The organism is Streptacidiphilus alkalitolerans (genome assembly GCF_042511045.1).
Classification (GTDB): domain Bacteria; phylum Actinomycetota; class Actinomycetes; order Streptomycetales; family Streptomycetaceae; genus Streptacidiphilus; species Streptacidiphilus alkalitolerans.
In genome coordinates, this window is sequence record NZ_JBHEZX010000012.1 from 112,877 (window position 1) to 224,763 (window position 111,887).

The window sequence follows — 111,887 nt, forward strand, 5'->3', positions numbered from 1 at the left end:
CTGGTCCTGGAACCTGCTGACGGACTTTCAGGTGATGTGGTCCTACCCGTTCATGGTCAACGCCTTCCGGGCGGGCGCGGTGGTGGCGGTGGTGGCCGGGGCCGTCGGCTGGTTCATGGTGCTGCGCCGGCAGACCTTCGCTGGGCACAGCCTCTCCATCGTGGCCTTTCCCGGCGCGGCCTTCGCCACCCTGGTCGGCGTCAGCCTGAGCCTGGGCTATTTCGGCTTCTGCATCGCCGCCGCCCTGGTCATCGCCGCGCTGCGGCGCGGGGGCCGGGGAGCCGGCCGGAACGGGAACGGGGACGGGGGCGCCCAACAGGTCGGCGGCGCCCAGGAGTCCGCGGCCATCGGCATCGTCCAGGCGTTCCTGCTGGCCTGCGGCTACCTCTTCACCGCCCTCTACAAGGGGTTGATGCAGGGCCCGCAGGCGCTGCTCTTCGGCAGCTTCCTTGGCATCACCACCGCCCAGGTCACCACCCTGGCGGTGGTCGGCGCGGTCGCCCTGGCCGGGCTCGCCGTGATCGGCCGTCCGCTGCTGTTCGCCTCGGTCGACCCGCAGGTCGCCGCGGGGCGCGGGGTCCCGGTGCGGCTGCTGTCGACCCTGTTCCTGGTGCTGCTGGGCGCGGCCACCGCGGAGGCCGCGCAGATCACCGGGGCACTGCTGGTGTTCGCGCTGATGGTGCTCCCGGCCGCCACCGCGCAGCAGTTGACCGCCCGTCCGGGACTGAGCCTGGCACTGAGCGTGCTGATCGGCTTCGCCGTCACCTGGCTCGGCCTGGTCGCCGCCTTCTACTGGCCGTACCCGCTGGGGTTCTTCGTCACCAGCTTCGCCTTCGCGGCCTTCCTGGCCGCGCACACCGTCCGTGCGCTCGGCGGTACGCGCCTGCGTTCGGGGTCGCGTCCAGGCCCGGGCTCGCTTCCGCGTCCGCGTCCCGGGGCGTCCGTCCGGTTGGGGGAATCCGCATGAGGACCGATCAGCTCGCCGTCTCGGCCTGGTCCCAGCCGTTCTTCCACCACGCCCTGCTGGCAGGGACGTTCATCGCCCTCGCGGCCGGTCTGGTCGGCTACTTCCTGGTCCTGCGGGCCCAGGTGTTCACCGGCGACGCGCTCAGCCATGTCGCCTTCACCGGGGCGATGGCCGCCCTCGCCGCGGGATACGACCTGCGGATCGGCCTGTTCGTCGGCTGTGTCGGCGCCGGACTGCTGCTCGCCGGGATCGGCAGGGCCGGACGCGCCGACGACGTGGTCATCGGCGCGGCCTTCGCCTGGATCCTCGGCCTGGGCGCCTTCTTCCTGACCCTCTACACCACCTCGCGCAGCGGCTCCATGGTGGGCGGGGCCGGGACGACCGTGCTGTTCGGCTCCATCTTCGGCCTCAACGGCGACCAGACCCTGGTCGCGGTGCTGGTCGCCGCCGCGATCAGCGCCGTGCTGCTGCTGATCGCCCGGCCGCTGCTGTTCGCCACCCTGGACGAGTCGGTGGCCGGTGCGCGCGGCGTCCCGGTGCGGGTACTGGGCCTGGGCTTCCTGGCCCTGGTCGGCGCCTGCGCCGGAGAGGCCACCCAGGCGGTCGGATCCCTGCTGCTGCTGGGCCTGCTCGCCGCCCCGGCCGGCGCGGCGGTCCGGCTGACGGACCGTCCGTTCCACGGCCTGGCCCTGTCGGCAGGGCTCGCCGTCGGCGAGATGTGGGCCGGTCTCTCGCTGAGCGCCCTGATCCCCAGCCTGCCCCCCAGCTTCGCCATCATGGCCGCCGCGACCGCCGTCTACGGCGCGACCTTCGCCATCACACCCGCGCTGCGCGGCCGGGGCCGCGCACCGGGTACGGGTCCGCGGGCGGTGGCGCGGCCAGGCACAGCCGCCGACCCGGCGGAAGGAACCGCAGCATGACCACCAACGCCGTCAGCCCCGACACCGAGGCCGCAGCCCTTCTGCTGGGGCGGGCCACCCACCAGCGCAGCACCGTGCTGCGCAGCCTGATCGCCGCCGACGGTTTCGTCAGCGCCCAAGCCCTGCACGCCCGCCTGGTCGCGGACGGCGAACGCGTCGGGCTGAGCACCGTCTACCGCACCCTCACCGCGCTGGCCGACGCCGACCGCGCGGACCTGGTGCGCACCGTCAACGGCGAACGCCTCTTCCGCTACCGCCCCGGTGCGCACCACCTGCACTACCTGCTCTGCCGCAGCTGCGGCACCAGCACACCCGTCGACTCCGCCCTGCTGGAGTCCTGGGCCGAGGACACCGCCGCGGCCGCCGCCTTCACCGACCTCCAGCACACCGTCGAACTCACTGGCATCTGCGCCCTCTGCCGGGCCTGACGCCCTGTCACGGCCTCACTCGTTGCGGGCGACTTCCGGGCCGGTGATGCGGGTGAGCAGGGGCAGGGTGGAGCCGATGACGGCCAGGGCCGCGACCAGGCCGCCGCCGATGATGAGGTAGTACTCCGCCCCCGGCGCGCGGAGCGAGTAGCCGAACTGGGCTTGGAGGAACAGCTGGGCGGTGAGGAACCCGGTGCCGATCGCCACGGCGGCGACAACCAGGAGCGGGACCGCGCTCTCCAGCATCACGACCCGTCGCAGCACCCCGAGTTGCACTCCGGTCAGCCGCAGCAGGCTGAACGGGCGCTTGCGGTCGCGCAGGCCGCCGGCCACGCTCACGGCCAGGCTGCAGCCGGCGACGGGGAAGCTGACCGCGATCACCACGTCCGCCAACTGCTGGTAGCCGGACAGCCTCTGGGACATCTGCGAGCGGTCCTCGGCGATGGTGAACGGCTGTTCCTGGTCAGGGTAGGCAGTCGCCAGGAGGGTCCGTGCCTGCTCGATCGCCGACTTCGAACCGTCGGTGGCCACCACGATCTGATCGACCGGCAGGTTCTGCAGTTGCGCGGCGGTGGCCGGGGCGGAGGGCCAGACCGCGGGCCAGCTGAGGAGGCGGTCCAGTCCGACGACGGAGAAACTGGGGCCGACCGAAGCGGTCTGCGCTCCGGCCGGGCAGTGGCCGAACGCCGTTGGCAGGGTGGCTAGTTGAGCACAGGTCGCCAGGCCGCCGGCGAGGTGGTCCGACGGGGCCGGGTGAGGATCCGCGTGGATGACCGTCAGGCCCTGGACGCCCGCCGTCGCGCGCAGGGCGGACAGCAGGGCCTCCGGGGGAGACGCCGCGCTGTCGAGCTGGTTGCCGTGGTCGTCGTAGTGGCGGTAGTCGCCGATCACGGTGCTGCTGAGCGATGCGCTGCCCTGCGGGACGCCCTGCTCGGCGGTCAGCGCGTTGATCACCCCCACGGCGGCGCTGGTGATGCACAGGGCCAGGACGAGTCCGCTGACGGCGCGGAAGCCGGCCTTGGGGTCGTCGGAGAGCCGGCGCCCGGCGACGAGCCGGGCCGGCCGGTGGGTGCGCCGGGCCATCAGCCGTCCGCCGATCATGGTTAGCCAGGGCCCGGCGAACACGATGCCGCCCAGCACCAGGAAGATCCCGGGCAGGAAGGCCCGGATCTGGCCGCCGCTGTCGGCCGGGCGCCGGCCGATGAAGTAGGCCAGTTCCAGCAGCCCCGCGACCAGCGGGATCACCCGGTACGCGCGCGGCGGGCGCGGTGTGACCCGGCGGGTGACGCCGAGCGGGGAGATCTGCACCCGGCGGAGGGCGAGCCGGGCCGAGACCGCCGCCCCGACCGGGACGCCCAGGGCGATCAGCAGCACATCGGTGGCGTTCAGCGACAGGTCGCTCAGGAAGAACGGCGTGTTGGTGAAATCCACCTGCGCCAGCAGCGGGCGGACCAGGTAGAAGAGACCGAAGCCGAAGGCCACGCCGATGACCGCGGCGACGCTCGACTCCACGGCCGAGACGGCCGAGACCTGCCGGGGTGTCGCGCCGATCAGGCGCATCGCGGCGAAGCGCTGCTCCCGGCGGGTGGCCGCGAGCCGGGTCGCGGTCGCGATGAGGATGAGCACCGGGAAGATCAGGGCAGCCGCCACGACGGAGAGGATGAGGTCCATCCCGTTGCTGTTCGTGCCCACCCGGCAGTTGCTGCCGCTGCAGTCGGCGGGCGAGGCGGTCATGATCGAGGTGACGTGGCGGGCCTCGGGATCGCCCGAGAGCTGGGCGGGGGTCCGGCCGATGACGATGACCAGGGAGTCGGGTCCGGGCAGCGCGGAGTCGCCGATCGTGCCGACCTGGTGACCGGGGTAGCGGTCGGCGAGTTGGTCGGCCGGGACGGTGCGGAGCAGCGCGCCGAGGGCGGGGGAGGCGTAGAACTCGCCGGGCCCGGGCAGTCGCGGGATGCCCGGGGGAATCGGGGCGTGCGGTCCGGTGGCGGCCAGGTCGATCCGGCCGATGAGGTGGCCGTCGAAGTTGTCGGCCCGCAGCAGCCACCACAGCGGGTCGGCCGTCGAGGGCGCGTGCTCCTGTTCGGCGGTGACCGCACCGGTGTTGAGCCAGGCGTTGCGGTTGTTCTGGGTGGTGACGGCGTTCAGGGCGGCCAGGGTGCTCAGCAGCAGTCCGACCCCCAGCGCGACGGCCGCCGCGATGACGGCCAGGCGGGCGGCGGCCTCCCTGCCGCCGCTCAGGGTCAGCCGCAGCCCGAGGCGGATCACGAGGCGATCCTCCCCACCGAAAGCGACGTCACTTTCCCGTCGCGGACCATGACTTCACGGTCCGCGCAGGCCGCCACCCGGGGCTCGTGGGTGACCAGGACGACCGTGGTGTGCTGTTCGCGGGCGGCGGTGACCAGCAGGTCCATCACCTGCTCGCCGGTCAGCGAGTCGAGGGACCCGGTCGGCTCGTCGGCGAAGAGCACGTCCGGCCGGGTGACCAGGGCGCGGGCCAGCGCCACGCGTTGGGCCTGGCCGCCGGACAACTCCCCGGAACGGCGGCCATCGAGGCCGTCCAGCCCGAGGCGCGCGAACCAGCTCCGGGCCTCGGTCAGCGCGGCTGCCCTGCGGGCTCCGCTCAGCAGCAGCGGCAGGGCGACGTTCTCCAGCGCGGTGAGTTCGGGGACCAACTGGCCGAACTGGAACACGAACCCGAAACGGTCGCGCCGCAGCGCGCTGCGCCCGGTCTCGCGCATGGTGTCCACCCGTTGGCCGTCGAAGCGGACCTCCCCGGCGTCGGGGGTGAGGATCCCGGCCAGGCAGTGCAGCAGGGTCGACTTGCCCGAACCGCTGGGGCCCATGATGGCGACGATCTCGCCCGCCGCGACGGCGAGGTTCGCACCGCGCAGCGCGGGCGTCTGACCGAACGACAGCACCAACTCGCGTGCCTCGACCAGGAACTCGTCGGTGTCGGGGGTGGCGGGGGCGGTGGGCCGGCTGTCGCCGCTCACGACCGCACCTCCTCGGCCAGCGCGCCCAACCGGGCCGCGGTGATGTCGATCCAGCGCAGGTCGGCCTCCAGATGGAACATGCCGTGGTCGGCCAGGAGCTTGTCGACCAGCTGGCCGTTGCGCTTGATCTCGGTCAGCTCGCGCATGCGCTGCAGATGCGCGGTGCGCTGCAGGTCGAGGTAGCCCTCGGCGTCCCGTCCCAGCATCAGCGCCAGTACCACTTTGGTGAACAGCACCGTCTGCAGGTGCGGTTCGGCCTCGACCGGCTCCTTCAGCCAGGTGTCGACCTCGGTGGCGCCGGTGTCGGTGATGACGTAGCGCTTGCGGTCCGGACCGGCCCCGGGCTCGGCCGGCCCGACCACCACCTTCCCGTCGCGGGCCAGCCGCCCGAGGGTCGAGTAGACCTGCCCGATGAGCAGCGGCTTGCCCCGCCCGAAGTAGGTGTCGTAGTCGCGCTTGAGGTCGTATCCATGGCTGGGCTCTCGCTCGAGCAGCCCGAGAAGTGCGAAAGGAACCGTCATAACCCAGTGTCTACACTGGGTGTGTACACCGCGTCAATGGATCCTGGGGCCCTCACTCCGTCCCCGTGATCGCTGCCACCCCCGCGCCCGTCAGCTCCGCACCGTAGGCCGACCGTCCGGCCATCGCCATGATCAGGGCGAGCGTGCCGCCGCTGACCGGCGCGCCGTCCGGTGCGCCGGCGGAGAACGGGCCGTCGGTCGCGGACAGGCGCAGCCCCCGCGCCCGTCGCCCGCTCGGCACCGTCGTATTGGAGCGGTGGAAGTACTCGGCGACGCGGGTCAGCGTCGCGATCGGGTAGTCGCGCCGGATCCCCAACGGGCGGCGGATGTCCTCGCCGTGCACGATCGCCTCGCCCAGTACCGCGGCGACAGGGATCGGGGCCTTGGTCGTACTGGTGACCGCGCGGCGGAATCGTTCGAGCGTCTCGTTGTGGTCGGCCCCGAGCTGCTGGGCGAGCCGGTACGCGACCATGGCGTCGAAATCGAAGCGACAACGGATCACGCCCGCCATCCAGCGCGCCGGCCCCAGGCTCGCCCCCGCCGTCAGATGCGCGACCACCTCGCGGACCGTGAACTCGGTGCACAGCGACCCGCTGTCCCACTGCGTCTGGTTCAGCCCCGCCAGATCCTCCGCCAGTGCCGCCCGCTCGGCATGCACCAATCCCCACAGCGTCGACTCATCCATGACTGTCACTTCTGCCTTTCCTCGGGACGAGGGAGAGGAGGGCCCCCGCCGCTCTGTCGAAGGGGGCGATGCTGCCTGCCGCACGGCACAGGATGTGGGCGCCTTCGAGTGTGGTGATCATGAGGGTGGCCAGTTCGGCGGCCTGGGACGGGCTCATTCCGGCCTGGGTGAGTTTGCCTTCGAGCTCGTCGGTCCAGCCGGTGAACGCCTCGGTCGCGACGGTGCGCAGGCGGCCCTGGTCGGTGATGGCCGCACCGCCGTCGACGGTGACCGCCGCGACCGCGCAGCCGCCGCCCGCGGCGGACGCCTGCACCACGGGGCGGACGTTGTCGAGGAACACCTCCACGACGTCGCGCGGCGTGCCGGACGGCAGTTCGTGCAGGTGGCCGCGGACGTCCTCCGCGTTGCGGCGGGCGGCTTCGAGCGCGAGCTGTTGTTTGCCGCCGGGGAAGTGGTGGTAGATCGCCCCGCGCGCGGCGCCGCTCTCGGCCAGCACGTCGGTGAAGGACATCGCGGCCAGGCCGTGGCGTTGCAGCAGTCCGATCGCTGCGCTGATCATGCGGGACTTCGTGTCCGCGGCCATCGCGACCCCCCCTTGACTAGTACGGCCATCCTACTCCATCCTGAAATCACTAGGACGCACGTACTAGTGGCGTGGGCCGGGCAGGCCCCGAACGCGGAGGTTCGTGATGGGCAAGACGTTTCTCTACACCGAGATCCAGGCGGCAGTGCCGTTCGAGCAGTTCGACTGGCACCAGGTCAACGCGGCGCTGAAGACCGCGCCGGGACTGATCCGCAAGACGTGGCTGTCCGGCATCGGAACCCACACCCTCGGTGGTTTCTACGAGTTCGACAGCGCCGAGAACGCCCTGGCCTTCGCCCAGGGCCCCTTCGCCGAGGAAGCCCGTCGGGCCGGAGCCCCGGCGACAACACGGCTGTTCGACGGCGACATCGTCAAGAACGCCAGCATCGACCTGAACTCGCCCTACTACAGCTGACACCTGACACCTGACACCTGACACCGCGGCCCCGCGCCGGGTGCGGGTGAGGGTGCGACAGGAGAGCGTCAAGATCGGCGGGTTGGGCGTCAGGGGTGCGTCAAGGCCGCTGGCCGGTGGGCGACGGCCTCGGCAGAGTGTCGGTCGGAGGCCGTTGAGTGGCACCGCCTCCTCCGTGCGGTCGGTTCGCAGGGGGAGCCGTGCGCGGACCGGTCCGTTGGGACCGGTTCATGGAGGGGGCGGTCAGGGAAGATGGCGACGGTCGGCGAACGCGATCTCGTAGGGGAGGCGGCGCGGGATCCGCAGCCAGGGCGCGGGCAGCGGCGCGGGGGACTCAGCAAGGGGAAGAGCGTCCCGCGCCTGCCGCTCCGTCGGCTCCCTCGGCTCCCTCGGCTCCGTCGACTGCGACGGGTCGCGGCGGGGAGTGTGCCGTCGCGGCTGCGCCGGCTCACCGCCGCCTGCCTCGCCCTGACGCTCACTCTGGCGGGGGTGGTGCTGTTCACCGCCACCGGGGTGCAGGGAACCTGGTCCGTCGTCAGCGCGCGGCAGGCGCCGCAGGTACTGGACGCCACCGGGCTGTACCAGGCGCTGACCGACCTGGACGCGCAGAGCGCCGACCTGCTGATGTTCGGCGACGATCCGCAGCTCGCGGCCCTGCGCCGGACCTCGCTGGCCCAGTACGCCGCGGACCGCACCAGCGCCGACCGGGACCTGCAGCGGGCCACCGTGGACGCGGCTGACAGTCCGCAGGCCCAGCAGGCGCTGGCCGGGGTGCTCGACGGCCTGGGCCGCTACCAGGACCTGGCCGCCCGCGCGATGGAGCTCAACGACCGGGCCCGGGTGGCCGCGGGCCGTCCGGATCCGACCGCGCTGGGGCTGTACCAGCAGGCCACCGACCTGATGCGGACCGGGCTGCTGCCGGCCGCCGACCGCCTGGTGCAGACCAACAACGCCGCCTTCAACGGCAGTTACAACCGCCAGCGGGCCGATCTGGCCGACGTCGAGTGGTGCACGCCGGCGCTCGGCCTGCTCCTGCTGCTGGCCCTGATGGGGCTGCAACTCTGGCTGGCCCGGCACTTCCGACGGATCGTCAACCCGCTGCTGGTGGCGGCGACCCTGCTCACATTGGTGTTCGTCGGCCTGAGTGGCACCCTGCTGTCGGACCAGGCCGAGCAGTTGCGGGTGGCCCGGCACGACGCCTTCGACTCGGTGGTGGCCCTGACCCGGGCCCGTGCGGTGCTCTACGACGCCAACGCCGACGAGAGCCGCTACCTGCTGGACCAGGACCGCGCCCCGCAGTACCAGGACGCCTTCGAGGCCGCCTCGCAGCGGATCGTCGGACTCCCCGGCACGGACCTCGGCGGCTACGACGCCGCCCTCGCCACCGCCGTCACCGCCTACCAGGGAGACCACGCCGACGTGGGCTTCGGCGGCTTCTACGGAGCCGAGTTCCGCAACATCACCTTTCCGGGCGAACGAGCCGCCGCTGAACGGGCGCTGACGACCTATCAGGCGTACCAGCTCGACGACCGGAAGATCCGCGCCCTGGTCGCCCGGGGACGGCTGCGCGACGCCATCGCCTACTGCACCAGCCTGGCCCCCGGCGGCTCCAATGCCGACTTCGCCGCCCAGGACGCCGCGCTGCGGAAGGTCACCGCGATCAATACCGACGCCTTCGCGGCTGCCGCCGCGGACGGCCGCGGTGAGCTCTCCACCCGCATTCCGCTGCTGGCGGGGGACGCGGCGCTGGTGCTGCTGCTCTGCCTGCTGGGGGTCCGGCCCAGGCTGGCCGAGTTCCGGCGCTGAGCCGGGAGGCCGGGGCTGCGGCGTAGCGTGGATCCTGGGTCGAGGAGTGCGTTCCTACGAGGCCGAAGGGGCAGGCATGGGCACATCCGCAGTGATCGTCACCGGGGTCTTCCTGGGCTTCGGCGGGCTCGTCGCCTATCTGGTCGGCGTCGGGGCGCTGGCCGAGACCCGTCGGCTGCGCCGGGACGGGGTGCCGGCCTGGGCGCAGGTCATGCGGCATCCGGCCGCCTTCGACGAGGTGAACGGTGTCCCCGGCCCGCTGCTGCAGTTCACCACCCGGGACGGTGCGGTGGTGGAGGTCTTCGCCCCGGTGCCCTCCGGCCGCTCCCGTCCGCTGGCGGCCGGCGAGCGGGTGCGGGTGGCCTACGACCCCGCCGATCCGCGGCAGGTGCTGGTCCTCGGCCGTGAGCGCCGCGGGATCGACTTCGCCTTCGCCGGCCTGGGGGTGGGGCTGGCGCTGGCCGCGCTGGTCCTGCTGATCAGCGCGGCCTGAGCGGCCTGCCCTCCGCCCGTGCGGGTCCGTTCCTGCGGGTCAGTGCATTCCGTCGGCGAGTGGGCCGAGCGAGAGCGCGGGCAGGAAGTTGAGCAGGGCGAGGACCAGGGCTGCGCCGCTGGTCAGGACGAGGAAGTTGGCACCGTGGGGACGCAGCGTGCCGACCGTGACGGCGCCGGGGCGCTGGGCGGCGAGCCGTGCGGCCAGGGCGAGGACGAAGGCCATCGGCAGGTAGCGGCCGAGCAGCATCGCGGCGGTCATGGCCAGGTTGTAGAACGGGGTGTTGCCGCTGAGCCCGCTCATGGAGCTGCCGTTGCTCTGCACATTGCTGGTGAAGGCGTAGATGACCTCGGTCAGCCCGTGCGCGCCGGGGTTGCCCATCGAGGCCCGGCCCGCGGGCAGCGCCGAGGCCAGGGCGCTGAACAGCAGGATCAGGGTCGGGGCGACCAGGGCGTAGCAGACCACCAGCCGCATCTCGGCGTAGCCGATGCGCTTGCGCAGGTACTCGGGGGTGCGGCCGACCATCAGGCCGCCGATGAAGACCGCCAGCAGGACCGCGATCAGCAGTCCGTACAGGCCGCTGCCGGTGCCGCCGGGGCTGACCTCGCCGAGCATCATCGCGGCCAGCAGGACGCCGCCGCCGAGGCTGGAGAAGCTGTCGTAGGAGGCGGCGCCCGCGCCGTCGGCGGAGCCGGTGGCGGAGACCCCGAACAGGGTGCTGCCGTTGACGCCGATCCGGGTCTCGGTGCCCTCGTACTGGCCGCCGGCGGCGGTGGCGACGGTCCCGGTGTGGGTGGCCTGGGCGAGGGTGCCGGCGGCGAGCAGCAGGCCGAAGAGGATGCCGACGACGGTCAGCAGGGTCCAGCTCTGCCGGAGGCTGCCGACCATACGGCCGAAGGTGCGGATGAAGGCGGTGGGCACCAGCAGCATCAGCAGGATCTCCATGGCGTTGCTCCAGGCCGAGGGGTTCTCGAACGGGTGCGCGCTGCTGGCGTTGAAGAAGCCGCCGCCGTCGCCGGAGAGGAGTTTGACCGGCTCCCAGGAGCCGACCGGGCCGCCGATCAGGGTCTGGCTGCCGCCGGTGAGGGTGCCGACGGTGTGCGCCCCGTGCAGGTTCTGCTCCACGCCGAGGCCGATCAGCACGACGCCGAAGACCACGGCGAGCGGCAGCAGCACCCGCAGCACGCAGCGGAACAGGTCGACCCAGAAGTTGCCCAGGTCGGCGCTGCTGCGCCGGATCAGGCCGCGGATCAGGGCGAGCCCGACGCACATGCCGACGGCGGCCGAGGCGAAGGCCTGGACGCCGAGCCCGGCCATCACCGCGAGGTGCCCGGTGGCGGCCTCGCCGGCGTAGTTCTGCCAGCTGGTGTTGGTGGTGAAGCTGACGGCGGTGTCCAGCGCGAGCTGCCAGGGCATCCCGCCGTGGCCCAGCGACCAGGGCAGCCACTGCTGGCAGGTGAACAGGCCGAACAGGGCCAGGATGCTGATCAGTGAGAAGGCGAGCAGCGAGACCAGGTAGTGCTTCCATCCCTGTTCGCGGTCCGGGTCGATGCCGCAGACGCGGTGGAGCAGGCGTTCGGCGCGCAGGTGCGCGCCGCCGTCCAGGACCCGGGCCAGGTAGTCGCCGAGCGGGACGTGCAAGGCGACCAGGACGGTCAGGATCAGTAGGGCTTGCAGCCATCCGGCCACGGTCATGCCTCCTTGGCGGGGTAGCTGCGGTCCAGCGCGAGGTTCAGCGCCAGCACATTGACGCCGGGTTCGCCCAGGAAGCCCAGGGCGCGCCCGGTGGTGTTGTCCCGGACCAGGCGCAGGACCTGGGCGGTGGTGGTGCCGCGGGCGGCGGCGACGCGCGGGGCCTGGAGCGCGGCGTAGGCCGGGCTGATCTGCGGGTCGAGCCCGCTGCCGCTCGCGGTGACCGCGTCGGCCGGCACGGCGGGGTGGGCCGGGGCGTCGCCCCGGACCGGGACGACCGCGGCGGCGCCGTAGTCGGCGCCGGGGGTGGCGCAGCGCACGGTGACGCCCTGGTAGCTGCTCAGGAACGGCACGGCGGGGCAGGCCTGGTCCAGGCTGACCACCGAACTGACGGTGCCGCCGGTGCGGATCACCCCGAGGACGGCGCCGGTGCCGTCCGCGGTGCAGTAGGGGCGCGAGCCGTCCACGTGCTCCAGCGCTCCCACGGCGAGGCTGCGGGCGCAGACCTGGGTGAGCAGGCTGGGCTTGCCCGAGCCCGGATCGCCCGGTGTCGGCAGGAGGTCGACGGTGTTCTCGGGGCCGAGGTTGCTCGCACCGCTGGCGGTGGGGTCGTAGCCGGCCCCGGCCGCGGACGGGCGGGACTGGAAGTAGCGGGGGACCGGGTTGCCCTTGGCATCGGTGAAGGACTGGCCGATCAGGCTGCTGCCGACCACCCGCCCGTCGGCGGTGCGCGCGGCCGAGCCCTGTGCCTGCCGGTCCAGCCCCGGCAGCAGGGCGACGGCGGTCAGCGCCAGCGGGTAGAGCAGTCCGAGGACGACGGTCAGGACGAGCACGACCCGGACGGCCGCCAGGTGCTGGGCGGCCCAGTGCGGAATACGACGTTTCATCAGATCTCAGATCCCCGGGATGAACTGGACGAGGGCGACGTCGATGAACTTGATCGCCAGGAACGGGGCGATGATGCCGCCCAGGCCGTAGACCCACAGGTTGCGGGTCAGCAGGGCGGAGGCGCTGCTGGGCCGGTAGCGCACCCCGCGCAGGGCCAGCGGGATCAGCGCGACGATCACCACGGCGTTGAAGATGACGGCCGACAGGATCGCGGACAGCGGCGAGTGCAGGTCCATGATGTTCAGCGCGCCGAGGGCCGGATAGACGCCGGCGAACATCGCGGGCAGGATCGCGAAGTACTTGGCGATGTCGTTGGTGATGCTGAACGCCGTCAACGCGCCCCGGGTGATCAGCAGTTGCTTGCCGATCTCGACGATCTCGATGATCTTCGTGGGGTCGGAGTCCAGGTCCACCATGTTCCCGGCCTCCTTGGCGGCCGAGGTCCCGGTGTTCATCGCCACGCCGACGTCGGCCTGGGCCAGGGCGGGGGCGTCATTGGTGCCGTCCCCGGTCATGGCCACCAGCTTGCCGCCGGCCTGCTCCTGTTTGATCAGGGCGAGCTTGTCCTCGGGGGTGGCCTCGGCCAGGAAGTCGTCCACTCCGGCCTCGGCGGCGATGGCGGCGGCCGTGGCCGGGTTGTCACCGGTGATCATCACGGTGCGGATGCCCATGGCGCGCAGTTGTCGGAAGCGCTCGCTCAGGCCCGGTTTGACCATGTCCTTGAGGTGGATGATCCCCAGCACCCGGGCCGTGCCGTCCACGGTCTCGGCCACCGCCAGCGGGGTGCCGCCGGACATTGAGACCCGCTTGACCAGCGCGTCCAGTCCGGCCGGGACGATCCCGCCCTGCTCGCGCACCCAGTCCGCCACAGCGGTGGCCGCGCCCTTGCGCAGACTGCGCGCCCCGGGGCCGCCCAGGTCGACGCCCGACATCCGGGTGGTCGCGGAGAACGGGACCCACTGGGCGTCGGCGTGCGGGACGGTGTCGAGGCCGTACTGCTCGCGGGCCAGCGTGACCACCGAGCGTCCCTCGGGGGTCTCGTCGGCCAGGCTGGACAGCAGCGCCGCCGAGGCCAACTCCCGGTCCCTGACGTGGGCGACCGGCAGGAACAGCGCGGCCCGGCGGTTGCCGAAGGTGATGGTGCCGGTCTTGTCCAGCAGCAGGGTGTGCACGTCGCCTGCGGCCTCGACCGCGCGCCCGGACATGGCCAGCACATTGCGCTGCACCATCCGGTCCATGCCGGCGATGCCGATCGCGGACAGCAGTGCGCCAATGGTGGTAGGGATCAGACACACCAGCAGTGAGACCAGCACGATCCCGGTGACACCGTCGCTGTTGATGGCACCGGTGTCGGGAACGGAGCCCATCACCTGCGTGGAGAAGATCGCCATCGGCTGCAGGGTGACCGTCGCCATCAGGAAAACGAACGTCAGCGCGACCAGCAGCAGGTTCAGCGCCAGCTCATTGGGGGTCTTCTGCCGCTTGGCGCCCTCCACCAGGGAGATCATGCGGTCCAGGAAGCTCGCCCCCGGCTCCTGGGTGATCCGCACCACGATCCGGTCGGACAGCACCCGGGTGCCGCCGGTCACCGCGCAGCGGTCGCCGCCGGACTCGCGGATCACCGGTGCGGACTCGCCGGTGATCGCCGACTCGTCCACGCTCGCCACGCCCTGCACCACGTCGCCGTCCCCGGGCACCAGCTCGCCGGCCTCGACCACCACGAAGTCCCCGCGCCGCAGTTCGGCGGCGGAGACCTCCTGCTCGTCATGGGGGAGTCCGGGGGAGTCCGGGTGCCGGCCGGTCAGCCGCCGGGCGGTGGTCTGCCGGCGGGTGCGGCGCAGCGAGTCGGCCTGCGCCCGGCCGCGGCTCTCGGCCACCGCTTCGGCCAGGTTGGCGAACACCACCGTCAGCCACAGCCAGACGGTGATCAGCCAGCCGAACACACTGGGGGAGGCGACCGCCAGGCCGGTGGTCAGCGCGGCGCCGACCTCGGTGACGAACATGACCGGGTTGCGCACCAGCGTGGCCGGGTTGAGCTTGCGCAGGGCCTGCGGCAGGGCCCGCCACAGTTGCGTGGGGTCAAGCGTCCCCGCGCCCACCCGGTAGGAACGGCCGTCGGTATCAGGTGGTTGGGTGCGCGGACGATGCGCCCGCGCGGGTGCCTGAGGGGTCATCAGAACTTCTCCGGGTAGCGGACGGCCAGGACCAGACAGCCGACCAGGGCTGCTGCAACCAGCAGCCCGACCAGGTTGTCGACACTCATGCTTGGTACCTCTCGTATGCCGGGACGGCGGCGTCCTGCCGCGGTCCGGACATATGAAAGCGCTGGTCCGAGGCCTGAACGGGGCTCCTGACGCGGTCCCAACGCCGAACCGCGGAATCTTGCCGCGATATTGACAGCGTGTGATCGGCCGTGTGATCGGCCGCGTGATCGGCGGCTCCGGGCGGTGGCTTCCGTCGGTGTCGCCCGAATGGCGGACGACCTCGTCAAGAGCGCATCAGAATTCGCCCTCCGACGATCAACGGGGCGTCAGGGGGAGGCTCTGCGGGGGAGCGGCGGGCATAGCTTCGTCGCAGTGGCCCGATCGAGTTCCATCCACCACGGGCCCTACGAGAGGACCTGAGGGACGTGTCCGAGGACCATACTCACCGAGCGCTGTTCGCCCCGGTGTGCGACAACGGCTGCGGCTTCACGCTGCGGCTGTTCCGCGACCGGGACGGCTCGCGCTGCAGTGTCGCCTTCACCACCCCCGAGCGGCTGGCCGCCGTGCTGGGGAGCGGGCAGGGCTGGGTCGAACTGGCCGAGCCCGCCCTGCGGGACATGGTGCGGCCGTTGGGCGTGCGGCAGTTGGTGGTGGACCCCAATCTGATCGCCCCGCCGGTCAAACCGCACCGGTATCCGCATCCGCAGCCGCAGTTCCTGCCGCAGCCGCCGCGCGCGGTCGCCCGCCCCGGCGCAACGCTGGTCGGGGCGACCGGCGCCAAGGCCCTTCCGTACCCGCACACCCCGTGAACACCAGGGAGAATCCCATGCTTGCCGCCCGTCCCAGTATCGTCCCGCCGCCGAGCCCCGCGCCGGACGACCCCGCCCAGGACTGGACTCCGCTGGGTGTGCCGTGGCCGGCTGCGGCGCGTCGCCAGGGGGAGGACATCCTGGTCGGCGGGGTGGGCTTGGCGCAGTTGGCGGCGCGGTTCGCGACGCCGTTGTACGTGCTGGACGAGGCCGAGGTGCGGGAGCGCTGCCGTGCGTATCGTCGGGCGCTGCCGCAGGCGGAGGTGGCCTATGCGGCGAAGGCGTTCCTGTGCGGCGCGGTGGCGGAGTGGGTGGAGCAGGAGGGCCTGGGCCTGGACGTCTGTTCGGGGGGTGAGTTGGAGTTGGCGGTGACCTGCGGGTTCCCGCCGGAGCGGATCATCCTGCACGGCAATGCCAAGAGTCCGGAGGAGTTGGCCTCGGCGGTGCGGCTGGGGGTGGGGCGGATCGTGGTGGACTCGTTCCCCGAGATCGCCCGGCTGGCGGTGCTGGCCACCGCGGATCGTCCGCAGGAGGTGCTGGTGCGGGTGGTGCCGGGGATCTCGGCGGGCCACCATGCCTCGGTGCGGACCGGGGTGGAGGAGCAGAAGTTCGGGTTCTCGTTGGATTCGGGTGATGCCGCGGACGCGGTGGCGCGGATCCTGCGGCAGCCGCACCTGCGGTTGGTGGGACTGCACTGCCACCTGGGTTCGCAGATCCCGGACATCGCCCCGTACTTGGCGGCGGTGGACCGGTTGGTGCCGGTGATGGCGGCGGTGCGGGACCGGCACGGGGTGGTGCTGGAGGAGTTGGACCTGGGCGGTGGGCACGCGGTGCCGTACCGGGCGGGTGAGCCGGCGTTCAATGTGGAGGAGTTCGGGACGCTGGTCACCGCGGCGGTGGCGCGGCAGTGCGCCCGGCACCGATTGCCGGTGCCGCGGTTGACGATCGAGCCCGGGCGGGCGGTGATCGGCCCGGCCGGGGTGGCGCTGTACCGGGTGCTGACGGTCAAGCACACTCCGAGCGGATTGACGTTTGTGGCGGTGGACGGCGGGATGAGCGACAACCCGCGCCCCGCGCTGTACGGGTCGCGTTACACCGCCGCGCTGGTGGGGCGGGAGTCGGAGGCGCCGTTGGCCGAGGCGCGGGTGGTGGGGCGGCACTGCGAGGCGGGGGACGTGCTGGTGCCCTCGGTGGGGTTGCCGGCCGATGTCCGTCCCGGTGACCTGCTGGCGGTGCCCGCGGCCGGGGCGTACCACCTGTCGATGGCCTCCGGTTACAACATGGTCGGCCGCCCGCCGCTGATCGCGGTCCGCGACGGCGCCGCCAGGATGCTGATGCGCCGGGAGACCCTGGACGACTTCCGCCGCCGCGACATCGGCCGCTGAGTTCCCGCTACGAACCGTGAGCGTGGCGGTGCGTGTCAAGGCAGCGACAGAATGCGGGCCTCGGCCGTCAGGGGCGCGCCAGGAATCCCGCTCGGGGATTGCCTCCGGGGCTGTGGATCGGGTTGCATCGGAGCCATGGGCCCCTCCTTCCGCGGTTCCGTGAGCACCGTGACGGCGCCGGGCTGCCCTGCCCTGCCGGAGCACGCCGCTCCGCATCCCGGTCGTCTCCATGACGACCGGCCGCCGCATCCCGGCCACTGAAACACCGCCCTTCCGGGGACCGGTGCCTGCTACGGCCCGGCCGCTCCTCCCACCTCGAACGGACCCCTGTGTCTTCTGTCCCCTCCCACTCCTCCCACGGCCTCGCCTTCGCCGACCGCACCGCGCTGGTCACCGGCGCCACCGAGGGCCTCGGATTCCAGACCGCGCTGCGCCTGGCCACCGGCGGCGCCCGGGTGATCGTGCACGGCCCCAGCGCCGAGAGCACCGCTCTCGCCGTCCAGCGGCTGGCGGCGGCCGGCGCCCCCGCGGCGCAGCTGGAGCAGGCCGTCGCCGACTTCGTCCAGCTCGACCAGGTCCACCGGCTCGGCGCCGCGCTGACCGAGCGTCATGAGCGTCTTGACCTGCTGGTCAACAACGCCGGCATCGCCGCGCCCGAGCGGCGGACGCTGACCCTGCAGGGCAACGAGCTCTGCTTCCAGGTCAACTACCTGGCCCCGTACCTGCTCATCCGGCTGCTGGAGCGCCCGCTGGCCCGAAGCGCGGACAGCCGCGTCGTCGCCCTGGGCTCCAGCCTGCACCGCACCGCCAACATCGACTGGACCGACCTGACCCGCGCCAAGCGCTACTCCAGGACCGTCGCCTACGGCCAGTCCAAGCTGGCCCTGACCACCTTCATCGCGGCGCTGGCCAAGTGGCTCCCGGCCGGACACACCGCCATCACCGTGCACCCCGGCGTCGCCGAGACCGCGATCCGCCCCCTGTACGGGACCTCGGGCCGCCCCGCCGCCGAGGTCGCCGAGACCCTGCTCACGCTCTGCTGCCCGCACACCGAGGTGGTCAACGGCGGCTACTACGACCAGCTGCTGCTCAGCACCCCCGGCCCCCAGGTCAACGACAAGCGCTCGATCGAGCGTCTGCTCAAGCTCAGCGAGAAGCTCACCGCCCGGGTGGCCGTCCCGGTACTCGAGCACCGCTGAGGGCGATCACCGGGGAAGGGGGCGGGGCCTGGCCGAAGCGCTTCGGCCAGGCCCGCCTTTCCTGCTGACGACCGGTCCGGCGTGGTGCCGGTTACTGCTTGCCGTGCGTGGCGGAGCGCTTGGTGATCTCGACGCTGACCGTCTCGCGCAGTTCGTCCGGCGTGAAGCCGAGGTCGCGCAGGATCTGCGCGGCCGGGCTCCCCTCGGTGCGGATCAGGCCCAGCAGCGCGTGCTCCGTGCCGACCCAGTCGTGGCCGAGTTCGGCCGAGGCGCGGAGCGCCTGCTCGATGGCCTCCTTGCCCTCCGGCCGGAACGCGATGTGACCGCGCGGCGCCTTCTTTCCGGCCGGGGGCATCGCCGCCTCGATCGTGTCGCGGACGCGCTGTTCCGATCCGGCCTTGGCCACCAGCACCTCGTATGCCAGGCCCCGCGGCTCGCCGAGCAGGCCGAGCAGGAGGTGTTCGGTGCCGATGGAGTCGTGCTTGTGCGTCCGGGCGGCTTCCTGGGCCAGCACGATGCTGTGCCGGTTCAGGTTGGTGTACCGGTCGAACGGGGTGGGTGTGTGGCGTTGCTGGGCGGCCTGCCTGGTCACCCCGATGGCGTCGCCGATCTCGCTCCAGGACGCGCCGCCCTGCTTGGCCTTGCTGACGTAGTGGTCGAGGAGTTGGTCCCCGAGGTCGGACAGGGTCTGGGCACGCAGGCGTGCCTCGCTGATCCGGGCCAGTTCGTCGGCCTCGGGCAGTTCCTCGTTGAGACGGGCGATCAGGTCGGCGAGGCTGATGTCGAGTGGACTCATATGTCAACCGTAAATTGACAGCCCCCAATCGTCAAGATGCAATTGACAGTCACTGTCCGTCCTTGATCACCGCGAGGGTCTCCGTCAGCCAGTCCGCCCAGAACTGTTCCAGGCCGATGCCGGCCCGCAGCACCTGGTGCTGCAGCCGCTGCGCCAGCTCCTTCGGTTCTCCGCCGGCGAGGTCGCGGGCCTCGAACGACCGGTACTCCGCCAACTGCTGCCGGTGCAGCTCCAGTTGGCGCGCGACCTCGGCCGCCAGCGCGACTGCCGCGCCGTTGCCGTCGCCTTCACCGTTGCCGCTGCCGTAGCCCTCACCCCCGGCGACCACCGCCGCCAGCGCGCGCATCCGCAGGGCCATGGGCTCGCGCGCGGCCCTCGGCGGCTGCTCCTCGCCGATCCAGCGGGCCAGCTCCGCGCGGCCGGCCGGCAGCACCTCGTACTCCTTGCGGCGGCCCTGGGTCGGGGGCAGCGGCAGTTCGTGGATAAGACCCGACTGCTCCAGCCGGGCCAGGTCGCGGTAGATCTGCTGGTGGGTGGCGGACCAGAAGAACCCGATGGACCTGTCGAAACGCCGTGTCAGCTCCAGCCCGGAGGAGGGCTGTTCCAGCAGGGCGGTGAGGATGGCGTGCTGCAGCGACATGGTCCGGTCGAGCCCCTTCTACAGTTCCGCCGCCAGCTGTGTTCCCTGCAGGATGGCGCGCTTGGCGTCCAGCTCCCCGGCGACGTCGGCCCCGCCGATGAGGTGTACCGAGCAGCCCGCGGCCTCCAGCGCCGGCCGCAGTTCGCGCCGCGGCTCCTGGCCCGCGCAGAGCACCACGGTGTCCACGGCCAGCAGCTGCTCCTCGCCGTCCACGCCGATGTGCAGGCCGTCGTCGTCGATCCGATGGTAGGTGACGCCGGCCAGGCTGCGGACACCCCGGTGCGCCAGCTCGGTGCGGTGGATCCAGCCGGTGGTCCGGCCCAGCTGCGCCCCGACCTTGCTGGCCTTGCGCTGCAGCAGCCAGACCTCGCGCGGCGCGGCCGGGCGCGCGACTGCCGGGCGCGCGAGTGCTTCGCGCTCCGGCGCGGCGAGTCCGCCGCGCGCCCGGTAGGAGGTGTCCACGCCCCACCGCGCGAAGAACGCCTCCGGGTCGGTGGCGGTCTCCGCCCCGCTGTCGGTCAGGTACTCGGCCACGTCGAAGCCGATGCCGCCCGCACCCACGACGGCCACCCGCTGCCCGACCCGCGCGCCGTCCCGCAGCACGTCCAGGTAGCTGAGGACGCTGGGGTGGTCCACGCCGGGGATGTCCGGGGTGCGCGGGGTGACACCGGTGGCCAGCACGATCTCGTCGAACCCGGCGGCGGCCAACTCCGGCGCGTGTACGGCCGCGCCGAGCCGCAGTTCGACCCCGGCCTCGGCCAACTGCACGGCGTAGTAGCGCAGGGTCTCATTGAACTCCTGCTTGCCCGGGACCTGCCGGGCGATGTTCAACTGCCCGCCGATGGTCCCGGCCGCGTCGTACAGCGTGACCCGGTGCCCGCGCCGGGCGGCGGTGACCGCGAAGGCGAGCCCGGCGGGGCCCGCGCCGACCACCCCGATGCGCTTGGCGCTGCGGGTGGGGCCGAGGACCAGTTCGGTCTCGTGGCAGGCGCGCGGGTTGACCAGGCAGGAGGTGATCCTCCCGCTGAAGGTGTGGTCGAGGCAGGCCTGGTTGCAGCCGATGCAGGAGTTGATGGTGTCGGGCCGGCCGGCCCGCGCCTTGGCCACGAAGTCCGGGTCGGCGAGGAAGGGGCGGGCCAGCGAGACCATGTCGGCCGTGCCGTCGGCCAGCAACTGCTCGGCCACCTCGGGGGTGTTGATGCGGTTGCTGGTGATCAGCGGGACGGTCACCGCGCCCATGACCGCGCGGGTGACCCAGCTCCAGGCCGCGCGGGGCACACCTGAGGCGATCGTCGGGATGCGCGCCTCGTGCCAGCCGATGCCGGTGTTGATCAGGGTGGCGCCCGCCCGCTCGACCTCCTTGGCCAGGGTGACCACCTCTTCGAGGGTGGAGCCGCCCGGCACCAGGTCCAGCATGGACAGCCGGTAGATCAGGATGAACTCGCGGCCCACCCGCTCGCGCACCCGCCGCACGGTCTCCACCGCGAAGCGGATCCGGTTCTCGTAGCAACCGCCCCAGCGGTCGGTGCGCTGGTTGGTCCCGGCGGCGATGAACTCGTTGATCAGGTAGCCCTCGGAGCCCATCACCTCCACCCCGTCGTATCCCGCCTGCTGGGCCAGGGCCGCGGCCCTGGCGAAGTCCTCGACGGTCTGCTCGATCTCACTGTCCGTCAGCGCGTGCGGGGTGAACCGGCTGATCGGCGCCCGGAGCGCGCTGGGCGCGACCAGGCCGGGGTGGGCGGCGTACCGGCCGAAGTGCAGCAGTTGCAGCGCGATCCGGCCGCCCTCGCGGTGCACGGCCTCGGTGACGACGCGGTGCTGCTCGGCCTCGGCCGCGGTGGTCAGCTTGGCCCCGTGCGGGGACGGCCGGCCGGCCTCGTTGGGCGCGATGCCGCCGGTGACCATCAGCGCGACGCCGCCGCGGGCCCGCTCGGCGTAGAAGGCCGCCATCCGGGCGAAGCCGTTCGGGGCCTCCTCCAGCCCCACGTGCATGGAGCCCATCAGCACCCGGTTCGGCAGGGTGGTGAACCCGAGGTCCAGCGGACGCAGCAGGTGCGGGTAGGCGGTCGTCATCGACACTCCTCGGACGGTGGTCGGGCTCCTCGCCTCCCATTTGTAGGGGCAGACGGCAGTCTTTTGCAACTAGGTGCAAATGAGATCCCGCCCACAGGGCCCCGGTTCCGGCGGCCACGTGGACAGGGAAAACGCAACTTCGACAGGGTCGGCAGCGGCGGCTACCTTGACCTGGTTCCGTGCACAGGCCGCCGAACGGGGTCCGTACCAGGCACCCCCACCAGGGAGAGACACATGCCCCAACTCGCGCTGTACACCTTCGGCGTCCTGACGTCACCCCTCGCCGATCCCGCACCTCTCACCCGCGAATTCCTCGACAGCGGCGATGCCGTCTACCGGAGGATCAGCCGGCACCCCGGGTACCTCGCCCGTGCTGAACCGGCCGACGGCGGCCGGGGCACACTCTTCGACCTGGACTGGGGCGCATGGGGGGAGTTCGTCGTCCCGGCCTGGTACGACAAGGGCCGTACGGTGGAGACCACCGCCCTGGCCGCGACCCTCTCGCTGTGGACCGACCTGGGCTCCGCCTTCGACGCCGTCTACACCGGTCTGCACCGTGCGGCGCTGAACCGGCGTTACGACTGGTTCGACCGGACCGGACACCCGAGTCATGTGTTCTGGTGGGTCTCCGACGGCGTGATACCCACCTGGCAGGACGGGGTGTCCAGGCTGGAAGACCTGCACGAGCACGGCCCCGCGCCGCAGGCCTTCACCTTCCACCACCCGTTCACCCCGCAGGGGACTCCGACCGGGCCCGCCGCTAAGGAGGCCTGAACGGCCAGGTCGCGCCGCCCGGGTGGGGACCCGGGCGGCGCGACCGTGGACACACTGGATCGTTCGGGTTGCTAGCCCGCGTGGGTGAAGGAGAAGTAGTCGATGTTGCCGAACCCGGGCTGTCCGCCGGGTGCGACGAGGTAGACGGCGTGGTGTCCGCTGGTGGGTGTGATCGAGGTGGACTGGACGGAGAGGGTGTCGAAGCCGCCGGTGCCGGCGACCGAGAGCAGGCCGATCAGCGGCCCGGTGGCGGAGTCGAGGTGGATTTCGACGCCCTTGTCGGCGTAGGCGTCGTCCACGCCGATGAAGGCGGTGAACAGGTTCGCCCCGGTGCCGAAGTCGACGTTGTCGTAGCCGATCCAGTCGCCGCCGTCGAAGCTGCCGACGACGGTGCCGGTGCCGGCCGGGTGCGGGCTGACGCCGCTGCTGGAGGTGTAGGACTCGGCCTGCACCTGCTGGCCGATCCGGGTGGCGCCGGCGATCCACTTCGGCGCGCCGTACTGGTAGGCGCCGAGGCTGGGCTGCGGGTCGGTGGAGCCGTCCGTCGCCGGTGACCAGACCACTCCCGCGTTGCGGGCCGGCGAGGTCGCGGTGAGGGTGAAGTCGTCGGCCGCGGGGTTGGTGAACTGCGCGGCGCTGACCGGGGTGAAGTTGTTGGAGTTGGTGATCCCCGGATCGGTGCCGGTGACGCCGATGTTGTTGACGATGTCGGTGTCGGAGAAGGTGCCGCCGAAGGTGCTGGCGACGTTGGTGTCGGTGCCGGAGGTGTTGTTGTAGATCCGGTTGCCCGAGGTGCTCTGCCCGTTGGGGTTGATCAGCACGGCCCCGTAAGTGGTGCGGTTCCAGGCGACGTTGTCGTACACGGTCGCGTTGTAGGTGCTGTTGTCGAGGTAGACGCCCGGCGCCGGGGCGGTGTGGGCGAACGGGGACGGGTCGTGGAACTGGTTGTGGTGGATCACGGTGGTGGCCAGGTTGACCGAGCAGCACACGTAGACGGCGCCGCCGTCGACGACCAGGTTGCCGTAGTCGGACAGGTCGTTGTAGGCGATGGTGTGGCCGGCCGCGGTGGGCCCGGCGACCTTGTTGTCGATGTTGATGTCGCTGCGGCCGGAGCCTTCGATGGTGTTGTGGGTGATGTTCTGGCCCGAGCCGAGGACGTTGATGCCCGCCGCGTAGCTGCCCAGGGTGTCCACGTGCAGGATCGTGGTGTTGGTGACGGTGTTGCCGGTGCCGGACATGACGACCCCGTTGCCGGTGCTGCCGTCGATCAGGCTGTCGCGGACCGTGTTGCCGTGTCCCTTGAGCAGGATCCCGGAGGTGGTCTCGCCGGCGGTCAGTACGGCGCAGCCGTCGGGGGCGGTGACCATGTTCGGGTCGGGGTTCAGCTGCGCGTCGGCGGAGATGTCGTGGGCGACCAGGCCGTCCAGGACGTCGCCGGTCGAGGTCGGGGAGGTCTGCGCGGTGGCGCCGCGGATGCCCAGGCCGAGGACGGAGATGTGCGAGCGACCGCTGAGGTCGATGGCCACGGCGCGCTGCTTGGCCTCCACGGCACCGGCCGGGGGCTTGGAACCGTCGGGCGAGTACAGGTACAGGGTGTGGCTCGACGTCTGGTAGAACCACTCGCCGGGCTTGCCGAGGAGTTCGAGCTTGCCCTTGAGGGAGTAGTCGGTGCTCTGGTTCGGGCTCAGCCCGACGCAACCGGGCAGGCCGGCCGAGGTGATGGTGCCGACCTGGGAGTCGGTGACGGTGCCGGTCTCGCTGACGAACCAGTTGTGCGCGGTCAGCAGAGCCCCGTTCCAGAAGCCGGCGGGCTGGGTCAGCGCGGTGTCGGAGAGGCTGTCGGTGGTGCCGGACTGGGCGGAGGCCAGCGTCGGCACGCTCACGTCGGCGCCGGGGTAGGGCCACTGGGCCTCGATCTGCGGCGCGCCCTGCCAGAACACCTGGTTGCCGGACAGGGACGGGTTGATCGTGACGTGTGCCTGATAGATCTGGCCGGTGGCGACCGCGGTGGCGAAGTCGGAGCCGGCCAGGAACGGGTCGCCGCTTTCCAGGGAGGTCAGGGCGGAGCCGGAGACGGCCTGCCATCCGCTCACCGGGTCGGCGCCGTCGACGATCACCTGCGCGCCGGGTGCCGCGGTGTAGGTGATCGGGGCGGCGGCGGTCCCGCTCCGGGCGGGGGCGATCGTCTCGTGGTAGGTGCCGGACCCGATGACGCAGCTGTCGCCCGCGGACATCGCGGCCGAGCACTGGTGGATCGTCCGGAACGGCGCCCGGGCGGTGCCCTGGTCCCGGTCCGAGCCGCCGGGGGAGACGTAGAAGGTGTGGTGGTGCGCGGTGGCCTGCGCGCTCGTGGCGAGAGCGCCCGAGCCGAAGGAGAGGAGGACCGCGGCGGCGGTGAGAACGGCTCCGCGTGATCTGAATCGGTTCAACGTTGAACTCCGATCGTCTGTCGATTGAGCGTTTCGATTAGCTGAACTGCCGCTGCTGGTCCATGCCCCAGACCAGCGGCAGATCGGCCTGGGTTTCCTCGGCCGGGTCGACCAGGGTGGCGATGAGCTCGTCCCAGTCCGGGTCCACCGCTCCCAGCAGGGACATGCGCCGGCCCATCTCGGCGATCCCATGGGTGGTCTCGATCAAGTGGAACAGGGAGAGCCCGTCGCGCCAGATCCGCCACTGCACAACGCCGGCCGAGCGCAGGGCGGCGGCGACCGGATCCGGGATGCGTCGGTGGACGTGGGTGTACTCCTCCTCCGTGCCGGGCCGCAGACGCGTCCGACGTCCGACGGTCTCGTGGGGCACGGGCAGGGGTGCGGGCAGCGGCAGGGGCAGGGGCAGGGGCAGGGGCAGGGGCAGGGGGAGCGGCAGGGCGAGCGGCACGGGCTGTGGTTCGGACGGGGTGGTGGACTGGTCCATCTTGATCCAATCGCCTATCGATGCTCGAGCAAGCTAGGCGACCCCTGAGGCGCTGTCAATCGGTCCGAACGGTATCGATTTGATTTTTTTTATGAGGCCGACCCCGGGCCGCGGGACCGCCCCCGGACACGCCGACGCCCCGCAGGCTCTCGCCTGCGGGGCGCTGACGTGCTTCTATGCGGTCAGTGGCGGGGGATCATCCCGTCGTCCCCGCGGGCGTGGGCGGCGAACTCGGACCCCGCCCGATTCGGGTCCGCGGACCGCAGGGCGGCCAGCAGATCGGCGTGGTCGCCGGCCACGGCGGTCCAGTCGCCGGTGAACAGCGGGTCGGAGACGACGCGCAGGGCGCGCAGGTTGGGCTCCATCACCGCCCACAGCTTGGGCAGGAAGGGGTTTCCGCTGACTTCGCAGACGGTGCGGTGGAAGGTGATGTCGGCGTCCCGGAAGCGCCCGACGTCGCTCTGCAGCGCCGCCTGCCGCATGGCGTCCACCTGCAGCGCCAGTGCCTCGAAGGCCTCGGCGGAGGGCTGGGCGGCCACGGTGCGGGCGGCCAGTTCCTCGATCGCCACGCGGACGGCGCGGGCGTGGTGGGCGTCCTCCTGCGACACCACCGCCACGAAGCTGCCGCGGCGCGGGACGTGGTCGGCCAGGCCCTCGTGCACCAGGCGCCGGACCGCCTCGCGTACCGGGGCCTGGCTGACGCCGAACTGCCGGGCGAGCTCGGACTCGACCAGCCGGGCGCCAGGCTCCAGCGCGCCGTCGATGATCAGGCCGCGCACCCGGGTGTACACCTGGTCGGACAGCAGGACCCGCGTCAGCGGCTGTCCGATGGCGTCTGGCATGAAGCCTCCTTGTATAGACCACTTCGCATCTTATCGATGATCGCCTCGATTTTGTTACGGGCTCTTGACATCCAGATGACGAGGATCATCATATGCTCTATCGATAGCCGCGAATCGAGTTGAGGTAGCCATGAGACCCACAAGATCCAGCAGCACCACCCGCACGGCGAAGGTCTCCGTCGCCGCCGGACTCGCCGCATCCCTCTTCGCCCTGGCCGGATGCTCCTCCTCGACGACCGCTTCGAGCGGTGGTGCGCTCAAGGGCAATGTCCGCATCCTGGCCAACATCACGCCGGTGCTGACCAAGGCGTACTACCAGGGGCTGGTCGCCCCGTTCGTCAAGAGCCACCCGGGCGTCACGGTCACCATCGAGTCGCCCTCCGGTACGGACGTGCAGTCCACGCTGCAGCAGGAGCTGGTCTCGGGCTCGGCGCCGGACATCGTCGCTAGCAACCTCGACCTCGTGGTCGCTCCGCAGATGACGGACTTCCCGGACGCTGCCTGGGTGACCTCGACTCCGCTGTCGGACTCCAACAAGGTGGACGGCAAGATCTGGCAGGTCGCCACCGGGGAGCAGAACCAGTCGCTGGTGTACTACAACGAGACCGCGTTCCAGAAGGCCGGTATCAGCACGCCGCCCAAGTCGCTGGCCGACTTCACGGCGGACCTGGGCAAGCTGCAGGCGGCCGGGTACGTCGGGTTGCAGACGGCGGGGGAGTGGGTCACCGGGGCGCAGTTCTCGATGATGGCCAACCCGGCGCTGCTCGGCGGCGATCCGAACTGGTACACCGAGCGCAACGCCAAGAAGGTCGCCTTCGCGGGGAGTGCCTACGACACCTACCTCAAGGCCTACGCGGGGTGGATCGCGAGCGGGGCGGTTCCCAAGAACTCGGTGGGCGAGAAGTACCAGGACTCGATCGACAACTTCCTGGCCGGCAAGTCGGGCATGTACATCATGGGCAACTGGTTGAACGCGAGCGTCGATTCGGCGAAGAACCTGCCGTTCAAGGTGGGGGTGTTCCCGACGCCGACGGTCGACGGATCCGTGCCGAAGCAGATGAGCGGCCAGGCTCAGCCGTACTCGATCCTCAAGTCCTCCAAGCACCAGGCGCTTGACCTGGCGCTGGTGCAGTACCTGGTGAGCGACAAGACCGCGGTCACCACCTCGCTCAAGTCCGAGGGGAACTTCCGGGCCGGCTACAGCTACCCGGGGACCGCGCTGGACGCGGCCGTCGGAAGCATCGTCAACTCCACCCCCGGATCGGTCAACGGTACCGCTGGGCCCGGGGTGAATGCCGGCTTCGGTAATGAGCTGAACACGGTGGTTCAGTCGCTTTACACGGGTCAGTCCGCTGATCAGGCGGCTGCGAAGCTCGATGCCTGGTGGGACGCCAATGCCGGGCAGTAGCACGGTCAGTGCCGCGCCGGCCGCCTCCAGGGCGGCCGGTCGCCGGCCGGGTTCGGCCCGGGCGCGGGCGCGGCGTCGTGAGACGGTGGCCGATATTGCGATGATGGCGCCGCCGTTGGTGCTGGTGGTGTGTCTGATCGTGGTGCCGATCGTGATCGCGGTGTACCTCAGTTTCACCGACTGGAACGGGTTCACGACGCCGTTGCACCTGGTCGGGTTCCGCAACTACGTCCGCATCATCCATGATCCCGCGGTCGCGCATGCGGCGTTCGTGACGCTGCTGGTGACCGTGGTCGGTACGGTGGCGTGCAATGTGCTGGGGCTGGGGGTGGCGCTGCTGCTGAACCGCAACACCCGGCTCAACGCGGTCCTGCGGGTGCTGGTCTTCTACCCGTATGTGGTGGGGGCGGTGATCCTGGGCTTCCTGTGGTCCTCGATCCTGGGCACCAGCGGCGCGGTCAACGCGCTGCTGGGGGCCAAGCACGCGCTGCCGTTCCTGTCCAACCCGACCTGGGCGCTGGCGACGGTGATCTGCGTGATCGTGTGGTCCAGCTTCGGCGTCAACGTGGTGCTCTACCTGGCCGGGCTGCAGACCGTGCCGGACAGTGTGCTGGAGGCGGCCAGGATCGACGGCGCCTCGGCGTGGCAGACCTTCTGGCGCGTCAAACTGCCCATGCTCGCCCCGACCGTGACCGTGAACGTGGTCCTGGTCGTCATCGGCCTGCTGCGGGTCTACGAGCTGATCCTGGCCCTGACCCGCGGCGGCCCCGCAGGAGAGACCCAGAGCTTCGTGTACAACATCCTCACCTCCTCGATCGACAACACCCAACTCGGCTACGGCGCAGCCCAGTCGGTCGTCCTGATGATCGTGATCGTCGCGGTGACCGTGGGTATCACCGCGGCCCGCCGGCGCAGCGAGCAGGCGGTGGCCGCATGAACGTCCGCCGCCTGGGCCGGGTGTTGACCGCGGTCGTGCTGGTGCTGGTGATGGTCGGCCCGCTGTACGTGATGGTGGCCAACGCCTTCAAGTCGCAGCACGACATCCTGACCGAGCCCTTCGGCTGGCCCAGTGGCGGGTTCTCACTCAAGTACCTCGGTGATGCGCTGACCTCGCCGGACTTCAACGTGGTGGCCGCCTACGGTGTGACGCTGCTGTTCGTGGTGGCGGTGAACGTGCTGAACCTGGTGGTGGTGGGGCCGGCGTCGTATGCCATCGGGCGCGGGATGCGCCGGTACCACCGGGTGGTGATGCTGGTGCTGCTGGCCGGGCTGTTCATCCCGGGCCAGACCCTGGTCATCCCGGTGGTCTTCGTCCTCAAGGCGCTGGGCCTGATCGGCACGATGCCGGGCTTCCTGCTGTTCGAGACGACGTTGACTGTGCCCACCACGGTGTTCCTGTTCACCGCGTTCGTGCAGACGATCCCCCGGGAGTTGGACGAGGCGGCGCGGATCGACGGCGCCAGCCGCTACGGCACCTTCTGGCGGGTCATCTTCCCGCTGATGCGCCCGGTGGTCGCGACCGCGATGGTGCTCAACTCGATCGGGGTGTGGACCGACTTCGTCAACCCGCAGTTCATCCTCGGCCCCCAGTCCGGCATCTACACCGTCACGACGGGTGTGTACGCGGCCATCAGCCGCCTGTCGACGAACTACACCGTGGTGTACCCCAACATGCTGCTCGCCACCGCACCGGTGATCGTGTTCTACGTGTTCATGCAACGGCGCATCATCGGCGGCCTGACCGCAGGAGCAATCAAATGATGTGGGCAAAAGACGATCCGCACAGCGCCCTCCCGCGCATCGAGGCCACCGTCCCGCTGCGTCAGACTCCGCTGTGGGCGGTGCTGGAGCGGCACCTGTTCTCCGTCCTGGACACGGCGTGGCGTGCGTTCGAGGCCACGTACTGCGGTCCGGACGGGCGGCTGACGTACGGCGGGCGGATGCATCACCGGGACGGGGTCGACGACTTCTACGAGCCCTTCTTCAACTGGCCCGTGCTCTACCGCCTCGGCGGCGCCGACGACCTGCTCGCCTCGGCCAAGCAGCACTGGGCCGGGGTGACCGCGCAGCTGACCGCGTTCGGGTTCGTGCGCGAGGAGTACGAGGTCGGCTACGACTGGTTCCACCAGGGCGAGTCCCTCAACTTCTTCTACGCCCTGTGCGCCGCCGACCCGGACGATCCCGCCTTCCGCGAGCGGGCGCTGCGGTTCGCGCGCCTGTACGCGGATCCGGCCCACGGCAACTACGACCCCGCCGCGCGGATCATCACCGCCCCGCACACCGGATCAGGCGGGCCCCGGCCCGGGCTCGGCACCGAGTGGATCGAGTACAGCGCGCACCAGGCCGTGATGAAGCCCTACGGGCTGCCGCTGGACGACCTGCCCGGCATCACCGCATGGGACGACCTGCTCCCCGAGCACAACGCCCGACGGATGGGCGACGCCATGCAGCAACGCCTGGGCCGGGGTGACACGGCGGTCAACCTCGCCGCCACCTCCCTGGTCACCAACGCCTGGCTCTACGACCACGACCCACAGTTCGCGAACTGGGTGGTGGACTATGTCGGCGCGTGGCGCGAACGCGCGGCCGTCAACGGCGGGCTGCTCCCGGACAACGTCGGCCCCTCCGGGACCGTCGGCGAACTGCAGGGCGGGCACTGGTACGGCGGGCACTACGGCTGGGCCTGGCCGCACGGGCTGCACTCGGTCCAGGCCGCCGCCATGATCGCCGCCGTCAACGAGTCCCTGGTCACCGGCACCACCGATGGTCTCGACCTGGCCCGGGTGCCGCTGGACACCGTGATCGCGCAGAGCGTGGTGGCCACCGACGCCGCCACCGCAGGAAGCATGGGCTGGGGCTGGGCGCAGAAGATGAACGTCGCCCCGGACGTGCCGGTCCAGCTGGTGCCCTACCGGCACGGCTCCAACGGCTGGTTCGACCTGCACCCGGTCCCGCTGATCTACCCGGTCTGGCTGTGGTGGCTCACCTCCGCCGCCGGCGACCGGGAGCGACTGGAGGCGCTGGAGCAGGACGCCGGCTTCGACTGGCGCGAGACCAAGTGGTTCCAGGACAAGGAGGAACAGGGGCACGAGGCCCCCTGGGTGTCGTTCCTGCTCGGCCGCAACCCCGGCTACCCCGAAGACGCCCTCACCCTGGCCCTCGGGCAGGTGGCCAAGCGCCTGGCGCTGATGCGGGCCACCCCCTACGGGCCGGCGGACGACGACATCCACTGGTGGCAGCGCCTGAACCCGGTCGTCACCGAGGTCCTCACCCAGCTGCTCACCGGCGCCCCGCCCGCCCTCTACAACGGAGGGCTGGCGCTGGCCCGGGTCACCTACGGCGACGCGCTGCGTGGACGACCTGGCCTGCCGGACAACGTGGCCGCGCTGGTCCGCGAGGCCGACGCCGACGGCGTGCGCCTCGAACTGGTCAACCTCGACCCGGACACCCGCCACGAGGTCGTGGTCCAGGCCGGCGCATTCGGCGAGGACCGCATCGACCGGGTGACCTTCGACCGTGCGGGCGCGGACTACCCCGGCGACTCCCACGACTACCTCATCCCCGAACCAGAGGCACACCCGGTGAGCACCCCGGTCGGGTCGTCCCGGCTGGTGGTCTCGCTTCCCCCGCTGCACCGCATCTCGCTGCGGCTCCAGGTCACCCGGCGCGCCCAGCGCCCGGCCCACCGCAGCTTCACCCACACCGCACCCCGGAGCGACACCTGATGGATACCCAGAACCCGATGTCGACGGTGTGGCCGCTGCCGGTGCGGGGCGCACCCTTCACCCGCGCGGACGCGGACCTCGTCCGCCGCATGGACGCGATCAGCGCCGCGACGGCCTGCGCGAAACTGCACGGCATGGGCGTCACCCGCACCGCCGTCCAAGGACCCACCGCCCTGGACACCGGCAGCCGCATCGTCGGCTCCGCCCTGACCCTGCAGTTCATGCCACAACGCGAGGACGTCGCCAGCGGCCTGGGCCAGGAGTACGTCGAACGCGACACCGCACTGTGGGCAGTCCTGGAGACCGTCCAGCCGGGCGACGTCCTGGTCGTCCAGGCCTGGGGCAGCAACTTCACCGGCTGCTTCGGCGACATGCTCGTACGCTACTTCAAACGCCGCGGCGGCGCCGGAATCGTCATCGACGGCCGCATCCGCGACGCCGCCCGAGTCCGCCAACTCGGCGTCCCGATCTGGTGCACCGGCACCACCCCCCACTACGCCTCCCAGACCGACCTCTTCCCCTGGGCCTACGACGTCCCCGTCGCCACCGGCGGCGTCCTCTGCCTGCCCGGCGACATCGTCGTCGCCGACGACGACGGCGCCGTGATCGTACCCGCCGCCAAAGCACCCGAACTCGTCCAGGACGCCGAAGACCACGAAGACTGGGAATCCTTCAGCCGCATGCGCCTCGAACAAGGCGCCCGCCTCTCCGACTACTACCCCCTCAGCCCCAACAGCCGCGCCGAATACGAACACTGGCGCGACAACCAGGTAAAGCAGCCCGCCCAGTGATTGACAGTCATATCCACCTCTGGGGCGCCGAGGTCGCCGGCGCGCACTGGCTGGCCGGTGAGCGCACCGCCTCGATCCGGCGGCCGGTGGGGCTGGACGAGTACGCGTCCGCAGCCCGGACCTGCGGCGTCGACGGCGCCGTCGTCGTCACGGCGGAACAGTCGGCGGCCGAGACCGCCCGTCTGGTCACCGTCTGCTCACCGGCACCGCTGGTACGCGGAGTGGTCGGCTGGGCGGACCTCGCCGGCGATATCGGCGCCGCCGACCTCACCGGGCTGGTCGGCATCCGCCACTCCGTGGTCTCCGAGGAGCCGGGGTGGTTGCGGCGGCCGCAGGTGCGCGCGGGGATCGCCCGCTACGCCCGTTCGGGCCTGGCGCTCGAACTGCTGGTCGCCGCCCGTGATCTGGGCGACGTGCTCGCCTGCGCCGTCGACCACCCGACGCTGGTGATCGTCGTCGACCATCTCGGCGACCCGGGCCGGGCCGGACCGGCCGCGGAGACGTGGCGGACCCGGGTACGCGCCCTCGCCCTGTATCCGAACGTACGGATGAAGCTCTCCGGGGACGGCGTCCGGCCGGCCGCGCTGGAGGTCGCGCTCGAAGCCCTGGGACCGGGCCGGCTCATGATCGGGTCCGATTGGCCGGTGTCGAGCCTGCGTGCCCCGCTCGACGTGGAACTCGGCGCCCTGGTCGCGCTTCTCGATCCGCTCTCGGACGCCGAGCGCGCGCAGGTGCTCAGCGGCACGGCCGTCGACAGCTACCGGCTGACCGCATGAGGCCCGGCGGGATGAGGCCCGGCGAACTCGGCTCGTCCGGAGTCCGGGTGACGGCGCTGGGTCTGGGCACGGCCCAATTCGGCGACCTCTACCAGGCCATGACCCAGGACCGGGCGACGGAGATCGTGGACGCCGCCTGGGAGGCCGGCATCCGCTACTTCGACACGGCGCCGCACTACGGCCTCGGCCGCGCCGAGCAGCGGCTCGGCCTCGCGCTGCGCTCGCGACCGCGGGCGCAGTATGTGCTCAGCTCCAAGGTCGGCCGTCTGCTCAGGGTCGACAGCAGTGGTGAACTGACCCGGCACTGGGACTTCACCGAGGCCGGCATCCGCCGCAGCATCGAGGAGTCGCTGCAGCGTCTGGGTCTGGACCGGCTCGACATCGCGCTGCTGCACGACCCCCAGGAGCGGCTCACCGACGCGCTCCGCACCGGGCTCCCGGCGCTGGTGCGGCTGCGGGAGGAGGGCGTGGTCGGCGCGATCGGCGTCGGTACGGGCGATATGACGGCGCTCGCCGCCTTCGCCAACCGCGCCGAACTGGACACGATCATGATCGCCGGGCGGTACACCCTGCTGGAACAGCCAGCGCTCGCGGGAGTCGTCCCGGCCGCCCGTGCGGCGGGCATCTCGCTGCTCAACGCCGGCGTGTTCAACAGCGGCATGCTCGCGCAGGAGCAGCCCGCCCCGGACGCGCGCTACGAGTACCAGGCGGCTCCGCGGCAACTGCTGGCGCGGGCGCAGCGACTGGCGCAGCTCACCGCAGCGGCCGGTACCACGCTCCCGCGGGCGGCCCTCGCCTACGCGGCGCGCGACCCGCTGGTGGCGTCGGTGGTGCTCGGCGCCGACAGCGCCGAGCAGATCCGCACCAATGTGCGTCTGGCCCAGGACCCGCGCCCGCTGGACGGGCTATGGAGCGAACTCGTCACCCTCGGCCTCATCCCCGCCTGACCTTGACCCCGCCTGATTCCGACCCTTAAATCCAAAGGGAGTTGAGCATGCACCTGGACCTTGACCTCACCGGCGCACCCGATGTGCCACTGGACCACTACTGGAGCCGTGTTGTCGGCGCCGGCCGGGCGAACGAGGGACTGCGCGCCGACTGGCAGGGCCAACTGGCCCAGGCGCACCGGCTCGGCGGCTTCGGCTACGTCCGCTTCCACGGCCTGTTCCACGGTGACATGTTCGTCTACCGCGAGATCGACGGCGTGGTGGCGCCCTCCTTCCACTACGTCGACCTGCTGTTCGACGCGATCCTCGCCGCCGGGATGCGGCCGTTCGTCGAGTTCGGCTTCTCCCCGCCGGAGCTCGCCCGGGAGACCGCGACCGTCTTCTGGTGGGGCGCCAACGGGGCGCCGCCGACCGACTACGTGAAATGGGCGGCGCTGGTGCGCGCCACCGTCGAGCACTGGGTCGGGCGCTACGGGATCGACGAGGTCCGTGCGTGGTACTTCGAGGTGTGGAACGAACCGAACCTCGGCCCGTTCTTCCGCGGCACCCGAAGCGAGTACTTCGAGCTGTACCGGGTGTCGGCCGAGGCGGTGAAGTCGGTCGACCCCGCACTGCGGGTCGGCGGCCCGGCGACGAGCAACTTCGTCCCGGACGCCCGCTTCGACGGCGAGACCGAGGACACCGCGCAGCACGAGACCGTGCTCACCGCCCCCGACCTCGACTCCCTGGACTGGCGGCCGGTGTGGCTGGAGGAGTTCCTGCGGTTCTGCGCCGACAACCGGCTCCCGGTCGACTTCGTCTCCTGCCACCCGTACCCGACCGACTGGGCGTTGGACGGGCACGGCAACGGCCGCAAGCTCACCCGTGGCGTCGAGGCCACCCCGACCGATCTGCGCCTGGTGCGCGAGATCGTCGACGCGGGCCCGTACCCGGAGGCCGAGATCCACCTCACCGAGTGGAGTTCCAGCTCCAGTTCGCGCGACTTCACCCACGACTACCCCCAGGCCGCCGCCTTCGTGGTGCGCTCGGTGCTCGCCTCGATCGGCACGGTCGACAGCCTCGCCTACTGGACCTTCACCGATGTCTTCGAGGAGGAGGGAGCCGGCCGCGACCCGTTCCACGGCGGATTCGGCATGCTCAACCAGGACGGCATAACCAAGCCGACGATGCACGCCTACCGCATGCTGAACGCGCTGGGCGACCGGCTGCTCCACCGCGAAGACGGCCTGGTGGTCACGCGTCGCGGCACCGACGTGGCAGCGCTGGCCGTGCACTACCCGGACGAGGTCGCACTGAGCGCCCCGGCGTCCTTCGGCACCCGGGACGTCGCCGAACGCACCCTGGCGACAGGGAAGTTGGAGGCGCTGCGGCTGCGCCTCACCGGGCTGACGCCCGGCGACCGTTACGCACTCGAGGTGGTCGACGCCGAGAACGGCTGGGCGATGGCGGAGTGGACCCGGCGTGGCCGGAGCAGCAACCCGTCCATCGCCGACGTCGCCGCGATCCGCGCGAGCGCCGAGCACGGCGCCGTGATCCACTTCACCGTCTCCGGCGACGGCGTGCTCGAAGCCGACGCGCAGCTGCGCCCCTGGGCGATCGCCCTGCTGAGCCGAGCCTGATCAGTCCTCAGACATCAGATCTCAGTCCTCAGACCGGGCAGAGCGGCTTCCTCCCACCAGGCCTGACGGCAGGCACAGCAAGCACCGACCGTACTGGTGGCACTCGCGGATGGGAACTGTGCGTGACGCCTCCGCCCCGGACGCCGGTGCGTGGAGAAGGTCGCGCAACCGTCCGGCCTCTGGGCCGGGGCGGACCCGACGGACGGTCAGGTTGCCCCGCAGCACGAGACGGCACCGGAGCTCGCACCCTGGCCCGAGCTGATCCGCCACGGCGTGGGCCAGTTGACCCGTCCCTTCGGCACCGCGCCGGTGGACCCGCTGGCCGAGGCCCGGGTCGTCGCCGCGACACAACGTCACATCCCCGCGACCGGCCACGACATCCCCGCGATCGGCCACGAGGAATGCCTGACGTCCAGCATTTCCCGGGCCGGACGCAATCTCGTGATGACGGCGCGCCGCGTCACGTGGAGTGACTGGCCGATGGTCCGCGGATCGCTGAGGTAGCCGCCGACCAGCGCGCCGTATCAGCAACTGGTTGGCGACTGCCGGGGTACCGGCCACGCCGATCTGCCCGGGCGCCTCCTCGACGGTGCCTCGAACCAACGGCGGTGCGCGCCTCGGGGACGTTGCCCGCGGCCGCTTGTCGGGTTCCGCCAACGGCATCCCGTTCCGAGGCGGCGGCACGGCGCCGGGGGTGGGCGACGATCAGCTCGTCCCGTCCAGGTGCCCCGTGCGCAGAACGGCTGCGCCGCCGCCTCGATGATCCGGTCCCGCATCCTGGCTCATCCCGTGCGGTTTCCACACTCGGGATGACGTGCTAACTTGAAGTAGAGTTACTAGTTAGTCTACCTGGCACGGACAAGGAGGACCCCGACATGCCCGCACCCACTCCGGTCGTCTTCATCCACGGGCTCTGGATCCACTCGGACTCCTGGAACGAGTGGTCCGAGCTCTACCGGCAAGCCGGCTACGACCCCGTCGCCCCGGGTTGGCCGGGCGAGTACGACAGTGTGGCGGCCACGCGACAGCACGCGGCTGCCGTCGCCAACCACGGCATCGAGGACATCACCGCCAGCTACCGGCGGGTGATCGACGGCTTCACGGTCAAACCGGTCGTGGTCGGACACTCCTTCGGCGGCCTGATCGCCCAGAAGCTCCTGGCCGAGCAGTACGCCTCGGCTGCGGTGGCCATCGACCCGGCACAGATCAGAGGCGTCAAGCCGGTGCCGCCGGCACAGCTCCGATCGGGCTGGCCGGTGCTCTCCAGGCCGGGCAACAGGAAGAAGGCCGTCTCGCTCACCCGCGAGCAGTTCCGCTACGGCTTCGGCAACGCCGTCCCGCAGGCCGAGTCGGACGAGCTGTTCGACCGTTGGACCATCCCCGGCCCCGGCAGGCCGCTCTTCGAGGCCAGTGCCGCCAACTTCAGCCGCAACTCCCCGGCGGCGGTGGACACCCGCACGCATGACCGCGGCCCGCTGCTGATCATCAGTGGAGGCCAGGACCACACCGTCCCGCAAAGCGTCGCCAAGGCCGCGTACAAGCTCTACGCCCACTCGGCCGCCACGACCGACTACCAGTCGTTCCCCGATCGCGGCCACTCGCTGGTCTTCGATCACGGCTGGCACGAGATCGCCGACGCCACCCTCGCCTGGCTCAAGCGCCAAGGCGTCTGAACCAACCCCCCCCCGCGCAGGCGCACTGCGTCTGCGGCGCAATCGAGAGGAATCACCATGAAGGCAGCACTGAAGTTGAGCAAGACCGGAACCCGGTTCGCCGTCCTGGGCGCCGCCGTGGCCCTGGCCGCTGCGATCGTCCCCGCTGCGGCGGCGTCCAGCGCTACTGGTGCCAGGTCGGGCCACCCGGCGGCGGCCAAGCCGACGGTCGTGCTCGTGCACGGCGCGTGGGCCGACGGTTCCAGCTGGAGCGGCGTCGTCCGCGACCTGCAGCACGACGGCTACACCGTCGACGTGCCGCCGAACCCGCTGCGCGGCGTGGCGAGCGACTCGACCTACCTCGCCAGCTACCTCGCCACCGTCCCCGGACCGATCGTCCTGGTCGGCCACTCCTACGGCGGCTTCGTCATCACCAACGCCGCCACCGGCAATGCCAACGTCAAGGCACTCGTCTACGTCGACGCCTACGTCCCGGCCCAGGGTGAGACCCTGAACACGCTGACCGCCCAGTTCCCGGGCAGCCAGGTCGGCCCGGACGCCCTCAACTTCGTCCCCTCGGCCGGCGGCGTCGTCGACGCCTACATCAAGCCCGCGCTGTTCCACGGCATCCTGGCCAACGACCTGTCGGTGAAGCAGTCAGCCGAACTCGCCGCCACCCAGCGCCCGCTGGCGGCCTCCGCGCTGGGTGAAGAGTCCGGTGCGCCGGCCTGGACCAGCATCCCCAGCTGGGACGTGATCGGCACCGCCGACCACGCCCTGCCCCCCGCCGCCCAGCAGTTCATGGCGAAGCGCGCCGGAGCCACCATCACCAAGCTGAACGCCTCCCACCTGTCCATGGTCTCCCACCCCACCCAGGTCACCGCCGTCATCGAAGACGCAGCCCACCACACCCCCTGACGTGCGTCAACGATTCAGCCCACGGCACCCACGGGCGCCAGCGCCCTGATGCTGTGCCAGTTCCAGGTCTACCAATCGCGGCGCGAGCACCCGATTCCGCCCACCACACGACGGGGCGGAAGCGCTTGCTTCCGCCCCAAACAACCAAAGCCCCCGGCGGGATACTGTCTCTGAGTCGCGCCACATGGACGAGTTCACGCCATCGGGGAGACGCACCCCCTTGACGGTGTGCGGTCGTCAGGGCGATGGTCATGCAAGTAGTCGCAACGCACTCGACACAGGAGATGGCCATGAGCCTGGAGTTCGTCGGGATCGACCCGGATACCGAGAAGGACGGCTCGCCGACCGTATGGGTTGAGGAGGAGACGGCCGATCTGATCCTCCAGGGCGAGAAGGCAGACGCCCTATTGGCGGCAGAGATCCGCGGACAGAGTTGGTCCCCCGGGCACTCGGCGGGTATCCCTGCTCATGAGTCAGTCACACGGATTCCGGCCCGGATGGTGCCGATCATCAGGAAGGCGTGCGATGCCGCAGAGCGTAGAGCTGCCAGTGGTACCGAGCTTTGATGAGTTGCTGAGTAGCGCTCAACGGTCGGCTGTGCATCTGGAGATGCGGGATTCGTACAGCGTTGGCGGCGAGTCGTCAGGCTTCTCCCGCTGGAAACGTACTGGCGAGCGGGACAATGACCCAAATTCTGATTACTGGCGACCCTGGGTGGAGCAGATCGCCGCAACTGTTGCCCGGGGTGTGGTGATCCGCCGCGCTCGCATCGTCTCGGAGCCTGTCACCGACTACATCCGTTACGAGCACGGCGGGACGGTGGTCAACCTCGCATCCGGTGAACTGGTTCGCTGGCTGCCAAGGCGCCAAGCATCGGACATCGCTCTACCGGGGAATGACTTCTGGGCTTTCGACGGGGAGATAGTCGTCTTCAACCACTTCACAGGCGACGGTGACTGGGCCGAGCCTGGCAAGGAGCTTCGTACCGAACGCGCCGTCGTAAACCTGTGCTCGTCGGCTTTCGAGGCCGTTTGGGAGCGGGGCGTCCCGCACGAGAAGTACTCGGTCTGACCTTCACCGTCGCTACGAACACCGGACAGTCAGCACATGTCGTCAGCCTCCCCGTCTTCCAGCGCGCAAGCCGCACGAAGGGCGCTTGCCGATCGGCTCCAGGGCATCCGAAAGGATGCGCGGATCAACGGGCGCGAGCTGTCTGCCCGGTGCGGCTGGCACCCGGCGAAGACCTCGCGCATCCAGGACGCCAAGGTCGCGGCCTCGGAGGCTGATATCCGAGCGTGGTGCGCAGCGTGTGGGGTCGAAGACCAGGTAGCTGATCTGATCGCGGCCTCCAGAGCCGTCGAGTCGATGTACGTGGAATGGAAACGGCTCAGGGGGAACGGCCTGCGAAGCCTCCAAGAGTCCTATGCTGCCCTCTATCAGCAGACCAGGATGTTCCGCTTCTACACCTCCGACGTCGTCCCGGGGGTACTCCAGACGTCTGCCTACGTCAGGGCGATCATGGCCCGTTTCGCTGACGCGAGCCGAACCCCTGACGACTTGGAGCAGGCTGTGGCAGCCAAGTTGGAGCGATCTGGCGTCATCCACAGCGGAAACCACCGATTCGTCTTCCTCCTGGAAGAGGCTGTGCTCAGATACAGACTCGGCGACGCTGAAGCAATGGCCGGCCAACTTGGGCACCTGCTGGCCGTCATTTCGCTGCCTCGTGTGAGTCTGGGGATCATCCCCTTCGCCACCGAGAGAACCATCTGGCCGGTCGAGTCCTTCCGCATCTTCGATGATGCGCGGGTGCAGGTGGAACTTGTGACTGCGTCAGTGAACGTGACGACGCCCAGCGAGATTGGCGACTACCTTCAGATCTTCGGCGAGCTACAAGCATTTGCCGTCTACGGGGCCAGAGCCCGTGCCTTGATCACTGCCGCGATAGACGCGATCGGGTGAGCCTGCGCAACTAGTGGCAACTTCCTGGCCGTCAACTGTGTCTGATTCATAACCTGATGGAGGTAGGAAAACCTCACAGGCGACGGGGGCGGCATGGCCACGACGAATCTCGACACGGACCCGTACCGGCTGGCGATTGTGGCGGCCGAGCGGCTGCGCGCGGCGTTGATCGGGCACGGGATCACCATCCCTTCGCTGCGGGGGAGCCACCCGGCCAGGGAGGTTCCGATGGTTGAACTGGGGTGCTGTTCGGCCGAGGTGGTGGAGGCTCTGGCGGCGGCGTTGGAGAGGGTGGGCGCGGAGTGACCGGCCCGGCATCCGCCTTCCGCTCGGGGGCGTGCAAGTACGACGACCATCCGACCCTGCACGCCTTGTGCTCAGGCACGTTCACCCACCAGCTTCCGACGAGCAGTCCGGAAGAGCGGGTGTGTGTCTGTCCCTGCCATACCCCGGCGGGAGCGCATCTGCGGAGGGGCAGCGCGGGCAGGCGGGTGGCCGGTCTCAACCGGGCTGCGGAGCAACCGTGTTGATGCCCGGCAGCAGGATCTTCGGACACCCGTCCGACGGGCACGGGCAGGCACCACGAGCGAAGGAGTACGAGCATGCTGCTCGAACCGATCACCACTGAGGGCGGGGACGGGGGGCCACCGCAGGTGACGGACAGTTCCCATGAGCGGGAGAGCGAACCGGTTGGGCAGCGGCAATGTGGTCACTCTGGAGATCGACGCCGCTGTCGCCGCTCAGGCGCGGACCAGTCTCCGCACAGTAGGACTCCACCCCGAGGTGATCCGGGCGAACGGGGAACTGGCCGGCGGCGGGACGCGCCGTACGACCGGGTGATCGTTACGGCCGTGACGGGCGCGCGGTTGCGGGACGGCCGGTCCCGAGCGAACGGTGGGCGGGGGGTCGGGCCTGGGCAGGCCCGACCCCCCGTTCACTTCTGGCGACCCGTCAGCGGCCCGGGACGTAGACGATGCCGCGCAGGGCTTCGCCGGACCGTGCCGTGCGCAGGGTCCTGAACGTGTCACGGGCCGCGCTGGTCGCCTCGAGGCGGTCGGTCACGCGGACGAGGCGGTTGGGGTCGGCGCCTTCGTCGGTCGCGCCGGAGACCGTGGAGGTGACGCCCCAGATGGTGACGGTGCCATCGGTGTCGACCTTGCCGGTGATGGTGCGCAGGCCGTCGGTGGCCGGGGCCCAGGGCAGGCCGGTGGCGGAGTTGTCACCGGTCGGGTAGTGGGAGACGCCGTAGGGCGTGCCGAGGTCGAGCCCGTGCTGGATCGTGTACGCCAGCGTCCAGGTGCCGTCGCGGAGTACCCACTTCTGCAGGCCTGCGCCGGTCTGGGCGGCGGCGTCGGTGTAGGTGCCCGTGGCGGGATCGTAGGTGTTGGTGCCATCGCCTTCGTCGGCGACGTACAGCGTGGTGTCGTTGGCGAACCACATGCCGAACGGGAAGGACGTCGTCGACTTGAGGGCCGTGGGAAAGCCCTGGAGGACGCACATGTTCTCCGGCAGGCCGGTGGACTGCAGCGTGGCGGGGTCGTACGCCAGCGCCTTGGTCGGCAGTGGCGCACCGGGTACTGGGAGGCCGACACCGTTGGGGCAGGCCGTGCCGGTGGTGTCGATGAAGTAGACGGTGTTGACGCCGTTGCCGCCGCTGCCCTTGGTCAGGTAGACGACGTTGTCGTGGACGGTCAGGCCACGGAAGTTGGTGTCCTTGCCGACCTTGTCGGCCTTGTCGCCCAGCTCGGTGACGCTGAAGCCACCGACCGGCGTGGGCTGACCGACCTGCTGCCTGCTCTCCGGCAGCCTCGACGGCGTCGCGATCTGCGCACCGGCACCGGCAATCACGCCGACCGGCTGCGGGTTACCGCCATTGCCGGCGTTGCCCGCCATGAAGAGCCGGTTGTCGGCGCTGTCGAGGACCGCGGAGCGGCCGTTGTTGCCGCTGTAGGCATTGGTCTCGGTGAAGCCGAAGCGCCCGCCGGGGCGCAGTTCGGCAACCGCGCGGTAGTACGAGGTGCCGACCGGGTTCGTCGGGTCGACCACGCCGGGCGTGTTGGAGTTCGACACGTCGGGGGAGTTCACCGGCGCGACGTAGCCCATGAACGTGAGCGCCGTGCCGTCGGTGGAGAGGTTGAGGCCGATCTCGGACTTCGACGGGAAGCTGGTGACCAGGTGGTCGCCGTCGATGCCGGTCGGCACCTCCAGCGTGTCCGTCGTGCGGCCGGACGGGGTGAGGCTGTCGAGGAGGATCGGCGAGGTGACACCGAAGCTCGGGTCGACCGACTCGTTGTTGAAGACCTCGGGGTAGCCGCCGTCGGCGACCGCGGTGACGCAGGCGGTGGTGCAGCCGGCCGGCAGCCGGGTGACGCCCGGGACGACCGAGTCCTTCCCTGCGGTGTAGACCGTGCGGGAGAGGACGAGCTGGCCCGGGCGCAGGACACCGTGGGGGCGGGCGGGGCCGGCATGGTGCGGAGCGGCGGTCGCAACCGTGCCGGGGATCAGCAGAAGACTGGAGATGACGCCGCCGGCGGCAGCAAGGGTGAGGCGGGAAGGCATCGGAACACTCCTGGGAGGGCTGGTGATTGGTGCGGGTGAAGGGTGGGGTCTCACTTGCAGGTGCCGCTGCCGGAGTCGCTGTACTGCAGCGCCGTGGCGTCGAAACCGGGACCGGGCTCGACGGGCTTGTAGTTCCAGCTGTAGCTGTGGGCCTTGAGGGTGAAGTTCATGACACCGAAGGCGCTGGCCTGGGCGGTGACCACGTTGGGGTTGGCGTAGTTGCCCGGCGTGCCGGCGAGGGTGTCCAGTGCCTCGCCGCCGGAGCCGATGATGAACTCCGGGATGCCGTGGGCCTTGTCGTACTGGCCGGCCGGGTTCATCGGGCGCAGCCGGGCGTAGGCGTGCTCGTGACCGTTGAGGATGAGCGTGGCGTGGCGCTGGTAGAGGAGCTTCCACCAGGCGTCGGCGGCCGCACCCTCGATGCCGCCGGCGCCCGGCGCTGCCGCAGGCACCGTGGTCGTCGAGGCCGTGGTGGCGCTGAAGGTGGGCTGGTGCCAGTACGCGATGGTGCAGGGGCGCTTGTTGGCGGCCAGGTCCTGCGAGAGCCACTGGGTCTCCTGGCTGAGGAGGCCGCTGTCCGTGGTGGAGCAGTCGTGGTTGAACGCGCCTGAGTCGCACTCGGCGTTGAGCGAGATGATGTGCCAGTTGCCGAGGTCGTAGGAGTACCAGCCCTGGTTGTCGGCGGTGTCGTCGCCGGCCTGGCCCTGGGCGTCCGGCGTGCCGGACTGGTCGTGGCCGTTGAAGTAGCCGAAGTAGCCGACCCCGTTCTGTCCGGCCTCGTTGTCGCCCTTCTTGGCATACGGGTAGTACTCGTGGTTGCCCGGCGCCGGGCGCTCGAGCATCTTCAGGCCGCCCCATGCCTGCTCGAAGGACTGCTCGAAGTCGGTCAGCTTGCCGACCTGGTACTGCTCGTCGCCCAGCAACGCCACCAGATCGGGGTGCATGTCCGTGGCCTGCTTCGCGGTGGCGAACTCGGCGTCCATGCCGCCGAGGGTGGGGCTGCCGCACTTGAGCGAGGTCGGGGTGGCGGCGTTGTCGTCGTCGTCCGGCTCGCAGGCGATGTCCCCGACAGCGGCCAGGGTGTACGAGTGCGCACCGTGTTGGGCGTAGGGCCAGTCGTTGTTGCTCTGGTGCGCATCAGCGACAGCGGTGCCGGTGACGGCGAGGACGGCCAGTCCGACAGTTGCGGCGGAGATCCTGCTAGCGCGTTTCATGATCAATTGCCCTTCCATGGAGAGCGAGCGGTCAACGCAGGTTACGCAGCAGACCTAACAGCCGACACAAACGTGTCCTAACGGCTTGGTGAACACCTGGGCGTCCGGCGCGCGGCGGACCGGCTCGACCGGCGGGCCCCGGCCGACCCCGCCGGCACCGGGGTCGGCGATCAGGTCATGTCACCGGTAGGCGAAGCCGCGTGCGCAGGGGCCGACCGGCCCTCGACGTCAGCCGACGCGCGGCCTCGGTGTGGGGTGGAAGCGCGTGTGCACCGGGCCGGCATGGAGGTGGTCGATGGCCGGCCCACCCTGGCGCGACCGACCTAACACTGAGGTAACAGGCCGCTCCCGCCGGATCCTCAGCGACCGCCCGACAACGAGGAGATGAAGGCCAGGTGAATGCTCCCGAACCCCTGCCGTCCGAGCGGGGAGCCCGCCTGCTTCGAGGAGATCCCTTGGGTGTTGTGTTCGCCGCCGTTCTTGGCGTGTCCTCCCGCCACGTCATTCCTGCTTCAGCAGTCGCAGCACACTTCTAACGACCGTTACATTTCTGACGTGATGGGGAACGGTGCCGACCACCGCCAGTGCCGCCCTGGTCCTCGGCGCCTTCCCCGGCCGAGCCCTGGCCAGGCACGGCAACAGTGCCGCCGGCCGGATCCTGAACCTGGTGCTGCTCGCCGCCGTCGCCCTGCCCTCGGTCCTGCTCGCCAGCGGCCGCGTCCTCACCTACAACCTGCCGCTGGCCCCACAGTTCGGGATCAACCTCATCGTCGGCGACGACTGGCGCGGCGCGCTGGCCGTGATGCCGGCCCTGGCGGCAACGTACGGCCTGGTCCGGGGAGGGGTCGACGCCCGGTGGCTGCCGCCGACCGCGGTGTTGCTGCTGCTCGGCCTGTCGCGGCGCCGGGTCGTGCGGGCCGCCCGCCAGGGGTGAATCCCGCACGAACCCTGCGCGGTGAGACCGGGGAGGGGTCCATCAGCGGCCCTCTCCCTCCTCTGCGTAGACCCGTGCCGCGTACTCGTCCAGGACCTGCTCGCACTTGGCCAGCGCGGCCGTCGCCTCGGTCTTGCCCGGCGCAGTCAGCACATCCCGGCTCTCCACCTTGGCGAACCAGTTCCGCAACTTCACCAGGTCCTCGTCGTTCTCCTCCAGTTCGGCGTAGGTGAAGTGCTCGGCCCGGTACTCCTTGTCGATCTGCCCGAGGAAGTCCTGACAGCGGTCGACGATCTCCTCGTACTCATCGTTGCGGGCCGCATTGAAGGCCTGCTCGACCTCCGCGCTGCCCGACAGCACCTCGGAGCCCAGCAGCAGCGCACTTCCGCCCATCTCCACGATCTCATTGCGCAGTACCCGGAACGAGCGCTCGGTGCCCGGGCGCTGCGGCAGAGCCGCCACCGAATTCTGCAGGTAGATCGCACCCAGGCCCTTGATCTTGCGCCACACCCCGGCCCGCAACCGGGTCGGCTCGGCAGGGACTTTGTAGACCAGGACCAGCCAACGCACCCCGGAACCGTCCACGGGGGGCCCGCCCGCCCGCCCGGCATCATCCTTCGGACCCGGCTGCCCCACATCCTGCGCCACCTGCACTCCTCCACGCGCCCGCCCCGCAACCTACGCGATCAGACTAGTCGCGCAGGCCGAACCCCAGACGCACCACGACCGGGCCGCCACCCACATGCCCGAAGGTGTTCAACTGGGCGGGGCCAGCAGCGTGTCCCATGGTGACGGCTCGTGCACCGTATGGCGGGTCTCCTGTGTTCACGTCCCGCGAAAGGCGAACGAATGCAGGTGGTCCCCGCGGTACTGGCCCTCTTGCTGCCGCGGCGCCTGCCTCCGCGGGCGGCGACGCCGGCGCTGACCGGTTCGGCGCTGGTGGCGGCGGGCAGCTGGCTGGGGACGTTGGCTCTGTTGGCGTTCAGCGGCTTCGGGCGCCATCACCAGGGCGACGGAATCCGCGGCCAAGCCCTGGCCGGGGCAATCGCCGCGTTCCTCGCCGGGTACATCGCGGTGTGATTCCTGACCCGGTACTTCGAGAGACCCGCACTCTGACGCCTTTGCCGTACAGGGCGTAGACCATCGAGCGGCCGTGCCCCGCCGGACCTCGACCAACCCCCGGCCCCGGGGGGCGGACCAGCTCAACAAACGAGGACGTGCTTGTACAACAGCTACTGGGTAGCTACTGAATTGGGCTCCCGATCAAGATCGGGAGCCCAATTCGTGAACGCTTTGGGGTCACTCTCCTGAACGACCCTGCTGGTGTCCGAGGGGGGACTTGAACCCCCACGCCCCGAAGGGCACTAGCACCTCAAGCTAGCGCGTCTGCCATTCCGCCACCCGGACCGGGTGTGTTGGGGCGACGTCGCCGTCGTCCTGACGTGGATAACCATAGCAAAGATCAGCCGTGGTTCCGAACGCGTTACTGGCGGCTGGACCTGCGGTGATGCGGCGGTGATGCGGGGGAGTGGGGGAGGGACGGGGGCGGGACGGGGCGGGGTGGCGATCGGGCGGAGCCGGTGCCGCAGCGGGCCGCCAGGCCGAGTAAGGGGTTGGGGTTCCGGCGGGCAGGGGGGAGGATGGCAGGGATCATGCCGGTGCGTCGCCCGGGGGCTGGGCGGAGGGGGCCGGCTGCGACGAGAGAGGCAGTGCAGCGTGAGCGAGACGAACCCGAGCCGGAGCCAGGGCCAGGAGCAGACCCAGGGCCGGACCCACGGCCAGGGCCAGGCCCCGCGTCAGGGCGGTCCGGTCGCCGGGGAGGAAGAGGTCGCGGACCTCTGCCGGGATCTGATCCGTATCGACACCAGCAACTACGGCGACGGTTCGGGCCCCGGCGAGCGCGCCGCCGCCGAGTACGTGGCCGAGAAGCTCGCCGAGTTCGGCCTGGAGCCGAAGATCTTCGAGTCGGCGAAGGGCCGTGCCAGCACCGTGGCCCGGATCGCGGGCGAGGACCCGTCCCGTCCGGCGCTGCTGATCCACGGGCACACCGACGTGGTGCCGGCCAACGCGGACGACTGGACCCTGCCCCCGTTCGCCGGGGAGATCGCCGACGGCTGCGTCTGGGGCCGCGGCGCGGTCGACATGAAGGACATGGACGCGATGACCCTCGCGGTCGTCCGCGACCGGCTGCGCACCGGCCGCAAGCCTCCGCGCGACATCGTGCTGGCCTTCCTCGCGGACGAGGAGGCGGGCGGGGTCTTCGGGGCGCACCACCTGGTCGACAAGCACCCCGACCTGTTCGAGGGCGTCAGCGAGGCGATCGGCGAGGTCGGCGGCTTCTCCTTCACCGTGAACGAGAACCTGCGCCTCTACCTGGTCGAGACCGCGGAGAAGGGGATGCACTGGATGCGCCTCACCGTGGACGGCACCGCCGGGCACGGCTCGATGACCAACAAGGACAACGCCATCACCGAGCTGTGCGAGGCCGTGGCCCGGCTCGGGCGGCACCAGTTCCCGGTGCGGGTCACCAAGAGCGTCCGGCACTTCCTGGACGAGCTGTCCGACGCGCTCGGCATGGAGCTGGACCCCGAGGACATGGACTCGGTGCTGGAGCGCCTCGGCGGCATCGCCAAGCTGATCGGCGCGACGCTGCGCAACACCGCCCAGCCGACCATGCTCGGCGCCGGCTACAAGGTGAATGTGATCCCGGGCCAGGCCACCGCCCATGTGGACGGGCGCTACCTGCCCGGCCTCGAGGACGAGTTCCACGCCGAGCTGGACCGGGTCCTCGGCCCGCGGATCCGCCGGGAGACCGTGCACGCCGACAAGGCGGTGGAGACGGACTTCGACGGCGCGCTGGTCGCGGCCATGCAGAGCGCGCTCAGGGCGGAGGACCCGATCGCCCGGGCCGTTCCGTACTGCCTCTCCGGCGGGACGGACGCCAAGTCGTTCTCCGAGCTGGGCATCCGCTGCTTCGGCTTCGCCCCGCTGCAGCTGCCGCCGGACCTGGACTTCGCCGGGATGTTCCACGGCGTGGACGAGCGGGTGCCGGTGGACGGACTGAAGTTCGGAGTGCGGGTGCTCGACCGCTTCATCGACGCCTGCTGATTTCTTTTCGATTTTATTTTCGATCGGGCCCGCCACTGTCCCCGGAAGGGGAGTGGCGGGCCTTTCGAATGCCCTGGCGGCGACGGCCGCACGCGAATGGGACGCTTCGATTCTTTTTCGCTCAGCCGTACGTATTGATCACCGTTGCGGGTGAATGACCGCACTGACTAGTACCCCGTTTGCCGCAGTCTCGTTCACCCATATGCAGCCCGCCGAACGGGCTGCGACGGACTAGGAGGACATTATGCAGGTCAAGAAGATCGTTGCCATTGCCGCGGCCACTGGCGGTCTGGTTCTCGCCGGCGCGGGTGTCGCGTCCGCCCATGGCGGCGGCGCGACCGCCGAGGGTGCTTCCTGGGGTTCCCCGGGCGTTGTCTCGGGCAACACCATCCAGGTGCCGATTCACATCCCGGTGAACGTCTGCGGCAACACCATCAGCGTGATCGGGCTGCTCAACCCGGCCTTCGGCAACAACTGCCAGAACTTCTGAGCGTCTTCCGGATGAATCCGGACCTTTAATCAATGTGGTCCCGGGAGGCGTGCCATGCCTCCCGGGACCATGTCGGCGTTCGTCAGGCGTCATCCCACCGGTCGGGCTCACTCGGACGAATGAAAGGCGTGGCGCGCCATGTACCGCGACCGTGCGCTCTCGTTACGTGAAATGTCAGGTCAAGAGTGCAGGTCATAGGTCCCGTACAGAATTAAAGACAAACTGAGGGCAGGGCAATCCATGCGACAAGCTGCCAGACGCGGACTTCTCACGGTCATGGCGACCGGGAGCGTTCTCGCGTCCACTGCGGGTTACGCCTACGCGGACGCCGGTGCCGTGGGTACGGCCGCCGATTCGCCGGGCGTCGGATCCGGTAACACCGTTCAGGTCCCTATCGACATTCCGGTGAATGCCTGCGGGAACACCATCAACGTGGTCGGGCTGCTCAACCCGGCCATGGGCAACCACTGCGCCAACGTCTCCCAGCCCAGCGCGGGACACGGCGCGGGCCACGGCTCCGGGCACGGCTCCGGCCATGACTCGGGCGGCCCCCGGCACGGGTCCCCGCACGGCGGCGGGCCCGGCGCGGGCAGCCAGGGCGGGTCGCACGGCTCGCCGGGCGTCGGCTCGGGGAACACCGCGCAGGTGCCGGTCTCGGTCCCGGTCAACCTCTGCGGCGACTCGGCGAACGTGGTGGGCCTGGGCAACCCGGCCTTCGGGAACCAGTGCGCCACGCACAGCGGCGGCAAGCCGAGCGGCCACACCCCGCCCGAGCACTGCTCCTGCACCCACCCGCAGCCCCCGCCGCCGGTGGCCCCGCCGGTCCGCCACAACCCGCCGCCACCGCCGGTGAAGACGGTGGCGACGCCCCCGAAGCACATGAGCCCGCCCCCGCCGCCCCAGGAGGTACTGGCCTCCACCGGCGCGGACGGGGAGACCCTGCTGCTCGCCCCGGCCGGTGCCGCGATGGCGCTCGGCGGGCTGCTGCTCTACCGCCGCTCCCGCACCGCGCAGCGCTGACAGCAGCGCCGAACCGCGAGGGGTGGTGCGTCCCGGGGCTTCCGGGGCGCACCACCCCTCGCGTCAGTCCGGCAGGTAGGACCAGGTGCGGACCTGGCGGATGATCTTCCTGCGCAGCACGACCTTGCGCCGCCCGTCCGGAAAAAGTCTCAGCCGGTCGAGCTCCCAGTGGCCGTACTCCGCCTCCTCGGTCAGCAGCCGCCTCGCCTCGTTGCGCGAGACGTCCCTGGCCAGCAGGAGCGAGCGGAACTCGTATTCGGGCTGTTGGACGAACTTCGGTGCGGCCAAGTCTCTTCCTCCTGCAGAACGCTCCTGGTTCAGACTACGTCGGTCTACCTCGGTCCCGGTGCGGACCGACGGCCCCCGACGGGTCGCGCGGAGGTCGCACGGTCGGGTGATGCCCACTCCGGACGTCGTTCATGGCACAAAACGCAGACGATTCCGCGATCCGGCCGATTCCCAAGGTGTGCAGTTCCACTCGAATCGGGCGCGACCGGATAACTTCTGTGCACTACGGGCCCAACAGCGGATAGCGTCAGCACCATGCCTGATGTCGCGCAGCCCACCATCGCCGAGGTACGTAGCGCCGCCGAGGCGGTCAAGGCCGCCATTGACCGCCATCTGGCCGCTGTGGAGGCCCGTACCGGGGAGAACGACCCGGGGGTCGCCACCGCCTACGCGGCGCTCGCGGAGGCCGCGGACGCCTATGACGAAGCCCTCTACGACGCCTACGACGAGGTCACCCCGTTCGAGGTGCCGCACGACACGGACCTCTCCCAGTACGCCGACCCGGACGACCCGGAGGCGATCAGCGTGCTGATCCGCCGGGACTACCTGATCACCGACCCGCTGCGGCTCCGGGCCGCCGCGCTGCGGATCGACGGCACCACGGCCGCGGACCCGGGCCCGGTCTCGGCCAGCGTCTCCAGCGCCCTCGGCGCGCTCTTCGGCGAGTACGAGCCGGACGAGATCGCCTCCCGCTCCGAGGAGTTCGGCCTGGAGGAGGGGGACTCCACGCTCTGGGTCACTGCCGCGGACCCGGCCGAGCCGGGGGACTGGCTCGCCGAGCCCTTCGAGGACGCCGACCCCGACCTGCTGATCTGCCGTTTCGACGTCAGCGAGGTCTATGACGACGAGCTGGAGTCGCTCGACCCCGAGGAGCACTGAGCCCGACCGCACGAAGCCCCGGCCGGAGTTGCCTCCGGCCGGGGCTTCGGTTTCTCAGTCGCGCAGATCCGCCGTCTGCTCCACCAGGGCGCCGCGCAGGCGGGTGGTCCGGCCCTGTGCCGGCACCGCAGCCACGGCCTGGACCAGCGCCGGGCCCACCGCGTGGACCACCGAGAGGTGCCGCTCGGCCCGGCTGAACGCGGTGTAGACCCACTGCCGGGTCAGTTCGCTCGCGGCGTCCGGGGCGAGCAGCACCACCACGCCCGGCCAGCGCCGTCCGACGGCCTGGTGCGCGGTCAGCGCCCAGCCGTGCCTGACCGTGCCGACCTGCTCACGGGGGACCCTGACCTCCTCGCCCTCGCAGTCCAGCAGCAGCCCCTGCGGGCCGCCCGCCCGCACCGTGCCGGGACGGGCCGTGCCGGGCACGGGGGAGTGGACCACGGCGTCGCCCGCGTCGAAGCCGCCGAAGGTGCCGGGGCCGGGGTTGAAGCGCTGCTTGAGCGCCGCGTTGAGGGCGCGGGTCCCGGCGGGGCCGCCGTGACCCGGCGTCAGCACCCGGACCTGCTCGGCCGGGATGCCCAGGGCGCGCGGGATCGAGTCGCCGACCAGCTGCAGCGCCCGGTGCACGGCCTCCGGGCCGTCCTTGGCCGTGACGATCACGACCTCCTTGTCCGGGGCCTCGACCGGCAGCAGCTCGCCCACGCCGACCCCGGAGGCCAGCTCCCCGATCGGCCCGAAGTCGGGGGTGCGGGAGGCGACGACCGGGCAGGCCTTGGCGGCCAGGACGTCGGCGAAGACCCGTCCCGGGCCCGCCGACCACAGTTCGGCGGGGTCGCCGCTGAGCACCAGCCTGGCCCCGTCGGCGACCGACTCGACCAGGGTGGCGGCGGCGTCCACGTCCAGCGCGGGGGAGTCGCAGACCACCAGCAGGTCCAGGGCCAGCGTCCCGTCGGAGGAGCGGCCGGGACCCTCGGCGCCGGCCAGCAGGCCGGCCAGGGTCACGGCGTGCTGGTCGGCCAGGCGGCGCCGTCCGTCGGCGGTCGCGGCGGCGACCCAGGCCCGCAGGCCGAGGCCGCGGGCCGCGCGCACCAGCGCCACGGGCTCGGCGCGGGCGGCCTCGCCGCCGGTGTGCAGCACCAGGCCGGCGCCGGCGACGGCGCGGATCAGCGCGGCGGCGGAGGGGGAGGGCGCGGCGTCGGCTGCGGCGGCCCAGTCCAGGACCGGGGCACCGTCGTCCGATGCGGCCTCGGAAGCGGCTTCGGTGTCGGATTCGGATTCGGTGTCGGCCTCGGAGGCGTCCGGGGCGGGGGCGGGGGCGGGGTCGCCCTCGAAGGTGGAGATCAGCCGGACCAGGCCGTCCGCCAGGCTGTCCTCGGCCAGGGCCAGCCGGTCCAGCGCGAGCAGCACCCGGACCTGCGGTTCCGCGTCGTCGTCGTCCTCGGAAGCGGCACGGTGGGCGCCGGGCTCCTGCAGCTCCTCCTGAAAGCCCATCACCGAGCCGTCGCCGCCCTCGCCGAGCATCAGGGCGATCGCGCCCGTCGGGTCGGTGACGCCCTGCTTCTCCAGGCCGGTGCTGATGTCGCCGAGCTCCACGGCGGTGTGCCCGCGGAGGGCGGCCCGGCTCAGCAGCCAGACCGCGAGGGCCTGTGCCCGGCGCGGGTCGTCGGGCCCGCAGGCGGCGCCGAGCAGCCCGCGGGCGAAGCCGTCCGCGTGCTCGGGGCGGACGCCGGGGACGCCCAGGACCGCCCAGGGGTCCTCCCGCAGCAGCGCGGGCGCGCCCTCGCCGAGGGTGGCCACGGTCGCCGCCACCAGCTCGGCCGGCGCGCCGCCCGCGGCCAGCACCTCGGCGGTGGCCCGCAGGGCGTCGGCCGACGGCTCGGCGCTGGACGGGCCGCCGGGGGCGGAGGCGGGGGCGGGACGCGGCGTTGGCACGGGGCGGGCGTCGGCTGTTGCTGCGCCCGCGTCGGCGGCGGGCTGCTCGGACGTGGGCGGGGCGGCGGCGGCCGGAGCGGGCTCGGCGCCGTCGTCAGCTGCCGCGGCGTCCGGCTGCGCGCCGTCCGGGGCCGCGTCGTTCGAGTCCGCGTCGTCCGGGTCCGGGTCGGCGACCGGCGGGGCGGGGCGGCGGCGGGTGACGATGGTTCCGGTGCCGCCGTCGATGGCCCGCATCGCCTGGGCCAACTCCGCGGCCGTGGGCGGTGCGGCGGCGACCGGTGCGGCCTCGGCTGCCGCCGGTGCCGCCGTCTGCGCGTCGGTCGGCGCCTCCGGGCCTGCCGCCTGCGCGTGCGTGTCCGTGGTCGGTGTCGGCTCCACGCTCACAGGGCGCTCCAGTCGTGGTCGGGATAGAAGTGGATCGGCGCCGAGATCTCGTCCAGCGCTCTGCAGATCTCTCCCGGGAGCGTAAGGGACTCCACTGACAACGCCGCCGCGAGCTGTGCCGCGTTCCGTGCGCCCACGATCGGGGCGACCACCCCGGGCCGGTCCCGGACCCAGGCCAGGGCGACCTGCAGCGGGGTGGCGCCGAGGCCGTCCGCCGCGGTGGCGACCGCGTCGACGATCCGCCGGCCGCGCTGGTCCAGGTAGGGCTGGACGAAGGCGGCCAGGTAGGGGGACGCGCCGCGGGAGTCGGCGGGGGTGCCGTGCCGGTACTTGCCGGTGAGCACCCCGCGTCCCAGCGGCGAGGCCGCGAGCAGTCCCATGTCGCTGTCCACCGCGGCCGGCAGCACCTCGCGCTCTATTCCGCGCTGCAGCAGCGAGTACTCCATCTGGGTGCAGGCCAGGGGCGTGCGGCCGGGCACCGCGCGCTGCCAGGTCGCGGCCTTGGCGAGCTGCCAGCCGCAGAAGTTGGACACCCCGACGTAGCGCGCCCGCCCGGAGGAGACGGCGAGGTCGAGTGCGTGCAGGGTCTCCTCGGTGGGGGTGCCGGGATCGAACGCATGGACCTGCCACAGGTCGACGTAGTCGGTGCCGAGGCGGCGCAGCGAGGCGTCCAGCGAGGACAGCAGGTGGCCGCGGGAGCCGTCGAAGCGCCGGTCCGCGTCCGGCACGCTGCCGGCCTTGGTGGCGATCACCAGCTCGGAGCGGGGCACGAACTCCTCGATCAGGCGCGAGAGCAGGTACTCCGCGCCCCCGTCCGCGTACACGTCGGCGGTGTCGACGAGGTTGCCGCCGGCCTCGACGAAGGTCTTGAGCTGCTCGGCCGCGTCGAGTTCGTCCATGTCCTGGCCCCAGGTCATGGTGCCGAGACCGATCCGGGAGACGCGCAGCCCGGTCCGGCCCAGATGTCGCAGTTCCATGACCGGTGAGCGTAGTGGTCGAGCGGTCCGATGCGACGCAGGCCACAGCTCCGTACTCGTCAGTAGCTTCAGGGGTCGGGCCGGGCTACAGTCACCGTGACGCCCACACCATCGGAGGCAGCACCGTGCGACTCGGCATCAATCTCGGCTACTGGGGCCTCGGCAACGACGCCGACAACATCGCCGTCGCCCAGGAGGCGGACCGGCTCGGCTTCGCGGTCTGCTGGGCGGCCGAGGCCTACGGCTCGGACGCCGCGACCGTCCTCGCCTACGTCGCCGCCAAGACCGAGCGGATCGACGTCGGCTCGGCGATCTTCCAGATCCCGGCCCGCACCCCCACCATGACCGCGATGACCGCGGCCACCCTGGACACCCTCTCCGGCGGCCGGTTCCGGCTCGGCCTCGGGGTCTCCGGGCCGCAGGTCTCCGAGGGCTGGTACGGCGTCAAGTTCGACAAGCCGCTGGCCCGCACCCGCGAGTACGTGGAGATCATCCGCAAGGCGATGGCCCGCGAGCGGGTGGTCCACGACGGCGCCAACTGGACCCTGCCGCTGCCCGGCGGCCCGGGCAAGCCGCTGAAGCTGACCGTGCACCCGGTGCGCGAGCACATCCCGCTCTACATCGCCGCCATCGGCCCGAAGAACCTGGAGCTGACCGGCGAGATCGCCGACGGCTGGCTGGGCATCTTCTTCGCCCCCGAGCAGGCCGCGCTCTCGCTGGAGCACCTGACCGCGGGCCGGGCCAAGGCCGGGAAGACCCTGGACGGCTTCGACATCGCCCCCAACGTCCCGATCGCGGTCAGCGCCAGCGACAAGCCGGAGGACCTGGAGGCCGCGGCCAACCTGTTCCGCCAGTACACCGCGCTCTACGTCGGCGGCATGGGCAGCAAGGACCAGAACTTCTACAACCGGATCGCCCGGCGGATGGGCTACGAGCAGGCCGCCGACGAGATCCAGGAGAAGTACCTGGCCAAGGACTACGCGGGCGCCGCGGCGGCGGTGCCGCAGCAGCTGATCGACTCCACCACCCTGATCGGCACCAGGGACCGCCTCGCCGACCGGCTCCAGGCGTTCGCCGCCGCCGGGGTCACCACGCTGAACCTCTCCCCGGGCGGCTTCACCCTGGACGAGCGGGTCGAGGCCCTGCGCACCGCCGCCGAGGCGGTCGAGCAGGCCGGCCTGGCCTGAGCCGTGAGGAATGCCGACGTGCTCACTCCGCGTTGCGTGGAGTGAGCACGATCCTGAGGAGGAACCGGTGGGCACGCAGACGCAGAAGGCCGTTTTGGCAGGCGGGTGTTTCTGGGGGATGGAGGCGCTGATCCGCAGGCAGCCCGGAGTGGTCGATACCCGCGTCGGCTACGCCGGGGGCGACGTCCCGAACGCCACCTACCGCAACCACGGGACGCACGCCGAGTCGATCGAGATCACTTACGACCCGGACCGCACCGACTTCCGCTCGATCCTGGAGTTCTTCTTCCAGATCCACGACCCCAGCACGAAGAACCGCCAGGGCAACGACATCGGGACCAGCTACCGCTCGGCGATCTTCTACCAGGACGACGAGCAGAAGCGGATCGCCGAGGACACCATCGCGGACGTCGACGCCTCCGGTCTGTGGCCGGGGAAGGTCGTCACCGAGGTGGCGCCCGCGGGGCCGTTCTGGGAGGCGGAGCCCGAGCACCAGGACTACTTGGAGCGTTACCCGGCCGGTTACACCTGCCACTTCGTCCGGCCGGGGTGGAGGCTGCCGCGGCGGGACGCGGGCACGGCCGTGATCGAGAGCTGACGGGTGGTGGTGGGACCGGCCCGGCGTCCGGTCGGCGGGCGCGCGTCGTAGGCTGATCCCATGCCGACCCTGCTGCTTGTCCGCCACGGCCGATCCACCGCCAACTCCTCCGGGATCCTCGCCGGGTGGACCCCCGGCGTGGATCTCGACCCGCACGGTGAGCAGCAGGCCAAGGACCTGGCCGAGCGCCTCGCCGCGGTCCCGCTGGCCGGCGTCGTCAGCAGCCCGCTCGACCGCTGCCGGCAGACCCTCGCGCCGCTGCTGGAGGCCCGCCCCGAGCTGGTCCAGCGGCTGGACGAGCGCCTCGGCGAGTGCCGCTACGGCGACTGGACCGGCCGCCCGCTGTCCGAGCTGGCCGCCGAGCCGCTGTGGAAGACCGTGCAGGCGCACCCCTCCGCCGTGGTGTTCCCGGGTCCCGAGGGCGAGTCCATGCGCGAGCTCAGCCACCGCGCGGTGGAGAGCGTCCGCGAGTGGGACGCCGAGATCGAGCGCGAGCACGGCGCCGACGCGGTCTGGCTGGCCTGCAGCCACGGTGACGTGATCAAGGCGATCGTGGCCGACGCGCTGGGCCTGCACCTGGACAACTTCCAGCGGATCTCGGTCGAGCCCTGCTCGGTCACCGCGATCCGCTACACCCCGCACCGCCCCTTCCTGGTGCGCCTCGGCGACACCGGTGACCTCAGCGGATTCGCTCCCCGCCCGGCCTCGGAACAGGCCGCGGCCGGAACGGAAGGACCGGCCGGCGGGGATTCCGGGGACGCGGTGATCGGGGGAGACACCGGAGTGCGTTGACGCGTAGGTAGGGTTGACTCGAACAGCGACGTCCAGATCTGGAGCAGCCCCGTGCCCCGCCAGGTGTTCTTCTATGATCCGCCCGAGCGATTCGTGGCCGGTACGGTCGGCGAACCCGGTTCGCGTGCCTTCTACCTGCAGGCCAGCGCGCGAGGGCGGGTGACCAGCGTGCTCCTGGAGAAAACCCAGGTGGCGGCGCTGGCCGAACGTGTCGAGGAGCTGCTGGACGAGGTCGTCCGGCGCAGCGGCGGCAGTACCGCGGTCCCGGCCGTGGCACCGTCCGAGCTGATCGACAGCGCCCCGCTCGACCAGCCGGTCGAGGAGGAGTTCCGGGTCGGCACCATGGCCCTGGCCTGGGACGAGTCGGTCGACCGGCTGATCGTCGAGGCCCAGGCGCTGATCGAGATCGACCCGGACGGCGACCCCGACGAGCAGAACCTGTTCGAGGACGACGAGAACGGGCCGCCGATGCTGCGGGTCCGCCTCAGCGGCGCCATGGCCAGGGTCTTCGCCAAGCGGGCGCTGGAACTGGTCTCCGCGGGACGGCCGCCGTGCCCGTTCTGCAGCCTTCCGCTGGACCCCCAGGGCCATGTGTGCCCGCGCCAGAACGGGTACCGGCGCTGAGCACCGCCCCGGACGCCCGCGACGCCGCCCCGGAGGGTTCGGAGGACCCGGAGGGCGCGGCGGCCCCCGAGGCCGACCCGGTCGCCTCCGCGGCCCTGGCCGCCGACCCCGAGCGCGCCCTCGCCCTGCTCCGCGGCGGCGAGCTGCGGATCCACGGCCGGCTCACCGAGGCGTCCAACGGCGTCTTCTACTGCAGCGTCAGCGACGGCCGGGACGAGGCCGTCTGCGTCTACAAGCCGGTCCGCGGCGAGCGTCCGCTCTGGGACTTCCCGGACGGCACGCTGGCCGGCCGGGAGGTGGCCTCCTACCTGGTCTCGGCCGCGAGCGGCTGGGGCCTGGTGCCGCCTACGGTGCTGCGCGAGGGGCCGTTCGGCGAGGGCATGTGCCAGGTCTGGGTGGAGGCCGACCCGGAGGCCCAACTGCTGGCCCTGCAGGACGTGGAGGAGGCCGAGGCGGGCTGGCGTCCGATCGCCAGGGCCGAGGTCGGAGGAGGCAGGACGGCCCTGCTGGTGCACGCCGAGGACGTGCGGCTGCGGCATCTCGCGGTGCTGGACGCGGTGATCAACAACGGCGACCGCAAGGGCGGCCACCTGCTGCCCGCCGTGGACGGACGGCTCTACGGCATCGACCACGGCGTCACCTTCGCCGTCCCCGGCAAGCTGCGGACCCTGCTCTGGGGCTGGGCCGGCGAGCCGCTGGACGACGAGACCTCCGCGGTGCTGGACACCCTCGCCGCCGAGCTCAAGGGGGCGCTCGCGGACCAACTCGCGCCGCTGCTCACGCCCGCCGAGATCGGCGCCCTGCGCCGCCGGGTGGCCGAACTGCTCCGCACCGGGCTGCATCCGGTCCCCTCCGGCGACTGGCCCGCCGTCCCCTGGCCGCCGATCTGACAGCCGCCCGGAGCTGACGGTGCCCCAGGGGCCCTGCGGCGGCAGGGGTGTGGCATCCTGCTCCCCGAAGTCGACGGGGACCCGTCGCGGGCGGGCAGGGGGCAGCGGATGAGGCAAAGACCCAACGGCCGGGCGGGGGCGCTCCGATGACGCTGACTCCGGTGCTGGCGCTTCCCCTGCTGCTGGTGCTGATCGCCGCCGCGGTCGGGGTGGCGTTCGTACGCCGGGCCGGACGCAGCGGGCGGCGGGCCGAGCAGGCGCTGGCCGCCGCCGTGGCGTCCCGTCCCGGCTGGACCGGGTCGGCCGCGCCCGACGGCGCCTGGCTCGCGCGGCGCTACCGGTACCAGAGCCCGTTCAACGGGCCCAACCCGGCCTTCGGCGCCCATATGTCCGGACCGCTGCCGAGCGGGGCACAGGCTGAGGTCTTCCACTTCGGCACCGCCTACTGGCACGCCGGGGCCCCGGTGACGGCCGGCTGGACGGTCGCGGCCGTGGTCCTGCCGCGACCGCTGCCCGAGGTGCTGCTGCAGCCCGGCTACGACGCGCTGCCGCCGGGGTGGCCGCCGGGCCCGGGCCGGACCTACGACGAGGCCGGATCGGGGCCGCAGTGGGCCGGGCTGCGCGGCTACGCCCTCGATCCGCAGGCGGCGTCCGCGGTGTTCGTCCCCGAGGTCCTCGGCCGCAGCCGGGCGCTGGGCCTGGACTGGCGGATGACGGGCCGTACGGTCCTGGCCCTCGCACCGGAACGCCGGCTCCCGGCGGCGATGCTCGAACTGGTGGACCATCTCGTCTGGTTCGCCTCGCTGTTCCCGGAGGAGGTGCTGCTGGCCGTCGCCGAGCAGCCCGATCCATGGGCCGGCCCCAGCGCCGAGCGGCCGGCCTGAGCCGTGCCGTCCGGGCCGGGCGCTGCCGAGGCAGGTGCCGAGGCAACTGCAGAGGCACTGGTGCGAAGATCAACCAAGTCCGGTTAGAGTCATCTGTATGTATGCCTGGCCCGCCACTGACGTCCCCGCACTCCCCGGCCAGGGGAGTCCCCTGCGTATCTTCGACACCTCCGCAGGCGCCGTGCGGACCACCGAGCCGGGCCCCACCGCCCGGCTCTACGTGTGCGGGATCACCCCCTACGACGCGACCCACCTCGGGCACGCGGCCACCTACAACGCCTTCGACCTGGTCCAGCGGGTCTGGCGGGACGCCGGCCACGAGGTGGTCTACGTCCAGAACGTCACCGACGTGGACGACCCGCTGCTGGAGCGCGCCGCCGCCACCGGCCAGGACTGGACCGAGCTGGCCGAGCGCGAGACCGCGCTGTTCCGCGAGGACATGACCGCGCTGCGGATGCTGCCCCCGGCCCACTACATCGGCGCGGTCGAGGCGATCCCGTCCATCGTCCCGCTGATCAAGGACCTGCTCGCCTCCGGCGCGGCCTACGAACTCGACGGTGACATCTACTTCTCGGTCGAGTCCGACCCGCACTTCGGCGAGGTCTCCCGGCTCGACGGCGAGCAGATGCTGCGCTTCTTCGGCGAGCGCGGCGGCGACCCCGACCGCCCCGGCAAGAAGCACCGGCTCGACCCGCTGCTGTGGCTGGCCGCCCGCCCGGACGAGCCCGCCTGGGACACCGAGATCGGCCACGGCCGCCCCGGCTGGCACATCGAGTGCGTGGCGATCGCGCTGGAGCACCTGGGCATGGAGTTCGACATCCAGGGCGGCGGCAGCGACCTGGCCTTCCCGCACCACGAGATGGGCGCCTCGCACGCCCAGGTGCTGACCAAGATCCGCCCCTTCGCCCGCGCCTACGTCCACGCGGGCATGGTCGCGCTCGACGGCGAGAAGATGTCCAAGTCGCGCGGCAACCTGGTCTTCGTCTCCCGGCTGCGCCGCGACGGCGTGGACCCGGCCGCGATCCGGCTGGCGCTGCTCGGCCACCACTACCGCTCCGACTGGGAGTGGAGCGACGCCGACCTGCTCCGGGCCCAGCACCGGCTGGCCCGCTGGCGCGCCGCGGTCTCCCGTCCGGACGGCCCCGACGCGGCGGCCACCCTGGCCGAGGTCCGGGCCGCCCTCTCCGACGACCTGGACGCCCCGCGCGCCCTGGCCGTCATCGACGCCTGGGCCGCCAAGGCCGAGGACCAGGGCGGCAGCGACACCGGAGCCCCCGGCGTGATCTCCCGCACCGTGGACGCGCTGCTGGGCGTCGCGCTCTGACGCGTTAGTGCTCGGAGGCGCCGGCGGGGCTGCTCGCGCTCGATGCGGCCGACGGTGCTGACGGGGTCGACGAGGCCGACGGGGTCGCCGAGGCTGACGGGGCCGGGTAGGTGCGGCCCTTCCAGGCCGCGCCTCGGCCGCGCCAGTGCTGGACCGCCGAATCGACCGTCATCAGCAGGTACAGCGCCGCGGTGAACGGCAGCAGCAGCGCGGCTGCGGGCGGCTGCCGGTAGTAGCGGAGCATCGGCACGTAGGTGGCCGCCATCAGCCCCCAGGCCGCGGCTGCGGTGACGCACAACCGCAGGTTCCCGGCGGCCAGGCCGGTGAGCAGCAGGGCTGGCGGCACCAGGTAGACCAGGGCCAGCCCCAGCACCGTGCCGACCAGCAGCAGCACCGAGTGCCTGAGCTGCGCGTACGCGCTGCGCGAGACCATCCGCCAGAGCTGCTTCAACTCCGGGTAGGGGCGGACGCTGTCCACCTGGTCGGCCAGGCCCAGCCAGGTCCGGCCGCCGCCGCGCTTCACCGCCTTCGCCAGGTTGACGTCGTCGATCACCGCGCCCCGGATCGCGGCGACCCCGCCCGCCCGCTCCAGCGCCTCGCGCCGGACCAGGGTGCAGCCGCCCGCTGCGGCGGCGGTCCTGGAACCGGCCTTGTTGCTCCAGCGGAAGGGGTAGAGCTGGGCGAAGAAGTAGACGAAGGCCGGGACGATCAGCCGCTCCCACCGGGTCTCCGTACGCAGCCGGGCCATCTGCGACACCAGGTCGTAGGACTGCGCCGGTAGGCCGGGCCGGGCCGGACCGCCCTCGGCGGCGGCGACCAGGCTGTCCAGCGAGGACGGGAGGTGGGCGATGTCCGCGTCGGTGAGCAGCAGGTACTCGGCGTCCCCGGCCAGTTCGACGCCGTGCCGCAGCGCCCACAGCTTCCCGGTCCAGCCCTCCGGGGGTTCGCCGGGCGTGGTGACGGTGAGCGGCAGCGAGCCGGGGGCCTCGCCGAGCTTGCGGGCCAGCTCGCCGGTGCCGTCGCTGCTGTTGTCGTCCACCAGGATCACCCGCGCCGAGCCCGGGTACTGCTGGGCCAGCAGCGAGGGCAGGCTCAGCGGCAGCACCTCGGCCTCGTCCCGGGCCGGGACGATGATCGCCACGGTGGGCCGCCGGGCCGACTCGGGGCGCGGAGGCAGCCGCTGGTCGGTCCGCCAGAAGCCTCCCTGACAGAAGGTCAGCCACACCCAGGCCAGCAGAGACGCCCTCGTCACCCACATCAGTACGGTCACCTGCGCGAGTATGCCGCAGTCCGGCGCAGGCGCATCGACTAAGGTCGGGTGTTGTGAAGATCGCACTCATCGACTCCGGTCTGGGCCTGCTCGCCGCCGCCGCGGCGCTGCGGACGCTGCGCCCGGACGCGGACCTGGTGTTGTCCACCGACCCGGACGGGATGCCCTGGGGCCCGCGCACCCCCGACGACATCGCCGAACGCGCGCTCGGCTGCGCCCGGGCCGCCGCCGAGCACCGTCCGGACGCGCTGATCGTCGCCTGCAACACGGCGTCGGTGCATGCCCTGGACGTGATCAGGGCCGAGCTGGAGCCGGGCATCCCGGTGATCGGCACGGTGCCGGCGATCAAGCCCGCGGTGGCAGCCGGCGGCCCGATCGCCATCTGGGCCACCCCCGCGACCACCGGCAGCGCCTACCAGCGCGGGCTGATCCAGGAGTTCGCGGACGGGGTGGAGGTCACCGAGATCCCCTGCCCCGGCCTCGCCGACGCGGTCGAACACGCGGACGAGGAAGCCATTGCCAAGGCGGTGACCGTGGCAGCCGAGCGCACCCCGGCGGGAGTGCGCACGCTGGTCCTCGGCTGCACCCACTACGAGCTGCTGCACGCCCCGATCAGGGCCGCGCTCGGCGAGGTGCTCGACATCGGCCCCGGGGGCGCAGGGCGCCCCGTAGATCCCGGATCGGTGGGCTTCTACGGCTCTGCGGGGGCCGTGGCCGGCCAGGCGATCCGCCGGGCCAGCCCGGAGGCCGTGGCCTCCACCGGCGGCGGCACGCTGCTGGTATTGCGCAGCGGTCGCGTGGAGGAACTGCCGCCGGCCGCGCTGCACTACCCGGAGGGACGGGCCCTGTCCGCAGGCATCCGGGTCTGACCCGGCCCGAGGCCATTTCGGCCCGAGGCCGTGCCCGGCTGGGCCGGGGCCGGCCGGGGTGGGGCAGGCCGGGGTGGCCTACCGGCAGGCCACCGCGCCGCGCAGCTTCCGGACGGTGGGGGTCCAGCCCGACAGCACCGCGTCGAACAGGCCGCGCGAGGTGCGCCCGTTGACGGACAGGCGGCTGATCCGCAGCGGGTTGGGCCGGGACACGGCGGTCGGCCGCAGGTCGAAGGTGTGTCCGTCGCCGAGGAACGCACTGCGGTAGCCGAGGCCGCGCAGCAGTGCCTCCGCCCGGACGTCCGCGACGCCGCCGGGGTGGGCGAAGGCGCTGGGCTCGGTCCCGGTCAGCTTGGTCAGCCGCTCGTGCGCGCCGACGACCTCCTCGCGGACCACGTAGTCGTCGCAGTGGGGCAGCCGGGCGTCGCCGTAGGTGTGGTTGCCGATCTCCACGCCGCCGTCGCGCAGCGCCAGCAGGTCAGCCGCGGTCAGCTGCGGCTGTCCGGGGGCGGCCCGACGGGCCGTCACCCGCAGCTCCTCCAGGCAGCTCCGCCGGTCCGGGTCGGGCAGCGCGGCCATCGCCGCCGCCACCCCGCCCGGCTCCCGGACGGACAGGTTGCGGGCCCGTCCGCCCTGCTTGACCAAGAACTCCGCCTCCTGCCACCAGTAGGGCCGCTCGGTGTCGACCAGCCCGGCGACCACGAAGGCCACGGCCGGGATCCCGCGCGCGGCCAGCACCGGCAGCGCCGTGGTCACCGCGCTGCGGTGGCCGTGCTCGAAGCTGACCAGCACCGCGTGCGGCGGCAGCGGCGCACCGACCTGCAGCGCCTCCTGGACCTGGGGGAGGGAGACCGGGTTCGCGGTGCGCACCAGTCGCTCCACCTGCGCCCGGAACGCCGACGGATCGCCGGCTCCGGGGAAGGTGAGCACGGCGAGCCGCCGGGCGGCGCGGCCTCGCGGCCGCTCCGTTCCGAAGTGCTCGACCGGCCTGGACAGGGTGGCGAGGTTCGGCTGTCGCACGGACTTCCTTTCCGTCGCGCCGAGCGGCCGGAAGAGGGAGTACCGGCGCGCTGTGTCACTCAAGACGTAAGCAAGACCCGCGCATGCGGTAGAAGGTTGTACGGCATGGGACGAGAAGTTTCAGACGCGTTTCCGGTCCCTTCCGGTTCCCGGGAGAATGAACCCATGTCCGAGTCGCCGCCGCACGATCCCCGCCCCGTCGAACGCCCCGTCGACCTCGGCATCGCCCGCCTGCTGCCCGACCTCGACCGGCCCCGGGGCTGGCTGCTCACCCTGGACGGGGCCCCGCAGTCCTACGTCGACCTGGACGACCCGCTGTTCCTGGAGTTCGAGTACGTCCAGCGGCTGGCCCACGCCGCCGACCTGGCCGCCGCCTCGGGGCAGCCGCTGGACGTGCTGCACCTCGGCGGCGGCGCGCTGACCCTGCCCCGCTACCTGGCCGCGACCCGGCCCGGCTCGCGCCAGCGGGTGGTCGAGCTGGACGGGGCGCTGACCGCGCTGGTCCAGGAGTACCTGCCCTGGTCGCCGCCCGCCCGCGGCATCACGGTCACGGCGGCGGACGCCAGGACCGCCCTGGCCGGGACCCCGGACGCGGACGCCGACCTGATCGTCGCCGACGTCTTCGGCGGCTCGCGGATCCCGGCGCACCTCACCTCGGTCGAGTTCGTCCGCGAGGCCGCCAGGGTGCTCCGCCCCGACGGCCTCTACCTGGCGAACCTTGCCGACGCCGCACCGCTGGACTTCGCCCGCTCCCAGCTGGCCGGCCTGCGCGAGGTGTTCCCCGAGGTCTCGCTGATCGCGGAGCCCTCGGTGCTGCGCGGACGCCGCTACGGCAACCTGGTGCTGCTGGCCGGACGGCACGAGGCCCCGGTCGCGGAGCTGGCCCGCCGCACGGCCGGGGACGCGTTCCCGGCCCGGGTGGTCCACGGCGACCGGCTCGACCTGCTGGTGGGCCGGGCCCGCCCGGTCACCGACGCCACCGCCGCACCGTCCCCGGCCCCGCCGGACGGCGCGTTCAGCCTCGGCGGCGGCTGAGCGGGCGGGGGCGGGCGGGGGCGGCTGGGCGGGGGTTGGGCGGCGGCGTCCGAGCGGGCGGGGCGGGGTGACGGCGTCCCGACGGTACGTCAGGTGGGGGCTGTCAGCCCGTCACCACCGCCAGGGCGAAGCCGTCGTAGCCCTTGGAGCCGACGGTCTGGACCGCGGTGCCGGTGAGCCGGGGCTCGGCGGCGATCAGCGCCAGCGTCTCCTGGGTGCCCTTGATCGCCGGGTCCTCGCTGGTGAGGTCCGCGACCTTGCCGTCGCGGATCACATTGTCGACCACGATCAGTGTGCCGGGACGGCTCAGCTCCAGCGCCCAGCGGACATAGGCCGGGTTGTTGGCCTTGTCGGCGTCGATGAAGGCCAGGTCGAACGGACTCGCCCCCTCCTGCTGCAGCAGCGGCAGGGTGTCCAGCGCCGCGCCGACCCGTACCTCGACCTTGTCCGCGAGCCCGGCCGCGGCGATGTTGCCTCGGGCCACCTCGGCGTGCCGCGGGTCGAACTCCAGGGTCAGCAGCCGACCGTCCTCGGGCAGCGCCCGGGCCAGGCAGATGGCGGAGTAGCCGCCGAGGGTGCCGATCTCCAGGATCCGGCGCGCCCCCTGGATCCGTGCCAGCAGGTGCAGCAGCCGGCCGTGCGGCGCGGACACGGCGATCTGCGGCAGCCCGGCGGCGTCGCTGGCCTTGAGCGCGGCCTCCAGGGCCGGATCAGCGAGGCCCAGGGTGTCGCTGAGGTAGCTGTCTACGGCGTTCCACTGCTCGTACTGCTCGTGCGTGCTCATTAGGAAGTCTCCTCGTCGCGTACCGGCAAGTCGTCCAACGGCAACGTACCCCGGACGGCCCGCCGGGTGGCCGAGGTGGCCCGGAGACGGCCCGGGGACGGCCGTCCTACGATGGGCCGCATGCGCCTCATCGGAGACATCGACCCCACCCGTCCGCTGCTTGTCGTCGCCGTCGCCGAGGAGGCGGCGCACCTCGGCGAGGGGCTTCCGGTCCTGCTCACCGGGATGGGCAAGGTCAACGCGAGCGCCGCGCTCGCCACCGTGCTGGCCCGGGGACCGCACCCGTCCGAGGTGGTCAACCTCGGTACGGCGGGGGCGTTGCGGCCCGGCCTGCAGGGGACGACGCACGAGATCGGCACCGTCCTCCAGCACGACCTGGACACGGAGGTGCTGCGCACGCTCACCGGGGAGACCATCGGCGCGCCGCTGACCCTGGACCTGCCGGCGGGGGCGGGGGAAGGGCTGGTGCTGGCGACCGGCGACCTGTTCGTGGCGGAGGAGGAGGCCCGGCAGCGGCTCGCCGCCCAGGCCCACCTGGTCGACATGGAGGGGTACGCGGTGGCCAGCGTGGCCCGCTCGGCGGGAGTGCGGGTCCGCCTGGTCAAGTACGTCAGCGACGAGGCCGTCGAGGGAGCCGCGACGACCTGGCGGGACTCGGTGGACGCCTGCGCCAAGATCCTCGCCCGGTGGGCACACGAGGAACTGGGGTAGGGCGGTTGGGGACAGCGGGGCCGAGCTGGCGGGGTTGAGGCTAGCGGGGCTGGGTGGTCGAGCCGAGCATTGGGGGACGGGCCCCGGGCGGCACCAGGCCCCAAGCCCCAGGCCCGGGCTGGCTGCAAGCTCCGACCGTGGCTCAGGCCGCCGGGGTGATGCGGAAGACCGGGAAGCCGGGGGCGACCTCCAGCAGTCGGCTGTCCGACGAGTTGACGTCCACGTCCTCGAAGAACATGCCGACCTCCCAGGCCCAGCGGCGCAGGTACTCGCGCAGCACGGCGGGCTTGTCGGCGTCGGCGATCTCCACCGCGCCGAACGCCTCTGCCTTGCGGCCGAGCCGGAGTTCGCCGCCGCCCGCCGCGCGCAGATTGCGGACCCACTGGGTGTGGCCGCGCGGGGCGATCAGATAGCGCTCGCCGTCCAGCGGCAACAGGTTGACCGGAGTGGTGCGCCACTCGCCGCTCTTGCGTCCGCGGACGGCGAGGGTGCGTGAGCCCAGCACGCTGATGCCCATCCGGCCGAGCAGGATCATGGCGCGGCGGGACGCGCGGTCGAGGGTCCGCATGACGAAGCCCTCGGCGGTGACCAGGCGGGGTGCGGCGGGCGCGGTGTGCTCGGACATGGTGGGGACTCCTTGGCTGGGGTTGGCCGACGGCCTTCGCGTTCACTGCTCTCAATCGAGAGCAGTGCTCTCTCTTCTGCTTTGACTATGGCCTGAGCGGTGCTCCATGTCAAGAGCAGTGCTCTCGTTGTGGTTCGGTGCTCTCGGATATGGCAGACTCGTCCACATGGTTGCCATTCGAGGTGCACGCGAGCGAGCCCGTGAGGAACTCACCCACGAGATCAAGGAGGAGGCCCGGCGGCAGCTCGCCGTCGAGGGCGCCCAGAAGCTCTCGCTGCGCGCGGTCGCCCGCGAGCTGGGCATGGCCTCGTCCGCCCTCTACCGCTACTTCCCGAGCCGCGACGACCTGCTGACCGCGCTGATCATCGACGCCTACAACGCCCTCGGCAGCCAGGCCGAGCAGGCCGACTCCGCCGTCGCCCCGCGCTCGGACACCCGAGCCCGCTGGTTTGCCGTCAGCAGCACCGTCCGTGCCTGGGCCAAGGCCCACCCCCACGAGTACGCCCTGCTCTACGGCACGCCGGTGCCCGGCTACAGCGCTCCCGAGCAGACCGTCGCCCCGGCCGCGAGGGTGCCGCTGCTCCTGGTCGGGCTGCTGCAGGACACCGTCGGCAGGTTCGCGATTCCCGCCCCGGTCCGCCCGCTGCGCGGCCCGCTCGCCGACCAGTTGGCCGACCTCGCCACCCGGGTCACCCCCGGCCTCCCCCCGGCGCTGCTCTCCCGAGGACTGTCCGCCTGGGCCCAGCTCTTCGGCATGGTCAGCTTCGAACTCTTCGGCCACTTCGTCGGCTCCGCCGACCCCGCCGACGCCTTCTTCGCCCACACCGTCGAGGAGATCGCCGACTTCCTCGGCCTCCCGGAAACCCCCTGAGGAGCGGAGCTTGGGGCCCACCGCCCTGCCCGGGCCCCGCCCGCCCCGTTCGCGCGCCCCGCACCGTCCCCGCCCCGCTCGCGCTCACTTGACTGTGACCGCCTAACTCTGGCACGACCCGCTCTGGCTGTCGTGATCGTTGCTGCCCTCGTCGTGCCCACGGCTCGCGTCCGCTTGAGGGTGTGTCCTGACCGGGCGTCGCCCGCCTCCGTGCACTTGACCGGTGCCAGCGTGACCTGACCCCAAGTCAACCTGCCTCGCGCTGATCTGACTGTGCATCAACTGAGGCTGGCCAACGCGCCTCGGTCGTGCTCACCTCGACCGACCGACCGACCGACCGACCGACCGACCGACCTGCCCCGCTCCTGCCTGCCTCTGCATTGCGGGCCTTGGTCCCGGGCTGACCGGAACCTGACCCTGACCTGCATCGACCGGGCCCGAGCGGATCCGGCCTCGCCGCCGGCCTCAGTCGCTCCCGCCGCCGTCGGGCTCGTACCCCTGGGCTGTCTGCGTCCCGGGTGCCGGCCGTAGCCGGGCCTGGGCCTGCGCCTGCAGTTGCGGCTGGGACAGTGGGCGGGCGGTGGCCAAGCCGACCAGGAGGCCGGCGCCGGCTGTTATCCCCGGGTAGCTCAGTACCGGGCTGACCGCGGCCTCGGCCGCGAGCGCGGTGAGCGCGCCGGCGGCGGTGAGGACGACCGCCGTGGGCCCGGGGGAGCGTCGGAGTGTCCACAGCATCCAGCCGAAGGACCCGGCCAGCAGGCACACCCCCGGTATGCCCTGCTCCGCCGCGGCCTGCAGTACCGCCGAGGAGGCGCCGCCGGGTGTCGCCGACTCCTGTGCGGCGGGGCTGAGTTCGGCGAACCGTCCGGGCCCGACACCGCGCAGCGGTGCCCCCGCGGCCTCGTGCACGGCGTCGTGCCAGAGTGCCTCGCGCTGGTCGGCGAGCGGGGTGGCGCTGCTGAGCACCCCGGGCGGGCCGCTCGGGCGGGCCAGTAGCAGTGGTGCCCCGGCGGCCAGGCCCGCACACAGCGCGAGCAGCACCAGGACCGGGACCCGGCGTCGGGCGAAGGTCGCCGACCCGGCCACGACCAGCGCCGCACCGCAGGCCAGCAGGCCGGCCACCGAGCCCGTGGCCAGCGCCTCGGCGGTGATCCCGAGGGCCAGCCCACCCAGCAGCAGCCGATTCCAGCCCCGGCCCGGCCCCTGCCGACGCCCCTGCCCCCTCCCCTCCCCCCGCGCCGCAGACGCCGCATGCGCCGCAGACACGACGTGCTCGGCATGCGCCGCGTGTGCCGCATGCGCCGCGCAGCAGGCCGCGCCGACCGCGAGTGCCAGCAGCGCACCGTCCGCGTCCATGTCGTGCAGCGGGAGCGCGGCCGGGTCGCCGGAGAGGCCGCCGGGGACGAGCAGGGCGAACGCGCCGACGGCCAGGGCCACCACGGCCGGCGCGCCGACCGGGACGACGGCTCCGGCGACGCGTCCGCCCGCGTATCCGGCGGCGACGGCGAGCAGTCCCAGCAGGACGCCCTCGGGGTGGGTGTCGCGTCCGGCGGCGGTGTAGAGGGTCCAGGTGGCGCATCCGGCCAGCAGCAGGGCCCCGATCACGTCGGCCGCGGAGCTCTCGGTGCCGTGGGGGACGACCGAGATCGGCTCGGACGGCGACCTGCCGACGGCCTTCATTCCACCCCCAGCGCGGATCCCCCTGGCGGTGCGGCGCAGCAGCCGTCCCTGGTCGGGGCGAGCCCTACGGTAGACCGTGACCGGCCGAATGGCGCTGCCCCGCACAAAGATTCGCTGTCCATGACACCCCAGCTCATCGCATGTGGTCCGGCCGTGGTTCGCTGTTCGGTCTCCGTTTCCGTGCCGGATAGTCTCGGGTCATGCCCATCCCTGAGTTCGTGCGCGAGCTGCGCACCGCCATCGGCCACCGCCCGCTGTGGATGTCCGGCGTCACCGCGGTCGTCCTCGACGACGATGGGCGGGTGCTGCTCGGACGCCGCTCGGACACCGGGCACTGGGCGCTGATCTCCGGCATCATCGATCCGGGCGAGCAGCCCGCCGACGCCGCCGCGCGGGAGTGCCTGGAGGAGACCGGCGTCCGGGCCGTCCCGGTGCGGCTGACCGGGGTGTCCGTCTCGAACCCGATCGTGCACGCCAACGGCGACCAGGCGCAGTACCTGGAGTTGACCTTCCTCTGCCGCGCGGTCGGCGGCGAGGCGCGGGTCAATGACGACGAGTCACTCGAGGTGGGCTGGTTCCACCCGGACGCGTTGCCGGAGGCCCTGGGCCCGCTCGCCCTGCACCGACTGCGGCACGCGCTCAGCGGCGACGCCGAGGCCCACTTCCACCTCGACCCCGGTTACGGCCCCGCCGCCGGCTCGGCCCACGACCCTGACCTCGACCCGGACCACGACCTGGCCCAGGGCCCCACCCGTACCCTCGACCCGGACCTCGACCCGGCCGTCCGGAAGGCCGTCCGGCGGGCTCAGAGTTTGCGCACCACGTAGCCGTCCTCGGCGGACTCGATCACCGCCGCCAGGTCACCGCCCGCGGCGGCCGTGGCCACCGCGGCGACCGCGCCCTCCAGGAACGGCGCGTCGGCGAGCCGTACCGGGAAGGGGAGCCCGCGGGCCTCGGCGTTGGCCAGGACCTCCTGAACTGTCGTCACCGCGCTGCCCAGGTCGACCAGGACCGCGACGCCCATGCCCTGGTCGGCCTGCTTCGCGGCGGCCACGACGAGCGCGGCGCTGGTGCCGGTCCCGCCGTCCCCGTCCCCGCCGGCGGTGGCCAGCGGACCGGGGTCGCCGGTGCCGAGCAGTTCCACCGCGAGCGCGGCCACGGCGTCCGCGACCCGTGCGCTGTGCGACACCAGAACCACGCCGACCCGGTCGAGCCCGGCCAGCGGCAGCACCCGCAGCGTGCGTGCGGCCGGTACCACCGCCACGTCCTCGCCGGTGTCCTCCGCCTCCGGCCGCAACGCCATCACCCGCGCCTCGCCACCCATATCCGCCACTCCCTGACTCCGTACCACCCCACCAAACTAGGTCGCCTGACCCCTCCGGCCGCCGCGCCGCGCGGGCAGGCGCTTGCGCGGCGCGTGCCTTCCCTTCTTCTAGAACGTGTTCTAGCGTGACCTCCGGTCACCAGACCGTGCCGACCCGAGGGGACCGCGATGCACCTCGACTACACGCCAGAGCAGCAGCGACTCCGCGCCGAACTGCGCGCGTACTTCGCCGAGCTGATGCCGCCGGAGGCGCACGGGCGGCTCAACGACCCCAAGCGGCAGAAGACCTTCTACCGCGAGGTGAACCGCCGCCTCGGCGCCGACCGCTGGCTCGGCGTCGGCTGGCCGGTCGAGTACGGCGGTCGCGGGATGAGCCCGGTGGACCAGTTCGTCTTCTTCGACGAGGCCGCGCAGGCCGGCGTCCCGCTGCCGATCATGGCGCTGAACACGGTCGGACCCTCGATCATGAAGTTCGGCACCGAGGAGCAGAAGGCGTACTTCCTGCCCCGGATCCTGGCCGGTGAGCTGGACATCGCCATCGGCTACTCCGAGCCCGACGCCGGCACCGACCTGGCCGCGCTGAAGACCAAGGCGGTCCGCGACGGCGACGAGTACGTGGTCAACGGGCAGAAGATCTGGACCACCAACGGCGACACCGCCGACTGGGTCTGGCTCGCCGTGCGCACCGACCCGGACGCCCCGGCGCACAAGGGCATCAGCATGCTGCTGGTGGACACCACCGACCCCGGCTACTCCAGCACCGTCATCCGCACCCTGGCCGGGCACGACACCACCGCCAGCTACTACCAGGACATCCGGGTCCCGGTCAGCCGCCGGGTCGGCGCCGAGAACCAGGGCTGGCGGCTGATCACCAATCAGCTGAACCACGAGCGGGTCACCCTCGCCGCCCACACCACGATGGCGAACCGGGCCCTCGCCGAGGTCCAGCAGTGGGCCCGCGACACCGAGTTGAGCGGTGGCAGGCGGGTCGTCGACCTGCCCTGGGTACGCCAGCGGCTGGCCCGTACGCACACCCGGCTGGACGCCGTGAAACTGCTCAACTGGCAGATGGTGGACGCGGTCCAGCGCGATGTGCTCACCCCGCAGGACGCCTCGGCCGTCAAGGTCTACGGCAGCGAGGCCCGCCGCGACGCGTACTCCTGGCTGATGGAGGTGGTCGGCGCGGCGGGACCGCTGAAGGAGGGCTCAGCCGGCTCGGTGCTCCAGGGCAACCTGGAACGCGGCTACCGCAGCGCGGTGATCTTCACCTTCGGCGGCGGCAACAACGAGATCCAGCGCGAGATCATCTCCTGGATCGGCCTCGGCATGCCCCGCGTGCGCCGCTAGCCGCGTGGTCGCTTCGGGCGACAGCGACAGCGACAGCGACAGCCGGGGCCGGTGCCGAGGCGACAGCGCCGGCGCGGGCGCGGGTGTCGTGGACGGGGTGGGGCGGGCGACGCCGGGCCGCCCCCGGACGTTGGCGCCACGGGGGCGGGGCCGCTGTTTCCGCGCCCATGGGGGTCAACTGTCGCGGAGTCGGTCGAATCTATTGACGCTTGACAGGGACCTCTCATACGTTCCCCTCGTGCGGCATGGCTGAAACGTTTCAGTCAATGAGGCGTGCGCCCGCCCGAGGAGGACCAAGGTTATGGATGCTGCTCCCCGCCCTTCGAACCACCCGCCCCGGCAAGACCGTTGGCAATTCCCCGGGCTGCGTCGGCCCTGGTTCGTCGCCGCTGTGTGCGCCGTACTCTGCGCTGCCTTCACCCTGGTGGCGAGTGCCACCGCGACGGCCGGCCCGCGGACCTTCGCGCAGGCCGGCCTGACCGCCCAAGCCGCCCCGGCCACCCAAGCCGCCCCGGCCACCCAAGCCGCCCCGGCCGCCCCGGCCGCGCCGCTCGGCCGCTCCGCGGGGGACGCGTACATCTACGCGCCGTCCAGCCGGACGCTGGCGCCGGTCGCGGTCCAGGGCACCTCCGGGTCGGTGGGCTCGCCGCAGAACGTCCTCTCCGGGGCGTCGACCCGGATCTCCGGGACGAACTCCTACCTGGTGCTGGACTTCGGCAAGGAGGTCGGCGGCCTGGTGACGCTGAGGTTCGCCGGGGCCAGCGGCAGCGGCCAGCAGGTCGGGCTGGCGTTCAGCGAGTCCTCGCTCTACGTCGGCACCACCAGCGACCTGAGCAGCGGCACCGTCTACTCCGGCTCCGGCACCGACGGCGCCCTGCGGACGACCGTGAACGGGGCCGGCAGCTACACCATGCCGACCGACAAACTGCGCGGCGGCTTCCGGTATCTGACGGTCTTCATGGGCACGTCCGGCTGGGTCGACCTGAGCGGGGTGTCGCTGGCCTTCACCGGCGCCGCCGGGATGAGCAACCCGAGCAGCTACCCGAACTACTTCTACTCCAACGACGCGCTGCTCAACCGGATCTGGTACGCGGGCGCCTACACGGTCCAGATGGACACCATCGACCCCACCCAGGGCCGGGCCTATCCGCCGCCCGCGTCCGGGTGGGAGAACAACGCCGTGATCGGCTCGGGGGCGGGGGTGCTCAGCGACGGCGCCAAGCGCGACCGCGCGGTGTGGCCGGGCGACCTGGGCGTCTCGCTGCCGACCGAGTACGCCTCCACCGACGACATCGTTTCCACCAAGAACGCCCTCAACTCCCTCTACCAGCACCAGAACGCCTCGACCGGTGAGCTGGAGTACGGCGGCCCCGCGGTCAACTTCTACGGCTCGGACACGTACCACACCTGGACCCTGATCGGCAGTTCGACCTACTACACCTACTCGGGCGACCGGACCTGGCTCAACTCGGTCTGGAACCAGTACAAGCTCGGCATGGGCTTCATCACCGCCAAGATCGACGGCAACGGCCTGCTGAACGTCACCGGGACCAACGACTGGGCCCGCGGCGACCAGGGCGGCGAGAACATCGAGGCCAACGCGCTGCTCTACGCGGCCCTGATCGGCGGGGCCGGTCTCGCGAACGTCGAGGGCGACTCCGCCCACGCCGCGACCTGGCAGCAGCAGGCCGCCACGCTGAAGGCCGCGGTGAACCAGCGGCTCTGGAACAGCACGGTCGGCCTCTACCGCGACAACCCGACCAGCACGCTGTATCCGCAGGACGGCAACTCGCTGGCGGTCTGGTACGGGCTGACCGACAGCGCCGCGAAGAACACCGCCGTCGCGCACGCGCTGGCGGCGCGGTGGAACAACTACGGTGCGGCCAGCCCGGAGAAGGACGGCGGCGCGATCGGCACCTTCCCCGGCTCGATGGAGGTGCAGGCGCACTTCGTGGCCGGGGACGACACCGACGCCCTCACTCTGATCCGGCGTGAGTGGGGCTACATGCTCAACAGCCCGAACGGCACCGGCAGCACCTTCTGGGAGGGCCTCCGCTCGGACGGCTCCTTCGACTACGGCGGCACGTACATGAGCCTGGCGCACGGCTGGGCCACCGGTCCGACCTCCGCGCTGACCTTCTACGTGCTGGGCCTGTCGCCGACCGGCACCAGCCAGTACGGCTTCGGCCCGCACCCCGGTGACCTGACCCACGTGGAGGGCAGCATCACCCTGCCGCAGGGTTCGGTCACCGGCTCGTGGGACTACGACGCCACCGCCGGCACCCTCGCCGAGACCCTGAGCAGCCCGGCCGGGACCACCGGGACCCTCGGTGTGCCGACCTACGGCTCGTCCGCCGTCAGCATCACCGTCAACGGCGCCACGGTCTGGAGCGGCGGCGCGTTCCATGCCGGGGCCGGGCTCACCGGCGGTTCCACCGACGGGAGTTACATCCAACTGACCGGTGTGGCCGCCGGCAGCTACACGGTGTCGGCCACCGGCCTCGGCACCCCCGCGCCGTTCACCACCTCGGTCACCGGCTCGGTCACCGGCTCCGCCCTGCCGGCCGGGTACACCCTGTGCGCCACCGAGGGCGGAACCTGCACGCCCAACGGGACCCAGGTGATGGCCTACGGCGCGGGCGACTACCGCTACAGCAGCGTCAACAAGGCCACGGCCTGCTCCACCGCCTCCTTCGGCGGCATCGATCCGGCCTCCAACGTCCTCAAGTCGTGCTACCTGGCCCCGGCCGGAGGGCCGTCCGGCTACACCCTCTGTGCTGCGGAGAACGGCAGTTGCCCGGTCAGCGGGACCCGGGAGGTCGCCTACGGCCTCAACGGGGCGTTCCGGTTCCAGAGCGTCACCGGAAGCACGGCCTGCACCAGCGGCGCCTTCGGCACCGACCCGCTGCCGAACGTGGCGAAGAACTGCTACGTCGCCCCGACCGGAGCCCCCGCGGGCAACTGGACCGCGTGCGCCGCCGAGCACGGCAGTTGCGCGGTCACCGGGGCGCAGCCCATCGCCTTCGGGGCCAACGGCGCGTTCTGGCTCGGCCGGTCGAACGGCTCCACCACCTGCGACACCGACACCCTCGGTGTCGACCCGCTCTACGGGGTGGCCAAGACCTGCTACACCCGGACCAGCGGCGGGCCGACCGGATACCCCGTCAACTGTGCTGCTGAGAACGGGACCTGTGGCTTCAGCGGCCAGCGGACGGTGGCGTACGGCGCGGACGGCGACTACCTCTACCGGACCTTCACCGGCGGCGCCGCCTGCACCAACACGGCCTTCGGCAACGATCCGCTCCCCGGCGTGGCGAAGTCCTGCTACCTCACGTCCTGACCGCCATGAGCCATGAGTCCCGTCAGCGCGGGCCGAGGCTGGAGCTGCGGACCACGAGCTCCGGCTGCAGGATCACCTGCTGGTGCTGGTGGGACTCGGCGTCGACCCCGGTCTCCTGCAGCAGCAGTTCCGCCGCCAGCCGGCCCATCGCCTGGGCCGGCTGGCGCACCGAGGTGAGCGGGACGGCCGCCGCGGCGGCGAACTCGATGTCGTCGTAGCCGACCAGGGCCAGTTCCCCGGGCACGTGCACCCCGGCCGCGTACATGGTCTGCAGCACGCCGAGGGCGAGCAGGTCGTTGGCGCAGAACACGGCGGCGGGGCGGGGGTTGAGGCCGAGCAGCCTGGCCCCGGCGTCCCGTCCGGCGGCCACGTCCAGGCGTTCGCCGTAGATCTCCAGCATCGATTCCGGGGGCAGTCCGGCCCGGTGCAGCGCGGCGAGCGCGCCGTCCCTGCGGTCCCTGATCTGCTTCAGTCCGGGGGGTCCGGCGACATAGGCGAAGCTGCGGTGTCCGGCCGAGATGAGGTGCTGCGCGGCCAGCGCGCCGCCGGCCACGTCGTCCACGGCCACCGAGCACATGTCGGGGGTCGGCGCCGCCCGGTCGACCAGGACGTAGGGGATGCCGTTGCGGCGCAGCGCGTCCAGGTTGTCCCCGGCGGCGTCGGCCGGGGTGATCAGCACGCCGCGGACCCGCTGCTCGGCGAACAGCTCCAGGTAGTCCGACTCCTCGGCGGTGCTCTGGGCGCTGTTGCAGACCATCACGCCCAGCCCGGCCTCGCGCACGGTGCGCTCGGCGCCGCGGGCGACGTCGACGAAGAAGGGGTTGCCCATGTCCAGCACCAGCAGCGCGACGATCCGGCTGTGGCCTGCCCGCAACTGCCGGGCCGACTCGCTGCGGACGTAGCCGAGCCGCTCGATGACCGCGCGGACCCGGAGCCGGGTTTCCTCGGAGACCAGGTCGGGTTTGTTGATCACGTTGGAGACGGTCCCGACCGAGACGCCGGCCTGTCTGGCCACGTCCTTGATCCCCGCGCCACTGCCCATCCGCCGCAACCTCTTCCGCCGCTCGCACGTCCCGGCACAGAGCATAACGATTCACCCGGCGCCAGGGCGCCGTTCGGCCGTCGCGCGGTGCGACCGGATCGGCGTGCGCCTGATCAGCGTGCGGCCTGATCAGCGCCCGCCCTGCCCGGGACTGCCCGAGGCCGAGCCTGAGCCCGAGCCGCTCAGGCTGGAGCTGCGGACCACCAGCTCGGGCTGCAGCACCAGCTGCTGGTGCCGGTGCTGGTCGGCCTGCTCGCCGGTCTCCTCCAGCAGCAGCCCGGCGGCCAGCGCGCCGAGGGTGGCGGTGGGCTGCCGGACCGAGGTGAGCGGGACGGCCGCGGCGGCGGCGAACTCGATGTCGTCGTAGCCGACGATCGCCATCTCGCCGGGCACCGAGACCCCCGCCGCGTACATCGTCTGCAGCACGCCGAGGGCGAGCAGGTCGTTGGCGCAGAACACCGCGGTCGGCCGCTGGGTGAGGCCGAGCAGCCTGGCCCCCGCGTCGCGGCCGGAGGCGACGTCCAGGTGGGTGCTGGAGAGCTCGACCAGGCTGTCCGGCGGCAGCCCGGCCTCGGCCAGGGCGGCCAGCGCGCCGGTGCGGCGGTCGCGGACCTGGGACAGCTCGGGCGGTCCGCTGACGTAGGCGATGCTGCGGTGGCCCGAGGCCAGCAGATGCCGCACCGCCAGAGTGCCGCCGGCCACGTCGTCCACCGAGACCGAGCACTCCTCGGCGCCGGCGGCCTGCCGGTCGACCAGGACGAAGGGGATCCGGTGCCGGCGGAAGGACTCCAGCGTGCGCCCGGTCGGGTCGGCCGGGGTGATCAGCAGCCCGCGCACCCGCTGCTCGGCGAACAGGGACAGGTACTCGGCCTCCTCGGTCGCGCTCTGCGCGCTGTTGCAGACCATGACGCCGAACCCGGACTCCCGGGCGGCGCGCTCGGCGCCGCGGGCGATCTCCACGAAGAAGGGGTTGCCCATGTCCAGCACCAGCAGCGCCACGATCCGGCTGTGGCCGGCCCGCAGCTGCCGGGCCGACTCGCTGCGGACGTAGCCGAGCCGCTCGACGGCGGCGAGCACCCGCTCCCGGTTCTCCGGCGACACGGTCCGGGACTGGTTGATGACGTTGGAGACGGTGCCGATGGAGACCCCGGCCGCCCGGGCCACGTCCTTGATGCCCACTCTGCGGCGGTTGGACTGGGTCATATCAGCGCAAATTCGACGTTCGGCCTGCCGCAGCTGAATTGATTCACTGCCGTACTCCTCCGCGCCGGAAGCCGGGACGACCCTCGACGGGCAGGCCGAGGACCAACTTGAAATGAAAGGGTTCATCCTCGGTGGATGGTAGCAGCGGATCCGCGGTCCGCCACCGTCACCTTCGGCGCCGGGCGCGGGCGGACGGGGCGGGTCCGAGGGGCCCCGGGGGCGCTGGTCCGTACCTGTTCAGAACTTGCACGGTAACGAAAACGACACATGTCCTTGACGCGTTCGTTCGACAGCGGCTAGCGTCCGAGCCCATCACTGAAAGGTTTCACAACGAGGTGAGGATCCAGATCAGGATGAACGATCCGAAAGGTACGGAGCCGTTGCTCGTCCTCCGGAAAGCGGCCAAGCGCTTCGGCGCGGTGCGCGCCCTGGAGGACGGCTCGGTCACCCTGTACCCCGGCGAGTCCCATGCGCTGCTGGGTGAGAACGGGGCGGGAAAGTCGACCCTGGTGAAGATCCTCGCCGGTGTGCACCAGGCCGACAGCGGGGAGCTGCTGATCGAGGGGCGGCCGGTGGTGCTGTCGGGTCCGGCGGCGTCCAAGGCCGCCGGTATCTCGATCATCTACCAGGAGCCCACCCTGTTCCCCGACCTCAGCGTCGCGGAGAACATCTTCATGGGACGCCAGCCGCAGCGCAGCGGGCGCCGCATCGACCGGGCCGCGATGAACAGGGCGGCCGGCGAGGTCTTCGCCCGACTCGGCGTCGAGCTGGACCCGGACCGCCAGGCCCGCGGCCTGTCCGTCGCCGACCAGCAGATCGTCGAGATCGCCAAGGCGCTGTCACTGGACGCCAAGGTGCTGGTGATGGACGAGCCGACCGCCGCGCTCACCTCGGTCGAGGTCGACCGGCTGTTCGAGGTGATGCGCACGCTGCGGGCCCAGGGCGCCGCGGTGCTCTTCATCTCGCACCGCCTGGAGGAGGTCTTCGCCAGCTGCCAGCGGGTGACGATCATGCGGGACGGCCGCTTCGTCAGCACCGCGCCGGTCGAGGAGGTCACCGTCGACTCCATCATCCGCTCGATGGTCGGCCGGGACCTGGACGCGCTCTTCCCCAAGACCAAGACCACGCCCGGCGAGGTGGTCCTGGAGGTGGAGCACCTCAACCGGCAGGGCGTGTTCGAGGACATCAGCCTGACCGTGCGGCGGGGCGAGATCGTCGCCCTGGCCGGCCTGGTCGGGGCCGGGCGCAGCGAGGTCGCCAGGGCCGTCTTCGGCATCGACCGGCGTACCTCCGGCACGGTCCGGGTCGGCGGCCGTGAGCTGCCGAACGGCGACCCGCGGGCGGCGATGGCCGCCGGGGTGGCGCTGGTGCCCGAGGACCGCCGGCAGCAGGGCCTGGTGATGGAGATGGGCATCGACCAGAACGTGGCCCTGGCCTCGCTGGGACGGCTGCGCCGGCTCGGCCTGATCCGCCGCGGCGCCGAGAGCGCGCTCGCGCTGACCTGGGCCGAGCGGCTGCAACTGAAGTTCGGCCGGATGCGGAATCCGGTCTCCACCCTGTCCGGCGGGAACCAGCAGAAGGTCGTGCTGGGCAAGTGGCTGGCTCGGGGCCCGTCACTGCTGATCATCGACGAGCCGACCCGCGGCATCGACGTCGGCACCAAGGCCGAGGTGCACCGGATCCTCGACGGGCTCGTCTCCGACGGAATGGCGGTACTGATGATCTCGTCCGAACTACCGGAAGTGCTGGGCATGGCCGACCGGGTCCTGGTCCTGCACGAGGGGCGGATCACCGCCGAGCTCGGCCGGGACGAGGCCGACGAGGACTCGATCATGCGTGCCGCCACCGGACTCGCGGCGGTGGCGCCATGAGCACCCAACTCGCCGCCAAGCCGGTGCCGACCCAGCGGGCGGTCCGCGGGGGCTCCCTGCTCCGAGCCCGTGAGCTGGGCATCGGGGTGGCCATCGTGCTGGTGTTCGTGGTCACCACGCTGAGCAACCACGCCTTCGCCGGCGCGTCCAGCATCCAGCAGCTGCTGACCGGGGCCTCGCTGATCGCGCTGCTCGGCGTCGGCGAGACGCTGGTGATCGTCACCCGCAACGTCGACCTGTCGGTGGGCTCGATCGTGGGCCTGTCCGCCTACATCGTTGGGGACGTCTTCAAGCACAACGCGCACTTCCCGGTGCTGCTCGGCTTCCTGCTCGGGATGGCCGTCGGCGCGCTGATCGGCGCGGTGAACGGGCTGATCACCACGGTCACCCGGGTCCCCAGCCTGGTGGTCACCCTGGCCATGCTCTACATCGTCAGGGGCGTGGACGGGGTGATCGTCAACGGGAAGACCATCGACCCCGGCTCGATCCCCAAGGCGTTCACCGAGGTCGGCTACCAGACCGTGCTGGGCGTGCCCTGGCTGGCGATCATCGTGGCGGTCGTGGTGGCGGCAGTGGGCTACGCGATGCGCACCTTCCGCTCCGGCCGCGACCTCTACGCCATCGGCTCCAACCCGGACGCCGCCGCGCTGGCCGGGATCCCCAGCGGGCGCCGGGTGTTCAGCGCCTTTGTGATCAGCGGGACGCTGGCCGGCCTGGCCGGGGCGCTGTTCCTGGCCCTGCACGCGCAGATCGACGTCACCGGCGGCAACGGCTACGAGCTGACCGTGGTGTCGGCGGTGGTGGTCGGCGGGGTCGCCATCTTCGGCGGCAGCGGGACCGTGCTCGGCGCCGCCCTCGGCGCCCTGCTGCTGAACACGATCAACCAGGCGCTGGTCGCCGCCAAGATCTCGTCCTTCTGGAACGAGGCGATCGCCGGCGGGCTGCTGCTGGCCGCCATCGCCTTCGACCGCTGGCTGAGCCTGCGGGTCGCCCGCAGCCTGCAGTCGGCCAAGGGAGCCCACCGTGACACCTGACCTCACCACCAAGCCGGAGGCCGCGGCGGTCTACCGCGGCACCGACGACAGCGGGCAGCCGCTGTGGCGCGCGCTGGTGCGCTGGGAGTCCGCGCTGGTCTTCGTCCTGATCGGGGTGCTGATCTTCGGCGCCGAGCAGTCGGCGAACTTCCTGAACAGCACGAACTTCTTCTACGTCGGCCTGAACATGGGCGAGATCGCGATCATGGCGCTGCCATTGACGCTGATCGTCGTCACCGGCGAGATCGACCTGTCGGTGGCGTCCATGCTGGGGCTGTCCGGCACCGTGATGGGCTCGCTGTTCCAGTCGGGCTGGTCGATCTGGGCGGCGATGGCCGCCGCGCTGCTGGTCGGCGCGGCCGGCGGGGCGCTGAACGGGGTGCTGGTCGCCAAGCTGGGGCTGCCGTCCATCGCGGTGACCATCGGGACGCTCACGCTGTTCCGCGGCCTCGCCGAGATCATCCTCGCGCCCCGCACCATCACCGGGTTCCCGCCGTCGCTGACGAAGATCGGCGTGATGCCGATCGCGGGCACCGAACTCGCCTGGTCCGGTGCGATCTTCCTGGTGCTGGCGGTGGTCTGCGGCGTGGTGCTGCACGCCACCCCGATGGGACGTTCCATCGTCGCCATCGGACTGCAGCCCGAGGCGGCGCACTTCTCCGGCATCCGGGTGAACCGGATCAAGTTCGGCCTCTACGTGGTCTCCGGGGTGCTGTGCGCCTTCGCCGGGATCCTGCTCACCCTCAAGAACTCCTCGGTCAGCTATGACGCGGGCACCGGGCTCGAACTCAATGTCGTGGCCATCGTGCTCTTCGGCGGAGTGTCGATCTTCGGCGGACGCGGCACCGTCATCGGCGTCGTGCTCTCCGTGGTCATCGTCGGCTGCCTGCAGCAGGCCCTGACCCAGATGGGCGTCAAGGCCGAGGTGCAGAACATCGTCACCGGTGTGCTGCTGCTGATCAGTGTCGTCGTGCCCAACAGCGGAGAAGCCGTCCGCCGGATCAGGGCACGCGCCCAACGCCACCGCTGAACTCCGGCGGTTCGCTCGAACCTTCTCCAACCACTCTGTGCTCCCACCAACGCAAATGAGAGAAGACAGCCATGATCGCAGTCAGAACGGTGCGCCGCAGGGCGGCCGTCGCCCTCGCCCTGACCCTGGCCGGTACCACGCTCGCGGCCTGTAGCTCCTCGGCCTCCACCAGCGGGGACCCGACCGGCGCGCCGACCGCGACCGGGGTCAAGGCCGGGCAGACGGTGTACTTCATCCCGAAGGACACCCAGAACCCCTACGAGGTGCTGGCGGACGTCGGCGGCCAGAAGGCGCTCAAGGAGGTCGGCGGCAAGGTCGTGGTCAGCAGCGGCACCGCCGACACCGCGGCGGCCCAGATCCCCTCGATCCAGGCCGCGATCCAGGCCCACGCCTCGGCGATCGTGATCGCCGCCAACGACCCGTCCGCGCTCTGCCCGTCGCTGAACCAGGCGGCGCAGGCCGGCATCAAGATCGTCTCCTTCGACTCCGACATCAACTGCGGCAGCAGCCCGGCCCACCTGTTCATCAACCAGGCGGACACGCAGACCATCGGCACCTCCGAGGTCGACCTGCTGGCCAAGGAGATCAACAGCACCGGCCAGATCGCGATCCTCTCGGCCGCCGCCAGCGCGACCAACCAGAACGCCTGGATCGGCTACATGAAGCAGCAGTTGAGCAAGTACCCGAACATGAAGCTGGTCAGCACGGTGTACGGGAACGACGACCCGGCCACCTCGCTGACGGTGCTTCAGGGCCTGCTCTCCGCCTACCCGAACCTCAAGGGCATCATCTCGCCGACCACGGTGGGCATCTCCACGGCCGCGCAGTACCTGTCCACCCACAAGGACGTCGCCGCCAAGGTCACCCTGACCGGACTCGGCCTGCCCTCGCAGATGAAGTCCTACGTCAAGGACGGCACGGTCAAGTCCTTCGAGCTGTGGAACCCCTCCAACCTGGGCTACCTGGCCGGCTACGCCGCGGTCTCGCTGGCCTCGGGCAGCGCGAGCCTGCAGGCCGGGTCCACCTTCAAGGCCGGAACGCTCGGCAGCTTCACGGTGCTGGCCCCGAGCGGGAGCACCGGCGCCTCGGTCGTGCTCGGCCCGCCCACCGTGTTCGACGCCTCCAACATCGACCAGTTCAACTTCTGATGCCGCTCGGCGCCGGGCCGGTCCCGCGACCGGCCCGGCGCCGCCGCCGGCACCGCAGAGGGGATGCCATGAACCGCTACTGCTTTCTGCTGCGGGTCAGGCCGGAGCTGCTCGACCAGTACCGGGAACGCCACCGCCGGGTCTGGCCCGAGATGCTCGCCGCGCTGGCCGAGGCAGGCTGGCACAACTACTCGCTCTTCGCCCGCGACGACGGACTGCTGGTTGGCTATGTCGAGGCCGAGGACCTGACGGCAGCCCAGCTGGCCATGGAGGCCACCGAGGTGAACACCCGCTGGCAGGCCGAGATGAGCCGCTTCTTCACCGGCCTGGGCGGCGGCCGGCCCGACCACGGCCTGCAACTGCTCGACCAGGTGTTCCACCTCGAAGGACAACTGCACACGCTCGCAGAAGGACAGAACCGATGACCACGACACTCGACGCCGCCCTCGGCGGCCTGCGGCGCACCACGGCCCGGCGCACCAAGGTCGGCCTGGTCTCCGGCGGGCTCGGCGCCTACTGGCCGCAGTTCCCGGAGCTGCTGCCGCAGTTGCAGTGCTCGGCCGCCCGGGTGGCCGAACGGATGCGGGCGCTCGACTGCGAGGTGGTCGACGTCGGCTTCATCTCCGACGCCCAGGACGGGGCCCGCGCCGCCGAACAGCTGCGGGTGGCCGGCTGCGACCTCATCGTCGGCTTCCTGACCACCTACATGACCGCCTCGATGCTGGTCCCGATCGCCCAGCGCAGCGGCGCACCGGTGCTGCTGATCAACCTGCAGCCCACCGAGTCGATGGACCACGCCGGCTTCGACACCGGCCAGTGGCTGGCCTACTGCGGGGCCTGCCCGCTGCCGGAGATGGCCAACGCCTTCCTGCGCTGCGGCATCCCGTTCCGCTCGGTGTCCGGCTACGTCGAGGACGAGCGGGCCTGGACCAGGATCGGCCGCTGGATCGCGGCGGCCGGGGTCAGGGGCGCGCTGCGGCACGGCAGGCACGGCCTGATGGGCCACCTCTACCCCGGCATGCTGGACGTCTCCACCGATCTGACCCTGGTCCCGGCCAACCTCGGCGGCCATATGGAGGTGCTGGAGTTCGACGACCTCCGGGTCAGGGTCGCCGCCGTCACCGACGCCGAAGTCGACGCGCGGATCGCACTGGCCGGGGAGGTCTTCGAGGTCGACCCCAGCGTCCAGGAGGAGGACTTCCGCTGGGCCGCGAAGGTCTCGGTCGGCCTGGACCGGCTGGTGGACGACTTCGCCCTGGACAGCCTCGCCTACTACCACCGCGGCCTGGACGGGGAGCAGCACGAGCGGCTCGGGGCCGGCATGATCCTCGGCGCCTCGCTGCTCACCGCCCGGGGCGTGCCGACCACCGGCGAGTACGAACTGCGTACCTCGCTGGCCATGCTGGTGGTCGACCGGCTCGGCGGCGGCGGGTCCTTCACCGAACTGCAGGCCCTCAACTTCCACGACAACGTGGTGGAGATGGGACATGACGGTCCAGCACATCTGGCGATCAGTCAGAAGAAGCCGCTGCTGCGCGGATTGGGCGTCTACCACGGCAAGCGCGGCTGGGGCGTGTCGGTCGAGTTCGATGTGACCCACGGCCCGGTCACCGCCTTCGGGATCGCCCAACTCCGGGACGGGGCCTTCCGCTTCGTCGCCTCCACCGGCCGGGTGGTGCCGGGCCCGCTGCTGCGGATCGGCAACACCACCTCCCGGGTCGACTTCGGCTGCGACCCCGGCGAGTGGACCGACGCCTGGAGCGCCACCGGCATCTCGCACCACTGGGCGCTGGGCACCGGCGACCTGGTCCCGCAGCTCCGCGCCACCGCGGACCTGCTCGGCATCGAACTGGTGGAGGTCTCGGTATGAGACCCGGCCGCAGCTGCTCCGCCTCCCTTTTCAGCACCTTTCACCCAGAACTCGAAAGCAGGTCCATCCATGGCCGATCGTGAGGCAGCGAAGAGCGTCCTCCGGACGCAGAAGATCGAGCTGCCGTCGTGGGCGTTCGGCAACTCCGGGACCAGGTTCAAGGTCTTCGCCCAGCGCGGGGTCCCGCGCGACCCGTTCGAGAAGATCGCGGACGCGGCCCGGGTGCACGCCCACACCGGGGTGGCGCCGACCGTGGCGCTGCACATCCCCTGGGACCAGGTGGACGACTTCCAGGTGCTGGGCCGGGCCGCCAAGGACGCCGGGATCACCCTGGGCACGGTCAACGCCAATGTGTTCCAGGACGACGACTACATGCTCGGCAGCGTCACCAACCCGAACCCGGCGATCCGCCGCAAGGCCCTGGACCACCTGCTCGCCTGCGTGGACGTGATGGACCAGACCGGCTCCCGGGACCTCAAGCTGTGGTTCTCCGACGGCACCAACTACCCGGGCCAGGACAACATCAGGGCCCGGCAGGACCGGCTGGCCGAGGCCCTCGACGCGGTCTACCGGCGGCTCGGCGACGACCAGCGGCTGATCCTGGAGTACAAGCTGTTCGAGCCCGCCTTCTACACCATGGACGTCCCGGACTGGGGCACCGCCTTCGCACACTGCCTGCAACTGGGCGACCGGGCCAAGGTGTGCGTCGACACCGGCCACCACGCTCCGGGCACCAACATCGAGTTCATCGTGGCGTTCCTGCTGCGGGCCGGCAAGCTCGGCGCGTTCGACTTCAACTCCCGCTTCTACGCCGACGACGACCTCATCGTCGGGGCGGCCGACCCGTTCCAGCTGTTCCGCATCCTGTTCGAGGTGGTGACGGCCGGGGCGCTGGCCGAGGACTCCGACATCGCCTTCATGCTCGACCAGTGCCACAACATCGAGCCCAAGATCCCGGGTCAGATCCGCTCGGTGACGAACGTTCAGGAGGCCACCGCCAAGGCGCTGCTGGTCGACACCGACGCACTGGCGGTCGCCCAGGCGGCCGGTGACGTGCTGGGCGCGAACGCGGTGCTGATGGACGCCTACAACACCGACGTCCGGCCGCTGCTGGCCGAACTGCGGGAGGAGCAGGGGCTCGACCCCGACCCGATGGGCGCCTACGCCCGCTCCGGCTACGCCGAACGGATCGTCGCCGAACGCGTCGGCGGCACCCAGGCCGGCTGGGGGGCGTAGGCCCGGCCCGTCCCCTTGTCCGGCGCTCGACACCTAAGGACTGCTCACCATGACTTCCCTTCCGCATCCCGAGGTCGCCGCCCTGCTGGCGCGCTCCAACCGGCTGGGCTCCGATCCGCGCAACACCAACTACGCCGGGGGCAACACCTCCGCCAAGGGCTCGGCCACCGACCCGGCCACCGGGGAGCCGGTGGACCTGCTGTGGGTCAAGGGCTCCGGCGGCGACCTCGGCACCCTCACCGAAGCGGGCCTGGCCGCCCTGCGGCTGGACCGGCTGCGCGCCCTGGTGGACGTCTACCCGGGGGTCGAGCGCGAGGACGAGATGGTCGCCGCGTTCGACTACTGCCTGCACGGCCGCGGGGGAGCGGCCCCGTCCATCGACACCGCCATGCACGGGCTGGTCGACGCGGCCCATGTGGACCATCTGCACCCCGACTCGGGCATCGCCCTGGCCACCGCCGCCGACGGCGAGAAGCTGACCCGGGAGTGCTTCGGCGACACCGTCGCCTGGGTGCCCTGGCGCCGTCCCGGCTTCCAACTCGGCCTGGACATCGCCGCGATCAAGTCCGCGAACCCGCAGGCGATCGGCTGCGTGCTGGGCGGCCACGGCATCACCGCCTGGGGCGACAGCAGCGAGGAGGCCGAGCGCAACTCGCTCCACATCATCCGCACCGCCGAGGCCTATCTCGCCGCCCACGGCCGGGCCGAGCCGTTCGGCCCGCTGCTGGACGGCTACGCCCCGCTGCCCCGGGCCGAGCGCAGGGAGCGCGCCGCCGCGCTGGCGCCGATCGTCCGCGGCCTGGCCTCCACCGACCACCCGCAGCTGGGCCACTACTCGGACGCCGCACCGGTGCTGGACTTCCTGGCCCGGGCCGAGCACCCGCGGCTGGCCGCGCTGGGCACCTCCTGCCCGGACCACTTCCTGCGCACCAAGGTCCGTCCGCTGGTCCTGGACCTGCCCGCCGACGCACCGTTGGACCAGGCGGTGGCCCGGCTGCGCGAGCTGCACACCGCCTACCGGGCCGACTACCAGGCGTACTACGACCGCCACGCCACCGCCGACTCGCCCGCGATCAGGGGCGCCGACCCGGCGATCGTCCTGGTCCCGGGGGTCGGCATGTTCTCCTTCGGCAAGGACAAGCAGACCGCCCGGGTGGCCGGCGAGTTCTACCTCAACGCCGTCCAGGTGATGCGCGGCGCGGAGTCCGTCTCCGAGTACGCCCCCATCCCCGAGGCCGAGAAGTTCCGGATCGAGTACTGGGCGCTGGAGGAGGCCAAGCTGCGGCGGATGCCCGCCGCCAAGCCGCTGGCGACCCGGGTCGCCCTGGTCACCGGCGCGGGCTCGGGCATCGGCCGGGCCATCGCGCACCGGCTGGCCGCCGAGGGCGCCTGCGTGGTCGTCGCCGACCTCAACGCCGAGAGCGCGGAGGCCGTGGCCGGTGAACTCGGCGGCGGCGACCGGGCGGTGGCGGTGACCGTGGACGTCACCAGCGAGGAGCAGATCGCCGAGGCGTTCCGGGCCGCCGCACTGGCCTTCGGCGGGGTGGACCTGGTGGTCAACAACGCCGGGATCTCCATCTCCAAGCCGCTGTTGGAGACCACCGCGCGGGACTGGGACCTGCAGCACGACATCATGGCGCGCGGCTCCTTCCTGGTCTCCCGCGAGGCGGCCCGGATCATGGCCGAGCAGGGCCTCGGCGGCGACATCGTCTACATCGCCTCCAAGAACGCGGTCTTCGCCGGGCCCAACAACATCGCCTACTCCGCCACCAAGGCCGACCAGGCGCACCAGGTCCGGCTGCTGGCAGCGGAGTTGGGGGAGCACGGGATCCGGGTCAACGGCGTCAACCCGGACGGGGTGGTGCGCGGCTCGGGGATCTTCGCCGCCGGGTGGGGCGCCCAGCGCGCCGCCGTCTACGGGGTGGAGGAGTCCGAGCTCGGCGCCTTCTACGCCCAGCGCACCCTGCTCAAGCGGGAGGTGCTGCCCGAGCACGTGGCCAACGCGGTCTTCGCGCTGACCGGCGGGGACCTCAGCCACACCACCGGGCTGCACATCCCGGTGGACGCCGGGGTCGCCGCGGCGTTCCTGCGCTGACCTCCTCCGTCCCCGACCGGTTCCCCCGTTCCCTCGTTCCCGACTCCGAAGGTGACCGCCCGTGCCAGCCCCGTCCTCCGCCTTTCCGACCGCCTTCGCCGCCGCCGACCTCGGCGCCGGCAGCGGCCGGGTCATCGTCGGACGGGTGGGGCCGCGCAATCTGGACCTCGCCGAGGTGCACCGCTTCGCCAACACCCCGGTCCAGCTCCCCGGCGCGCTGCACTGGGACATCCTGGCGCTCTACCAGGGCGTGCTGGACGGGCTGCGCGCGGCGGCCAGGGACGCCACCGGGATCGCCTCGGTGGGCATCGACAGCTGGGCCGTCGACTACGGGCTGCTCGACCCGGGCGGCGCCCTGCTCGGCAACCCGTACCACTACCGGGACCCGCGGACCGAGCAGGCGGTCGGCAAGGTCTGGGACCGGGTCGGCGCGGCCGAGCTGTACCAGGTCAGCGGGCTGCAGCACCTGCCGTTCAACACGGTCTTCCAGCTCGCCGCCGAGGATCCCGGCCGACTGGCCTCGGCCGGGACCCTGCTGCTGATCCCGGACCTGCTCACGCACTGGCTCACCGGCAGCACCGGGGCCGAGGTCACCAACGCCTCCACCACCGGTCTGTACGACACCCGCGGCGGGGACTGGTCCGGGCCGGTCCTCGCGGCGCTGGCCATCGACCCGGCGCTGCTGCCGCCGCTGCGCCGTCCCGGTGACCCGGTCGGCCGGCTGCTGCCGCAGGTGGCCGGGTACACCGGCCTGCCGGCCTCGACCCAGGTCACCGCCGTGGCCTCGCACGACACCGCCTCGGCGGTGGTCGCGGTGCCGGCCACCGGCCCGGACTTCGCCTACATCTCCTGCGGCACCTGGTCCCTGGCCGGTCTTGAGCTCGACGCACCGGTGCTGACCGAGGCCTCGCGCGCCGCGAACTTCACCAATGAGCTGGGCATCGACCGGACCATCCGGTTCCTGCGCAACATCATGGGGCTGTGGCTGCTCAGCGAGAGCCTGCGGACCTGGGAGGCGAACGGGCAACCCGCCCACCTGCCCGCGCTGCTGGCCCAGGCCGCGGCGGCGCGGCCGTTCGCCGCGCTGGTCGACCCGGACGCGCCGGAGTTCCTTCCCCCCGGCGACATCCCGGCCCGCATCGCCGGGTACTGCGCCAGGACCGGGCAGGCCCCGCCGGAGAGCCAGGGCGCGGTGGTCCGCTGCATCCTGGAGAGCCTGGCCCTGGCCCACCGGCACACCCTGCGGCAGGCCGCCGACCTGGCCGGCCGCGACATCCGGGTGGTGCACATGGTGGGCGGCGGCAGCCGCAACGACCTGCTGTGCCAGCTCACCGCCGACGCCACCGGGCTGCCGGTGGTGGCCGGTCCGACCGAGGCCACCGCGCTGGGCAACATCCTGGTCCAGGCCCGGGCCCACGGACTGGTCCAGGACCGGGCCGCGATGCGCCGCCTGGTCGCCGACACCCAGCACCTGCGCCACTACACCCCGCGCGGAGACGAGCGGGCCTGGGCCGCCGCGGCGGCCCGGGTGGGCCTGGGCTGACGGGGGCGGGGCGGTGGCCGGGGCGGGTGGCCCCGGCTGCGGCCGACCCGCTCGCACGTGCGTCCGGAACGCCCGCGATACTGCCTGCGGCACTACTGTGGAGGTAGAGCACAGCGCAACGGACGGGGGCGGCGGCCGGTGGAAGAAGGAACCCTGATCCAGGGCCGCTACCGGCTGCTGGGCCTGCTGGGCAGGGGTGGCATGGGGGAGGTCTGGCGCGCCGAGGACGAGGCGCTGGGCCGCCCGGTCGCGGTCAAGCTGCTGCGCGCCGAGACCCCGCACCGCAACCCGCGCCAGGCCGAGCTGACGCAGGAGCGCTTCCGCCGCGAGGCCCGCCTCGCGGCCGGGCTGCAGCACTCCGGCATCACCGTGGTGCATGACTTCGGCCAGGCCGAGGGCACCCCGTACCTGGTCATGGAGCTGCTGGACGGCAGTGACCTGGGCGCGGTGCTGGACGCCGCCCCGGACCGCAGGCTGCCGCTGGCCGAAGCCCTGTCGACGGCCCGGCAGATCGCCTCGGCGCTCGCGTACACCCATGCCCGCGACGTGATCCACCGCGACCTCAAGCCGGGCAACCTGATCCGCACCGACGACGGCACCGTCAAGATCTGCGACTTCGGCATCGCCCGGCTCGGCGGCGACACCGGGCTGACCTCGCGGCTGGGCGGCGGCGCTTTCCCGGTCGGCACGCCGTACTACATGTCCCCCGAGCAGATCGACGGCACCGACGTCGACCACCGCAGCGACCTCTACGCCTTCGGCTGCGTGCTGTACGAGCTGCTGGTCGGCACGCCGCCGTTCTCGGTCGGCGATCCGCTGGTGATCCTGCTGGACCACCGGGACACCCCGCCCCGGCCGCCGCGCGAACTCCGCCCGGAGATCCCCCGGCTGCTGGAGGACATCGTCCTGGACCTGCTGGCCAAGGACCCGGAGCAGCGCCCGGCCGACGCCCGCGAAGTGCTGCGCCGACTGGACCAGCTCAACCCGGCCGGGCGCACCGGCGCGGTCGCCCGGCTCCACCCGCCGCTGCCGGACTGGGCCCTGGAGATGGGCCCGATCCCGGTGTCGCTGGTGCGGGTGGTCCGGGAGACCGCCGCGGTGGCCGAGCTGACCCGCAGCTGGGCCGATCCGAAGCGGGCCCCGCAACATATCTGATTGACCGTCAGAAAATCTCTTCCGGTCTTCGGGCCGCTGCGCCATGCTGCCCTCCATGAGGACGGAACTCAGCGAACGGCTCGGTATCGAGCACGCCATCTTCGGCTTCACGCCCTTCCCCGCCGTCGCCGCCGCGATCACCCGCGCGGGCGGCCTCGGCGTCCTCGGCGCGGTCCGCTACGGCAGCGCGGAGGAGCTGGCCAAGGAGCTGGACTGGATGGACGCCCATGTCGGCGGCCTGCCCTACGGCGTGGACGTGGTGATGCCGGCCAAGAAGGTCGAGAACGTCACCGTGGCCCAGGTCGAGGCGATGATCCCGGAGGGCCACCGCGCCTTCGTCCGGGAGACCCTGGCCCGCTACGGCGTCCCCGACCTGCCCGAGGGGGAGCGGGCCGGCTGGCGGATCACCGGCTGGATGGAGGAGGTGGCCCGCTCCCATGTCGACGTCGCCCTGGAGCACCCGATCAAGCTGCTCGCCAGCGCGCTGGGCCACCCGCCGGCCGATGTGGTCGAACGCGCCCACGCGGCCGGAGTGCTGGTCGCCGCCCTGGCCGGCAGCGCCCGGCACGCCCGGCACCACGCCGAGGCCGGCCTCGACCTGGTGATCGCCCAGGGCCACGAGGCCGGCGGCCACACCGGCGAGATCGGCACCATGGTGCTGGTGCCCGAGATCGTGGCCGCGGTCGCCCCGCTGCCGGTGCTCGCGGCCGGGGGCATCGGGACCGGCGCCCAGGCCGCCGCCGGGATCGCGCTGGGCGCGGAGGGGGTCTGGCTGGGCTCGGTCTGGCTGACCGTCACCGAGTCGGAGCTCGCCTCCCCGGTGCTGCGCGCCAAACTCCTCGCGGCGGGCTCCGGCGACACCGTCCGCTCCCGGGCGCTGACCGGGAAGCCGGCCCGCCAGCTGCGCACCGAGTGGACCGACGCCTGGGAGCAGCCGGACAGCCCGGGACCGCTGCCGATGCCGCTGCAGGGGCTGCTGGTCGCCGACGCGGTGAGCAGGATCCAGACCTATGAGACCGCCGAGCTGATCGGCACCCCGGTCGGGCAGATCGTCGGCCAGATGACCGAGGAGCGTCCGGTGGCGGCCGTGATGGACGAGCTGACCAGGGGATTCGAACGCGCGGTGGCCCGGCTGGACCGCATCGCCGCAGGCAGAGGCTTTGCCGACCGCAGGGTCGCGACGGAGGGAGAGCAGTCATGAGCACCACCGCGCCCGGGCCGACCGGGTTCTGGGCCCAGGCCGGCGCCGACTACGACCGGATCGCCATGATCGCCCCGGACGGCGCCCCCTGGTCCGCCGGACGGCTGCACGCCGCCGCCAACCAGCTGGTGCACGGGCTGCGCGAGGCCGGTCTGACCGAGGGCGACGCCTTCGCCGCGGTCCTGCCCAACGGCGTCGAGCTGTTCACCGCCTACCTCGCCGCGACCCAGGCGGGCTTCTACCTGGTGCCGGTGAACCACCACCTGGTCGGCCCGGAGATCGCCTGGATCGTCTCCGACAGCGGGGCGAAGGTGCTGATCGCGCACGAGCGCTTCGCCGAGGCGTCGACCGCGGCGGCGGACGAGGCCGGGCTGCCCAAGGAGCGCCGCTACGCCGTCGGCGAGCTGCCGGGCTTCCGCCCGTACGCCGAGCTGCTGGCCGGCCAGTCGGCCGCGGTGCCCGCCGACCGGACCACCGGCTGGGTGATGAACTACACCTCCGGGACGACCGGACGCCCGCGCGGCATCCGCCGCCCGCTGCCCGGCCGGCCCCCGGAGCAGACCCCGCTGGGCGGATTCCTCGGCATCTTCGGGATCAGGCCGGGCGGTGGCAACGTCCACCTGGTCTGCTCGCCGCTCTACCACACTGCCGTGCTCCAGTTCGCCGCCGCATCGCTGCACCTGGGCCATCTGGTGGTGCTGATGGACCGTTGGACGCCGGAGGAGATGCTGCGGCTGATCGACCGTCACCGGGTCACCCACACCCATATGGTGCCGACCCAGTTCCACCGGCTGCTGGCGCTGCCGGAGGACGTCCGGGCCCGCTACGACGTGTCCTCGATGCGGCATGCCATCCACGGCGCGGCCCCCTGCCCGGACCACGTCAAGCGGGCCATGATCGCCTGGTGGGGCGAGTGCGTCGAGGAGTACTACGCCGCCAGCGAGGGCGGCGGCACCTTCGCCACCGCGGCGGAGTGGCTGGAGCGCCCGGGCACGGTCGGCAGGCCCTGGCCGATCAGCGAGGTCGCGGTGCTGGACGACGCGGGGCAGCCGCTCCCGGCCGGGGAGTTGGGCACCGTCTACATGAAGATGAACACCGGCGGCTTCAGCTACCACAAGGACGAGGGCAAGACCCGGCAGAACCGGGTCGGCGACTTCTTCACCGTCGGCGACCTGGGACTGCTGGACGCCGACGGCTACCTCTACCTGCGCGACCGCAAGATCGACATGATCATCTCGGGCGGCGTCAACATCTACCCCGCCGAGATCGAGTCGGCCCTGCTGGCCCACCCCGCCGTCGCCGACGCCGCCGCCTTCGGCATCCCGCACGACGACTGGGGCGAGCAGGTGAAGGCGGTGATCGAGCCCGCCGCCGGGTTCGAGCCCGGGGACGGGCTGGCGGCGGACATCCTGGCCCACTGCGAACGGCAGCTGGCCAAGTACAAGTGCCCGCGCTCGATCGACTTCGTCGCCGAACTGCCCCGCGACCCCAACGGCAAGCTCTACAAGCGGCGGCTCCGCGAGCCCTACTGGGAGGGCCGCACCCGGCAGGTCTAGCCCGGATCCCAGGGTCTGTCCGGCCGCCCTCCTTGCCCGGCGACGGACGGCGTGCGCCCACGCGGCGGAGCCGCACGGTGTCGCAGCCGCGAAGATCAGCCGGGCAGACCCTCGCCGAGCGCAGCGGCGACGCGGTAGCTGCGGCCGTCCGCCGAGCGGGTCAGCAGCCGGGCGTCCACCAGGTAGCGCCGCAGCGCGGAGGTGTCGTCCCAGTACTGCCGCAGCGCGATGTTGACCTCGGGCTCGCCGTAGCTGACGCCGGGTTCGAAGGCCCGGCGGGTCAGGTACTCCAGCAGCGCCTGGCGCCGGGCGGGCCGCACCGGCATCTCGGTGATCCGGCCGTCCTTGAACAGCTTGGCGGCCTCGGCGTCCGCGTCGTCGGCGGCGTCCTGGTCCGGGCGCAGCGCGTCGGCGAAGACCTGCTCGCGGGCCACCGCCCGGCTTCCCTCGGCCGTGAGCTCGACCAGCCCGGCCTGCGCCAGCCGGGCCAGCAGCCGTCCGGTGCCGCCGTTCAGGTCGGCGGTGTCGAAACCGCTCTCCCCGGCCAGGACGAGCTGCGCGTAGAGGCGCAGCCTGGCCGGATCGGAGAGCGCGGAGGCGATCGGAGCGAGGCTGGCGAGCTGGGACATGGGACGGGGCCCTTTCGGTGAGCGGGAACCCTCCCACGCTATTCCGGCCATGGCTGCCCGCGCACCGGAATATCACCGGCCCCGACGTGGAACCAGCGGCGGCCGGTGCCGGGGTGGGGGTCCTGGCGATCCGGAGCACGCTCAGCCGCGCCGACACGCGCTGAGCCGGTGAGGCAGCTCACGCGGGTGGCGGGTGTGCGGGGTCCCGGCGAGCGGGAATGATCAGTTTCCGACCGTGTCGAGGAGCCGCCGCATGCCCGCCGAACCGTCCGCTGCACCGCCCGCCGAGCCCGCGCCCGCCGAGCCCGCGCCCGCCCTGCCGCCGTCGCGGGAACGTGCCGCGCGGATGTTCGAGGTGCAGGCCCGGGCCTGCGACGCGCTCGGCTCCGGCCTCTACGGCGTCCTGCTCGCCCGCGCCGCCGACGACATCAGGGCCGGCGGCCCCTGCGCCGATGCCGTCGCCGGATACGAGGACGCGCCGGGCCCGGACGCCATCGCGCTGCGCCTCGCCGGCGGCGTCCACGCGCTGGTGCTGACCGGGCGCTCACCCGCCCTCGCCGGCTACTACCCCTCGGTCGGCGGTAGCGCGCCAGGGCCGGGGGAGGAGGGGGCCTGCTGGCAGGCGTTCCGGGCGGCCGTCGCCGCCGAGCTGCCCCGGGTGCGGGAGTGGATGACGCGCCCGCCGCAGACCAATGAGGTCGGCCGGGCGAACCTGCTGATCACCGGCCTGCTCCGGGCTTCGCAGAGCTCGCCGCTGCCGGTCCGGCTGTTCGAGCTCGGTGCCAGCTCCGGGCTCAACCTCCGCCCGGAGCGCTTCCGCTACACCGTCGATGCGGACGGGTACGGCTGGGGCCCGGTGGACTCACCGGTGCTGCTCGGGACCGCCTGGAAGGGCGCTCCGCCCGCCTGGCTGACCGAGGCCGCCGCCGCGCATCCGGAACTGGCCGTGATCGAGCGCGAGGGCTGCGACCCCAGCCCGATCGACCCGCTCTCGGCGACCGGCTCGCTCGCCCTGCGCGCCTATGTCTGGCCGGACCAGGCGGCCAGGCACGCCAGGCTGGCCGGGGCGCTCCGGCTGGCCGCCGAACTGCCGTCCACAGTACGGCCGGTGGGCGCGGCGGAGTTCCTCGCCGGGATCGACACCCGGCCCGGCACGCTGACCGCGGTGTGGCACTCGGTCATGCGCCAGTACGTCCCGGCCGAGGAATGGGCGCAGGTGGAACGGGAGTTGGCGCGGCTGGCGGCGGCCGGCACAGCGGAGGCGCCCTTCGTCCACATCGCCTTCGAGCCGGAACGCGACGGCGAGCGGTTCCCGTTCCGACTGACCGTCCGTCAGGGCATGGGCAAGCGAGAGGTGTTGGCCGAGGCCTCGCCGCACGGCCTTCCGGCCAGGGCGGTCTGACGGACGGTCACTCGACGGCGACCAGTTCCTGGGCCCAGCGCATGTCCGGCTTGCCGGTCGGGGTGCGGCGGACCTCGGCGACCAGGTGCAGCCGGCGCGGGACCTTGTAGCGGGCCAGATGCGCCCGGCAGTGCTCCTGCAGCTGCTGCAGCGTCAACTCGGCCGCGCCCGCGCGGGCCTGGACCAGGGCCACCACGGTCTCGCCCCAGCGTTCGTCGGCCGCGCCCACCACCACCGTGTCGTAGACGGCGGGATGGGCCTTGATCACCGACTCGACCTCCTCCGGGAAGATCTTCTCCCCGCCGGAGTTGATGCAGGACGAGCCACGCCCCAGCAGGGTGATCCGGCCGTCCTCCTCGCGCCGGGCCCAGTCGCCGGGGACGGCGTAGCGGGTGCCGTCGGCGGCGGTGCGGAACACCTCCGCGCTCTTGACCGGGTCGCCCAGGTAGCGCAGCGGGATGTTGCCGCGCCGGGCCAGCCGTCCGACCACCCCGGCCGGCAGCGGGTTGAGGTCCTCGTCCAGTACGTCGGAGTCGCCGATCGCGGTGGTGGTGACTCCGCCCGTGCCGCCCCGGTCGGCCGCCCCGTTGCTGTACTGGCTGATGCCGCCCGCGCCGCCCTCGGAGGAGCCGATGGCGTCGCTGAGGTAGAGGGTGGGGAAGCGGTCCAGGAAGCGCTGCTTCACCGAGCCGGAGAACAGCGCCGCGCTGCTGACCAGGCCGAAGAAGGCGCCGAGGTCGTAGGCGGGGCCGTCGGGGGAGTCGAGCTCCTCGATCAGCGGCCGGCCCATCGCGTCCCCGGTGATCATCACCAGGTTGACCTTCTCCGAGGCGGTCAGCTCCCACACCCGGCGGGCGTCGAACCGGTCCAGCAGCACCGCCCGGTTCCCCCGGAACAGCTGCTGCATCAGGCCCCACTGGGTGGCGCCGTGCATCAGCGGGGCGATCGGGAAGAAGGTCAGCTGGTTGTCGTAGGCGGTGCCGACGATCTCCTCGGGCGTCGCCATCCGGTGGCCGTTGGTGACGTCGATGCCGCCGCCGAGCGCGAAGAAGACGTCCTCCTGGCGCCAGACCACACCCTTGGGCAGCCCGGTCGTGCCGCCGGTGAACAGCAGGTAGTGGTCGTCGGGGGAGCGCGGCGCGAAGTCCCGCCGCGGCCCGCCGGAGGCCACCGCCTTCTCGTACGGGACGGCCGGCAGCCGGGGCGCGGCGGGGTCGGCGCCGCTGCCGTCCTCGATCACCAGCAGGTGCCGCAGCCCCGGCAGCCCGGGCAGCACCGCGGCCACCTCGGGGGCCCAGCGTTCCTGGTAGATCAGCGCGCTGGGCTCGGCCATCCCCAGCAGGTAGGTCAACTCGTCGGCTACGTAGCGGTAGTTGACGTTGACGCAGACCGCGCGGATCTTGCAGATCGCCAGCAGCGACTCCACCCACTCGGCGCGGTTGAGCGCGTAGACGCCGACCCGGTCGCCGGGGCCGACGCCGGCCTCCTGGAGGTGGTGCGCCAGTCGGTTGGCCCGTTCGTCCAGCTCGGCGAAGGTGCGCCGCTGGACGGTGGGCTCGTCGGCGCGGGCGCAGGCGACCGCCTCGCGCCCGGGGAAGTGGTCAACCGCTTGCTCGAACAGATCGGCCAGGTTGAATTCCATGCGCGGAGAGTAGGAGCGCCGGGCGGAGAACTCCAGAGTGGTGACGCCCTTGAAAAGCATGGCAGGAGACTGCAACCTGTTCTAGATCTGACGGTGCGTCAAAAAAGAGGGGTCCGCGCATGAGTGGCACCGAACATCTGCTGACAGAACGGCACGGACCGACCCTGGTGCTCACCCTGAACCGGCCCGAGGCCAAGAACGCGTTCTCCATACCCATGCTGGTCGGGCTGTACGACGCCTGGCTGGAGGCGGACGCCGACGACGGCATCCGCTCGGTCGTCCTCACCGGCGCCGGCGGCGCCTTCTGTGCGGGCATGGACCTCAAGGCCCTGGCCCGCGGCGGCGGCGGCTTCGCCGAGGACGACCCCCACCGGGCCCGGCTGGCCGCCGATCCCGACCTGCACTGGAAGGCGATGCTGCGGCACCACCGGCCGCGCAAACCGGTGATCGCCGCGGTCGAGGGGGTCTGCGTGGCCGGGGGGACCGAGATCCTGCAGGGCACCGACATCCGGGTGGCCGCCGAGTCGGCCAGCTTCGGCCTGTTCGAGGTGCGCCGCGGGCTCTTTCCGATCGGCGGCTCCACGGTCCGGCTGCAGCGTCAGATCCCGCGCACCCACGCCCTGGAGATGCTGCTCACCGGCCGCCGCTACTCCGCCGCCGAGGCCGCGGCGACCGGCCTGGTCGGCAGCGTGGTCCCGGACGGGACGGCGCTGAAGCGCGCGCTGGAGCTCGCCGAGGCCGTCAACGAGGCCGCGCCGCTCGCGGTCGAGGCGGTCAAGCGCTCGGTCTACGAGACCGCGGGGCTCAGCGAGGAGGAGGGGCTGGCCCGGGAGCTGGAGATCGGCTGGCCGGTCTTCGCCACCGAGGACGCCAAGGAGGGCCCCCGCGCCTTCGCCGAGCACCGGACCCCCGTCTACCTCCGCCACTAATAGCTCCGCCCGCAGGAGAGGACCGCAGATGCCTGACGTACTGAGCGCACCCCTGGTCGTCGAGTTCCCGTTCACCCGTTCCACCGGACCCGTCATCGGCGCCTTCCTCACCGGGCTGCGCGAACGGGTGGTGCTCGGGATCCGCGGCAGCGACGGCCGGGTGCTCTGCCCGCCGGCCGAGTACGACCCGGTCACCGCCGAGGAGTTGGCCGAGCTGGTGCAGCTGCCCGGCACCGGGACGGTGACCACCTGGGCCTGGAGCCCGGCCCCGCGCCGCTCCCAGCCGCTGGCCACCCCGTTCGCCTGGGTGCTGGTCCGGCTGGACGGCGCGGACACCGCCCTGCTGCACGTCCTGGACGCGCCCGCGCCGGACAGCGGCGACCCGCACGCCGTCCGCACCGGGCTCCGGGTCCGGGTCCGCTGGGCCGAGCAGCGCAGCGGCGCCATCACCGACATCGCCTGCTTCGAGCCGCTCACCGAGGAGGCCGCGCGATGACCACCACCGCCGAGCTGCTGGCCGCCATTCCGGCCCTGGCCGGGGCCGAGCCGGTCAGCAGGGTCACCATCCCGGCCCGGCTGGACTACACCTACACCCCCGGCGCGGCGCAGTCCCGCTTCCTCAACGCGCTCACCGAGCGGCGGCTGCTGGCCGAGCGCTGCTCGGTCTGCACCCGGGTCTACATCCCGGCCAGGGGCGTCTGCCCCACCTGCGGCCTGGCCACCACCGAACAGCTCGACCTCCCCCACGTCGGCACGGTCACCACCTTCTGCATCGTCAACATCGCCGCCCGCGGCCTCGATGTGGAGGTCCCCTACTGCTACGCCTATGTGCTGATCGACGGGGCCCACGTGGGGCTGCACGCCCGGGTCGGCGGCATCCCGCACGACCAGGTGCACGTCGGCCAGCGGGTGGAGCCGGTCTGGCGCGAGCAGAGCGGCCCCGAGGGCCAGGAGGTCCGGCCCAGCCTCGCCGCGATCAGCCACTTCCGTCCCACCGGCGAACCCGACGCCGACCCCGAGAGCTACCGGAGGTGGATGTAGCCATGCCGAACGACAGCCGGGACATCGCCGTCGTCGCCTTCTCCCAGACCAGCCACCGGCGCAGCACCGACCAGCTCTCCGAACTGGAGCTGGTGCTGCCGGTGCTGCACGACGTGCTCAAGCAGACGGGTCTGACCACCGAACAGCTCGGCTTCACCTGCTCCGGCAGCAGCGACTACCTGGCCGGCCGGGCCTTCTCCTTCACCATGACCCTGGACGGGGTCGGCGCCTGGCCGCCGATCTCCGAGTCCCATGTGGAGATGGACGGCGCCTGGGCCCTCTACGAGGCCTGGGTCAAGCTGCGCACCGGGCAGGCCGACACCGCGCTGGTGTACTCCTACGGCAAGTCCTCGCCGGGCAGCGTCCGCGATGTGCTGACCCGTCAGCTCGACCCCTACACGCTGGCCCCGCTCTGGCCGGACGCGGTGGCGCTGGCCGCGCTGCAGACCCAGGCGCTGATCGACGCCGGGCTCACCGACGAGCGGGCCCTGGCCGCCACCGCGGTCCGCTCCCGCCGCGCCGCCGAGGCCAATCCGCACGCCCAGCTGCGCGGCAGCGCGGACGTCGAGGAACTGCTGGGCCGGCCCTACGAGGTACAGCCGCTGCGCCGGCACGACTGCCCGCCGATCAGCGACGGGGCCGCCGCGGTGGTCCTCGCCGTCGGCGACGCCGCCCGGGCGCTGCACCCCCGGCCGGCCTGGATCCGGGGCATCGACCACCGGATCGAGGCGCACCAGCCCGGTGTGAGGGATCTCACCACGTCCCCGTCCACCCGGCTCGCCGCCACCCGGGCCGGGCTCTTCGACGCACCGGTCGACACCGCCGAACTCCACGCGCCGTTCACCGGGCAGGAACTGATCCTGCGCCGGGCGCTGGAGCTGGACGACCCGGTCCGGGTCAACCCGTCCGGCGGTCCGCTGGCCGCCAACCCGATGATGGCCGCCGGGCTGATCCGGATCGGCGAGGCCGCCGCCGGGATCCACCGCGGCGAGTCGCGGCGGGCCCTGGCCCATGCCACCTCGGGCCCCTGCCTGCAGCAGAACCTGGTGGCCGTTCTGGAGGGAGAGCAGTGAGCATGAGTGAACCCGTGGCTGTCGTCGGCATCGGCCAGACCCGGCACGTGGCGGCCCGTCAGGACGTCTCCATCGCCGGGCTGGTCCGCGAGGCCGCCGTCCGCGCGCTCGAGGACGCCGAGCTGACCTGGGCCGACATCGACGCGGTGGTCATCGGCAAGGCACCCGACTTCTTCGAGGGGGTGATGATGCCCGAGCTCTACCTCGCGGACGCGCTGGGCGCGGTCGGCAAGCCGATGCTGCGGGTGCACACCGCCGGGTCGGTCGGCGGCTCCACCGCGCTGGTCGCCGCCAACCTGGTGGCGGCCCGGGTGCACGGCACGGTGCTGACCGTGGCCTTCGAGAAGCAGTCGGAGTCCAACGCGATGTGGGGGCTGTCGCTGCCGGTGCCGTTCCAGGCGCCGCTGACCGCGGGCGCGGGCGGCTTCTTCGCGCCCCATGTGCGCGCCTACATGCGCCGTACCGGGGCCCCGGACCACATCGGCTCGCTGGTGGCCTTCAAGGACCGCCGCAACGCCCTGAAGAACCCCTACGCCCACCTGCACGAGCAGGATCTGACGCTGGAGAAGGTCAGGGCGGCGCCGATGCTCTGGGACCCGATCCGCTACTCGGAGACCTGCCCCTCCTCGGACGGCGCCTGCGCCATGGTGCTCACCGGGAAGCGCGGCGCGGCCCGGGCCCCGCACCGCCCGGCCTGGGTGCACGGCGGGGCGATGCGCAGCGAGCCGACCATCTTCGCCGGCAAGGACTACGTCAGCCCGCAGGCCGGCCGGGACTGCGCCGCCGACGTCTACCACCAGGCCGGAGTGGTCGACCCGAGGCGGCAGATCGACGTGGTCGAGATGTACGTCCCGTTCTCCTGGTACGAGCCGATGTGGCTGGAGAACCTGGGCTTCGCGGACGAGGGGGAGGGCTGGAAGCTGGTCGAGGCCGGGGTCACCGCGATGGACGGGGACCTCCCGGTCAACCCCTCCGGCGGGGTGCTGTCCAGCAATCCGATCGGCGCCTCCGGCATGATCCGCTTCGCCGAGGCGGCGCTCCAAGTGCGCGGACGTGCCGGTGAGCACCAGATCGACGGCGCCCGGCTGGCCCTCGGCCACGCCTACGGCGGCGGGGCCCAGTTCTTCGCCCTGTGGCTGGTCGGCAGCGAACCGTCGGACCGGTGAATCCATGCGGGTGGATCCGGTCAAAGCCCTCCTCTAGGCCCGTTGCCGGAAGTTACAGTGGCAAGACGATGACGGGAGGATCACGACGTGGCAAGCGACGCATTCTTTGGTGACAGTGCGGGGGCCGGCGTCCTCATCCAGCGCAGTCTGCTCGATGAGGGATCTGACGGGAAGAAGCCGCAACTCGACCTCGCCGAGGCCGAGTGGCTGTCCAGCAGCAACGGGGTGGGCGATGTCCAGATCGCCTTCGTCGAGGGCTACATCGCCATGCGGGACGGGCGCAGCCCGGAGGGTCCCGTGCTCATCTTCACCCCGGCGGAGTGGCGGGCCTTTGTGCTCGGCGCCCGCGACGGGGAATTCGACCTCACCTGAGTCGTCAGAGATGTAAGGGAAAGGATGCGCCGCGCCGGCCACCCCCACGGGGCCGACACGGCGCATCCTACGGCCCGTCTCTCGCACACCCCCACGCGGCGAGGTGACGGACCCGCCCGCCGGACAGCACGGCCTGGTCGGCCGGTGCTGCGATCCGCGGGCGTGCTTGGTGAATAGGAAAACACTCGACAATGAACAACGGAACACTGGACAGTGTGCCTCAGTGGAATTGACCTTGACCGGTGGACTTCACGGACAACGGACGGACGCAACGCACTGAAGGTCCACAAGACCCCGGCGAACAAGTCGTACTGATCTCCCCATGTCGCTGACCGTAATCGGAACGTGATGGGTGAGTCAACTGTCAATCCGTCAACCAAGGTCCCCGCATGTCCGGAAATGCCAGGGCGGCCCGGCCTCGATCGCGTGCGGAGCAGCCCGGGTCCACTGTCGCAGCAGTGCCACGTACGATGTCCCCATGGCTTTCCTTCGCCGCCGTTCCGGCACACCGGCAGGTCCGGATTTCGACGTTCTCGCGATGGACCCCGGCGACTGGCCCGGCGACTTCGGCGCCGCGCTGCTGGCCGACCCCGAGGACGGCAGCTGTCAGGGAATCTTCCTGCGCTACGACCTGCTGGCCGGCCGCGGCCCCTCGATGCTGATCGGCAACCTCTGCGAGGGCTCGCCGGCCCGCGAGCCGGAGGACGGCGTGCCGTTCGAGGTCCGCCAACTGCTCGCGGCCATCGGCAATGACGAGCCGGTCGGCGTGGTCGACACCGAGGACTTCCCGGTGATGCTCGGCGACGACCTGCTGATCGTGAAGAAGGTCAAGCTCTCGGAGAGCCGGGTGTCCTGCGTGCAGTTCGGCCGCAGCGACGGGATCCAGGTCACGGTGACCACCTGGGACCGCCCGATCACCGACGATCTCTACAAGCTGCTGAAGCCTCTGCCTGCGGAGATGTTCCAGGCATAGAGGTTTTCGGGCACAGAGCCTTTGTTGACGGCCGCACGCGTGACTTCGTACATTCCGTTCATGCCCCGCCCCGAGCGTCCCCGCCGCCGATGACGACCGCCGCCCGCCACCCCGCCCTCGCCGACGCGCTCGCCGGGCTGCCCCGGGTGGTGGACCTGCTCGCCGCCCGGGCCGAGGAGCACGACCGCGACGCCTGCTTCCCTTACCAGGGCATCGAGGCCGTGCACGAGGCCGGACTGCTCACCCTGACCGTCTCCGAGCGGTACGGCGGGGCCGGCTGCGGCCTGGCCGACACCGTCCGGGTGCTCACCGAGCTGGGCCGGGGCGACCCCTCGGTCGCGCTGGTCGGCGCGCTCACCCTGCTCACCCACGCCCAGCAGGCGCTGGCCCCGTACTGGCCCGAGGCGGTCTACGCGGACCTGCTCGCCGACTCGGTGCGCGGCCCGGCCCTGATCGGCGTGCTCGGCCCCGACGACCACCGAGCCTCCCCGGCCCCGGCGGGCCCGGCCGCCCCGGCGGCGGAGACCACCGCGCGCCGGGACGGCCAGGACTGGCGGCTGACCGGCCGCGCCCCGCGGGTGGCCGGCGCCGAGGCCCTGGCCTGGATGGTGGTCTCCGCCCGCACCGGCGAGGAGCCGGGGCAGACCGCGCTGTTCCTGGTCCAGGGCGACGCCCCCGGGGTGCAGATCGAGCCCACCTGGGACCAGCTCGGCCTGCGCGCCACCGCCAGCCACGACGTGCTGTTCGACGACGTGCTGGTCGGCCCGGAGGCCGTGGTGCACACCTCGGCGCCGGTGCTGGACCGGTCCTGGCTGGACCTGGCCCTGCCCGCGGTCCACCTCGGGGTCGCCCGCGCCGCCAGGGACTGGCTGCTCGCCGCGCTCCGGCCGGGCCCGCAGGACGGCCGGCTCCACGCCGCCCTGGGCGGGATCGAGGTCGACCTGGTCACCGCGGAGGAACTGCTGCACTCGCTGGCCCGCCGGATCGACGAGGGCGACCCCGAAGGACCGGCCAGGACCGCCGCCGCCCGGATCGTCGCCACCCGCGCCGCGATCGGCGCGGTGGAGCAGGCGGTGGCGCTCAGCGGCAGCGCCGGGCTGAGCCGGGCGCACCCGCTGGAGCGCCACTTCCGCGATGTGCAGCACGCCCGCGGGCACGGCGCCGGCACCCAGGACCTGCTGGCCGAGGCCGGACGGCTGGCCCTGCTCCGCGGCGGACGCCGGGCGAACGGCGCCTGAACAAGCGGCTGGGCGGCGGCGGTTGACCGACCGTCAGCGGGTGCCGACGGCCGCCCGCACCGCGCGCCGGGCCATCGTGGCGTCCTCGTGCAGCCGCCGGATCAGTATCCGCTGCTCCTCGTTGGCCCCGGGCACGTCGTGCAGCCGGATCTCCCGGATCAGCACCAGGATCAGGTTCACCAGGAAGGCGTCCCGCGGCAGCGTCCCCGAGGACTGGGCGACCTGGCTGATCTGCCGCCGGGCCGCGGTGTCGCCGGAGAGCACGGTCCACAGCACCGCCAGGTCGTAGCCGGGCAGGTACCAGCCGGCCTGCTCCCAGTCGACGAACACCGGGCCCGAGGGGGCCAGCAGCACATTGGTCAGCAGCGCGTCCCCGTGGCAGAACTGCGGCGCGGTGTGCGCCAGGCCGTGCAGCAGGTGCTGCAGGTCGCCGGCGTCCCGGTCGGTGAGAAGCCCGAGCGCGTGGTAGCGGGCGATCTCGCGCGGGTAGTCCAGCGGCGCGTCGAAGGAACCGGTCGGCGGGCGCCACAGGTTGAGCGAGCGCACCGCGCCCAGGATCGCCCTGACCTCCCCCGGCGAGGGGGTGTTCACGGGGTGCCGCTCGCGCGCGGCGGGACGGCCGGGGACCCGCTCCATCAGCAGCACGCAGCGGTCGTTGTCGGCGGCGACCAGCTTGGGCAGCCGGGCCGGCGGCCGGTGCCGGACGAAGGTCCGGTACGCCGCCACCTCGCGGCGCAGCAGGTCGGCGGCCTCGCGGCCGGCCCGGGTGGCCTCCCGTCCGGCGGGTCCGGCCAGGCCGGGGTTGAGGCACTTGGCGACGACCGGGGTGCGGCCGGCCGTACCGGCCACCAGGAGGTGCTGGGCGTCCTCGCGCAGCAGCTGCCGGGGGACGAAGGCCGGACAGATCCTGGCTATTCCGGCGAGCGCCGCGCGCAGCACGGGTGACTGCTCGGCCGGGTTCTCCAGCCGCGGCCCGGCCGCGCCGGGGACGGCCCGGCGGCCGTCCGGCAGGGCGCGGCGCGGTACCGCGGGGGCGGGCTGCGGCCGGGGCCGGACCGGCTGGCCGTAGGGGTCCCGCTCGCGGGTCCGGGGGTCGGCGCCGATGGCGGGGCGGTGGCGCGGCGGTGCGGTGACCCGGGAGGTCGTTACTGGGGCGGGGGAGAGCGAAGGAGAGTACATGGGTGGATCCGGGTCCCTTCCTGGCGGGCTGCCGCCGGCGGGCCGGGAATGGCCCACCGCGTGTGCTGTGCTCGTACTGCGGTGCTGTGCTGGTACGGCCGTGCTGGGTTTTGAGGGGCGCGAACGCTGAAATCGCACGCCCCGGAGTGATCCCAATGACGGAGCGCCCTGGGGAGTGCGCCGTCCGGGGTTCCGTGGCCTGCGGCAACGTCCGCGCCACCCCGTTGCGCCACTCCTTAAACCCGCCCTGCCTCCAGCGATACCGGCCTGGTGGCGATGGGGTTGGGGTGGCGCGTTCCTACATGACACCCGATCACTCCTGGCGCATCAGTTGGCGGACCCTGGCGAACCCTGGCGAATGCTCGCCTGGCACATGACGCACGGTTAGCCTCGGAACTGCCGAGGAACCTGGGGGCTTGACGTGAGCAGAGGACCCAACACCCGATTCGCCGACCTGTTCGCCCTGACCGGATGGTCCAAGGGCGAGCTGGCGCGGCTGGTCAACCGGCGGGGCGCGGCGGTGGGACAGCAGCAGCTGTCCACCGACACCTCGCGAGTACGGCGCTGGATCGAACGCGGGGAGGTCCCGCGCGACCCGGTGCCGAGGGTGCTGGCTGCCCTGTTCACCGAGCGGCTCGGCCGTGTTGTCACCACTGAGGACCTCGGGTTCCAGCGACACCGGCACACAGGCTCGGGCAGCGGCGCGGACGACGCGCAGGACGAACCCTCCTGTGATCCCGGTCGCACCGCGGAGGTCCTCACCGAGTTCACGGGAATGGACCTCATGCTGAACCGACGCGGACTGATGGGCGCGAGCACCGCGCTGGCGGCGGGCGCGGCGATCGCGAACCCGCTGCACGACTGGATGACCGGCCGGGACGGATCGGCTTCCGCCGCCGGCCCCGGCACCGCTCCCTCCGGAGCCTTCGTACGCACCCCCGGCGCCGCGGCGCTGCCGGCGGGGGACTTCTACGAGGCCGGCCCGGTCGGCCTGGACGAGGTGGAGGCGCTGGAGAACTCCGTCGACGTGTTCCGGGCCTGGGACGCCTCGCGGGGCGGCGGCCTGCAGCGCAAGGCGGTGGTCGGCCAGCTCAACGAGGTCGGCGGGATGCTCACCTTCCAGCACCCGGAGGCGCTGTCCCGGCGGCTCTGGACCGTCGCCGCCAACCTCGCGGTGCTGGCCGGCTGGATGTCCCACGACGTGGGCCTGGAGCCGACCGCGCAGAAGTACTTCGTGATGGCCGTGCACGCGGCCCGCGAGGCCGGCGACAAGCCCAGGGCCGGCGAGGCGCTGTCCCGGGCCGCCCGGCAGATGGTGCACCTGGGGCGCCCCAACGACGCCCTCGACCTGATGCGGGTGGCCGAGGCCGGCAGCGGCGAGGACACCCTGCCGCGGACCAGGGCGATGCTGCGCACGGTGGAGGCCTGGGCGCATGCCTCGATGGGCCGTTCGCAGGCCACCCGGCGCACCCTCGGCGAGGCCGAGGACCTGTTCGCGCAGGACAACGGCGAACCGGGGCCCAGCTGGCTGCAGTTCTTCGACCGGGCCGACCTGCACGGGATGGAGGCCCTGGCCTACCGCACCCTGGCCGAGCACGACCCCTCCGCCGCGCCGCTGGCCCAGTACCACGCCCTGCAGGCCATCGACCTGCGCACCGGCGGCCACGACCGCTCCATGCTGTTCGACCGCCTGTCGCTGGCCTCGGCCTGCTACATCGCCAACAAGCCCGAGGAGGCCAGCAAGTACGCGGCGCTGGCGCTGAAGTCCACCAGCGAGATGTCCTCCCGCCGCACCTGGGACCGACTGCGTGAGATGTACCGGCTCACCGGGCGCTACGCGCAGCTCTCGGACGTCCGGGAACTGCGCGCGGACATCCTCAGCGCGATGCCCAACCGGAGCAGGCCGCAGCCGGTCTGAGCGTCCGCCTGCGGCGGGAGGGGGAGGCGGGCTGCGGGCGGCAGCAGGCAAAGGTGCACAGGTCGCCACCTGAACGGTACGATTCCGTGCCTCCTACCGGTAGGAATCGGTCCGGAGGTGCCCGTCGACCCGCCGTACGGGTATCCCGCAGGGAAATCCCTTTGCCTCCAGGACCGCCGCAACGGATGCTGACCTCATGTTCGAGCCCGCGATAGCGCCCAGCGCCTCCCTTCTCGGCCTGCTTCAGCGGGGCCGGGGGGACGGCACCCTGCACGCTCTGGCGGCCGAGCGTTTCGACGCTCTCGCCGCGCTGGAGGAGTGCGTCACCCGCGACCCCCGCCGCGACTGGCAGGTGGAGAACCGGTCGCTCTACTACGCCCGCCTCTACATGGAGCTCGAGGCACCGATCCAGGGCCTGGAGGACCATCTCTTCCACGTCGAGGACCTGCTCGACGGGGAGGAGTCACGCACCGGCCTCACCCTGGCCGTCCTGGGCCGGCTGGCCGGCTACGGCCGCCGCGACGCCCTGCTGCTGCTGCACCGCTATGCCGCCGTCGGCAGCAACTGGGCCTGGGCCCTGGACGAGCTGGCCCTGCGCGAGGACGACGCCGGTCTGGACGCCCTGGCCGGGCCGGTACTGGCCCGCTTCCCCGAGGGCCCCGAGGGCGACGCCGCCCTGCGCGCGGCCGTCCGCAACGCCTATGAGCCCCGGCCCTGGCACCTCTGGGCCGGCTCCCACCCACGGGTCGCCGCCGCCACCGAGCAGGCGCCCTTCGACCTCTGGCAACGACAGCTGGACCGACCCACCAACGCCCCCGCCTGGAGCACCGCGGCCGTACTGGCCTGGGCGGACGCCCCGGCGTCCGGCGGCGCGGGCGGGGCCGACGGCTTCGAGCGCCGGGTGGTCGCCGCGGCCCGCTGCCTGGACGCCGTGGTCGGCCCCGAGGACCTCCCGCTGCTGCTGGACACCGCCATGGACGGCGAGGACGGCGCCCGCTGCGCCGCGCTGCGGCACCTCGCCGACCACGACCACGAGCGGGCCCCCGAGCTGGTCGGGCGTGCCGCCGAGGACCTCTCCTCGCGCCAGGTCGCGGATTTCGGCCTGGCCACGCTGGCCCGGATGCGCAGCACCCGCTTCGTGGCCAGGGCCAGGATCTGGGCCGCCGAACCCGAGGGCGGCCCGCTGGCCGACGCCGCGGCCGGACTGCTGGCCTGCGTCGGCGAACCGGCCGACGCCCCGCTGGTGGTCGCCGCCCTGCACCGCTGGGTCTACCAGCGCGGGGCCGAGGGGGACGGACTCGCCGTCCTGGTCGAGGGCGTCGGGCGGCTGGCGGCCGCCGCGGGAGTGACCGTGCTGCGCCACATCTACGCCGAGACCAGCTGCTCGCAGCTGCGCGGCAGCGCCGCCAGGAGCCTCTCCGCGACCGATCCCTGCTTTCCGACCGGTGCGGCCGTGGAGTGCCTCTGGGACTGCGAGGAGGCCACCAGGGAGCTCGCCGCCCGGCATGTGTTCACCAAGGGCGACGGCAGGGTGCTGGACCGGCTGCGCAGACTCGCCGCCGATCCGGGCGAGGAAGCCGAGGTCCACGCGGCCGTACGGGGCAGGCTGAGCTCCGGCTGACGACGGGTCCGGGGCGGGCTGGGTCAGGTTTCGGGCCAGGGCTCTGGCCAGGGTTCGGGAATCGTTCGTCCGTGCGAAAGATCCCCTTGGCCCGGTGCACGTCGGGCCTGGACACAACACAGTCATGCGTGTCGCCATCGTCACCGAATCCTTCCCGCCGGACATCAACGGCGTCGCCCACTCCGTCCTCCGCACGGCTGAGCACCTGGTGCGACGCGGCCACCAGCCGCTCGTGATCGCACCGGCATCGGCCGCCCCGCCCACGACACCCGACCCCTGCCCGGTGGTCCGGCTCCCCGCCGTGCCGCTGCCCGGGTACCCGCAGGTGCGGCTCGCGCTGCCGACCCGGCGGCTGGAGCAGGTCATCGCCGGCCACCGCCCCGACATCGTCCACCTGGCCAGCCCCTTCGTCCTCGGTGCGCGCGGCATGGCCGCCGCCGACCGGCTCGGGGTCCCCGCCGTCGCCGTCTACCAGACCGACCTGGCCGGCTACGCCCGCGCCTACCGGGCCGGCAGCGGCCTGGGGGAGGTCGCGGCCTGGCGCCGACTGCGCGCCGTGCACGGCGCGGCGGCGCGGACCCTGGCCCCGTCCACCCCCGCCGCCCAGGACCTGACCGCGCACGGCGTGCCCCGGGTGAAGCTCTGGCAGCGCGGGGTCGACTCGGTGCGGTTCCACCCCGGGCACCGCGACGAGCGGCTGCGCCGTGAGCTGGCCCCGGACGGCGAGGTGCTGGTCGGCTACGTCGGACGGCTCGCCCCCGAGAAGCGGGTCGACCTGCTGGCCGGGGTCTGCGGCCTGCCGGGGATCCGGCTGGTGGTGGTCGGCGAGGGCCCCAGCGAGCCGATGCTGCGTCAGGCCCTGCCCGGCGCCGCCTTCCTGGGCCGGATGACCGGCGACGAGCTCGCGGCGCTGTTCGCCTCGCTGGACGTGTTCGTCCACACCGGGCCGATGGAGACCTTCTGCCAGACCATCCAGGAGGCCATGGCCAGCGGGATCGCCGTGGTCGGGCCCGCCGTCGGCGGGCCGCTCGACCTGGTCGCCCACCGCAGGACCGGGCTGCTGGTCCAGCCCAAGGACGTGCGCGCGGTCACCGCGGCGGTGGCCACCCTGGCCGCCGACCCGGCGCTGCGGGCCCGCTACGGCGAGGCCGCCCGCACCGAGGTCGCCGGCCGGACCTGGGAGTCGGTGGGGGACCAGCTGATCGACCACTACGGAGCGGTGCTCGCCGAGCACCGCTCCGCCCGGGCGGTCGGCGCGGCGGGCGGTGCCGCCGCATGAGCGGGCTGAGGATCGTGCGGCTCGCCAACTTCGTCACCCCGGTCTCCGGCGGCCTGCGCACCGCGCTGCGGCAGCTGGGCGCCGGCTACGCGGCGGCGGGGCACCAGCCGGTGCTGATCATCCCGGGGGCCGCCGCCGACGATCGGGAGACCGGCCAGGGACGGGTGATCACCCTGCCCGGCCGCCCGGTGCCGGGCACCGGGGGCTACCGGGTGCTGCTCGACCGCTCCCGGGTCGCCGAGGTGCTGGCCCGGCTGCGGCCGGACCGGCTGGAGGTCTCCGACCGCAGCACCCTGCGCTGGACCGGCGCCTGGGCCCGGCAGCACGGCGTGCCGGCCGCGATGGTCTCCCACGAGAGCCTGGACGGCCTGCTGCGGACCTGGGGGCTCACCGGCCCGCTGGCCCGGCGGGCGGCCGACCGGCTCAACACCGCGACCGCACGGGACTACCGGGCGGTCATCTGCACCACCGGCTGGGCAGCCGCCGAGTTCCACCGGGTGGGGGCGCGCAATGTGATCCAGGCGCCGCTGGGGGTGGACCTGGAGCAGTTCGGCCCCGGGTACCGCAGCGCCGCCGCCCGCGCCCACTACGCGGGACCGGAGGAACTGCTGCTGGTGATGTGCTCGCGGCTGTCGCCGGAGAAGCGGCCCGACCGGGCCCTGGACGCCCTGGCCGAGCTGCGCCGCCGGAACGTCCCGGCCGTGCTGGTGGTGGCCGGGGAGGGCCCGCTGCGGGCCCGGCTGACGGCACGGGCGGCGGCGCAGCGGCTTCCGGTGCGGTTCACCGGGCACCTGGGCTCCACGGCGGCCCTGTCCGGCCTGCTGGCCAGTGCCGACGCGGTGCTGGCACCGGGGCCGATCGAGACCTTCGGACTGGCCGCCCTGGAGGCACTGGCCTGCGGGACCCCGGTGGTGGTCAGCGCCTCCTCGGCCCTGCCGCGGCTGGTCGGCTCCGCCGGGGCGGTCGCCGCCGACACCGGCGCAGGCTTCGCCGACGGCGTCCAGCGGCTGCTGGCCCGGCCGGAGCCCGAGCGCCGCCAAGCCGCCAGGGACCGCGCCGAGCGCTACGGCTGGGACCGCGCCGTCGACCGCTTCCTGGCCGCGCACGGGGCTTTCGGCGATCAGGGCCCCAGCGATCGCATGCCTGCCGACCGGGTGCCCGCCGACCGCATGCCCAGCGCCGTGGCCGAGGGGGTCGGACCGTGATCCCGCTGCGGGTGGCCGCACTGGGCGACTCCCTCACCGAAGGGCTCGGCGACCGCGCGGCGGACGGCGCCTGGCGCGGGTGGGCCGCCCTGCTGGCGGGCGGCCTGGCCCCGCTCGCCGAGGCCGTGGAACTGCGCAACCTCGCGGTGAGCGGGGCCAGGACCCCGGATGTGCTGCACCGTCAACTCCCTTCGGCCCAGCACCACCGGCCGCAGCTGGCCTCGGTGGTGGTGGGGGTCAACGACACCCTGCGGGCCGCCTACGACATCAACGCGGTGGCCCGGAACCTGGACGCGACCCTGGGGGCGCTCGCCGACGACGGCGCGCTGCTGCTCACCGCCTGCCTGCCCGACCCGGGCCGGATGCTGGGCCTGCCCGCCTCGCTGGCCCGGCCGCTGGCCCGCCGGATGCGCAGCGTGAACGAGGTGGTGCACGCCCTCAGCGAGCGCTACGGCGCCGTCCATGTCCATGTGGTCGACTGCGACTGGGTGCACGACCCCCGGATGTGGAGCGTCGACCGGCTGCATCCGAGCGAGCGCGGCCATCGCGCCCTGGCCAGGGAGTTCCACGCGCTGCTGGCGGCCAGGGGCGTGGCGGCCGGTCCCGCCCCCGGCGCCGAACCCACCGGCGCCGCTCCCGGCCGGGCCGCCGGGGTGTGGTGGATGGCCACCAGGGGCACCCGCTGGGTGCTCGAACGCTGCACCGACCTGCTGCCGGACCTGCTGCGGCTGGCCGCCGCCGAAGTACGGCAGCGCAGCTCGGACCGGCTCGACCGGGAGGCGGCGGCCCTCACCGCCGCGGTGCTGGCCGGGCTCGGCCCCGACCGCCGCGGAAGCGGCGTCGGCGGGCCGGGCCCTCTCAAGGCCGTCAGCTGATCAGCGCGTCAGCTGATCAGCGCCGCGCGTACGCAGAGCACGCTGGGCAGGTGCTCGGTGAGCAGCTGCCAGGAGTCGCCCTCGTCCGCGCTGCCGTAGACCTCGCCGTTGCGGTTGCCGAAGTACACCCCGGCCGGATCGGCGTCGTCCAGGCTCAGCGCGTCCCGCAGCACCACCCCGTAGTGCGCCTCCTGCGGCAGCCCGGTGGACAGCGGCTGCCAGGTCTCGCCCGCGTCCTCGGTGCGGTAGACCCGGCAGCGGTGCTCGGGGGGCAGCCGCTCGTAGTCGGCCACCAGCGGGAACACATAGGCGGTGCCGGAGCGGTGCGGGTGCGCCGCGACGGCGAAGCCGAAGTCGGCGGGCAGGTCCGCGTGGATCGGCTTCCAGTTCGCCCCGGCGTCGTCGCTGCGGTAGACCCCGCCGTGGTTCTGCAGGTAGAGCCGGGAGGGGTCGCCGGCATCGGCCGCGATCTTGTGCACGCACTGCCCGAACTCCGGGTAGCGGTCCGGCTGGAACCGGGCCTCCACACCGGTGTTGGAGGCGGTCCAGCTCTCGCCGCGGTCCGGCGATCGGTAGA

General features: G+C 72.3%; 102 protein-coding genes, 1 tRNA gene and 2 pseudogenes (2 of these 105 running past the window's edge). 71 read left to right on the forward strand and 34 right to left on the reverse strand.

The genetic code is table 11. The features are described 5' to 3' along the window. The 3 genes in view from ACEZDG_RS25410 to ACEZDG_RS25420 are tightly spaced (each overlapping or abutting the next) and all read left to right on the forward strand, a layout consistent with a single transcriptional unit that may run on beyond the window. A protein-coding gene (locus ACEZDG_RS25410) for a metal ABC transporter permease (RefSeq protein WP_380513463.1) crosses the window boundary here: on the forward strand, nt 1–967 show its 3' portion. 29 nt of this gene lie to the left of the window's left edge; only the last 967 of its 996 coding nucleotides appear in the window; the start codon falls outside the window, past its left edge; it ends in the stop codon at nt 965–967. After that, the gene (locus ACEZDG_RS25415; protein WP_380513465.1) at nt 964–1,887 is read left to right on the forward strand and encodes a metal ABC transporter permease; all 924 of its coding nucleotides are present in this window, start codon (nt 964–966) and stop codon (nt 1,885–1,887) included. Before ACEZDG_RS25410 ends, ACEZDG_RS25415 begins: the two co-directional genes overlap by 4 nt. Next, nucleotides 1,884–2,315: a Fur family transcriptional regulator gene (locus tag ACEZDG_RS25420; RefSeq protein WP_380513467.1), complete on the forward strand. Its 432-nt coding sequence runs from the start codon at nt 1,884–1,886 to the stop codon at nt 2,313–2,315. Before ACEZDG_RS25415 ends, ACEZDG_RS25420 begins: the two co-directional genes overlap by 4 nt. A gap of 15 nt (nt 2,316–2,330) precedes the next feature. Here ACEZDG_RS25420 and ACEZDG_RS25425 read toward each other — a convergent pair whose 3' ends face one another. Genes ACEZDG_RS25425 through ACEZDG_RS25445 form a run of 5 tightly spaced genes read right to left on the reverse strand, consistent with a single transcriptional unit; the run spans nt 2,331 to nt 7,076 of the window. Continuing rightward, on the reverse strand, nt 2,331–4,583 hold the full coding sequence (locus tag ACEZDG_RS25425; protein WP_380513469.1) for an FtsX-like permease family protein: 2,253 nt from the start codon (nt 4,581–4,583) through the stop codon (nt 2,331–2,333). Next, entirely contained in the window at nt 4,580–5,311 is a 732-nt protein-coding gene (locus ACEZDG_RS25430; protein WP_380513471.1) for an ABC transporter ATP-binding protein, read from the reverse strand. The genes ACEZDG_RS25425 and ACEZDG_RS25430 overlap by 4 nt, the downstream gene beginning before the upstream one ends. Continuing rightward, the gene (locus ACEZDG_RS25435; RefSeq protein ID WP_380513473.1) at nt 5,308–5,832 is read right to left on the reverse strand and encodes a PadR family transcriptional regulator; all 525 of its coding nucleotides are present in this window, start codon (nt 5,830–5,832) and stop codon (nt 5,308–5,310) included. Before ACEZDG_RS25435 ends, ACEZDG_RS25430 begins: the two co-directional genes overlap by 4 nt. Before the next feature lie 52 nt (nt 5,833–5,884). Then, on the reverse strand, nt 5,885–6,517 hold the full coding sequence (locus ACEZDG_RS25440; protein WP_380513475.1) for a maleylpyruvate isomerase family mycothiol-dependent enzyme: 633 nt from the start codon (nt 6,515–6,517) through the stop codon (nt 5,885–5,887). After that, entirely contained in the window at nt 6,510–7,076 is a 567-nt protein-coding gene (locus ACEZDG_RS25445; RefSeq protein WP_380513477.1) for a TetR/AcrR family transcriptional regulator, read from the reverse strand. Before ACEZDG_RS25445 ends, ACEZDG_RS25440 begins: the two co-directional genes overlap by 8 nt. Nucleotides 7,077–7,206: 130 nt before the next feature. On the opposite strand from ACEZDG_RS25445, the gene ACEZDG_RS25450 reads away from it, so the two are divergent. From ACEZDG_RS25450 to ACEZDG_RS25460, 3 genes are all read left to right on the forward strand, one after another. Beyond that, nucleotides 7,207–7,515, forward strand: a complete 309-nt coding sequence (locus ACEZDG_RS25450; protein ID WP_380513479.1) for a hypothetical protein — start codon at nt 7,207–7,209, stop codon at nt 7,513–7,515. A 426-nt stretch (nt 7,516–7,941) separates the two neighbouring features. Continuing rightward, a complete protein-coding gene (locus ACEZDG_RS25455) occupies nt 7,942–9,321 on the forward strand; it encodes a hypothetical protein (protein ID WP_380513481.1) in 1,380 nt (459 codons plus the stop codon). 76 nt (nt 9,322–9,397) lie between these two features. Beyond that, entirely contained in the window at nt 9,398–9,814 is a 417-nt protein-coding gene (locus ACEZDG_RS25460; protein WP_380513483.1) for a DUF3592 domain-containing protein, read from the forward strand. Nucleotides 9,815–9,853: 39 nt separating this feature from the next. On the opposite strand, the gene kdpA is transcribed toward ACEZDG_RS25460, so the two are convergent. The 4 genes from kdpA to ACEZDG_RS25480 are packed head-to-tail and all read right to left on the reverse strand — an operon-like array spanning nt 9,854 to nt 14,657. Continuing rightward, complete coding sequence (gene kdpA / locus ACEZDG_RS25465) at nt 9,854–11,509, reverse strand: potassium-transporting ATPase subunit KdpA (RefSeq protein ID WP_380513485.1); 1,656 nt, start codon at nt 11,507–11,509, stop codon at nt 9,854–9,856. Next, on the reverse strand, nt 11,506–12,393 hold the full coding sequence (locus tag ACEZDG_RS25470; RefSeq protein WP_380513486.1) for a potassium-transporting ATPase subunit C: 888 nt from the start codon (nt 12,391–12,393) through the stop codon (nt 11,506–11,508). The genes kdpA and ACEZDG_RS25470 overlap by 4 nt, the downstream gene beginning before the upstream one ends. Before the next feature lie 6 nt (nt 12,394–12,399). Next, a complete protein-coding gene (kdpB, locus tag ACEZDG_RS25475) occupies nt 12,400–14,568 on the reverse strand; it encodes a potassium-transporting ATPase subunit KdpB (RefSeq protein ID WP_380513488.1) in 2,169 nt (722 codons plus the stop codon). Continuing rightward, nucleotides 14,568–14,657, reverse strand: a complete 90-nt coding sequence (locus ACEZDG_RS25480) for a K(+)-transporting ATPase subunit F (RefSeq protein ID WP_380513489.1) — start codon at nt 14,655–14,657, stop codon at nt 14,568–14,570. Before ACEZDG_RS25480 ends, kdpB begins: the two co-directional genes overlap by 1 nt. A gap of 366 nt (nt 14,658–15,023) precedes the next feature. Between ACEZDG_RS25480 and ACEZDG_RS25485 the strand changes: the two genes are divergently transcribed. The 3 genes from ACEZDG_RS25485 (at nt 15,024) to ACEZDG_RS25495 (ending at nt 17,991) form a co-directional block, all read left to right on the forward strand. Next, a complete protein-coding gene (locus tag ACEZDG_RS25485) occupies nt 15,024–15,407 on the forward strand; it encodes an SAV_915 family protein (protein ID WP_380513491.1) in 384 nt (127 codons plus the stop codon). 17 nt (nt 15,408–15,424) lie between these two features. After that, nucleotides 15,425–16,792 carry a diaminopimelate decarboxylase gene (gene lysA, locus ACEZDG_RS25490; protein WP_380513493.1) on the forward strand — a complete coding sequence of 456 codons (1,368 nt, stop codon included), beginning with the start codon at nt 15,425–15,427 and terminating at the stop codon, nt 16,790–16,792. Nucleotides 16,793–17,121: 329 nt separating this feature from the next. Beyond that, entirely contained in the window at nt 17,122–17,991 is an 870-nt protein-coding gene (locus tag ACEZDG_RS25495) for an SDR family NAD(P)-dependent oxidoreductase (protein WP_380513495.1), read from the forward strand. 91 nt (nt 17,992–18,082) lie between these two features. Here the strand turns inward: ACEZDG_RS25495 and ACEZDG_RS25500 are convergent, their stop codons facing one another. Genes ACEZDG_RS25500 through ACEZDG_RS25510 form a run of 3 tightly spaced genes read right to left on the reverse strand, consistent with a single transcriptional unit; the run spans nt 18,083 to nt 21,500 of the window. Further along, nucleotides 18,083–18,787: a Clp protease N-terminal domain-containing protein gene (locus ACEZDG_RS25500; protein ID WP_380513496.1), complete on the reverse strand. Its 705-nt coding sequence runs from the start codon at nt 18,785–18,787 to the stop codon at nt 18,083–18,085. Nucleotides 18,788–18,836: 49 nt separating this feature from the next. After that, complete coding sequence (locus tag ACEZDG_RS25505) at nt 18,837–19,427, reverse strand: PadR family transcriptional regulator (protein ID WP_380513498.1); 591 nt, start codon at nt 19,425–19,427, stop codon at nt 18,837–18,839. A gap of 18 nt (nt 19,428–19,445) precedes the next feature. Beyond that, complete coding sequence (locus tag ACEZDG_RS25510; protein ID WP_380513500.1) at nt 19,446–21,500, reverse strand: oxidoreductase; 2,055 nt, start codon at nt 21,498–21,500, stop codon at nt 19,446–19,448. A 234-nt stretch (nt 21,501–21,734) separates the two neighbouring features. Between ACEZDG_RS25510 and ACEZDG_RS25515 the strand changes: the two genes are divergently transcribed. Then, a complete protein-coding gene (locus ACEZDG_RS25515) occupies nt 21,735–22,274 on the forward strand; it encodes a DUF3291 domain-containing protein (RefSeq protein WP_380513502.1) in 540 nt (179 codons plus the stop codon). Between the two features lie 71 nt (nt 22,275–22,345). On the opposite strand, the gene ACEZDG_RS25520 is transcribed toward ACEZDG_RS25515, so the two are convergent. From ACEZDG_RS25520 to ACEZDG_RS25530, 3 genes are all read right to left on the reverse strand, one after another. After that, nucleotides 22,346–24,703 carry a carbohydrate-binding protein gene (locus ACEZDG_RS25520; RefSeq protein ID WP_380513504.1) on the reverse strand — a complete coding sequence of 786 codons (2,358 nt, stop codon included), beginning with the start codon at nt 24,701–24,703 and terminating at the stop codon, nt 22,346–22,348. Nucleotides 24,704–24,740: 37 nt separating this feature from the next. Next, nucleotides 24,741–25,187 carry an L-rhamnose mutarotase gene (locus tag ACEZDG_RS25525; RefSeq protein WP_380513506.1) on the reverse strand — a complete coding sequence of 149 codons (447 nt, stop codon included), beginning with the start codon at nt 25,185–25,187 and terminating at the stop codon, nt 24,741–24,743. A 182-nt stretch (nt 25,188–25,369) separates the two neighbouring features. Next, the gene (locus ACEZDG_RS25530) at nt 25,370–26,029 is read right to left on the reverse strand and encodes a GntR family transcriptional regulator (RefSeq protein ID WP_380513508.1); all 660 of its coding nucleotides are present in this window, start codon (nt 26,027–26,029) and stop codon (nt 25,370–25,372) included. Nucleotides 26,030–26,159: 130 nt separating this feature from the next. Between ACEZDG_RS25530 and ACEZDG_RS25535 the strand changes: the two genes are divergently transcribed. The 16 genes from ACEZDG_RS25535 (at nt 26,160) to ACEZDG_RS25610 (ending at nt 40,664) form a co-directional block, all read left to right on the forward strand. After that, nucleotides 26,160–27,437 carry an ABC transporter substrate-binding protein gene (locus ACEZDG_RS25535; protein ID WP_380513510.1) on the forward strand — a complete coding sequence of 426 codons (1,278 nt, stop codon included), beginning with the start codon at nt 26,160–26,162 and terminating at the stop codon, nt 27,435–27,437. Between the two features lie 85 nt (nt 27,438–27,522). Then, a complete protein-coding gene (locus tag ACEZDG_RS25540) occupies nt 27,523–28,374 on the forward strand; it encodes a carbohydrate ABC transporter permease (protein ID WP_380513512.1) in 852 nt (283 codons plus the stop codon). Continuing rightward, on the forward strand, nt 28,371–29,198 hold the full coding sequence (locus ACEZDG_RS25545; RefSeq protein WP_380513514.1) for a carbohydrate ABC transporter permease: 828 nt from the start codon (nt 28,371–28,373) through the stop codon (nt 29,196–29,198). The genes ACEZDG_RS25540 and ACEZDG_RS25545 overlap by 4 nt, the downstream gene beginning before the upstream one ends. After that, nucleotides 29,195–31,162 (forward strand): hypothetical protein, encoded by a 1,968-nt coding sequence (locus ACEZDG_RS25550; protein WP_380513515.1) that lies wholly within the window; start codon nt 29,195–29,197, stop codon nt 31,160–31,162. Before ACEZDG_RS25545 ends, ACEZDG_RS25550 begins: the two co-directional genes overlap by 4 nt. After that, on the forward strand, nt 31,162–31,953 hold the full coding sequence (locus ACEZDG_RS25555; RefSeq protein ID WP_380513517.1) for an RraA family protein: 792 nt from the start codon (nt 31,162–31,164) through the stop codon (nt 31,951–31,953). Before ACEZDG_RS25550 ends, ACEZDG_RS25555 begins: the two co-directional genes overlap by 1 nt. Continuing rightward, a complete protein-coding gene (locus ACEZDG_RS25560; protein ID WP_380513519.1) occupies nt 31,950–32,729 on the forward strand; it encodes an amidohydrolase family protein in 780 nt (259 codons plus the stop codon). Before ACEZDG_RS25555 ends, ACEZDG_RS25560 begins: the two co-directional genes overlap by 4 nt. Before the next feature lie 47 nt (nt 32,730–32,776). Continuing rightward, nucleotides 32,777–33,676 (forward strand): aldo/keto reductase, encoded by a 900-nt coding sequence (locus ACEZDG_RS25565; protein WP_380513521.1) that lies wholly within the window; start codon nt 32,777–32,779, stop codon nt 33,674–33,676. Nucleotides 33,677–33,723: 47 nt separating this feature from the next. Beyond that, the gene (locus tag ACEZDG_RS25570; RefSeq protein WP_380513523.1) at nt 33,724–35,295 is read left to right on the forward strand and encodes a GH39 family glycosyl hydrolase; all 1,572 of its coding nucleotides are present in this window, start codon (nt 33,724–33,726) and stop codon (nt 35,293–35,295) included. A gap of 150 nt (nt 35,296–35,445) precedes the next feature. Next, nucleotides 35,446–35,799 (forward strand): hypothetical protein, encoded by a 354-nt coding sequence (locus ACEZDG_RS25575; protein WP_380513525.1) that lies wholly within the window; start codon nt 35,446–35,448, stop codon nt 35,797–35,799. A gap of 371 nt (nt 35,800–36,170) precedes the next feature. Then, complete coding sequence (locus ACEZDG_RS25580) at nt 36,171–36,968, forward strand: alpha/beta hydrolase (RefSeq protein WP_380513527.1); 798 nt, start codon at nt 36,171–36,173, stop codon at nt 36,966–36,968. 57 nt (nt 36,969–37,025) lie between these two features. After that, complete coding sequence (locus tag ACEZDG_RS25585; RefSeq protein ID WP_380513529.1) at nt 37,026–37,865, forward strand: alpha/beta fold hydrolase; 840 nt, start codon at nt 37,026–37,028, stop codon at nt 37,863–37,865. Between the two features lie 290 nt (nt 37,866–38,155). Further along, entirely contained in the window at nt 38,156–38,431 is a 276-nt protein-coding gene (locus tag ACEZDG_RS25590) for a hypothetical protein (protein ID WP_380513531.1), read from the forward strand. Further along, on the forward strand, nt 38,391–38,936 hold the full coding sequence (locus ACEZDG_RS25595) for a DUF6879 family protein (RefSeq protein ID WP_380513533.1): 546 nt from the start codon (nt 38,391–38,393) through the stop codon (nt 38,934–38,936). Before ACEZDG_RS25590 ends, ACEZDG_RS25595 begins: the two co-directional genes overlap by 41 nt. 36 nt (nt 38,937–38,972) lie before the next feature. Next, entirely contained in the window at nt 38,973–39,824 is an 852-nt protein-coding gene (locus ACEZDG_RS25600; protein WP_380513535.1) for a DUF5753 domain-containing protein, read from the forward strand. Between the two features lie 93 nt (nt 39,825–39,917). Continuing rightward, nucleotides 39,918–40,130 (forward strand): hypothetical protein, encoded by a 213-nt coding sequence (locus tag ACEZDG_RS25605; RefSeq protein WP_380513537.1) that lies wholly within the window; start codon nt 39,918–39,920, stop codon nt 40,128–40,130. Between the two features lie 363 nt (nt 40,131–40,493). Next, nucleotides 40,494–40,664, forward strand: a complete 171-nt coding sequence (locus ACEZDG_RS25610; RefSeq protein WP_380513539.1) for a hypothetical protein — start codon at nt 40,494–40,496, stop codon at nt 40,662–40,664. 111 nt (nt 40,665–40,775) lie between these two features. Here ACEZDG_RS25610 and ACEZDG_RS25615 read toward each other — a convergent pair whose 3' ends face one another. Both ACEZDG_RS25615 and ACEZDG_RS25620 read right to left on the reverse strand, forming a co-directional pair. Then, nucleotides 40,776–42,383: a hypothetical protein gene (locus tag ACEZDG_RS25615; protein WP_380513541.1), complete on the reverse strand. Its 1,608-nt coding sequence runs from the start codon at nt 42,381–42,383 to the stop codon at nt 40,776–40,778. A 50-nt stretch (nt 42,384–42,433) separates the two neighbouring features. After that, a complete protein-coding gene (locus tag ACEZDG_RS25620; protein ID WP_380513543.1) occupies nt 42,434–43,597 on the reverse strand; it encodes a metallophosphoesterase family protein in 1,164 nt (387 codons plus the stop codon). A gap of 568 nt (nt 43,598–44,165) precedes the next feature. Between ACEZDG_RS25620 and ACEZDG_RS25625 the strand changes: the two genes are divergently transcribed. After that, entirely contained in the window at nt 44,166–44,531 is a 366-nt protein-coding gene (locus ACEZDG_RS25625) for a hypothetical protein (protein WP_380513545.1), read from the forward strand. A 42-nt stretch (nt 44,532–44,573) separates the two neighbouring features. On the opposite strand, the gene ACEZDG_RS25630 is transcribed toward ACEZDG_RS25625, so the two are convergent. After that, entirely contained in the window at nt 44,574–45,101 is a 528-nt protein-coding gene (locus ACEZDG_RS25630; RefSeq protein WP_380513547.1) for a Chromate resistance protein ChrB, read from the reverse strand. A 279-nt stretch (nt 45,102–45,380) separates the two neighbouring features. Here ACEZDG_RS25630 and ACEZDG_RS25635 point away from each other — a divergent pair, with 279 nt between their 5' ends. Further along, complete coding sequence (locus ACEZDG_RS25635; RefSeq protein ID WP_380513549.1) at nt 45,381–45,611, forward strand: hypothetical protein; 231 nt, start codon at nt 45,381–45,383, stop codon at nt 45,609–45,611. A 241-nt stretch (nt 45,612–45,852) separates the two neighbouring features. On the opposite strand, the gene ACEZDG_RS25640 is transcribed toward ACEZDG_RS25635, so the two are convergent. Continuing rightward, a tRNA-Leu gene (locus tag ACEZDG_RS25640) sits at nt 45,853–45,938 on the reverse strand. Between the two features lie 309 nt (nt 45,939–46,247). Between ACEZDG_RS25640 and ACEZDG_RS25645 the strand changes: the two genes are divergently transcribed. From ACEZDG_RS25645 to ACEZDG_RS25655, 3 genes are all read left to right on the forward strand, one after another. Further along, nucleotides 46,248–47,639 carry a M20/M25/M40 family metallo-hydrolase gene (locus tag ACEZDG_RS25645; RefSeq protein WP_380513551.1) on the forward strand — a complete coding sequence of 464 codons (1,392 nt, stop codon included), beginning with the start codon at nt 46,248–46,250 and terminating at the stop codon, nt 47,637–47,639. Nucleotides 47,640–47,883: 244 nt separating this feature from the next. Further along, entirely contained in the window at nt 47,884–48,129 is a 246-nt protein-coding gene (locus tag ACEZDG_RS25650; RefSeq protein ID WP_380513553.1) for a chaplin, read from the forward strand. Nucleotides 48,130–48,405: 276 nt separating this feature from the next. Beyond that, nucleotides 48,406–49,149 carry a chaplin gene (locus ACEZDG_RS25655; protein ID WP_380513555.1) on the forward strand — a complete coding sequence of 248 codons (744 nt, stop codon included), beginning with the start codon at nt 48,406–48,408 and terminating at the stop codon, nt 49,147–49,149. Between the two features lie 63 nt (nt 49,150–49,212). Here the strand turns inward: ACEZDG_RS25655 and ACEZDG_RS25660 are convergent, their stop codons facing one another. Beyond that, nucleotides 49,213–49,437 carry a DUF5703 family protein gene (locus tag ACEZDG_RS25660; RefSeq protein WP_380513557.1) on the reverse strand — a complete coding sequence of 75 codons (225 nt, stop codon included), beginning with the start codon at nt 49,435–49,437 and terminating at the stop codon, nt 49,213–49,215. 255 nt (nt 49,438–49,692) lie between these two features. On the opposite strand from ACEZDG_RS25660, the gene ACEZDG_RS25665 reads away from it, so the two are divergent. Next, nucleotides 49,693–50,316, forward strand: coding sequence for a hypothetical protein (locus ACEZDG_RS25665; RefSeq protein ID WP_380513559.1), 624 nt, complete (start codon nt 49,693–49,695; stop codon nt 50,314–50,316). Nucleotides 50,317–50,370: 54 nt separating this feature from the next. Here the strand turns inward: ACEZDG_RS25665 and ACEZDG_RS25670 are convergent, their stop codons facing one another. Both ACEZDG_RS25670 and ACEZDG_RS25675 read right to left on the reverse strand, forming a co-directional pair. Continuing rightward, entirely contained in the window at nt 50,371–52,632 is a 2,262-nt protein-coding gene (locus ACEZDG_RS25670; RefSeq protein ID WP_380513561.1) for an ATP-binding domain-containing protein, read from the reverse strand. Beyond that, nucleotides 52,629–53,609, reverse strand: a complete 981-nt coding sequence (locus ACEZDG_RS25675; protein WP_380513563.1) for an aldo/keto reductase — start codon at nt 53,607–53,609, stop codon at nt 52,629–52,631. Before ACEZDG_RS25675 ends, ACEZDG_RS25670 begins: the two co-directional genes overlap by 4 nt. Before the next feature lie 125 nt (nt 53,610–53,734). Between ACEZDG_RS25675 and ACEZDG_RS25680 the strand changes: the two genes are divergently transcribed. The 7 genes from ACEZDG_RS25680 to mshC all read left to right on the forward strand — a co-directional run bounded on the left by ACEZDG_RS25680 (nt 53,735) and on the right by mshC (nt 59,908). After that, on the forward strand, nt 53,735–54,796 hold the full coding sequence (locus ACEZDG_RS25680) for an LLM class F420-dependent oxidoreductase (protein WP_380513565.1): 1,062 nt from the start codon (nt 53,735–53,737) through the stop codon (nt 54,794–54,796). Nucleotides 54,797–54,863: 67 nt separating this feature from the next. Further along, entirely contained in the window at nt 54,864–55,394 is a 531-nt protein-coding gene (msrA, locus tag ACEZDG_RS25685; protein ID WP_380513567.1) for a peptide-methionine (S)-S-oxide reductase MsrA, read from the forward strand. A gap of 60 nt (nt 55,395–55,454) precedes the next feature. Beyond that, nucleotides 55,455–56,186 (forward strand): histidine phosphatase family protein, encoded by a 732-nt coding sequence (locus tag ACEZDG_RS25690; protein WP_380513569.1) that lies wholly within the window; start codon nt 55,455–55,457, stop codon nt 56,184–56,186. A 51-nt stretch (nt 56,187–56,237) separates the two neighbouring features. Further along, entirely contained in the window at nt 56,238–56,810 is a 573-nt protein-coding gene (locus ACEZDG_RS25695) for a DUF3090 domain-containing protein (RefSeq protein ID WP_380513571.1), read from the forward strand. A gap of 95 nt (nt 56,811–56,905) precedes the next feature. Further along, nucleotides 56,906–57,700: an SCO1664 family protein gene (locus ACEZDG_RS25700; protein ID WP_380513696.1), complete on the forward strand. Its 795-nt coding sequence runs from the start codon at nt 56,906–56,908 to the stop codon at nt 57,698–57,700. Nucleotides 57,701–57,846: 146 nt separating this feature from the next. Next, the gene (locus ACEZDG_RS25705; RefSeq protein WP_380513573.1) at nt 57,847–58,584 is read left to right on the forward strand and encodes a hypothetical protein; all 738 of its coding nucleotides are present in this window, start codon (nt 57,847–57,849) and stop codon (nt 58,582–58,584) included. 97 nt (nt 58,585–58,681) lie between these two features. Beyond that, entirely contained in the window at nt 58,682–59,908 is a 1,227-nt protein-coding gene (gene mshC, locus ACEZDG_RS25710; protein WP_380513575.1) for a cysteine--1-D-myo-inosityl 2-amino-2-deoxy-alpha-D-glucopyranoside ligase, read from the forward strand. A gap of 4 nt (nt 59,909–59,912) precedes the next feature. Here mshC and ACEZDG_RS25715 read toward each other — a convergent pair whose 3' ends face one another. Continuing rightward, a complete protein-coding gene (locus tag ACEZDG_RS25715; RefSeq protein WP_380513577.1) occupies nt 59,913–61,178 on the reverse strand; it encodes a glycosyltransferase in 1,266 nt (421 codons plus the stop codon). A 53-nt stretch (nt 61,179–61,231) separates the two neighbouring features. Between ACEZDG_RS25715 and ACEZDG_RS25720 the strand changes: the two genes are divergently transcribed. Then, a complete protein-coding gene (locus ACEZDG_RS25720; protein ID WP_380513579.1) occupies nt 61,232–62,047 on the forward strand; it encodes a glutamate racemase in 816 nt (271 codons plus the stop codon). A 78-nt stretch (nt 62,048–62,125) separates the two neighbouring features. On the opposite strand, the gene ACEZDG_RS25725 is transcribed toward ACEZDG_RS25720, so the two are convergent. Continuing rightward, nucleotides 62,126–63,067, reverse strand: a complete 942-nt coding sequence (locus ACEZDG_RS25725) for a polysaccharide deacetylase family protein (protein WP_380513581.1) — start codon at nt 63,065–63,067, stop codon at nt 62,126–62,128. A 165-nt stretch (nt 63,068–63,232) separates the two neighbouring features. Here ACEZDG_RS25725 and ACEZDG_RS25730 point away from each other — a divergent pair, with 165 nt between their 5' ends. Beyond that, complete coding sequence (locus ACEZDG_RS25730; protein WP_380513583.1) at nt 63,233–64,102, forward strand: spermidine synthase; 870 nt, start codon at nt 63,233–63,235, stop codon at nt 64,100–64,102. Between the two features lie 103 nt (nt 64,103–64,205). On the opposite strand, the gene ACEZDG_RS25735 is transcribed toward ACEZDG_RS25730, so the two are convergent. Further along, nucleotides 64,206–64,886: an O-methyltransferase gene (locus ACEZDG_RS25735; RefSeq protein WP_380513585.1), complete on the reverse strand. Its 681-nt coding sequence runs from the start codon at nt 64,884–64,886 to the stop codon at nt 64,206–64,208. Nucleotides 64,887–65,006: 120 nt separating this feature from the next. On the opposite strand from ACEZDG_RS25735, the gene ACEZDG_RS25740 reads away from it, so the two are divergent. Next, nucleotides 65,007–65,597: a nucleosidase gene (locus ACEZDG_RS25740; protein WP_380513587.1), complete on the forward strand. Its 591-nt coding sequence runs from the start codon at nt 65,007–65,009 to the stop codon at nt 65,595–65,597. A 142-nt stretch (nt 65,598–65,739) separates the two neighbouring features. Here ACEZDG_RS25740 and ACEZDG_RS25745 read toward each other — a convergent pair whose 3' ends face one another. Further along, on the reverse strand, nt 65,740–66,165 hold the full coding sequence (locus tag ACEZDG_RS25745; RefSeq protein ID WP_380513697.1) for a nitroreductase family deazaflavin-dependent oxidoreductase: 426 nt from the start codon (nt 66,163–66,165) through the stop codon (nt 65,740–65,742). A gap of 223 nt (nt 66,166–66,388) precedes the next feature. Here ACEZDG_RS25745 and ACEZDG_RS25750 point away from each other — a divergent pair, with 223 nt between their 5' ends. Then, nucleotides 66,389–67,093 carry a TetR/AcrR family transcriptional regulator gene (locus ACEZDG_RS25750; protein WP_380513589.1) on the forward strand — a complete coding sequence of 235 codons (705 nt, stop codon included), beginning with the start codon at nt 66,389–66,391 and terminating at the stop codon, nt 67,091–67,093. A gap of 465 nt (nt 67,094–67,558) precedes the next feature. Here ACEZDG_RS25750 and ACEZDG_RS25755 read toward each other — a convergent pair whose 3' ends face one another. Further along, on the reverse strand, nt 67,559–68,773 hold the full coding sequence (locus tag ACEZDG_RS25755; RefSeq protein ID WP_380513591.1) for an O-antigen ligase family protein: 1,215 nt from the start codon (nt 68,771–68,773) through the stop codon (nt 67,559–67,561). Between the two features lie 200 nt (nt 68,774–68,973). Between ACEZDG_RS25755 and ACEZDG_RS25760 the strand changes: the two are divergent. Next, nucleotides 68,974–69,417: pseudogene (locus tag ACEZDG_RS25760) on the forward strand (NUDIX hydrolase); the annotation flags it as partial. 161 nt (nt 69,418–69,578) lie between these two features. On the opposite strand, the gene ACEZDG_RS25765 reads toward ACEZDG_RS25760, so the two are convergent. Continuing rightward, complete coding sequence (locus ACEZDG_RS25765; protein ID WP_380513593.1) at nt 69,579–70,097, reverse strand: PTS sugar transporter subunit IIA domain-containing protein; 519 nt, start codon at nt 70,095–70,097, stop codon at nt 69,579–69,581. Between the two features lie 168 nt (nt 70,098–70,265). On the opposite strand from ACEZDG_RS25765, the gene ACEZDG_RS25770 reads away from it, so the two are divergent. Then, nucleotides 70,266–71,444, forward strand: a complete 1,179-nt coding sequence (locus tag ACEZDG_RS25770) for an acyl-CoA dehydrogenase family protein (protein WP_380513595.1) — start codon at nt 70,266–70,268, stop codon at nt 71,442–71,444. 424 nt (nt 71,445–71,868) lie between these two features. Then, nucleotides 71,869–74,784 carry an alpha-L-rhamnosidase-related protein gene (locus ACEZDG_RS25775; RefSeq protein ID WP_380513597.1) on the forward strand — a complete coding sequence of 972 codons (2,916 nt, stop codon included), beginning with the start codon at nt 71,869–71,871 and terminating at the stop codon, nt 74,782–74,784. Between the two features lie 22 nt (nt 74,785–74,806). On the opposite strand, the gene ACEZDG_RS25780 is transcribed toward ACEZDG_RS25775, so the two are convergent. After that, nucleotides 74,807–75,826, reverse strand: a complete 1,020-nt coding sequence (locus tag ACEZDG_RS25780) for a LacI family DNA-binding transcriptional regulator (RefSeq protein WP_380513599.1) — start codon at nt 75,824–75,826, stop codon at nt 74,807–74,809. 129 nt (nt 75,827–75,955) lie between these two features. Next, the gene (locus ACEZDG_RS25785; RefSeq protein ID WP_380513601.1) at nt 75,956–77,029 is read right to left on the reverse strand and encodes a LacI family DNA-binding transcriptional regulator; all 1,074 of its coding nucleotides are present in this window, start codon (nt 77,027–77,029) and stop codon (nt 75,956–75,958) included. A 353-nt stretch (nt 77,030–77,382) separates the two neighbouring features. Here ACEZDG_RS25785 and ACEZDG_RS25790 point away from each other — a divergent pair, with 353 nt between their 5' ends. From ACEZDG_RS25790 to ACEZDG_RS25845, 12 genes are all read left to right on the forward strand, one after another. Next, nucleotides 77,383–78,900: a sugar ABC transporter ATP-binding protein gene (locus ACEZDG_RS25790; RefSeq protein ID WP_380513603.1), complete on the forward strand. Its 1,518-nt coding sequence runs from the start codon at nt 77,383–77,385 to the stop codon at nt 78,898–78,900. Then, the gene (locus tag ACEZDG_RS25795; RefSeq protein WP_380513605.1) at nt 78,897–79,934 is read left to right on the forward strand and encodes an ABC transporter permease; all 1,038 of its coding nucleotides are present in this window, start codon (nt 78,897–78,899) and stop codon (nt 79,932–79,934) included. Before ACEZDG_RS25790 ends, ACEZDG_RS25795 begins: the two co-directional genes overlap by 4 nt. After that, nucleotides 79,924–80,964 carry an ABC transporter permease gene (locus ACEZDG_RS25800; RefSeq protein WP_380513607.1) on the forward strand — a complete coding sequence of 347 codons (1,041 nt, stop codon included), beginning with the start codon at nt 79,924–79,926 and terminating at the stop codon, nt 80,962–80,964. Before ACEZDG_RS25795 ends, ACEZDG_RS25800 begins: the two co-directional genes overlap by 11 nt. Before the next feature lie 71 nt (nt 80,965–81,035). Beyond that, entirely contained in the window at nt 81,036–82,112 is a 1,077-nt protein-coding gene (locus ACEZDG_RS25805; protein WP_380513609.1) for a substrate-binding domain-containing protein, read from the forward strand. A gap of 68 nt (nt 82,113–82,180) precedes the next feature. Beyond that, on the forward strand, nt 82,181–82,537 hold the full coding sequence (locus tag ACEZDG_RS25810; protein ID WP_380513611.1) for an L-rhamnose mutarotase: 357 nt from the start codon (nt 82,181–82,183) through the stop codon (nt 82,535–82,537). After that, on the forward strand, nt 82,534–83,982 hold the full coding sequence (locus ACEZDG_RS25815) for an arabinose isomerase (RefSeq protein WP_380513612.1): 1,449 nt from the start codon (nt 82,534–82,536) through the stop codon (nt 83,980–83,982). Before ACEZDG_RS25810 ends, ACEZDG_RS25815 begins: the two co-directional genes overlap by 4 nt. Before the next feature lie 69 nt (nt 83,983–84,051). Further along, nucleotides 84,052–85,218 carry an L-rhamnose isomerase gene (gene rhaI / locus ACEZDG_RS25820; RefSeq protein ID WP_380513614.1) on the forward strand — a complete coding sequence of 389 codons (1,167 nt, stop codon included), beginning with the start codon at nt 84,052–84,054 and terminating at the stop codon, nt 85,216–85,218. A gap of 49 nt (nt 85,219–85,267) precedes the next feature. Then, a complete protein-coding gene (locus tag ACEZDG_RS25825; protein WP_380513617.1) occupies nt 85,268–87,313 on the forward strand; it encodes a bifunctional aldolase/short-chain dehydrogenase in 2,046 nt (681 codons plus the stop codon). 61 nt (nt 87,314–87,374) lie between these two features. Beyond that, nucleotides 87,375–88,856 carry a rhamnulokinase gene (locus tag ACEZDG_RS25830; protein ID WP_380513619.1) on the forward strand — a complete coding sequence of 494 codons (1,482 nt, stop codon included), beginning with the start codon at nt 87,375–87,377 and terminating at the stop codon, nt 88,854–88,856. A gap of 138 nt (nt 88,857–88,994) precedes the next feature. Continuing rightward, entirely contained in the window at nt 88,995–90,011 is a 1,017-nt protein-coding gene (locus tag ACEZDG_RS25835; RefSeq protein ID WP_380513621.1) for a serine/threonine-protein kinase, read from the forward strand. Nucleotides 90,012–90,066: 55 nt separating this feature from the next. Then, nucleotides 90,067–91,212, forward strand: a complete 1,146-nt coding sequence (locus ACEZDG_RS25840) for an NAD(P)H-dependent flavin oxidoreductase (protein ID WP_380513623.1) — start codon at nt 90,067–90,069, stop codon at nt 91,210–91,212. Next, nucleotides 91,209–92,768, forward strand: a complete 1,560-nt coding sequence (locus tag ACEZDG_RS25845) for an acyl-CoA synthetase (RefSeq protein WP_380513625.1) — start codon at nt 91,209–91,211, stop codon at nt 92,766–92,768. Before ACEZDG_RS25840 ends, ACEZDG_RS25845 begins: the two co-directional genes overlap by 4 nt. Before the next feature lie 95 nt (nt 92,769–92,863). On the opposite strand, the gene ACEZDG_RS25850 is transcribed toward ACEZDG_RS25845, so the two are convergent. Continuing rightward, nucleotides 92,864–93,397 carry a DUF2087 domain-containing protein gene (locus ACEZDG_RS25850; RefSeq protein ID WP_380513627.1) on the reverse strand — a complete coding sequence of 178 codons (534 nt, stop codon included), beginning with the start codon at nt 93,395–93,397 and terminating at the stop codon, nt 92,864–92,866. Between the two features lie 253 nt (nt 93,398–93,650). On the opposite strand from ACEZDG_RS25850, the gene ACEZDG_RS25855 reads away from it, so the two are divergent. After that, nucleotides 93,651–94,799: a DUF2332 domain-containing protein gene (locus ACEZDG_RS25855; protein ID WP_380513629.1), complete on the forward strand. Its 1,149-nt coding sequence runs from the start codon at nt 93,651–93,653 to the stop codon at nt 94,797–94,799. A gap of 7 nt (nt 94,800–94,806) precedes the next feature. On the opposite strand, the gene ACEZDG_RS25860 is transcribed toward ACEZDG_RS25855, so the two are convergent. Beyond that, nucleotides 94,807–96,441 (reverse strand): acyl-CoA synthetase, encoded by a 1,635-nt coding sequence (locus ACEZDG_RS25860; protein ID WP_380513631.1) that lies wholly within the window; start codon nt 96,439–96,441, stop codon nt 94,807–94,809. Nucleotides 96,442–96,560: 119 nt separating this feature from the next. On the opposite strand from ACEZDG_RS25860, the gene ACEZDG_RS25865 reads away from it, so the two are divergent. The 7 genes and pseudogenes from ACEZDG_RS25865 (at nt 96,561) to ACEZDG_RS25895 (ending at nt 103,233) form a co-directional block, all read left to right on the forward strand. Then, a complete protein-coding gene (locus ACEZDG_RS25865) occupies nt 96,561–97,370 on the forward strand; it encodes a crotonase/enoyl-CoA hydratase family protein (protein WP_380513633.1) in 810 nt (269 codons plus the stop codon). A 28-nt stretch (nt 97,371–97,398) separates the two neighbouring features. Then, nucleotides 97,399–98,411, forward strand: a pseudogene (locus ACEZDG_RS25870) (Zn-ribbon domain-containing OB-fold protein). Between the two features lie 2 nt (nt 98,412–98,413). Next, nucleotides 98,414–99,484 carry a thiolase domain-containing protein gene (locus tag ACEZDG_RS25875; protein ID WP_380513635.1) on the forward strand — a complete coding sequence of 357 codons (1,071 nt, stop codon included), beginning with the start codon at nt 98,414–98,416 and terminating at the stop codon, nt 99,482–99,484. A 2-nt stretch (nt 99,485–99,486) separates the two neighbouring features. Continuing rightward, nucleotides 99,487–100,650 carry a thiolase domain-containing protein gene (locus ACEZDG_RS25880; RefSeq protein WP_380513637.1) on the forward strand — a complete coding sequence of 388 codons (1,164 nt, stop codon included), beginning with the start codon at nt 99,487–99,489 and terminating at the stop codon, nt 100,648–100,650. 135 nt (nt 100,651–100,785) lie between these two features. Beyond that, complete coding sequence (locus ACEZDG_RS25885) at nt 100,786–101,022, forward strand: DUF397 domain-containing protein (RefSeq protein WP_380513699.1); 237 nt, start codon at nt 100,786–100,788, stop codon at nt 101,020–101,022. Between the two features lie 478 nt (nt 101,023–101,500). Then, nucleotides 101,501–101,995, forward strand: coding sequence for a hypothetical protein (locus tag ACEZDG_RS25890; RefSeq protein WP_380513639.1), 495 nt, complete (start codon nt 101,501–101,503; stop codon nt 101,993–101,995). Nucleotides 101,996–102,084: 89 nt separating this feature from the next. After that, nucleotides 102,085–103,233 (forward strand): acyl-CoA dehydrogenase family protein, encoded by a 1,149-nt coding sequence (locus ACEZDG_RS25895; protein WP_380513641.1) that lies wholly within the window; start codon nt 102,085–102,087, stop codon nt 103,231–103,233. Between the two features lie 33 nt (nt 103,234–103,266). Here ACEZDG_RS25895 and ACEZDG_RS25900 read toward each other — a convergent pair whose 3' ends face one another. After that, complete coding sequence (locus ACEZDG_RS25900) at nt 103,267–104,412, reverse strand: phosphotransferase (protein ID WP_380513642.1); 1,146 nt, start codon at nt 104,410–104,412, stop codon at nt 103,267–103,269. A 421-nt stretch (nt 104,413–104,833) separates the two neighbouring features. Between ACEZDG_RS25900 and ACEZDG_RS25905 the strand changes: the two genes are divergently transcribed. From ACEZDG_RS25905 to ACEZDG_RS25925, 5 genes are all read left to right on the forward strand, one after another. Continuing rightward, nucleotides 104,834–106,330: a DNA-binding protein NsdB gene (locus tag ACEZDG_RS25905; RefSeq protein ID WP_380513644.1), complete on the forward strand. Its 1,497-nt coding sequence runs from the start codon at nt 104,834–104,836 to the stop codon at nt 106,328–106,330. A 196-nt stretch (nt 106,331–106,526) separates the two neighbouring features. Further along, nucleotides 106,527–107,951, forward strand: coding sequence for a HEAT repeat domain-containing protein (locus ACEZDG_RS25910; RefSeq protein ID WP_380513646.1), 1,425 nt, complete (start codon nt 106,527–106,529; stop codon nt 107,949–107,951). A gap of 124 nt (nt 107,952–108,075) precedes the next feature. Then, complete coding sequence (locus ACEZDG_RS25915) at nt 108,076–109,230, forward strand: glycosyltransferase family 4 protein (protein WP_380513648.1); 1,155 nt, start codon at nt 108,076–108,078, stop codon at nt 109,228–109,230. After that, on the forward strand, nt 109,227–110,435 hold the full coding sequence (locus ACEZDG_RS25920; protein WP_380513650.1) for a glycosyltransferase: 1,209 nt from the start codon (nt 109,227–109,229) through the stop codon (nt 110,433–110,435). Before ACEZDG_RS25915 ends, ACEZDG_RS25920 begins: the two co-directional genes overlap by 4 nt. Beyond that, the gene (locus ACEZDG_RS25925; protein WP_380513652.1) at nt 110,432–111,310 is read left to right on the forward strand and encodes an SGNH/GDSL hydrolase family protein; all 879 of its coding nucleotides are present in this window, start codon (nt 110,432–110,434) and stop codon (nt 111,308–111,310) included. Before ACEZDG_RS25920 ends, ACEZDG_RS25925 begins: the two co-directional genes overlap by 4 nt. A gap of 8 nt (nt 111,311–111,318) precedes the next feature. On the opposite strand, the gene ACEZDG_RS25930 is transcribed toward ACEZDG_RS25925, so the two are convergent. Further along, nucleotides 111,319–111,887, reverse strand: the 3' portion of a protein-coding gene (locus ACEZDG_RS25930; RefSeq protein ID WP_380513654.1) for a WD40/YVTN/BNR-like repeat-containing protein. The gene runs 520 nt beyond the window's last position; 569 of the gene's 1,089 nt are visible here — the last part of the coding sequence; its start codon lies beyond the right edge, outside the window; the stop codon is at nt 111,319–111,321.

What these genes read in the sequence shown, in the direction of transcription:
- ACEZDG_RS25850 (WP_380513627.1), bottom strand. Translation starts at nt 93,397, where the DNA reads ATGTCCCAGCTCGCCAGCCTCGCTCCGATCGCCTCCGCGCTCTCCGAT.
- ACEZDG_RS25570 (WP_380513523.1), top strand. Translation starts at nt 33,724, where the DNA reads ATGCACCTGGACCTTGACCTCACCGGCGCACCCGATGTGCCACTGGAC.
- ACEZDG_RS25615 (WP_380513541.1), bottom strand. Translation starts at nt 42,383, where the DNA reads ATGCCTTCCCGCCTCACCCTTGCTGCCGCCGGCGGCGTCATCTCCAGT.
- lysA (WP_380513493.1), top strand. Translation starts at nt 15,425, where the DNA reads ATGCTTGCCGCCCGTCCCAGTATCGTCCCGCCGCCGAGCCCCGCGCCG.
- ACEZDG_RS25860 (WP_380513631.1), bottom strand. Translation starts at nt 96,441, where the DNA reads ATGGAATTCAACCTGGCCGATCTGTTCGAGCAAGCGGTTGACCACTTC.
- ACEZDG_RS25510 (WP_380513500.1), bottom strand. Translation starts at nt 21,500, where the DNA reads ATGACGACCGCCTACCCGCACCTGCTGCGTCCGCTGGACCTCGGGTTC.
- ACEZDG_RS25895 (WP_380513641.1), top strand. Translation starts at nt 102,085, where the DNA reads ATGACGACCGCCGCCCGCCACCCCGCCCTCGCCGACGCGCTCGCCGGG.
- ACEZDG_RS25785 (WP_380513601.1), bottom strand. Translation starts at nt 77,029, where the DNA reads ATGACCCAGTCCAACCGCCGCAGAGTGGGCATCAAGGACGTGGCCCGG.
- ACEZDG_RS25825 (WP_380513617.1), top strand. Translation starts at nt 85,268, where the DNA reads ATGACTTCCCTTCCGCATCCCGAGGTCGCCGCCCTGCTGGCGCGCTCC.
- ACEZDG_RS25705 (WP_380513573.1), top strand. Translation starts at nt 57,847, where the DNA reads ATGACGCTGACTCCGGTGCTGGCGCTTCCCCTGCTGCTGGTGCTGATC.
- ACEZDG_RS25610 (WP_380513539.1), top strand. Translation starts at nt 40,494, where the DNA reads ATGAGCGGGAGAGCGAACCGGTTGGGCAGCGGCAATGTGGTCACTCTG.
- ACEZDG_RS25815 (WP_380513612.1), top strand. Translation starts at nt 82,534, where the DNA reads ATGACCACGACACTCGACGCCGCCCTCGGCGGCCTGCGGCGCACCACG.
- ACEZDG_RS25545 (WP_380513514.1), top strand. Translation starts at nt 28,371, where the DNA reads ATGAACGTCCGCCGCCTGGGCCGGGTGTTGACCGCGGTCGTGCTGGTG.
- ACEZDG_RS25920 (WP_380513650.1), top strand. Translation starts at nt 109,227, where the DNA reads ATGAGCGGGCTGAGGATCGTGCGGCTCGCCAACTTCGTCACCCCGGTC.
- ACEZDG_RS25600 (WP_380513535.1), top strand. Translation starts at nt 38,973, where the DNA reads ATGTCGTCAGCCTCCCCGTCTTCCAGCGCGCAAGCCGCACGAAGGGCG.
- ACEZDG_RS25440 (WP_380513475.1), bottom strand. Translation starts at nt 6,517, where the DNA reads ATGGATGAGTCGACGCTGTGGGGATTGGTGCATGCCGAGCGGGCGGCA.
- ACEZDG_RS25795 (WP_380513605.1), top strand. Translation starts at nt 78,897, where the DNA reads ATGAGCACCCAACTCGCCGCCAAGCCGGTGCCGACCCAGCGGGCGGTC.
- ACEZDG_RS25915 (WP_380513648.1), top strand. Translation starts at nt 108,076, where the DNA reads ATGCGTGTCGCCATCGTCACCGAATCCTTCCCGCCGGACATCAACGGC.
- ACEZDG_RS25675 (WP_380513563.1), bottom strand. Translation starts at nt 53,609, where the DNA reads ATGGAACTGCGACATCTGGGCCGGACCGGGCTGCGCGTCTCCCGGATC.
- ACEZDG_RS25530 (WP_380513508.1), bottom strand. Translation starts at nt 26,029, where the DNA reads ATGCCAGACGCCATCGGACAGCCGCTGACGCGGGTCCTGCTGTCCGAC.
- ACEZDG_RS25840 (WP_380513623.1), top strand. Translation starts at nt 90,067, where the DNA reads ATGAGGACGGAACTCAGCGAACGGCTCGGTATCGAGCACGCCATCTTC.
- ACEZDG_RS25650 (WP_380513553.1), top strand. Translation starts at nt 47,884, where the DNA reads ATGCAGGTCAAGAAGATCGTTGCCATTGCCGCGGCCACTGGCGGTCTG.
- ACEZDG_RS25445 (WP_380513477.1), bottom strand. Translation starts at nt 7,076, where the DNA reads ATGATCAGCGCAGCGATCGGACTGCTGCAACGCCACGGCCTGGCCGCG.
- kdpB (WP_380513488.1), bottom strand. Translation starts at nt 14,568, where the DNA reads ATGACCCCTCAGGCACCCGCGCGGGCGCATCGTCCGCGCACCCAACCA.
- ACEZDG_RS25505 (WP_380513498.1), bottom strand. Translation starts at nt 19,427, where the DNA reads ATGTCGCTGCAGCACGCCATCCTCACCGCCCTGCTGGAACAGCCCTCC.
- mshC (WP_380513575.1), top strand. Translation starts at nt 58,682, where the DNA reads ATGTATGCCTGGCCCGCCACTGACGTCCCCGCACTCCCCGGCCAGGGG.
- ACEZDG_RS25460 (WP_380513483.1), top strand. Translation starts at nt 9,398, where the DNA reads ATGGGCACATCCGCAGTGATCGTCACCGGGGTCTTCCTGGGCTTCGGC.
- ACEZDG_RS25810 (WP_380513611.1), top strand. Translation starts at nt 82,181, where the DNA reads ATGAACCGCTACTGCTTTCTGCTGCGGGTCAGGCCGGAGCTGCTCGAC.
- ACEZDG_RS25880 (WP_380513637.1), top strand. Translation starts at nt 99,487, where the DNA reads ATGAGTGAACCCGTGGCTGTCGTCGGCATCGGCCAGACCCGGCACGTG.
- ACEZDG_RS25435 (WP_380513473.1), bottom strand. Translation starts at nt 5,832, where the DNA reads ATGACGGTTCCTTTCGCACTTCTCGGGCTGCTCGAGCGAGAGCCCAGC.
- ACEZDG_RS25525 (WP_380513506.1), bottom strand. Translation starts at nt 25,187, where the DNA reads ATGGACCAGTCCACCACCCCGTCCGAACCACAGCCCGTGCCGCTCGCC.
- ACEZDG_RS25620 (WP_380513543.1), bottom strand. Translation starts at nt 43,597, where the DNA reads ATGAAACGCGCTAGCAGGATCTCCGCCGCAACTGTCGGACTGGCCGTC.
- ACEZDG_RS25655 (WP_380513555.1), top strand. Translation starts at nt 48,406, where the DNA reads ATGGCGACCGGGAGCGTTCTCGCGTCCACTGCGGGTTACGCCTACGCG.
- ACEZDG_RS25580 (WP_380513527.1), top strand. Translation starts at nt 36,171, where the DNA reads ATGCCCGCACCCACTCCGGTCGTCTTCATCCACGGGCTCTGGATCCAC.
- ACEZDG_RS25765 (WP_380513593.1), bottom strand. Translation starts at nt 70,097, where the DNA reads ATGGGTGGCGAGGCGCGGGTGATGGCGTTGCGGCCGGAGGCGGAGGAC.
- ACEZDG_RS25665 (WP_380513559.1), top strand. Translation starts at nt 49,693, where the DNA reads ATGCCTGATGTCGCGCAGCCCACCATCGCCGAGGTACGTAGCGCCGCC.
- ACEZDG_RS25845 (WP_380513625.1), top strand. Translation starts at nt 91,209, where the DNA reads ATGAGCACCACCGCGCCCGGGCCGACCGGGTTCTGGGCCCAGGCCGGC.
- ACEZDG_RS25605 (WP_380513537.1), top strand. Translation starts at nt 39,918, where the DNA reads ATGGCCACGACGAATCTCGACACGGACCCGTACCGGCTGGCGATTGTG.
- ACEZDG_RS25855 (WP_380513629.1), top strand. Translation starts at nt 93,651, where the DNA reads ATGCCCGCCGAACCGTCCGCTGCACCGCCCGCCGAGCCCGCGCCCGCC.
- ACEZDG_RS25910 (WP_380513646.1), top strand. Translation starts at nt 106,527, where the DNA reads ATGTTCGAGCCCGCGATAGCGCCCAGCGCCTCCCTTCTCGGCCTGCTT.
- ACEZDG_RS25635 (WP_380513549.1), top strand. Translation starts at nt 45,381, where the DNA reads ATGCAGGTGGTCCCCGCGGTACTGGCCCTCTTGCTGCCGCGGCGCCTG.
- ACEZDG_RS25535 (WP_380513510.1), top strand. Translation starts at nt 26,160, where the DNA reads ATGAGACCCACAAGATCCAGCAGCACCACCCGCACGGCGAAGGTCTCC.
- ACEZDG_RS25750 (WP_380513589.1), top strand. Translation starts at nt 66,389, where the DNA reads ATGGTTGCCATTCGAGGTGCACGCGAGCGAGCCCGTGAGGAACTCACC.
- ACEZDG_RS25690 (WP_380513569.1), top strand. Translation starts at nt 55,455, where the DNA reads ATGCCGACCCTGCTGCTTGTCCGCCACGGCCGATCCACCGCCAACTCC.
- ACEZDG_RS25740 (WP_380513587.1), top strand. Translation starts at nt 65,007, where the DNA reads ATGCGCCTCATCGGAGACATCGACCCCACCCGTCCGCTGCTTGTCGTC.
- ACEZDG_RS25865 (WP_380513633.1), top strand. Translation starts at nt 96,561, where the DNA reads ATGAGTGGCACCGAACATCTGCTGACAGAACGGCACGGACCGACCCTG.
- rhaI (WP_380513614.1), top strand. Translation starts at nt 84,052, where the DNA reads ATGGCCGATCGTGAGGCAGCGAAGAGCGTCCTCCGGACGCAGAAGATC.
- ACEZDG_RS25590 (WP_380513531.1), top strand. Translation starts at nt 38,156, where the DNA reads ATGAGCCTGGAGTTCGTCGGGATCGACCCGGATACCGAGAAGGACGGC.
- ACEZDG_RS25745 (WP_380513697.1), bottom strand. Translation starts at nt 66,165, where the DNA reads ATGCGGACCCTCGACCGCGCGTCCCGCCGCGCCATGATCCTGCTCGGC.
- ACEZDG_RS25515 (WP_380513502.1), top strand. Translation starts at nt 21,735, where the DNA reads ATGCCCCAACTCGCGCTGTACACCTTCGGCGTCCTGACGTCACCCCTC.
- ACEZDG_RS25780 (WP_380513599.1), bottom strand. Translation starts at nt 75,826, where the DNA reads ATGGGCAGTGGCGCGGGGATCAAGGACGTGGCCAGACAGGCCGGCGTC.
- ACEZDG_RS25550 (WP_380513515.1), top strand. Translation starts at nt 29,195, where the DNA reads ATGATGTGGGCAAAAGACGATCCGCACAGCGCCCTCCCGCGCATCGAG.
- ACEZDG_RS25770 (WP_380513595.1), top strand. Translation starts at nt 70,266, where the DNA reads ATGCACCTCGACTACACGCCAGAGCAGCAGCGACTCCGCGCCGAACTG.
- ACEZDG_RS25470 (WP_380513486.1), bottom strand. Translation starts at nt 12,393, where the DNA reads ATGAAACGTCGTATTCCGCACTGGGCCGCCCAGCACCTGGCGGCCGTC.
- ACEZDG_RS25790 (WP_380513603.1), top strand. Translation starts at nt 77,383, where the DNA reads ATGAACGATCCGAAAGGTACGGAGCCGTTGCTCGTCCTCCGGAAAGCG.
- ACEZDG_RS25450 (WP_380513479.1), top strand. Translation starts at nt 7,207, where the DNA reads ATGGGCAAGACGTTTCTCTACACCGAGATCCAGGCGGCAGTGCCGTTC.
- kdpA (WP_380513485.1), bottom strand. Translation starts at nt 11,509, where the DNA reads ATGACCGTGGCCGGATGGCTGCAAGCCCTACTGATCCTGACCGTCCTG.
- ACEZDG_RS25875 (WP_380513635.1), top strand. Translation starts at nt 98,414, where the DNA reads ATGCCGAACGACAGCCGGGACATCGCCGTCGTCGCCTTCTCCCAGACC.
- ACEZDG_RS25735 (WP_380513585.1), bottom strand. Translation starts at nt 64,886, where the DNA reads ATGAGCACGCACGAGCAGTACGAGCAGTGGAACGCCGTAGACAGCTAC.
- ACEZDG_RS25500 (WP_380513496.1), bottom strand. Translation starts at nt 18,787, where the DNA reads ATGAGTCCACTCGACATCAGCCTCGCCGACCTGATCGCCCGTCTCAAC.
- ACEZDG_RS25755 (WP_380513591.1), bottom strand. Translation starts at nt 68,773, where the DNA reads ATGAAGGCCGTCGGCAGGTCGCCGTCCGAGCCGATCTCGGTCGTCCCC.
- ACEZDG_RS25415 (WP_380513465.1), top strand. Translation starts at nt 964, where the DNA reads ATGAGGACCGATCAGCTCGCCGTCTCGGCCTGGTCCCAGCCGTTCTTC.
- ACEZDG_RS25420 (WP_380513467.1), top strand. Translation starts at nt 1,884, where the DNA reads ATGACCACCAACGCCGTCAGCCCCGACACCGAGGCCGCAGCCCTTCTG.
- ACEZDG_RS25890 (WP_380513639.1), top strand. Translation starts at nt 101,501, where the DNA reads ATGGCTTTCCTTCGCCGCCGTTCCGGCACACCGGCAGGTCCGGATTTC.
- ACEZDG_RS25900 (WP_380513642.1), bottom strand. Translation starts at nt 104,412, where the DNA reads ATGTACTCTCCTTCGCTCTCCCCCGCCCCAGTAACGACCTCCCGGGTC.
- ACEZDG_RS25730 (WP_380513583.1), top strand. Translation starts at nt 63,233, where the DNA reads ATGTCCGAGTCGCCGCCGCACGATCCCCGCCCCGTCGAACGCCCCGTC.
- ACEZDG_RS25585 (WP_380513529.1), top strand. Translation starts at nt 37,026, where the DNA reads ATGAAGGCAGCACTGAAGTTGAGCAAGACCGGAACCCGGTTCGCCGTC.
- ACEZDG_RS25480 (WP_380513489.1), bottom strand. Translation starts at nt 14,657, where the DNA reads ATGAGTGTCGACAACCTGGTCGGGCTGCTGGTTGCAGCAGCCCTGGTC.
- ACEZDG_RS25595 (WP_380513533.1), top strand. Translation starts at nt 38,391, where the DNA reads ATGCCGCAGAGCGTAGAGCTGCCAGTGGTACCGAGCTTTGATGAGTTG.
- ACEZDG_RS25805 (WP_380513609.1), top strand. Translation starts at nt 81,036, where the DNA reads ATGATCGCAGTCAGAACGGTGCGCCGCAGGGCGGCCGTCGCCCTCGCC.
- ACEZDG_RS25555 (WP_380513517.1), top strand. Translation starts at nt 31,162, where the DNA reads ATGGATACCCAGAACCCGATGTCGACGGTGTGGCCGCTGCCGGTGCGG.